The 89,385-nt window shown below is 34.8% G+C and carries 36 protein-coding genes and 4 pseudogenes; 36 read left to right on the top strand and 4 right to left on the bottom strand.

Translation table 11 applies throughout. The features are described from left to right. The 17 genes and pseudogenes from LY28_RS19375 to LY28_RS14585 form a co-directional block, all read left to right on the top strand. A pseudogene (locus LY28_RS19375) lies at window positions 1–206 on the top strand (group II intron reverse transcriptase/maturase); the annotation flags it as partial. Window positions 207–346: 140 nt separating this feature from the next. Beyond that, window positions 347–868 (top strand): annotated as a pseudogene (locus LY28_RS14655) (TraM recognition domain-containing protein); the annotation flags it as partial. A gap of 13 nt (window positions 869–881) precedes the next feature. Continuing rightward, window positions 882–1,139, top strand: a complete 258-nt coding sequence (locus tag LY28_RS14650; RefSeq protein ID WP_110462936.1) for a helix-turn-helix domain-containing protein — start codon at window positions 882–884, stop codon at window positions 1,137–1,139. Between the two features lie 386 nt (window positions 1,140–1,525). Then, a complete protein-coding gene (locus tag LY28_RS14645; protein ID WP_110462935.1) occupies window positions 1,526–1,771 on the top strand; it encodes a helix-turn-helix domain-containing protein in 246 nt (81 codons plus the stop codon). Next, window positions 1,758–2,642 carry a DUF4007 family protein gene (locus LY28_RS14640; protein WP_110462934.1) on the top strand — a complete coding sequence of 295 codons (885 nt, stop codon included), beginning with the start codon at window positions 1,758–1,760 and terminating at the stop codon, window positions 2,640–2,642. The genes LY28_RS14645 and LY28_RS14640 overlap by 14 nt, the downstream gene beginning before the upstream one ends. 3 nt (window positions 2,643–2,645) lie before the next feature. Then, window positions 2,646–6,170, top strand: a complete 3,525-nt coding sequence (locus LY28_RS14635; protein ID WP_110462933.1) for a hypothetical protein — start codon at window positions 2,646–2,648, stop codon at window positions 6,168–6,170. 17 nt (window positions 6,171–6,187) lie between these two features. Continuing rightward, window positions 6,188–7,786 carry a phosphoadenosine phosphosulfate reductase domain-containing protein gene (locus tag LY28_RS14630; RefSeq protein WP_110462932.1) on the top strand — a complete coding sequence of 533 codons (1,599 nt, stop codon included), beginning with the start codon at window positions 6,188–6,190 and terminating at the stop codon, window positions 7,784–7,786. Further along, the gene (locus LY28_RS14625; protein ID WP_110462931.1) at window positions 7,786–8,907 is read left to right on the top strand and encodes an aminotransferase class V-fold PLP-dependent enzyme; all 1,122 of its coding nucleotides are present in this window, start codon (window positions 7,786–7,788) and stop codon (window positions 8,905–8,907) included. Before LY28_RS14630 ends, LY28_RS14625 begins: the two co-directional genes overlap by 1 nt. A 5-nt stretch (window positions 8,908–8,912) precedes the next feature. Then, window positions 8,913–9,101 carry a putative Se/S carrier protein gene (locus LY28_RS19815; RefSeq protein WP_110462930.1) on the top strand — a complete coding sequence of 63 codons (189 nt, stop codon included), beginning with the start codon at window positions 8,913–8,915 and terminating at the stop codon, window positions 9,099–9,101. A 14-nt stretch (window positions 9,102–9,115) separates the two neighbouring features. Continuing rightward, on the top strand, window positions 9,116–11,284 hold the full coding sequence (locus LY28_RS14615) for a DEAD/DEAH box helicase family protein (protein WP_110462929.1): 2,169 nt from the start codon (window positions 9,116–9,118) through the stop codon (window positions 11,282–11,284). Further along, window positions 11,265–11,414: a hypothetical protein gene (locus LY28_RS19200; RefSeq protein WP_165835583.1), complete on the top strand. Its 150-nt coding sequence runs from the start codon at window positions 11,265–11,267 to the stop codon at window positions 11,412–11,414. Before LY28_RS14615 ends, LY28_RS19200 begins: the two co-directional genes overlap by 20 nt. Then, a complete protein-coding gene (locus LY28_RS14610) occupies window positions 11,411–13,408 on the top strand; it encodes an AAA family ATPase (protein WP_110462928.1) in 1,998 nt (665 codons plus the stop codon). The genes LY28_RS19200 and LY28_RS14610 overlap by 4 nt, the downstream gene beginning before the upstream one ends. An 11-nt stretch (window positions 13,409–13,419) precedes the next feature. Continuing rightward, window positions 13,420–13,974, top strand: coding sequence for a hypothetical protein (locus LY28_RS14605; protein ID WP_110462927.1), 555 nt, complete (start codon window positions 13,420–13,422; stop codon window positions 13,972–13,974). A gap of 15 nt (window positions 13,975–13,989) precedes the next feature. Then, on the top strand, window positions 13,990–14,976 hold the full coding sequence (locus tag LY28_RS14600; protein ID WP_133250198.1) for a hypothetical protein: 987 nt from the start codon (window positions 13,990–13,992) through the stop codon (window positions 14,974–14,976). 136 nt (window positions 14,977–15,112) lie between these two features. Further along, window positions 15,113–16,003 carry a hypothetical protein gene (locus LY28_RS14595; RefSeq protein WP_110462925.1) on the top strand — a complete coding sequence of 297 codons (891 nt, stop codon included), beginning with the start codon at window positions 15,113–15,115 and terminating at the stop codon, window positions 16,001–16,003. Between the two features lie 37 nt (window positions 16,004–16,040). After that, the gene (locus LY28_RS14590) at window positions 16,041–17,702 is read left to right on the top strand and encodes an ATP-binding protein (protein ID WP_110462924.1); all 1,662 of its coding nucleotides are present in this window, start codon (window positions 16,041–16,043) and stop codon (window positions 17,700–17,702) included. Continuing rightward, window positions 17,699–18,241, top strand: coding sequence for a hypothetical protein (locus tag LY28_RS14585; protein WP_110462923.1), 543 nt, complete (start codon window positions 17,699–17,701; stop codon window positions 18,239–18,241). The genes LY28_RS14590 and LY28_RS14585 overlap by 4 nt, the downstream gene beginning before the upstream one ends. A gap of 273 nt (window positions 18,242–18,514) precedes the next feature. Here LY28_RS14585 and LY28_RS14580 read toward each other — a convergent pair whose 3' ends face one another. Both LY28_RS14580 and LY28_RS14575 read right to left on the bottom strand, forming a co-directional pair. Continuing rightward, complete coding sequence (locus LY28_RS14580) at window positions 18,515–19,027, bottom strand: ImmA/IrrE family metallo-endopeptidase (RefSeq protein ID WP_207658119.1); 513 nt, start codon at window positions 19,025–19,027, stop codon at window positions 18,515–18,517. 80 nt (window positions 19,028–19,107) lie between these two features. Then, a complete protein-coding gene (locus tag LY28_RS14575; protein ID WP_110462922.1) occupies window positions 19,108–19,512 on the bottom strand; it encodes a helix-turn-helix transcriptional regulator in 405 nt (134 codons plus the stop codon). Window positions 19,513–19,693: 181 nt separating this feature from the next. On the opposite strand from LY28_RS14575, the gene LY28_RS14570 reads away from it, so the two are divergent. Both LY28_RS14570 and LY28_RS14565 read left to right on the top strand, forming a co-directional pair. Then, entirely contained in the window at window positions 19,694–20,266 is a 573-nt protein-coding gene (locus LY28_RS14570) for a hypothetical protein (protein WP_110462921.1), read from the top strand. Between the two features lie 344 nt (window positions 20,267–20,610). Beyond that, entirely contained in the window at window positions 20,611–21,054 is a 444-nt protein-coding gene (locus LY28_RS14565) for a sigma-70 family RNA polymerase sigma factor (protein WP_110462920.1), read from the top strand. Between the two features lie 581 nt (window positions 21,055–21,635). On the opposite strand, the pseudogene LY28_RS14560 reads toward LY28_RS14565, so the two are convergent. After that, window positions 21,636–22,211, bottom strand: a pseudogene (locus LY28_RS14560) (GyrI-like domain-containing protein); the annotation flags it as partial. Between LY28_RS14560 and LY28_RS14555 the strand changes: the two are divergent. From LY28_RS14555 to istA, 17 genes and pseudogenes are all read left to right on the top strand, one after another. Further along, window positions 22,211–22,687: pseudogene (locus LY28_RS14555) on the top strand (transposase); the annotation flags it as partial. The pseudogenes LY28_RS14560 and LY28_RS14555 overlap by 1 nt on opposite strands. Window positions 22,688–24,143: 1,456 nt before the next feature. Next, window positions 24,144–25,007, top strand: coding sequence for a 3-deoxy-7-phosphoheptulonate synthase (gene aroF, locus LY28_RS14550; RefSeq protein WP_278303718.1), 864 nt, complete (start codon window positions 24,144–24,146; stop codon window positions 25,005–25,007). A gap of 744 nt (window positions 25,008–25,751) precedes the next feature. Continuing rightward, the gene (locus tag LY28_RS19195) at window positions 25,752–25,922 is read left to right on the top strand and encodes a hypothetical protein (RefSeq protein WP_165835582.1); all 171 of its coding nucleotides are present in this window, start codon (window positions 25,752–25,754) and stop codon (window positions 25,920–25,922) included. Window positions 25,923–26,860: 938 nt separating this feature from the next. After that, window positions 26,861–28,156, top strand: coding sequence for a U32 family peptidase (locus LY28_RS14540; RefSeq protein ID WP_110462916.1), 1,296 nt, complete (start codon window positions 26,861–26,863; stop codon window positions 28,154–28,156). A 155-nt stretch (window positions 28,157–28,311) separates the two neighbouring features. Continuing rightward, on the top strand, window positions 28,312–28,977 hold the full coding sequence (locus LY28_RS14535) for a class I SAM-dependent methyltransferase (RefSeq protein WP_110462915.1): 666 nt from the start codon (window positions 28,312–28,314) through the stop codon (window positions 28,975–28,977). 62 nt (window positions 28,978–29,039) lie between these two features. Further along, window positions 29,040–29,438: a cupin domain-containing protein gene (locus LY28_RS14530; protein WP_110462914.1), complete on the top strand. Its 399-nt coding sequence runs from the start codon at window positions 29,040–29,042 to the stop codon at window positions 29,436–29,438. Window positions 29,439–29,610: 172 nt separating this feature from the next. Further along, on the top strand, window positions 29,611–31,047 hold the full coding sequence (locus LY28_RS14525) for an MATE family efflux transporter (RefSeq protein ID WP_110462913.1): 1,437 nt from the start codon (window positions 29,611–29,613) through the stop codon (window positions 31,045–31,047). Window positions 31,048–31,223: 176 nt separating this feature from the next. Further along, a complete protein-coding gene (gene uvrA / locus LY28_RS14520; RefSeq protein ID WP_207658114.1) occupies window positions 31,224–35,078 on the top strand; it encodes an excinuclease ABC subunit UvrA in 3,855 nt (1,284 codons plus the stop codon). Between the two features lie 547 nt (window positions 35,079–35,625). After that, window positions 35,626–37,953, top strand: coding sequence for an ACP S-malonyltransferase (gene fabD / locus LY28_RS14515; protein ID WP_110462912.1), 2,328 nt, complete (start codon window positions 35,626–35,628; stop codon window positions 37,951–37,953). Next, window positions 37,954–39,231, top strand: coding sequence for a diaminobutyrate--2-oxoglutarate transaminase (gene ectB / locus LY28_RS14510; protein WP_110462911.1), 1,278 nt, complete (start codon window positions 37,954–37,956; stop codon window positions 39,229–39,231). A 173-nt stretch (window positions 39,232–39,404) separates the two neighbouring features. Beyond that, a complete protein-coding gene (locus LY28_RS14505; protein WP_165835581.1) occupies window positions 39,405–54,395 on the top strand; it encodes an SDR family NAD(P)-dependent oxidoreductase in 14,991 nt (4,996 codons plus the stop codon). Then, window positions 54,385–73,986, top strand: a complete 19,602-nt coding sequence (locus LY28_RS14500; protein ID WP_110462909.1) for a non-ribosomal peptide synthetase — start codon at window positions 54,385–54,387, stop codon at window positions 73,984–73,986. Before LY28_RS14505 ends, LY28_RS14500 begins: the two co-directional genes overlap by 11 nt. Window positions 73,987–74,005: 19 nt before the next feature. Then, a complete protein-coding gene (locus tag LY28_RS14495) occupies window positions 74,006–85,318 on the top strand; it encodes a non-ribosomal peptide synthetase (RefSeq protein WP_165835580.1) in 11,313 nt (3,770 codons plus the stop codon). Between the two features lie 59 nt (window positions 85,319–85,377). After that, window positions 85,378–86,430: an adenine nucleotide alpha hydrolase family protein gene (locus tag LY28_RS14490; RefSeq protein WP_110462907.1), complete on the top strand. Its 1,053-nt coding sequence runs from the start codon at window positions 85,378–85,380 to the stop codon at window positions 86,428–86,430. A gap of 569 nt (window positions 86,431–86,999) precedes the next feature. After that, window positions 87,000–87,302, top strand: a complete 303-nt coding sequence (gene tnpB / locus LY28_RS14485; RefSeq protein WP_110462906.1) for an IS66 family insertion sequence element accessory protein TnpB — start codon at window positions 87,000–87,002, stop codon at window positions 87,300–87,302. A gap of 153 nt (window positions 87,303–87,455) precedes the next feature. Continuing rightward, entirely contained in the window at window positions 87,456–87,620 is a 165-nt protein-coding gene (locus LY28_RS14480; protein ID WP_110462905.1) for an IS66 family transposase, read from the top strand. A 184-nt stretch (window positions 87,621–87,804) separates the two neighbouring features. After that, a complete protein-coding gene (istA, locus tag LY28_RS14475; RefSeq protein WP_110462904.1) occupies window positions 87,805–89,118 on the top strand; it encodes an IS21 family transposase in 1,314 nt (437 codons plus the stop codon). 4 nt (window positions 89,119–89,122) lie between these two features. Here istA and LY28_RS14470 read toward each other — a convergent pair. Further along, window positions 89,123–89,385 (bottom strand): transposase domain-containing protein (locus LY28_RS14470; RefSeq protein WP_133250184.1); only part of this gene is annotated, 263 nt, incomplete at its 5' end.

Below are 89,385 nucleotides of genomic sequence, written 5' to 3'. Positions count from 1 at the left end.
TGCACTGCCATCACAAAACGCCGTACCATAAATGCAAAGATGATAGTTATAGCAATTTGGTGCTTGTAACAATGAATGTTCACCAGTTGCTTCATGCAAAAAAGCCGGAAACAATCCAGTTTTATCTGGATATCATTAAACCGGACAAAAAGCAGATGACTAAAATTAACCGCCTAAGAAAAATGCTTGAGTTGGCAAGTATTTAAAATAACGTGTTTAGTTTCAGATATAGTTTAAGTTGCAAAATTTAGTTTTGATAGAACGCCGTGTGCGGGGAAATTCGCACGCACGGTGTGGAGTGGGGGAAAAGTTAGAGATGATATCAAAGACTTACCTATCACTATGAAAAGAAGGCAGTGAAATAATAACCGACAACTGCCAGCTGACAATCTTCGGAGGTTTTGCGCCGAACTCAGAAACTGCACAGACTTTATCCAAAGCACTTGGCAGCAGAACTGTTTTGAGCGGTAGTATCAGCAGAGGGAAAAATGATCCGTCACAAAGCCTGCAGATGATAGAAAGACCGCTGCTTACAGCAGATGAACTCAAGTCACTTCCAAAGGGTAATTTTGTAGTAATGAAAACTGGTGTACATCCAATGAAAACAAAGCTGAGACTATTCCTTGATTGGGGCATTACTTTTGAAAAGGCATATGAAACAGAAGAAAAATCCCACCGCAAGGTTTACTATGCAGACAAGGAAGAGCTGGAAGAAAACATTATACGGCAGACGATGGCTTTAGATATGGAAGATGAAGAGACAGAGGACAATACAGAGCAAGGCAAACGAGGAGGTACAATTCATTATCCTGCAATTGAGCAGTCAGAAGAAACAGCCTCAAAGCGTAAAGCAATTATCAGAACGTAGGGGGTGCGTAATTTTGAGCTTTTTTGGCAATTTATATCGGGAGGAGATTCCCTCCCGTGCAAAAACCGTATATATGTATCTGAAAGACAGGAGCAATGTAGAAGGAGAATGTTGGCCGGCTATTAAAACTATTGCAAAAGATACCTCTATGTCAGTCAGCACTGTTAAAAGAGCCATTGCTGATTTAATACAAGGTGGCTTACTTTGTAAGGAATACCGCTATAGGGAGAATGGCGGTAACTCCTCAAACCGATATTTCTTGATAAAATGAATTGCGAATTTCGGCTTGTGAAAAAGGCATTACTGACCGCCAAGGGGGGACTTTGCCTTTTTCATTGACTGGGGTGGAGTTCATGGTGGACGGACAAGAAGGGAACACTTTAAGAAAATATATAAGGCAGAGAACAATAGAGTTCAAAGAAATACTGTTAAGTTAATTAATTTTCAATTAAGCTTTTCAATTAAGTTTTCAATTAAGTAAATTAGGCATATTAGACAAAATAACAATAAAAAAGTAGAAATAAACTTCAAAAACATGAAGAAATGTGCTAGAATTTAACTTATATGCATATGCATATGCAGTTTGACACAATGGTTTGACACAATATTATCACATGCGATATTCGTATTCTTATATTCGGATAAGGTAGGTAAATTATGGCGGTATCTTACAAAAAATTATGGAAGCTAATGATTGACAAAGAAATTAAAAAGGGAACTTTGTGTCAGGAGACTGGAATTAGTGCAGGGACAATGGCAAAAATGTCAAAAGATGAACCAGTTACACTTAAGGTTCTTGAAAAAATATGTGATGTTTTAGAATGTGACATAGGGGATATAGTTGAAAAAATCCCAGAACAAGATAAGCAACAGGAAGGAATAGTGAGCGATGGTCGTAAATAAGCATGGCAGTTTCTATATGAGAAGCGGATGGGGAACTAAAATTATTCAAGCAGTAAATGAGAATGACATGATATTTACTCCTAGTAATGAGCAAATGGCGATTGACAATATTGGTCTTGGAAGGATTATGATCAAGGCTTTGAGATATTGGTCAGTGGCAATGGGATTGACAATTGAGAACAAATTACCTGAAGGTATTCAACAAGAACCTACAGATTTGTTTCATATATTGAATGCAAATGATAAATATTTTCAAAAAAATGGCTCACTGCTGCTTTTACATCGTAACCTTGCTTTGAACAAAGATGAAGCAACAGCGTGGTACTGGCTTTTTAATGAGTGGAACAGTCCGGAGATTGATAAAGAAATATTTTCAGATGCGTTTCATTCTTATCTTGCTGTAAATGGTATGACAATTAAGAAAGATGCTGTAGATAAAGAATATAACTGTTTAAGAAATACATACATTAGCGAAAAAACGTTTGATTTAAAGAGTATTATGGATGAAGATACATATCCTTTTTTAGCACCATTAAGGATTTTGTTTGTAAATGAAAAAAAGAAGATTGAAAAGGCACAGTTAACTAAGAGTAATGTGCCAGTTGAATTGTTGATTTATTCTATTGCTATGGATAATGCTAATGTTGAGCATGCAGGTATGCAGATAAGTATTGACAAGCTGATGGAGGAAAAAGAGCAAATAGGAAGATATTATAATATGAGATATTCAAAACTAATTGAGGCCTTATTGGAGGCAGAAAATAAAAAATATATCAACTTAAATAATAATTTTGGCAATAGATTTATCGAGCTTGTTGACATGGATTATTCAAAACTTCTCGAAAAGTATTATTGGGATAAGGAACGATAGGATATGAATTATACAGAGTTAATCGTAAAAAAGAAGCAATATAAGTATTCAGCAAATGTTTTTTTCGATTTAAAAGACGAAGAGAAGTTGGCTGGATTTATTCCCAATGTCACAACAACAGAGATTATTGGTGAGTATTTATATAGCATAATAGAAAGGAATAATGATGTGCATTCTAGAATCCTGTACGGTTCATACGGTACTGGAAAATCACATTTACTTACGGTTCTTTGTGCGATTCTGGGACATATAAATGTTTCGGGAGAAGGGTTCAAGATCTTCTGTAAGTCTATTAGAAAATATGATGCAGCATTAGCCAGCTTTCTTGAAGGATATGTGAAAGAGGACAAGCCATATCTTGTAGTTCCAGTTTATTCGGATTTTCCAGAGTTTGATAAGTGTATTTCATATTCTTTGAAAAAGGAACTGGATAAAAACAATATTAAAATATGTTTTAAAAGTTACTTTTACGAGGCAAAAGCACTTCTTGATAAATGGAACTCAGGTGAAGAATCCTCAAAAAGGTTAGCTGAAGTATGTGAAAAAACAGGGATTGATTTAAAAGAATTATATATTGGGCTAGAGAACTTGGAAACAGTCAGTGAGAAGAATTTTAATGATGTTTTTAAAGGAATGACTTTTGGCGCAACTTTTGTAAGTGAAACAGGTAATCTCTTAGACAATATTGAACTTGCAAATCAGGTTATAAACGAAACACATAGAGGGATTGTATTTGTTTTTGATGAATTTGGAAGATATATTGAAGATTCCGGTGAAGATGTAAAAGTAAAAGTAATTCAGGATTTAGCAGAGTATTGTGATCATTCCGAATATGATGACTATTTAATCTTGGTTTCGCATAAACAGTTATCTCTATATACGGATAAAATGAAAAAAGAGTTAAGTGAAGAGTGGAAAAAGATTGAAGGACGTTTTAAATCTACGTCTATAAATATTAAATATGATCAATGTTTGTCACTAATTCCACATATTATTCCGAAAACAAGCAAATGGGAAAAATTCAAGAGCAAATATGAGACAGAGTTAAATGAACTATACAATCAGGCATGGGAGTTTAAGGGATTTCTTTTACCCCCAGAAGGTGGGAATCCATTTGAAGGAGGTTTTCCACTTCACCCTATAACTCTTTATGCGTTAGATAGATTATCTAAAAAGGTAGCTCAGAATGAAAGAACATTTTTTACTTATTTGGCAAGTGATGAGGAAAATTCTCTGTTTACACAGCTTAAAAATTTAAGAGGTGATAAATTTCATTTCATTGGGCTAGATAACATTTATGACTACTTTGAATCAAATATTCGTTCTTTTAGATCAACAGAGGTTTATTCAGTGTATAAGAAATTGCAATATGCATTAAATAAGCTTGGAAACATTGATGAGAACAGGATAGAGATTCGTGTACTTAAAGCAATGACGGTAATATATATTATTTCTGATTCCGCTATTTTGGCGGCTGATAGAGATACATTAACACATGTGATTGATTGTGATGATGACGAAGTTATTAATGCTATAAAAAATATTGAAAAACTTAAGATTGTTAAGTTTATGCGCCAATATGGATATTACGATTTTCTTGATAGCAGTATATACGATCTGGATTCAATGATAGATGAGAAAATAGAATCCATTAGTGATGATATGGCAATTGCGACCTTGAACGAAGAGTTTTCGGGATTTGTAATTTATCCTCATGCATATAATTTGGACTATCACATGAACAGAATTTTTGCACCAGTATTTGTTCAAAAGAATGAAATGAACAAAAAGAGTTTCTTTAGAACACTTCCGAAGTATTATGATGGCATAATAGCTTTTGTAATGGACAAAGATTTCGATGAAAAAGAATATGCAGCAATTGATGGACTACCTAAAAGAATGATTATGCTTATTAATCGTGATGCAGATATAGTACGTCATGAGGTAAAAAGATTTATTGCCATTAAGTATTTTTATTCAAAAAGAGAAGAATTAAAGAAGGATGATCCTACAGTCGAAAAGGAATTAGGACTATATCTTGATGAGCAAAGAGGAATAATAAATGATATTGTAAATCAATGGAGGTTTCTCGAAACAGAAAAAATTATTCCTTTCATGAATGGTAAGGTACTAAACATAAAATCTGATGTTGATTTGTCAGAAGTTGCATCGGAATTGATGAAAAATACCTTTTCAGACACTCTTATTGTCAACAATGATTTGATTAATAAAAATGTAATCTCAGGGGCAATTAAAGTGGCAAGAAATAAGGCACTTACTTATATCATAGAAGATGATGATATTATGAAAAATTGTGCGTTGTTATCGCCTGAGCATACAATAATTAGATCAGTTCTTTCAAAGAACGGTCTCTTTAATGGGGAAAAAATACATAGGCTCAATTCCTTTCCGAATGGAAAAGATGCTGGTACGCCTGTGAAAAAAACATTAGAAAAGTTCTTGAAAAAATGTCAGGAAGCTCAAACTGTTTTTGCTGAAATATATAACGAATTAAAAGAGCCTCCTCTTGGATTGCGAGATGGATATATTTCAATTTTGATTGCTAACGCATTAAGACCTTATGAAAATGTATCATTGTACTTTCATGGGTCAGAAAGGGATTATTCGATAGAGGAACTGTCAAAAGCTTTGGAGAACCCGGATGATTATTCCCTTTACATTTGTAATTGGCAAAACAAGCAAATTGAATACATCGAAGGATTAGAAAGAATTTTTGCAGATTATATGAACAAGCAGACAAAGAATAGGCTTAAAGAATTACATACTGCAATGAATAGACACTTTATTGCAATATCTAAGGCGGCAAGGAGTACTGATAGATTTGTTTCTGACAAAACTAAGCAATATAGAGATATTATGAGTGTTTCTTACAAAGATTATAATCGTTTCTTTTTTGAAATACTTAAGCAGATTTCTGATGATGAACAAGAACTTGTTATGCAGATTGAAACAATAAGACAAGAGTTGGAAAATGTTCCTGTTTTGCAGAATACAAGCGTTGAAAAGGTTCTTAGAAAAGTACTTAAAATTGAAGAGGGAACGGGTGTTGTTCATTGGCTACAGAAGAAGTATGAGGATGATTGGAGTTTTAAAAAACATAAAGCTTTTGATTATCATACTAATTCACTGCTTGAGTATTTTCAAAATATGAATGTAGATGAATCAGATAATCAGCTTGTTCAAGATGTTGCGAAGTTAGTAACAGGTTTTGAAATTGAATATTGGAATGACACTAAAATTGAGGATTTTGAAGAGGATTTTGAAAATGTTATTCGACAATTAGATGAGTATGAAGTACATGATGGAATAAATGATAATGAAATTAAAATTGTCATTCAGGCTGGTAATGTGGAAACAAAGACAACTCAATTTGACAAAAAAGAATTAAGTGGGAATAGCCAGATAATGTTTAATAAAATGAAATCTACGTTAGATATTTTCAGACATGCTATCAGCTACGAAGAAAAAATGCAAGTTATTGCAAAACTTTTAGATGAAATAATGTAACAGAATGGAGCAGAAAAATGATTTACTGGTGTCATAAATGTGGCGAACCAATATTTGATAAAGTGATGCACGAATGTAATTGTGATGGAGATATTGTTAAGATTTCAGAAGGAACGATATGCAATCCAGTTTTCATTCAGGAAAGAAAGCTACTGAGCAAAATAGTTGGTTTGGACTTAACAGAAAAGAAAATATGGTATTTTGGCGCCAGTAAGTATTATTACGATGGTGAGATGCACAGGGTACCATATAGAGAATGGTATAAAGCTAAGGAACATCTGAAATGTGCTGAAGAATTACGAAATGATATAAAAATCGAAAGAGATTACTCCTTATATATGGGAGTGGTTGAGGCAAATAAGGCATATATTCAAAATCTTGTGTTTGAGGCAGAAAACTACATTGTAGATATTTTTAATAAGTATAAAAACTATGACTATATTCCTACAGTTTCGTTTTCGGGAGGAAAAGATTCTACAGTAGTCAGCAGACTTGTTAGAGATGCGTTACAAGATAATACGGTGATTCATTTTTTTGGAGATACTACACTTGAATTTTCTGAAACTTATGAGTATGTAATGACAAAATTTAGGAAAGAAAATCCAATGTTGCCGATGTTGCCAAGTGAAACGGAAAATGACTTTTTTAAGCTTTGCAAGGTGTTTGGACCACCTAGTCAGTACGAACGTTGGTGTTGTACCATTTTTAAAACTAGCAATTTGAATAAAGAATTAGAGAACCTCCCGGGTAGAAGCTTGTCTTTTCTTGGTATCAGACATAGTGAATCATTAGCCAGAAAATTTTATGAAAGAACGCAAGAGCATTCAAAGATATCCTCACAAATCAATGCAATGCCGATTATAGAATGGACAGATTATGATGTTTGGCTTTATGTTCTTTTCAAAAATATTCTTATCAATGATTGTTATCGGTATGGATACAAGAGGGTTGGGTGTTGGTGTTGCCCTAATAATTCAGACTGGTCTATGATGCTGACTGAAATATATCATCCTGAGGATATGAAAAAATGGAAAGATATGATTTATGAGTTTGCAATGAAAACTGGAAAAACTGATCTAGATGATTATTATGAAGAGGGTAGATGGAGAACTCGTAGAGGAGCCAGTGGACTAGAAGTTAAGAATGTTACTATTACAGACACTGCTTGCAATTTGTCTGACAGGGCAAGAAATATAATTATTGAGAAGAAACTAAATAAGGATGCGATAGAGTTTTTCAAACCTTTGGGTGATTTGAAAATAGTAGAAAAAAAAGACGCTACTTATATCTCAGTTTGCGATAAAGATAAATCTGGAGAATATAGAAAATGTTTTGAGTTAATCATTACTTATGGAACCAATGTCATTAAGGTTTTACCAGAAGAAAGAATTGATAGTATAAATCTTGTTAATCGAATAAAATGTCAGATGAGAAAATATCAGTTTTGCATTCGGTGTTCAGCGTGTGATTCTGTGTGCCCATATGGTGCGATTGATACGATCCACGGAAAATACACAGTAGATGAATCAAAATGTCAACATTGCAAAAAATGCATAGCAAAGTTTTATAATGGATGTATAATCTGTGACAAGGTTGCAGGAAAAAAGGGGAGCTAATGATTTACTTTGATAATGCTTCAACAACTAAATATAAACCGGAAGAAGTATACAAAGCTTTTGAGTATTATGTACGAGAAATTGGGGTCAGTCCTGGAAGAGGAAGTTATCAGCTCGGTATTGAAGCTTCGCGGATGCTTTTCAAAACAAGAAAAAAAGTTGCTGAATATTTTGGATTAAGTTCTAATAACGTGATATTTACTAAGAATTCAACCGAGGCTATTAACTTGTTTTTCAATGGTTTTTTAAAACAAGGAGACCATGCTATAATATCTTGTTATGAACATAATGCAGTCTTAAGACCCTTACATCAGCTGAAATTGGCTAGAATTATTGATTACTCAGTAGTCAGTAGAGAAGATTTAGAGCTAAAACCAAAAGAAATCTATGAAAAATACGTAAAAGAAAATACTGTGCTTTTTGCAACAACACTTGCCAGTAATTTGACAGGTAGAATAGTTTTTTCTTCGGATATTATGGAATTTATGAAAAATAAAGGTTTGACTACATTTGTAGATGCATCTCAAGGAGCAGGGAAGATAAGACTTGCAATGACAGAACAGAACATAGATTATCTTACGTTTACGGGACATAAAGACTTGATGGCACTTCCGGGAGTGGGAGGATTGTGCTGTGTTAAGCAACCATCATGGAAACCTTTGATTCAAGGTGGTACTGGAGTGTTAGGGGATTCATATGTAAATCCAGATGTCTTTCCAGAAGAATATGAGGCAGGGACACTTAACATGCCTGCTATTTGGTCCTTAAAATCAGCTTTAGAGGTTTGTACAGAGAGATTTGAGGAAAATAAAAAGATAGAAAGCGAATTGATGAATTACCTTCTTGATAAACTTAATGGGTTAGAGCATGTAATAGTTTATGATCTAGATTATAAGAGAGTAAATACTGTTGGATTCAATTTAATGAATCGTAAATCCAATGAGGTTGTAGAATTTTTAGATAGATGTGGAATTTGTACGCGGGGAGGGATACACTGTGCGATACTTGCTCATGAAGCACTAGGAACTAAGGAATCTGGTGTTGTTAGAATTAGTATGAGTGCATTCAATAAAAAAGAAGAAATAGATACATTAATTAGGTACTTGGAGGATTGTAGGTGATATAGATGTATATTGTTTTTTTTAGCACTAGTGATGTGTTTGAAGCAGAGGAGAGACTAAATAATTCAAATGTTGGATGCAAAGTTGTTCCGACGCCAGTAACGGACAAGGCGTATTGTGGCGTCTGTATCAAGATAAATGATAACAAATATAAACCAATTCTAGAAGGGATGGAATATAGCATAGTACAATAGATAGGAGGACGAAAATGGCATTTACGGAACTTGGCTTGAAAAGGCATTATACTACATATAAAAATAATATTGTTAAGGAATTTTATACGCCTGTATTAAAAGAAACAATATTGTATCAGCGTTCTGTTGGCTTTTTTTCGTCCACTGCTTTAATTGGATTAACTAAGGGCTTACATGGACTTGTGAAGAATAATGGAAAAATTCAATTTATTGTTTCACCTTATCTTGATAAGGATGATGTTGAAGCAATAAATAAAGGATATGAAAAACGAGATGTCATTGAAAAAGCCTTATTGAGGGAATTGAAAGAGCCAGTTGACTATTTTGAAGAAGAAAGATTGAATCTATTGGCACATCTCATTGAAAACGGTACTTTGGAGATCAAGGTTGCATTTACACCGCCTGATAAGATTACCGGAATGTATCATGAAAAGGTAGGTATACTAACAGATGCCAATGGTAACAAAATAGTTTTTACTGGTTCTATGAATGAGACAATTAATGCTTTTTACAACAATTTTGAGTCTATTGTAGTATTTAAAACATGGGAAGAGTCAAAAAACTATGCAGAAGATATGCAAGAGGACTTTGAGTCATTGTGGAATAATAAAACAAAGGATATAGAAGTCATTGAATTTCCAAATGTTTTGAAAGAACAAATAAAAGTACACAAAAAGAAAGTGCTACATGAGGATATAGATATCGAAGAGTATGAAACTGAGCAAGAAGACAGTTTAGATATTGGAATACCATATATGCCAAAAGGGTTTGAACTTCGTAAATATCAGATAGATGCGATTGAACAGTGGAAAAACAATGGGTATCGCGGTATTTTCGACATGGCTACTGGAACTGGTAAAACATATACAGGTTTAGGTGCTATTGTTAAGTTATTTGAGGATAAAAAAAGATTAGCAATTATTATAGTCTGTCCATATCAACACTTGGTAGAGCAATGGGTTGAGGATATAGAACTATTTAATATGACACCGACCATTGGTTATTCATCATCAAGGCAGAAGAATTGGAAGAAACGCTTGGAAGATGATGTGCTTGATTTCAGTATCAGAGTTATTGATTCCTTTTGTTTTGTTACAACGAATGCCACATATTCCTCAAAATTTGTTTCGGATATTATGGCTAATTTAGGTCAGGATACACTTTTACTTGTGGACGAGGCACATAATTTTGGTTCTCCAAGGCTTCAAAAAAAACTATATCCGACAATACAATATAGACTTGCATTATCAGCTACGCTTGAAAGGCATGGAGACAAGGAAGGAACAAAGTGTTTAACTGATTATTTTGGAGAGAAGTGTATCGAGTATGATCTTCAGAGGGCAATAAAAGAAGGAAAGCTTACTCCTTACTATTACTATCCTATTTGCATTTATTTTGATGATGATGAACTGGCAGAATACAAAGATATTTCGTATAAAGCCTCGAAAGAGATATATCGAGATAAGCATGGAAAAATAACTATAACGGAAAAAGGCAAAACTTTGTTGATGCAACGAGCCAGAAAAGTTGCCGGGGCACGGGGAAAGCTAACAGAATTACGAAAGCTAATAAAAGACTACAAAACAGATTCTCACATGCTGATTTACTGCGGAGCGACAAAGGTTCAGAACTTTGACCAAGATTCATCTGAAAACGATGAGGAAGGAGAGCGTCAAATAGTTTTGGTATCGCAGATGCTTGGGCATGAATTTGGAATGAAGGTAACACATTTTACTTCAAATGAATCTGCGGAAGAGAGAGAAATTATTAAGAGACGTTTTTCCACAGTAGATCCATATCAAGCGATAGTAGCTATAAAGTGTTTGGATGAGGGTGTGAACATACCAAGTATTAAAACCGCTTTTATTCTTGCTAGTACCACAAATCCAAAAGAATATATTCAGAGGCGAGGTAGGGTGTTAAGACTAGCAAAGGACAAACCATATGCAGTTATTTATGATTTTGTTACGCTCTCACGTCCGCTTGATGAAGTTGATCCATATAGTCCAGACTATAACTGCGAAAGGGTATTAGCTAAAAGAGAACTTGTGAGAATAAAAGAGTTTGGAGAAATTGCACTGAATTCGAGGGATTCCGATGAACTTATTAATGACATAGAATGCACGTATAAGATAAGCAATCATGAATTGGAGGATGATGAAGATGGATCAGAACTTGGATGAAAAGAAACTCGACAAAATTAAACTGCGGATTCTTGAAATGGAGACAGACAATATTGTAAAAAAAGAATCTAATCCTGCAATGGAGGACAAGATTAGGAAGATGATAATTTCGGAGGTTGAGAAAAGATGATACTAAACAAATTAGAAATGTATAATTTCAGACAGTACATAGGTCATCAAAGTATAGAATTTTCTTCTGATTCCGAAAAGAATGTTACTGTTCTGATTGGTGTTAACACGTCAGGAAAAACCACAATTGTAAGAGCATTTGAATGGTGCTTTTATGGAAAAAATGCCTTTGATGATACTGTGCTTCTTAATAGTGAAGTCCGAAATAATATGAATAGAGGAGATGTTCAAGAAACATGGGTCTCTATAACATTTGTTCATGATGAAAAAGTATATACCATCAAGCGCTCATTTAAATATGTGTGTAGTGAAAGATATTCCGAAGGTGATAAATTAATCGTTAATTTGAATAAAAAACCAGAGGAGAATCTATCGCTGGAATACTTGCAGAGTGATGGACAAACTAAAACCCCAATTGACAGAGCTAATATCACGGAATCCATGGATAGAGTTTTACCTAAGGATTTATCTGATTATTTCTTCTTTGGAGGAGAGCGTATTTCTAGTATTGCTGACAGAACGGACTTATCTAAAGCAGTAAGAGGTTTGATGCGACTGGATGTTTTAGAAAATGCGAGCAATCACCTTAAAACAGTTGTAAAAGGATTTGAAGGTGATATTGATACCACTGGAGATTCAAATGCACAACGTGCAAAAGATGGATTGGAAACATATACAAAGCGGAAAGCTGAATATGAACAGGAATTGGCAAATTATGATAAACAGGTTCAGTATTGGTTAGGAAAAGAAAAAGAGTATGATGCTCAACTTGCTAAGAGCAATATAGAACAGGTGAAAAAAGCCAAACAGGACAGGGATAGGGCACAAAAGGCTCTAGAGGCAGAGGTACAAAGATTGTCTCAGGTGAAAGCTGAAATGGTAAGGGCCTTTAACACAAGACCTTATGCTTTCTTTGGATTGCCGGCAATTAAAGCGTCCTTAGAAATGTTGGAAGTTGCAAAGGAAAAGGCAGGTGAAGTAAAAGAAAGCGTACCAGCAATGGAGCAAGATGCGGTGGATTACTTAATAAATAGAGGTTATTGTATTTGCGGCACACGGCTAGATCCAGGGACTATTCCATATATGAAAGTTATGGAAGAACGTAGAGTTCTTCCACCGGAACATGTAGGAGATGCTGTTAGACAGTACAAGGATAAAGCAGAGGGTTATCTAGCAGGCACAGAAGACTTCAAGGATAAGATTGAGGACAAGTATAAAGAATACCGCGCTACCAAGAGGCGTATTGTTCAGATACAGAATGAAATTGAAGAACAATCAAAGTTCATTATAGATGACACTGACGCAAAAGAAATTGAAAATAAAAGAAGAGATGCCCATACAAAATATATTGAAGCAAAATCAGATTATGATGGATGCTCAAGAAAACTTGGTGAATGCGAATCTAATATCAAAAACTGTGAATCTGCTATTGCAAAATATGCAAAGAATAGTGCTAAAAATCAAAGGACAGCTCTGTTGATTACATATTCTCAAAAAGTATATGAATGGCTACTTGAAACGTACAGAGGGAAGGAAGAGATTGTCCGCGATGAGCTGCAAAGAAGAGTAAATGACAATTTCGCCAAGATGTATCACGGAGAGCGTTCCATCGTAATTGATGATAAGTATAGGGTGAGATACAGTGATATTATCACTGAGGAATCTGATGGTTTGAAAGCGGTAAAGAGTTTTGCTTTTATAGCAAGCTTGGTTTCGATGGCTAAAGATAAAATCCTAGATGAGGATGATATGAAGCTTGGTCAATTTTATCCTCTTGTTATGGATGCACCTTTCTCAAATGTAGACGAAATACATATTGATAATATTTGTAGAATTCTTCCTAATACTGCTAACCAAGTAGTAATGGCTGTAATGCAGAAGGACTGGGAGTACGCGTCAGTCAATTTAGATAAATATGTTGGAAAAAGCTATAGAATTGAAAAAGACCGAGATGCAAATGGTAAGGAAATTGAAACTGCAACACATATTATGTGAGGAGGTGCCGCATGTTTGATAAAGATTTCAGAATCACTGGAAAGCACGCAAACTACTGGAAGGACTTATGTGAATTAGCAGGTAATGTTCCTGATAGAGAACAGCATGCAAATTTTAAGATTTTCAGTGCTTACATAGATGCATATATTGTTTGTCCATTAATCGGTTATCAGTACGACCGGAAAGGTGTTATTGATAATTCTGAAGAAGGAAATGCAGGTATGCTTGCTGAGGTAATCAGTAAAAGAAGACAGGAATTGAAATATGTATATCAAATACTAATGCTTGTAGATGAGGAATCCGAACCAGACGAGGATAAACGATTATATCGTGCATTTACTTTTTCAGAGGAAAATACTGAAGATAAGCAATTGATTGAAGAGAATATTAAGGTATTTAACAGTTACTTCCTCGGTGGATTGGAAGTGTTACATGAACAATTTGTAGAACAATGTCATGATGACGATGACTATTTAAAAACGATGTTTGATTTTGTGAGGCGCTTCTACGAAGAACAGGATAGTGAAGCAATTAAGGATGGTATTGAGAAAATACTAAATCAATGATAAGTGATGGTACATATGTTGGACAATTTGGCGTGTGGACTAGACATAGATGATAGCTTAGAAGAGCTAGAGGATAGTTTTGAAGAACAGAATATTACATTAATTCTTAATAAGATTGGTCTGCTTGCTAATCGTACAAAGTGCATTGTGGAGAGATTCGAAAAGTTTATTTTTTTACGAAGCAATCAAGATGAAATATATGACAGGCAAGAACGAAAATTTATTGAGAATGTAGATAAAATATATGTCTATCCTGATTATTATAAGAGAACTAAAAAGGGAATTATGTCATGCCACATAATTGCAGCTGACCTATCTGATGCTAGTGAGCCTGTTTATAATGGTGTGGCTTTTATGAAGATAGTAAACAAATCTCTTCCGGGTTTTGTGATATTTCTACTCAAGCTGAACGATGGGCTGCATTTTGGGTGCCGTCTTTTTGAAAATGACGAGTGGAATGATTGTACTTTATCTGAAACAGGGTATTTCAGACAAATAGTGTCTGAAATATTTTGGTGTTATGATGGCAGTGATTTTATTTCTTATTATTCGTCTCTTGTTGAAATAATAAGCCAGAGATTTGGAACTGCTGATATACCTGACTATGATGAGGAGATTAGAAAGAGAAGGGGAATCAATGACAGCTACTTGGATCTCATGTATCTTATCCAATATGATTGCAAGATAGATACTTCTGAGGAAAGACAGAGATATATTAATTCTTTTGATAAGAAATTTGAATATAACTTTCAGCAGGAATTAAGCTGGTGTTTGGAGGAATTAAAGAATATTAAATCAACACAAGTTAATACATTGGAAATGCTTTTTGATGCAGAAGAACTTGAAAAATTAATAAGTGAAAAATATCAGAAAAATCAGGATATTATCGTCAAACTAGAACCCGAAGAACAAGATAGTTCTAGTGTGGATATTTATGAACAGTATCGTGATAACCCAGAAATGGTAATAAAGATGCTTAAGATTCAAAAGGGTATCAATTAGTTTAACTTTATTATTACTTGTGTCATTTTGACTTGTATTATTGAATATTGATATCGGGTATAGCGACAGTATATTGTAGTTTACAGATGAAAATAAATTTCTTATAGATCAATCTAAATAGAAAGTTGGTGATAGCTTGAAAGGATATAGCCTTTTAGAAGGGAAATATGTAAAGCACCTTATTTCAGAGGATGAATTGTGGAACACAATAAATTGGCTTTTTTCAACAAGGTCAAAAAGTGATTCGAGCTATAAATTTATCTTCTTTAAGGCGATACTTGATAATCTTGATGAACTTGGGGATACATATGTACTCAAATTTGACAGGCTATTTGAAAGATTTACTGAAATCGGATGGAATTTGGTTTTAAAATATGGAATTCGGCAGAAGGCCGAAGCAAAAGGAAAATCTGAAACATATTTGGAGCAGATATTGCATGCATCATGTGAACCTGATAGTTTTGCTGCCTTTAAAAATTTAGGGGAACATGAACGTAAGCGTATATGTAAAATGGTCAAATCAAAGTGCAAGACCTATGTAGTTGGTGCATTATATGGTGATACAAATCAGTTAATGTACTCTTTTTCTAAGAAGGAAGAGTGGATTGAATTAAATCCGCAGTTGGTTGATTTTTTCTGTAAGAACAAAGCGATTATTGAGAATCTCAATTATTATAAATGGGCGAGGTTTTATGAGAGTATTAACGATAAAGCACTTGCAACACAGCTGATAGATATTATAAATGATGATGTTATTAGAAAGAATGAGTCTGTATATAGGGGAGTCCTTGCATATGAGTTTGAACGGATTGAATCTAAGAATGAGCATAAACATCCAATAAATACCACCCAACTCTTATTTTTTGCAGAGGAACATGCATTATATAGTTCTGAGGATATAAATGCCAATATCTCAAATGTAGATGTGGAAACAGAATTGTATGAAGATTTCGATACAATGCGAGCTTACCTAGCAGAGCCTCTTCAATTAATTTCTAAATTGAAGAGGGAAAGAGGGATTGTGTGAGTAATGTTCTTAAAAACACATTTAAGGAGGAAAAGAAATGATTAATCCAAACAGAGATACTAAAATGCCAATGTCAAGAATTTTAAACGGAATAAGTAATTTTGGGTATACAACAAGTGATGCAATATTAGATATTGTGGATAATTGCATAGTTGCGAAGGCACAAAATATAAATATTATTATTGGTAATAGAGATAAAGATGTTGTTGATGATAAATCCGTACAGTATATAGCGATACAAGATGATGGAATAGGCATGGATATAGATCAAATATTCAATGCATTGATGTTAGGATCACCTAAGAGTGAAAAGCTATATGAAGAAAATTCATTATCTAAATTTGGATTCGGATTAAAAAGTGCAGGATTTTCACAGGCAAAAACAATTTCGGTTATTTCGAGAACTAACGAGAATGAAGAATGGGTAAAGTCATTTATAAATATTGATAGTATCGTTGATGAGAATCATTGGGTGGTTTTTGAAAATGAAGAACTTACTGATATAGAAAAGAAACTTGTTGAGAACTGTAAGACGTCAGGGACTTTGATTATGCTCATCGATATGTCCCCTGTAAATGAAATGAATAATTATATTTTTTTAACTAAGCAGATTAAGGAACAGGTTGCTATTACATACCATAGAATTATGGAGGAAGATAATGTGACATTTATGGTTGATAATGAAACAATTGAACCATATGATCCTTTGTTTTGTAAAGAGATTAAGAATATTGTTGATGAATATGATGGAAAGAATCCGTGTAATTTTTGGAGTAAAGAAAAAATTATAACTATTAATTCTAAAACAAAGAGTCGTGCGACACTAAAGGCAGTTCAGCTTCCATATCCACCAGGATTTAAAGAAGTGGGTAGACAAAGTGAAGTGCAAAAGGGATATAAGATGTATTTAAAAAACATAGGGTTTTATATATATCGCAACAAGCGACTTATATCACAAGCGGTTACTCTTAAAAACATTTGTCCCCGTGATCAAGATCACATGTCGCTAAGGATTAGAATAGATCTAGATTCAAAGTGTGATAACGATGTGAATCTTGATGTGAAGAAGACACGTTTAGAATTTTCAGATAAGTTTTTGACAGAAATTAAAAATCAAGTAGCATCGGTCATAAATCAAAGCAAAAATTTATGGGAGCTACAGAGCAAAAAAGGGAAAATTTTAGAAGTGGATACAACAGAAGCAGATAGAAGACATGAAAGAAGTAATAAAAAACTTGCTGAGACTTCGTTGGGAGTAAGTAATATTGATGATAATCAACGTAAACCAATACAAAATCCCCTTGATCCAGAAATTAAAGCAGAATATAGTTTGCAAAAGGATATTTTAGAAGAGATAAAAGAAAAAAGCAGTTATAGAGTCACGAATGTGCAAACGCTTGAAAGAGACTTGTTATGGGAGCCTTATGTGGGTAATAAAGAAAGTGATGATGTGTGTGTGGCATTATCTCGAGAACATAGTTTTTATGACAAAATATATAAAGAACTTACTCCGGGAAGCGATGAAGTGGTATTATTGGATGCCTTTTTTCTTTCATTAGCAATGGCTGAAATTGGAATTAGCGCAACAAATAGACAATTAAGCAAAGTCTTTAAACGATTGAGACTTACTGTATCTGGATATTTAAATGATTTTACAGAATTACAACTTGACGATGATGAAAGCGGTGATTTTGAGTGATTAAGGTTAGTTCTGCATATATTAGTGATACAAATATATCGCATATGGCACCATATTTATATTTTATATCATTTATCGATAGCCGGAATAATGGTTATTTGTATGTTGGTGAGACATGTGAAAGATTTGGTGCATTGGGCAGATTGGCAAGACACTTATCCTATGAAAATTCGCAGAATCGTAATGGTGCCACGTTCTTAAATAATATACAAAAATATGGATGTATTAGCTCGTTTTCGGTCGTTAAGGATTTGAGTATACTGGCAGTTGATTTAAGAGAATATGGCATGTTCGATGGAGATGCAAATAGGATAAAACGAATGGGGTTGGAATTTTTAGTTAGGTCGGAAATGCAAGCATTTAGTAGTGATGGGGCAGTGGTAATTCCATATGAGGTTATTTCTACAGCAAAAAAAAATAAGTATTCTAGCAAACTGGAGTTCGAAAAAATTGCAAAAGAAATTATTAAGGAAATAGCTGAAAAAATCGTGTTTATGACAGGAAATATAAAAACATCAAGTGAAGCAGCCATGCTATAAAAGAATAGTAGATGACGATCTTTTGATTGAGTATTCTGGCTTTGAGCCACTTGTCCTGACTGTAAGAGCCACCATTGCAGTGGTTCAGAGTCAAGCTTAAAATAAAATGATAGGGCAATAATCTAAAAGGGCAAAGGAAGTAACAGGGTAATCACTTAAGAACTTAGTAGGATGTTTATGCGACAATCCGGATAGGTTCATTATCTTTAAGGCTTTTTTGTCGGTGGGAAAAAGGATATTATGTTGTATAATGAGGAGGGAAAATCATAGAGTCTATACCCTCCTCAAAAAATCGCCTTCCGCCCTATACGGCACATTAAAATCAAACCCCATCTTATTCATCTCCTGCATTTTTATTAACAGCAGATTAATGTGAGTGTTAAGGTTGCTAGCAATCTGGGCAACGTCATAGCCAGCTCTTGCCAAAGAAAATACATCCTCGTTTTTTAGGAGGACATGCGCAGCAAAGGCGTTAGCCTCATACTCAGTGATACTCCTAATATCAAACAATGCAAATTCTTTCAAGCCGTTGCTTGCCAAATCTCGGTGAAAAATATCATGACCGATTTCATGTGCAAGAACCATCTGTAGCATACTGTCTTCCAAGCTATTATTCAGAAAAATAAAACGGTGTTTCCACCGGTAGGAATACATGCCAAGCATATTTTCAAAGTTTTCATAATAAAGCTTGATTCCAAGCGCATCTGCTATCTCAAGAGCATCATTTGTACCGAATTTTTGTACAAGCTTCGTTGCTTTTTTATATATTTTTAAAGAGTTAATCAAACCAACACCTCCCCACGGAGGGATAATAATCCCTATTACTAATAAAATATGTCAAATCAATAGACCCCAAAATATTACAGTCATTTTCTGTACTTCTTAGGCGTATATTTTACATTATCTTCTTTAGCATCCCAATAGGCCTGCTGAAGTGAGCGCATAACTGCATCTTTATCAGCTTCTGATAATTCGCCGCCGGCAAATAAACCACCGATTTCAGCGACCAATTCGGCTGCCTGCCTTGCACCACGGCTCCCATATTTTTCTTCTGCATTTGTAATGAATTCTTCGTCTTCTGTAAGGAGATAGTTAATATCTATATTAAAGTACTCTGCTATTTTAGAGTAAATTTCTCTTTTTTTGGGATAGCTTTTTCCGGTCTCATAGCTGATAACAGTGCGTAGTGATACTCCTATTTCTTTTGCAAGTGCTGTCTGATTTATTCCTTTTCCTTTTCTCAAGTCTTTGAGCTTTTCACCGAATTTCATAGTAGCCTCCTTATGAACTTAGCATTTTGAATGTTGTTGACAACCGTATGTTCTTCACATATAATTACAAATATGAAGAACACCTGCATATAAATTCTAAATCAATCTTCATGTTTTGTCAATATAAACTACGGTGTGTAAGCCTTAATATAACCCAAAATACAATAAATGGAGGAATAATATGAGAACAACAAAAACGATGAAAAGTATATCGCTTATGTATGATGGAATGCATCTTAATGAAGAAAAAGTTTACCACAAAGCAAAACTGTTACTTGATATTTATAGAGATGTGGTATGGAAAACAATACAGGAAGTTGATTTAGTTAGAGAGGTATGTGAATCTTACTGTAGCCAGAACTTAAATACGGCACTGACATATTTAAACGATTTTGCACCTACTGAACAAAGGGAAGAATTTAAAAACAAGATTTCCTGTATTTTTGAAACAGCATGGATTATAGAACTGATAGATACAGCTATGCTCAAGATTTACGAATATCATACCAATGGAAAACTCTATCATGAGATATTGTCCAAGTGCTATGTAAATGCAGTGGCAATGAACGAGCAGGAACTGCTGGAATGCCTTTCAATGGAGAGAACATGCTTTTATATGAGGAAAAAAGAAGCAATTAAATTATTTGGAATTGCATTGTGGGGATACGCACTACCAAAATACAAAACTGTCTTCATTGAAAGCAATGGAAGCGAAGCTGATTATACATACTTTCTTAAAGTAGCCTCGAACTAAGTGCGGACATTATGCGGACGGAATTTGAACCAAGTACGGAGGATGCGTGTACGGACTTTCAACTTTCAATACTTTATAATCTGTATCATGGGGTAACTGTAAAGTAAAATTTAATAAAAAATATCGCCTCGGCGTTTAATTGCTGGGGCTATTTTTATACCCTTTTTCAAATAAGGGCGGAAAAGCCAGAAGTAACAGAAATGTTATTTCTGGCTTTTTTTATGCCCGTTTTTTAGGAGGAAGTATGGAAAAGCCAACACACGCTTCACAAATCAAGTGCCGCTCTCCCCCATTTCTGATGTTGAACAAACCCATTCAAAAATCAGAGACGGAGGAAATGCCATATGGCAGGAGAAAGAAGAGTTCCAAATTACAGAAAGCTATATCCAGCGGCAAGCGAGGAAGTAATAGCAGTTTTAAGGCAGAGCGAACGAAAAATGCAGTATCAGGAATATGATCTCAAAACGGAGAAATTTGCGGTGAATAAAGATAAACAGAAAGCTTTTTTCATACCAAGCAGAGAAGACTCCCTGGAACGGCTGATAGAAGCAGAAGTTCAGTTCCGGGATGAAAATACCAATGTAGAAGAAGCAGCAATTAGGGCTGCTATGATTAAAAGGCTCAGAGAAAGTCTTAAACTATTGAATGCAGAGGAATATGAATTAATTACAGCTCTATTTTATAAAGGTAAAAGTGAAAGAGAATATGCAGAGCAATGTGGTATTTCAAGGACTACATTGCAATATAGAAAATATCGGATTTTAGAAAAACTTAAAAATAATTTATAAATTTTTCGTCCAACCCTCTCATTTAACGTGGAAGTAAGTGAGGGGGTATTTTTATCCTCTCAAAAGTACATTGATAATTTTATATCCGATTTCACAGATACATTAGCTGATGAGCCTGAGAAGGACAAGCGACAAAGGAAGATGCGCCAGGACCACCTGTAAAGTTAGAATACAATCCATGCAAATGGATTTTTCTCTTGGGAAGAATTTGTTTCTGATTTAATAAACAGATTTCTAAACTTAAGGTGTGAGCGAATCCATCTGGTCTGAAAGCAGTAGAGCGGAACTTGTGTTCCGTACAGTTTTGCTGTTTCGCAATGACCTCATCAGCCTACAATGAAACTTCTGCCCAGCCATAAATATTAAAATGGAGGCAGCCCGCGAAGATCTCGGAGGAGGTGAGAATCCTATGATGAAGTTAACTGACATCAGTTTGTGAAATCGCCCTAATGCCTTGAGAAAGACTAGCACTGGTATAAAGTTATAATTAATAATGTACAAATAATATTAATTATAACTTTGCTTGTATTCCTCAAACCTTTCTTTTCATATATGTTCTATACAAAAATTGGCTTAAAAAGTTATATTTTCTTAACGGGAATCCAAATTTCGCTGTAATAGTTGTTATCCTTGTTCCCATTAGGATAATCAGCCGGGTTGTTGTACATTTCAATATTATAATCAGCTGCAAATTCATAATCTTTACAGTTTGGTAGCCATTCTGTGAAGATTTTTTTGTATACAGCTTGTAGTGATTTTGGTATTGCACCCTTGCAAGCAAACACAGCCCAAGTACATTTGGGAAAAATCTTAGTAACTATACCATCGGGAGTTTCTGTGGAGAGAATATAATTATCAGCGATCAAAAATTCAAACTCATCTGCCCTCATGAGCTCACCAATGCTTATACCATACATTCCACGTATATATTCACCTTTTCCTGTTTGATAATGCTCTGTCCAGAACTTTGGAATTTCTGTAATTGCATCATCGTATTTGAACACCTTTGATACACCCATGACCGTAAACGAATCTTTTTCAACAATTTTATAATCCATAATATAACCGCCTTCCAATAATAATTTGTTTTCTAGCGAACCAAAAGATTTAATCATTGTTCCGTATTTTCCGATAGCAGTAGGTGTGATATCGTGGAAACTTAATTAAGGAAATTGACTCAGAAATTGAAGATATAGAGGCTTACATTAACACTATTATGGATGAAATCTCTTCTCCAATACTTACTATTCCCGAAATCAATTACTGCATGGGAGTTATGATTGTTGCCGAAATTGGTGATTTTAGCAGAATTGATTCACCCGACAAAATACTTGCATATGCTGGATTATCGCCATCAACCTACCGGTCAGGACAATTAGAATCTACATACTCTCACATGGAGAAACGTGGCTCAAGATATCTTCGTTATGCACTATTCAATGCAACCCAATACGGTTGCCGCTGGGATCCAACTTTTGCAGCATATCTCAAAAAGAAACGAAGTGAGGGCAAGCATTACAATGTTGCAATCTCACATGCGACAAAAAAGCTTATAAGGGCTTCTACCATCTTGAAAGAACGAAGCAGGATACATCAAGGCGGATTAAACTATTTCTTAATACTTCTTCTTTGAGTACCTTAACAGATGCTCTATTCGTCATGCAGTTTTCAAAGTTCAAATCTATCTAAAATGCATTTCTGCATTTTATTAATAAAATATCATTTTAACACTTGACTTTTAATAGTTAGTATTTTCTTATTGATGTTTATTATTTAATGTTCAACTTTTCATGTCTACTCTTATATACTAACACCGTATTATGTTTAGAACAACCGTATTTTTCCAAAATATTCGTTAAAATGAAATTTAAATAACTTGGAAAAGAGGCTGGAGTGGGAGCTTATTTACTTAAGTGCATAATAGACGGTCAAAAGGCTTTATTGGGAGTGTAGTTTGCTGTGAATGTAAGCTTATGTTTCTTTAGTAGCATTAGTTTACTATCGGTTAATTTTTGACAAATCCTCAGCTAGAATGCTCATGATGTATGAGTGGATTTTCTGATAAAGGTTATCCTCCGGATGTAGCCTTATATCTAAGCTCCGATGGATGACCATAATACTTAAAAGTGCAAGTTATTGATAACTTAAAAACATAGCTGAATTTGCACAAACTTCCATTAAAGGTGTTTCCACAATATCAAGTGTTGGCATACCGTTTCATATCACCAATTGAGTAAAGAAGGCTACAAGATTGAAGCCAAAGTATCTAACCCTAAACACCTTAAATGACTTCAAACTATGGTTGCTAACGCAAAGGCTTTTATAAATGGTACTTTTCATTGTCGACAACAAAATTACATCAGTATATCTTGACGAATTTTGTTTTAGGTTTAATTGCCGTAGGTTCAGTAGCGATTATTCAACTATATTGTTAATGCTTTCATCATATTCTCAAAAATTACTTAAATTAAGTTAACAACACAGTCACAATTTTTAATATTATTTCGACATTATAATCTACTAAAATTATAAATATAATCAAATAATGTATAAATATACAATAGAACTATTTAAAAACATATAAAGTATCAAAAATGAGAAAAGTATATAGTGAATAAAAAGAATTATTGATATTATGTAACATAAATGTTATATTTAAGTATATAAGGGGTTAAGAGGATTATAGTAAATAATTGTATTTAGACATTGTTTTAAAAATTCTATCAATTAGGCGAAGTATTGTAAGAAAATTTGCAAAACACTTTATTTTTCAAAACAGCTCAATTTGTAAAAAGAATGAAATTGGTTATCACTACTTTTCGACAGAATGCGAGGATAACTGGCAGTAAGGAAGTTTTACATGGTTTCTTCTTGAAAAATTGGCTAAAAGTTAGAAAGTTATGGTTGAAATTCAAGTGATAAAAGAAATAGGTTCCCTTATGATGTAGTAATTATGAATAGGAGCAATTGACGGTCAGATAGTATTTGTTTTTTACAAAAATTTAATGCTGTGGCTTATACTGAGATTAATTCCTAAAAAAGGATATGTCGTATAATTTAATTAGCAATAAAAATGTGTTGTCAAATAAATTGCAGAAAATAATTCAGGCGAAGGAGAAGCATTACACAGGTGCGAGAAAAATATAATGTTAGTTTGTAGAGAAAGTAAAAATGGTAGAACAATTATAAAGGTTGGTAATGTTGAATTTGGTGGTAGTACTCTTGTAGTAATAGCAGGTCCATGTGCGGTTGAAAGCGAAGAACAAATATTAACAGCAGCTCTTGCAGTAAGAGAAGCAGGCGGAAATGTTCTTAGAGGTGGTGCATATAAGCCTGGAACTTCTCCATATCCGTTTCAAGGATTGAAAGAAGAGGGATTAAAGTACTTGAATGAAGCTGGTAGAATAGTCGAATTACCTATTGTAACAGAGGTGATAAATGAAAAAACACTTGGATATGCATTGAAATATGTTGATATTGTTCAAATCGGTGCTAGAAATATGCAAAATTTTTCTTTGTTAAAAGCGGTTGGACAAGCAAACATACCGGTTATATTAAAACGTGGATACTCAGCAACAATTAACGAGTGGTTAAATGCTGCTGAGTATATTATGGCAGAAGGAAATGATAAGGTGATTTTCTGTGAGAGAGGGATTAGTTCTTTTGAAACTGCTACTAGATATACTCTTGATATTAGTGCAGTTCCAGTAATTAAAAGTAAAAGTCATCTTCCAATTATTGTGGATCCAAGTTGTTCGAGTTGTGTAAATAAATATATAATACCGTTAGCAAAGGCGGCAGTAGCAGCTGGTGCGGATGGGATAATGGTTGAAATGCACCCAAAACTACAAGATGCGCTTTCGGATGGAATGCAGTCATTAGATAGAAGTCAATTTCTTGAATTGTGTAATCAATTAATGGCTATTGAAAAAGTGACAAAAACATTTTGCTAGTTCGCCAATGTGTTATTGATGAAGAGGGCAAGCTTTATACTCAAAATATAAAGAATGTATTTTAGACGATTATGCTTTGTGTAGATTGCTAGCTTAGAATTTGATGAGTTTTTATAATCACAACATCAGACCCTTTTGAACTAAGAAGTAAGTCATTTATATAGCGATGAAGCCGACAGCACTTTACAAGAAAGTATTTTGGAGGAATAGCGTGAAAAATTCACTTGACTACTAGGTCAGTTCCGATGAGTAATAATTATAAACTTTTCTGGGGTTTCAGAGCTTGGCGGTCTGAGGATAAATATATTAATGAAACAGCTGAGGTTCTACAGGGTATGGGCAACCAGTATGCAAGTTAAGTAAGGTAACGAGCAAGATTGGCAAATGCCTTATAGGAAGCTCAACTAACCCATAGTACTGTAGAAACCTGTGAAAATATTTGGAGGGAAGGGGTTAGCACAACATAGTTTCATGTAACCAATTACAGACTGGAGATCTAAGAATTTTTATTTATGGATCGCATGAGATACAATTCAATTTAGAAAAGGCAAAATTTGATAGAAAGGTTCAAAAACTTGCTTCATATATCAATAAGAATACGCTGACAGCTAACCATAAAGAAATGAAAGAAAGCAAAAGGAATTGATGGAGTAGCAAAGGACGTTTATACAGTTTATTTGGAAGCAAACATTAGACTCGTAGTTGATATGTGTTAATCCTGTCCAGCAACATAATCGCTTAGAGATGGCAAATAGATACATATCTGTACCGTTTTCGGAGATGATGGCGATTGCAGAGGTTCTGTCTACTCTGAGAATGGTACAAAGAAGGGTAATGGCAGATTTAAAAGGAGAAGACATCTCATCGAGATTTTCATCCAGTTCTCCGATAGATTTCTGGACAAATTCAAGATGAGAGCGAACCAGTAACAACGATTCTTTTTTTCTGTAATCTTGTAACCCTCAATAGACTCAATCACAGTATCAACCTTTACCTTAATAATCCTTTAAGAAGTGATGAACAATACTCCATGACAAAGGGATCAGTTAAAAAAGGGCTGTATTGCAGCCTGTAAATGTATTTTGAAAACGATTTTTTCGCTATTCTTGCTGTGAACTGGTTTGTATCGGTAGCGAGTATATTCACCTAGAATACTGATTCGTTTTTCTGGAATATAACTTTCTGGGACTATCCCAAGGCGAAATAAATCGCACTATTCATTTGGAATCTTTAACATAATCATTGTTACCTTTCACTGCTTTTACTCATTTAAGGTAGAAACAGTACTTCAGATTTCAATCTCCAAAAAGTTGTAGATAGGAACCCAGTATCTTCCGGTTGATTCCATACAAATGTCAAAGCAGTTGTTTCCGATTAACCACTGTTTGAATTGTAAGATGGATTTGTTAACTGTAGAGAATCTATTTTTTGAATAATGTGGAGTGATTCCCTTGGCAGTAATTAGTGTGGCGACGATAAAATTCTGTGAAAATCAACACTACAGCAGGTTGAATAGGCAACTATCATGGCAAAGCCTCCTTTCAAATTAGAGATTAACTATTAAAGAAAGTCAAGTAAAATTAAAAAAACAGATATAAGTATTGACGTATGATTCTAAAATAGTTAATATAATATATATATGTAAAAAAAAGATAATAAATGACAAAGTATTAAGAATCTTAATAAGATTGAATTAATTAATAGAAGACTCTTGTTTAAATAGAACAAATATTGTAAAACATCTCATATTAATCTATAGATAAGTAGTATATATAGGAATTATTTGTTTGAATTTCAATCATTTGTTTAAATATTAATTAGGTTTTATAAAAAATATTTTGGGGGGACTCAGTATGTCAGAAAAACAAGAAAAATACAGAATGAAGTATTCGATAGGGAGCAACTTTGACCCCAATTTAATACATGAGATAGCGAGAATTGATGAACATAATGCCATAGCCACTGTTTTTGCTAAATTAAGAAGCGATATAGTTGGAGGGGGTAGGCAGTCTTCTATTTTACCGAATATTTCACTGAATCAAGTAAAGAAGTATGTTGAATTATGTCATGACAATAAAATACAGTTTAATTATCTATTGAATCCAATGTGTCTGGGGAATAAGGATCTTGAGGCAAGTGCACATAAAAAATTGCTAAGGTATATTGATCAATTGGCGAATATTGGAGTGGATTATGTCACAGTTAATTCGCCATACTTATGTGAATTAATCAAAAAACGTTTTCCTACATTAAAGATATCTATAGGTATTTATGCTGGAATTTTTAATATTCAACATATAAAGTATTGGGAGGAATTTGGAGCTGATGAGTTAACACTTCAACATAGTGTCAATAGAAATTTTAATCTTCTTGAAAAAATGCTTATGTATACAAAAAAATCAAATATTTCATTAAGATTGATAGCAAATAATATTTGTATTCATGAATGTCCTTATCAAACTTCCCATGGTACTGGAATAGCACATGCAAGTCAAAAGGGACAGTCTACTAAAAAGCTTTATTTGGATTATTATCTTGCAAAATGTACGTACTCAAAGGTCAGCAAGCTTGAGAATTTTATAGCTTCAGACTGGATTAGACCAGAAGATGTTAAGTATTATGAAGAACTGTGTGAAAAAACAGGAAACTATAACTTCTCAATAAAGTTAGTTGATAGAACAAGAACTACAGATTTTCTTACAAGAGTTGCCAAAGCTTATATAAACCAAGAATATAATGGAAACCTTCTTGATATCACAGCATGGCAAAACATTAAAGAAATTGCAAATGTACATATTTTTGAGTCTGTTTTAGAATCTTTTACTGGCCGCTATAATATGAAAGAAGTGGCAAAGTTCGATGAATTATTTAAAGTGCCTAGCATATATATAGATAATAAAAAATTAGATGGCTTTATTAATAAGTTCACTAATAATTATGAGTGTGACAGTACTGTATGTGGTGCTATAGGCTGTTCGAATTCAAAAGATAATGAATCAGTAGATGGAACTGTAGTATGCAATTACTGTAAGCAATGGGCTGATAAGGTAATAAATATTAATGAAGATGATAGCACTGTATGGAAGCAAAATACTGAAAAAATACTGGATAGCTTCAAAACAAGTAGCATATTTGGGGTGAAATTGTAGAATAAATTAAGTTGTCGTCCTATGGTAAGAAGTGGATAAAACTACTTCAGACGGCAGGCAAAGATCATCATTCAAGTTTAAAATCACGAAGTAGTTTTTTAAAGTCACTTCGTGATTTTTATGTGTACATACTATTTAGGGAAGAGGTAGGAGATATGGGTAAAAAGTCGCTGAATTTGACAGATGAATTGTATGATTATATGCTTGAAAAATCATTGCGGGAGCCTGATATTTTACGAAATCTTCGTGAAGAGACAGGAAGAATGCTTATGTCTGCAATGCAAAGTCCACCTGAAGAAAGCCAGTTTATTGCATTGCTACTTAAGTTGACAGGAGCGAAAAGAATACTAGAGCTTGGCACATTTACTGGCTACACAACACTTTGGATGGCAATGGTTATCCCAAGCGATGGTAAAATTATAACCTGTGATGTTGACAATAAATGGACAAGTATTGGGAGCCGTTATTGGGAAGAGGCGGGTGTATCACACAAAATTGATTTAAGAATTGCTCCTGCATTGAATACGATTGATAAATTATTGGAAAGTGGATATGAGAACATTTTTGACTTTATATTCATTGATGCAGACAAAGATAACTATGTCAATTACTATGAAAGGGCCTTGAAACTTGTTCGCCCAGGGGGAATTATTGGTGTTGATAATGTATTTTGGTCAGGAAGTGTAATTGATTCAAAAAATCAAGGGTCAGATGTAAGGAATATTCGACAGCTGAACAAATCAATTTATGAAGACCAAAGGGTTACAATAAGTATGGTTCCGATTGGAGATGGTTTAACACTTGCAATTCGAGACTTTTAGATATTAAATAAATGAATAAAGCAATGCATAGTTAAGTTCTATATATTGGAGGAATTGAATTTATGAAAGAAAAGAATAGTAATCTGATTTTTGATAATAGTGTAGTACCTTTGTCAACAATACCTTTTCATAAAGATGTAAGGTGTATTAAGCGGTATTTTCCAGAGAATTTCCCTGTACATCTTGCTATTCATAAAATTAGTGAAGCATGCAATGTTGAAGAATATACGTCTCTTCATTCTCATGATGTACATGAATTGAATATTTTCATCGCAGATGAAAGCGGATTGGAATATTTAGTACGATTAGGAGATGAAGAGTATATTGTGAAATCCAATAAAAGTATTTGGATACCTAGAGGACTGAAACATTCAACTAATGTAATTAGAGGTTCAGGCTATTATATAGCTATAAGGTTAAATGAAATACCAGAAGAATTTGATCAAATGCTGGGTTTATAGCATGCAATTATACATAAAACCCAAACTATAAAAATGATTGAATTTATACTAAAGTTACTGATTATAACAAGGTTTTAAATAAATACCCAATAATGTTGAAATTTTGAAAAATAACTGATAGAATCTTTATGCGTCATATTTATGTACTGTAATTATAAAAGGAGGATATAAAATGAAACAAAGCGAAACAAATTCTGAAAACGAAAGTATAAACTTAGGAAAGGAAATAATGAATGGCCCTATAGTTCCAATATCCATTAAATTGGCAATGCCCATAATAATAGGACAATTATTAGTTTTGTTATATGCAATGGTTGATTCTTTTTTTATTTCAATGATTAACCAGGAATCGACTGCTTATATAAGCGGAATAGGGCTAGTCTATCCCATGTATATGCTTTTTGTTGCTATTGGAACAGGATTATATATGGGAATCAGTTCTTTGGTTGCCAGAGGAATTGGTGAAAAAAATCAAGTTGTACTTAATAAAACAATAAGCTCTGGACTAGTATTGTCAGTTTCTATATCAATTCTGGGATTAATTCTATTATTAGTTTTTGGAAAACCGTTAATAAATTTAATGGCTGGAGATGGACTAAGTGAGGAAGCGATAAATTATGCAACACAATACTTTTATTGCTTTATTCCAGGGTTTTGTCTGATACCAATCTACTATTCATTATTGGGAGTTCTTCAGGGTGAAGGGTTATCAAAATATTATGCAATGTCTATGATTTTGTCTACAATTGTTAATGTTATATTAGATCCTCTTTTCATATTTGTATTTAAACTCGGTGTTCTGGGAGCATCTTTAGCGACAAGTATAGCTATACTCGTTTCATTAATTTTTGTTACAAGTATTTTCTTGAGGAAGAAATCACAAGTTAAGGCAAGTTGGAACATTTCTAATGCGGATAAGCGTTTAGTTCTTGAGATTGCGCATATAGGAACACCACAAATATTGAGCATGATAGCTTTAAGTGTATTTATGGTATTCATGAATAATTTGATAGGTACAATAAGTGAAACTGCCATGAATTCATGGACACTTGTAGGAAGACTTGATGAGTTCATTCTGCTGGCAGGATATGCTTTTGCAAATGCAACACTTACTATAATAGGACAAAATTATGGAGCAAAAAACAAGAAAAGAATTATAGAGACCTTCAAAACAAATATAATACTTGGATTGGTAGTAGGTGCTGTTTTTGCACTTATATATAATTTATTAGCTGGAAGTATATTTTCATTGTTTACGGATTTGCCAGAGGTTGCTCAAGGTTGTGTTACACAGGTTAGAATCACTTCCTTTGCGTATTTGGGAATTATAGTATCAATTATAGCTACCTCTGCTTTTCAGGCGACAGGAAGAGCTTTACCAGGGTTAATTATTGACTTATTTAGGATGGGGGTAGTTACCATACCAGCAGCATATATGCTTGTATATATGTATGGTGGCGGAACACGAGAAGTATTTTTGGTAATAGCTGGTTCTTTTGTGCTTGCAATGATAATTTCTCTTATATGGTGCTCTATCTACTTGAAAAAGGTTAAATTTAAGAATCTTGCAGGATATTCTAATAACAATGAAATAGCTGATACTCTATGATAAGCAAAGTCTGCTATATTGAACGTAACAACTTGTAGTGTATATAGAAATAATTATTAATAATAGTCAAGCATCTTTAATCTATGTTCTGAGATTAGAGATGCTTGACTATATATATGTAATAAATTATAAATTAGATGCTTTACAGTTATAAACTTAAGTCTAAGGAGGGCAATATGAATAACTATCAGATAAATATTAAAATGAAGAACTTTTATCAAAGCCATAGTATAATAACTGAACCCTTAAATCTAAGCTATCTATTTGATGATGTGCCAAAGGAACCAAGAATAATTTGTGAGACACTACATAGATTTATGATTAATTCTGAATATCCAGACCTATATGGTATAAAAATGCCTAATCAAAGAAAAGATGAAATTTATCTATTGTTTGTTTCAAAGATGTTGGAGCGAGTTCTTCAAATAAATGAATCAGATCTATTTACCGAAAGAAAACCTTTTGAACGATTATTTGCAAATTCACGTGATTTTGCTGTTGTTCTTTGCTCTATACTAAGAAGTAAAGGTGTTCCTTCAAGAGTTTTATGTGGATTTTCTTCATATACTAGTCAGGACAGCTTTTGTCCATCACATTGGATATGTGAGTATTGGCATGAGGAGGCTGGACGATGGGTGAAGGTGGATGCTTCAATTGATCATGTCTTACAGGATTATCTTCATATGGACTTTGATCCATGCGATATACCTGAAGATAAATATTATAAGTCTGAAGATGTATGGATTGGATGTGCTAACAAGCAGCTTGATGATAGCATGTTTGGCTATGACAATAATTCTGGTCTAGGATTTATTAGAAGTAACCTTATCCGAAATTTTGTTTCACTAAATAAATATGAGGTATTGCCATGGGACAACCTTTGGGGATTCCGTTCTAGAAAAGACATAACAAAGACTGAACACGACAAGTTAGATGATATTTCAAGAGTAACAGCTGGGAATAGTGATACTTTTAATGAATTGCGCACACTTTTTGAAACTGACAGTTCATTATATGCACCTGTGAGAACAAAATTAGACGTACGGGATAATAATTCTCTAGATGTAGAGTATACAGATGATAATAGCAGTTTAACTATTATGGAGTTGAATACTGTAAAGGCAAGGGATTTCAAACCAAAGCAAAGCGAAGAAATTAAACTGGATACTGATAAAATATTAATTGAAGGTGCAGCGCAACATAATTTAAAAAATATTAATATTTCTATTCCTAAAAATAAACTTGTAGTTTTTACTGGAGTAAGTGGCAGCGGAAAATCAACGCTGGTGTTTGATACGATTTTTGCAGAAGCTCAGAGGCGATTTGTTGTGGGACTATCTCCATATATTAGAAGATATATGGAAAAGACAGAAAAACCAAAAGTTGACTTTATTTATGGACTGAGCCCATCTATTGCCATAGAGCAAAAAACACTAGGAAATAATCCAAGATCTACTGTAGGAACTATAACGGAAATTTCAGATTATTTGCGATTGATGTATTCAAGGATTGGAACACCCAAATGTATGAAGTGTGGTACCAATATATGCCCACAGACACCAAGGGAAATAGCAAGTACACTTTATAACAACCTAGTATTAGGAGAAGAATTTTCATTGTTTGCACCACTAATTATAAATTACTCTGGGGATTGGAGCTACATTCTAGAAAAGATTCAGATAGAGAATATTTCTTATTTAAGAATAAACGGTAAAGTTGAGAAAATTGATCAGATAAGACCATCAGCAGGAAATGAGAAAGTTAGTGTAGACTTGGTAGGTGACACCTTTAAGATACCTGAAGATAAATCCAATGAAGTAGCATTTATAGAACAATTGACAGAGCACATTAGGACTCTTTTAAAGGATGGAAGGGGTACTCTGACAGTAGAAAGAAGTAATGGAGAGAGGTTGTTATTTGCCACAAATTTACTATGCCCTCGCTGTCATTCAAGCTTTCCTGAAATGAGTTCACAGCACTTTAGCTTCAATACTCCTTTAGGAATGTGCCCTGAATGCGGTGGTTTGGGTGTAAAACAATCGATGGAAGTTGAGCTTTTATTAGAAGATGAAAACTTGTCAATAATGGATGGTGCAATAAGATGGTTTGGAAATCTGCGAGATACTAATAAAACTACGTGGCCTACAGGACCTCTTGAGCCAATCTTCAATCATTATGATTTGGATATTGAGACACCTTGGAAAGACCTCCCTGAATGGTTCCATAAAATTATTTTTTACGGATCAGGTGAAGAAAAAATTAAATATCAGTCCACATTAGGTTTAAAAGAGACTTTAAAACCTGTAAAAGGACTCATTCCAGAACTAACAAGGCTTTATTATGAGTCTGAAACTGAGAATAGCATAAAAAAGTATAGACAATACATGAGGACTGTTCCCTGTCAAGCTTGTAATGGAACAAAACTATGTAAAGAAGCTCGCTCAGTAAAATTACGGGGGCGTACAATATCTGAAATTTATTCATTGTCTATAGATGAGGTGTTAAAGTGGGTAATAGAAGTATCTGAGTATATTGACGATAATTTACTAAAAATCGGTGAAGAACTTATCACTGAAGTATATAACAGACTTAAATTTTTGGTTGATGTAGGACTTCACTATTTGACCTTAAACAGAACTGCACCAACATTATCAGGAGGGGAAGGGCAAAGAGTTCGTCTTGCAAGTCAACTAAGTAGTGGGATGGTGGGAGTTATTTATGTACTAGATGAGCCATCTATAGGGCTTCACCCACATAATTTAATTAATCTTATAAAGACGTTAATGAAGTTGCGCAGTCAGGATAATACAGTCTTGGTTGTTGAACACGAAGATGAAATAATACGCAATGCAGACTGGATTGTAGATATAGGACCTAAAGCAGGAATATTAGGAGGAAAAGTAGTGGCTCAAGGAACTCCAGAGGAAGTTATGAATAATCCGGCTTCAATTACAGGAAAATATCTGAGCGGAGAATTAAAGTTAGCAGTACAGGAGAAATATTCTGAAAGAAAGCTGACGGATAAGTGGCTAGTACTTAAAGGTGCGAAACATAACAACTTGAAAAATGTAACAGCTAGAATTCCAGTTAGAGCTTTTACTTGTATTACAGGTGTAAGCGGGAGCGGAAAAAGTAGTCTAATAGGGAAAACACTAGAGCCATTACTGGAGAAGTTATTGAACAAGAGCGATGTAGAGATTGGAGAGTATGAAGAAATAACGGGTTATGACTATTTTGAAAATGTAATAAATGTCTCTCAGGCTCCTATAGGGCGTACTCCTCGATCTAATCCTGCTACATATACTGATTTGTTTAATAAAATAAGAAAAGTTTTTGCCAGCACAGATAGTGCAAAGAGTAAAGGGCTAACCCAAGAACATTTCAGCTTTAATTCTAACAAGGGAAGATGTGAAGTCTGTGAGGGTCAGGGGCAGATAAAAATAGAAATGCATTTCCTTGCAGATGTTTGGATACCTTGTACGGAATGTAATGGAAAGCGCTTTAAGTCAGATATTCTATCAGTTAAATATAAAGGTAAAAGCATTGCAGATGTCTTAGATATGGATGTAAATGAGGCATTGGAGTTATTTTCAAACAACAGAGACATAGTAAAAATTCTTCAGACATTTTGTGATGTCGGATTAGAATACATAAAGCTAGGTCAAAGTGCAACTACATTGAGCGGAGGAGAAGCACAGAGAGTAAAGCTTGCTAAAGAACTTAGTAGAAAAACAAACGGGAAAATGGTTTATATCCTTGACGAGCCAACTACAGGACTACATTTCGCTGATATTCAGTATCTACTGAATATACTCCATCGGCTTATTACGCAAGGGCATACTGTTATTGTTGTTGAACACAATTTGGATGTTATTAAAAGTGCTGACTGGGTAATTGATTTAGGGCCAGAGGGCGGTAAAGAAGGTGGTGAAATAATTGCTCAGTGTTCACCTGAGGAATTAGTAAATTACGAAAGAAGCTATACTGGACAAGCTTTAAAGAAGGCATTCCAGGCTGAAATAAATAATTGATAGGGTAATCAAAAAATGCTGCCTCGCAATTGAATATAACTATTTGATTGCGAGGCACATATTATTAAAGCCCAATCTAGAAACTTTCTTTTGCCAATTTGTTTTATTTTATAATGCATTCCACAAATAAATCTTTATAGATTAATTATTCTCAATTTAAGATGGACTTCCCCGAATTAAAGCTTCCAACAGTGCCTAAACAAGCTATATCTAAGGCTAGACAGGCTATCACATTTTTTTCTATTATCAAGATCCTTGCTAAATAGTTAAGAGCAATTGCTTTCAGCAACCTCATAAGTTTTGTAAAGTGACAAAAAACAACATACAAAAAAGTACAAATAAGCAAAGCGTTGACAACTGTAATATGCTGTAGTACACTGTTAAAAAAGGAATAAACATATAATGGATGCAATTATTGTAAATAAAATGAGATATTATTGTTTGATTTTGCGCTGATGGATTTTATTAGGCATAACAGATTAACTATGTCTTTTCTTGCATAAAATTTTCATGCAAGAATTCTAGATAAGAAAGATGTGATGGATAAATGTTGGCTTATGTTTTTCCAGGACAAGGTTCACAGCATAGAGGAATGGGAGAAGGATTATTTGATGCTTTTAAAGATTTAACTTTAAAAGCAGATAAGATTCTGGGCTACTCCATAAAGGAACTATGTCTTGAGGATAAGGAAAATAAACTCGGACAGACTCAATACACCCAACCTGCATTATATGTTGTAAATGCTCTGACTTATTTCAAATTAATCGAAGATACAGGGAAATATCCTGATTTTGTTGCAGGACACAGTCTCGGAGAATTTAACGCACTTCTAGCAGCGGGTATTTTTGATTTTGAAACTGGATTGGAAATTGTGAAATACAGAGCGGAATTGATGAGTACAGCCGTAGGTGGCGGGATGGCGGCAGTCATAGGTTTAAGTTTAGATAAGATAAAGGTAGTTCTTAAAGAAGGCGGATTTGAACGCATTGATATTGCAAATATCAATACACCTTCACAAATTGTAATATCAGGACTCAAAGAGGATATTGAACGAGCAAAATCGGTCTTTGAGGCTGCAGGAGCCAAAAATTATGTTATTCTAAAAGTTAGTGGTGCATTTCATTCCAGATATATGGAAGATTCTAAAATATTGTTTAGTGAATATATTAAACAGTTTCATTTTAATCCACCAAAAATCATCGTTATTTCCAATAAAACTTCAAGACCTTATAAAACAACAGAAATAAAAGAGAATATGTCAGATCAAATAACAAGCTCTGTAATGTGGAATGACAGCATTAGATACATAATGGGAAAGGGTGATGTTAAGATTACCCAAGTTGGTCCTGGAACTGTTGTTGCTGGTTTGGTACAAAGTATCAAAAGAGAAGCTGTTCCGCTTATTGTAGAAGATGAGGAATATATTGATAATAAGGCGAAGACTGATATATCAGGTGAGCAATGTGATCAAAATTATCCTGCAGAGGTTGAAAATACTTCATTGCTTGCTGCCCAATTTCTCGGATGTGATGAATTCAAGAAGGACTATAATTTAAAATATGCATATTTAGCTGGTGGAATGTATAGGGGTATATCTTCTAAAGAAATGATTATTAAACTAGCGAGAAATGGGACGATGGGGTTCTTGGGCACTGGAGAGCTTTCAATTGATAAGATAAGAGATGACATTGGTTATATTCAGAGGAATCTGGCAAGTTATGAGCCCTACGGCGTGAATTTGACTTACAATTATTCAAATCCTGATGTGGAGGATAAAATAGTAGGTGTGTTGCTAGAAACTGGAATTAAATGCATTGAAGTATCTGCATATATGAGTCTTACACCTGCTATTGTTAGATATAAGCTTGAAGGTTTGAAAAAAGATAATTCTGGTGAAATTATTTCAACAAATAGAATTATTGCCAAGGTATCAAGGCCTGAAATTGCTGAGATGTTCATGAGTCCTGTGAATGAATATATGATAAATAAATTGTTAGCAGAAGGAAAAATAACTGCTAAAGAAGCTGAGATGGCTAAAGAAGTACCAATGGCAGATGATATATGTGTTGAGGCTGGGGCAGGATGGTATATGGACTGTGGGGTATCATATTCTTTGATGCCTGTAATGTTAAAATTACGGGATGAAATAATGAAGAAATATAATTACCATAAAAAAATAAGAGTTGGAGCAGCGGGGGGAATAGGTACTCCTGAAGCGGTGGCAGCAGCGTTCGTCCTTGGAGCGGACTTCATACTAACGGGCTCAATCAACCAATGTACTGTTGAGGCGAAAATCAGCAGTCAGGTTAAAGACATGCTTCAAAAAATGAATGTTCAAGATACTGAGTATGTTCCATCAGGAGATACGTTTGAAATAGGCGGAAAGGTTCAGGTTCTTAAAAAAGGATTATTTTTTCCTGCACGAGCAACAAAACTTTATGAACTATACCGAATGTATAACTCCATAGAGGAGATAAATGAGACAACAAAAAGACAGATTCAGGACAAATATTTTAAAAGAAGTTTTAACGATGTGTATAGAGAATTAAAGGAACTTCTGCCTGAACAAGAGATTAAAAGATCAGAAAATGACCCTAAGTATAAAATGAAATTAATATTTAAGTGCTATTTTAAACATGCTGAAGATTTGGCAATTAGCGGTAGTGAAGAAAACAGGGTAGATTATCAGATTCTTTGTAGTTCAGCACTCGGAGCTTTTAACCAGTGGGTTAAAGGAACTGATCTTGAGGACTGGAAAAACAGGCATGTAGACGAAATTGGCATAATTCTGATGAAAGAAGCTGCAGAATCATTAAGAAAATGTTTTAGCAAAATGGTTAAGACAAATGAATGCATTTTGAGGAGGGATTATTGAATGACAACAGATATATTTGATTTGTACGAATCAAATGTTAGGTCGTATTGTAGAAGCTTTAATGCTGTTTTTAATAAAGCCAAAAATGCAGTAATATACTCAGAAGAGGGACGAGACTATATTGATTTCTTTGCAGGTGCTGGAGCACTTAACTATGGACATAATAACGATTTTATTAAAGAAAAAATATTGTCGTATTTCAATTCGGATGGCATTATGCATGGTTTGGACATGTATACAGTAGCTAAGAGGGATTTCATAAACAAATTTAATGAAAGTATATTGAAACCGAGGGGATTAGACTATAAAATTCAATTTTGCGGTGCTACTGGAACAAATGCAGTTGAAGCGGCACTAAAGCTCGCAAGAAAAATCAAGCGGAGAGCAGGAATATTCTCCTTTATGGGGGGATTTCATGGAATGACACTAGGAAGTCTTGCTGCAACTGGTAATATTCAGAATCGTTTGGGTGCTGGGGTTCAGCTTCCTAATGTTACATTTATGCCATATCCGTATAAATTTATGAAAAGTTTCGATACCATAGACTATATTGATAATGTATTAAATGATGCAAATAGTGGAATAGAAAAGCCAGCAGCAATAATTTTTGAAACCATACAGTGTGAAGGTGGAATAAATATTGCGAGTACCGATTGGATTCGGAGATTGAGCGATCTATGTAAGAGGAATGACATTTTACTTATCTGTGATGATATTCAAGCTGGGTGTGGGAGGACAGGAACATTCTTTTCATTTGATAGAGCTGAAATTGTTCCAGATATTGTTTTACTTTCTAAATCTATAAGCGGGTACGGATTTCCAATGTCACTTTTATTGATGAAGCGTGAACATGATATTTGGCAGCCAGGGGAGCACAACGGAACATTCAGAGGAAACCAGTTGGCTTTCATAGGTGCTCAGAGAGCTCTCGAGTATTGGGAAGAGTTCAATTTGCAAAAAGATGTTCAAGAAAAATCTGATTTCATTAAGAATTATTTGACAAATGAAATTTTAACTTTACATAATCTGCTGGATGTTCGAGGGATCGGTATGGTTTGGGGCATTGATTTTTCAGATGTTGGAGGAGCAGAAATTTCAAAACAGATAGCTAGACGTTGTTTTGAATTTGGATTGATTATTGAAAGAGTAGGACGCAATGACACAGTACTTAAAATAATGCCTCCTCTTACAATAGAAATGGAATTATTACAAACAGGCTGTAGAATTATAAAACAGGCTATTATAGATGTATTTAAGGAGAACGGGCTGAATGTTTAAAACAGTAATTTATAAATAGAAAAGGTTAACGGTTTTAGATTGTAAATTAGACCAAGACTAAAATAGATTTTGTCTCATATAAAAATTCTATTATATATTCAAACAATAATAAGCATGATTTTAAAGTAGGCAGACTAGTGTTAATGCTTTATATTTGTGTAAGGAGGAAGCTAATGATTCAATCCGAACTTGATTTTATGGATTCTCATGGCATTCATTTTGTAAAAAGTGAGTGTTCTTTTGTATATAGTACAGTATTAAATACTCCAAGTGCAGATTTGGATGATAGTTTTAATAGAAATACTGAGCAATTAAATAAAATCATTGATTTACTAAAGTTGTCATCAATTGAGACTTCTTATAAAAACATTATTCAAAATTTTTTTGAAAATAATTTTGAAAAAGATGAATACAGACAGTTACTATCTAATAATGTGCCGTTGATATTTAAACTACCATTTGATGAAGTGGATAATGAGTTCTTATTAGAAGAGTCTTTTCGCTTGTTTTTTCTTTTAGAAGAAAGCTGGCAAAATTTAAAGTCATTCTGTAAGACGAATGGCTATAGCTCACAGACCGTTCTTATTTCATCATTGATTGCTTTCTTTACGATTTACTGTGAAGATGATGATATTTCTATGGGTATACAGAGTAAGAATGATATTATTTGGCTTGAGGATTTCGACGCGAGCAAGAAATGTATTACCACCATTTTGGGATATATTGTAAAAAAAATAAGCCAACATAATGAAAGCGTTCAATTTTTAATTAGCTTCAAGAATACTAATGTAAAAGAACCCAAGAATGCGTTACCTGATGTAGTTTTCAGTGTTAAAGAAGAAGATAATGAACTGATTTGTGGTATAAAGTATTTACCGATACTCACTAGCCCTTGGGTTATAGAGCTAGTGTTAAGGCACTTTAAAAGCTTTTTAGAAAACTTGATAAAAAATTCTGAATTGAATATTGACAAGATTGGGATAATTGATAATGTGGAGGAAGAATTTTTAAGAAGAAGTAGTAGAGGATATCAGGGCGATTTCTCATTTAAGCATTCTCTTTATAATCTTTTTGAAAAAAAGGTAAAGGAGACTCCATTTTCTACTTCAATAGTACACGAAGATGATGATGGGAATGTCATAAAATTGTCATACATCCAATTATTCAATGCTGTTGATTTGGTGGCAAGCGAAATCGAGAAAACTAACATGAACCTTGGTGCAATTGGTGTGTATGGAAAAAGAACAGTTTACACTACAATATCTATTCTTGCTATATTTAAGTCGGGTAATATATACGTGCCTCTTGATACTACATACCCTGCAGAGCATATAAAATATATAATTGATGATGCAGGGATCTCTTTGATATTGAGCCTTGAAAAATATCTGCCTGATCTTCCTGACAAAAAAGTTAAGGTAAAGATTCTTGATTCAATTAAACTGGACGACACTACTAGCAACGACTTCAATAAACAGTTATCAGAAAATAGAAGCAATCTTGATAGCTCAGGGTTAATAATGTATACCTCTGGTTCAACTGGAAAACCAAAAGGAGTTAGGCACAGACAGCACCAGTTGATAAATTATTACAACCATATGTGGAAAATATATCCATTTAGAGACGATGACTGCGTTTGTCAGCGTACCAGTATGAATTATATGCCATCAATGTGGGAGTTTCTTGGAGGTGTATTGGGAGGGGTACCGACAGTAATACTTTCAGATTCAATTGTTAAAGATCCTGCGAAATTAATTAGAGCTATAGCTAGACACAATATCAGCTATTTAATTATGATTCCTTCTGTAATGAAAAGAATGTTTGATTCTACAGAAGACATAAATCTGCTTTCAAGCATCAGAGTGTTGATTATGGTTGGAGAACCTATAACGCCTGAGTTTTTTAAATTTTTTACTGAAAAGTTTCCGAACGCACTGTTAGTAGCAGATTATGGAGCAACAGAAGTTAATGGAATCCTGCAGTCTGATAATTCAAATTATACTAAAGCTTCAAAATCAATGCCGTTGTATAGTCCTATAGCAAATGTAAAGACTTATGTACTTGATAAAAATTTATGCCTATGCCCCATTGGAGTACCTGGTGATTTATATATAGGAGGGATATCTTTAGCAGTAGAATACATAAAACTTCCAGAAGAGAATAGAAATAAATTCATACCTGACCCTTTTGAACAAGGGGAGCGACTTTATAAAATTGGTGATATGGCTAGATATTTGTCTGATGGAACAATCCAACCACTAGGAAGAAGAGATAATCAAGTAAAAATTCGTGGTATACGAATTGAGTTGTCTGCTGTTGAAAAGGTGATTTCAGAAATTGATGGGGTAAGAGAAAATGCAGTTATTGCTAAAGAACTAAGCACAGGTTCGAAACGACTATTAGCGTTCGTTGTATTTTATAACAATATAGATATATCAGTAGAAAAAGTAGAGGATTTATTGAAAAAAAAATTGCCAGAGTACATGATACCGTCTTCTTTTATTGAACTAAGGGTTCTTCCACGTACCCCCAATGGTAAAGTAGACTGCCAGAGATTAGCAAAATCTGATATTAAAGACCTTATAAATGATATGGAACAAAGTAATTCTATGCTGTCCGATGAGAAAGACTCAAAAAGCATACTGACAAGTATTGAAGATATTATGGTGAGATTATGTGAGATTGCATCAGAGACTCTCGGAGTAAACAAGGGTGATATAGAAATACACAAAAGATTCTATGCTTTAGGATTTGACTCAATGACAATTGTAGATTTCCTAAACAAGATAAATAATTCATTAAACGCAAAGCTTGAAGTATCTGATTTATATGATAATTCAAGTATAGAAGACCTTGCAGCATTTTTGGTTCAGGGTATAAAAATTAAACCAGCTGTCAATATGCAAAAGCCAGAGAGCATTTCACTTCAGGCTGAAATAGAGAGACCGACTAGAATAACAGCAGGTGATACAGGAAGCATAAGAGAGCAATTAATTGAGATTGCATCAGAGACTCTCGGAGTAAATAAGAGTGATATAGAAATACACAAAAAATTCTATGCTTTAGGATTTGACTCAATGACAATTGTAGATTTCCTAAACAAGATTAATAATTCATTAAACGTAAAGCTTGAAGTATCTGATTTATATGATAATTCAAGTATAGAAGAACTTGCGGCATTTTTGGTTCAGGGTAAAAAAGTTAGACCAACTGTCAATATGCAAAAGCCAGAGAGCATTTCACTTCAGGCTGAAATAGAGAGACCGATCAGAATAACAGCAGGTAATACAGGAAGCATAAGAGAGCAATTAATTGAGATTGCATCAGAGACTCTCGGAGTAAATAAGAGTGATATAGAAATACACAAAAAATTCTATGCTTTAGGATTTGACTCAATGACAATTGTAGATTTCCTAAATAAGATTAATAATTCATTAAATATAAAGCTTGAAGTATCTGATTTATATGATAATTCAAGTATAGAAGAACTTGAGGTGTTTTTGGCAAAAGAAAATCTAATAAATGAGAATGTAGAGAACATCAAAAATAGTATATTTGTGGATAAAGACAGTCTTCCGTTGTTAAATTTCAAGCTTGAAACGTTAGCCAGTCAATGCGAGAATTTCAGTGATTCGTTAGATGAAAAGAACAGGAACATGGTTGCCATCATTGGTATTTCAGGGAGGTTCCCAGGAGCAAAAGATGCAAATGAATTTTGGAGCAATCTGGCTTCAGGGGTTGCATCTATTACTGAAATTCCATCGGATCGCTGGGATATTAATACATTTTATGATCCTGATAATAAAAAACCATTAAAATCAGTAAGTAAGTGGGGTGGATTCGTAGAAGGAATAGATTTATTTGATCCGGATTTTTTTAATATATCACCTCGTGAGAGTGAATTTATGGACCCTCAGCAACGCTTATGCATTGAAGAATGTTGGAAGTCTTTAGAAGATGCAGGGTATAGCAATACCGATTTGAACGGAAAATCAGTCGGAGTGTTTATTGGAGCGAAACAAGGGGACTATATTAACTTAATACGTGAAAGAAATAATACCTCAGACCCATTTGCTGTTATGGGATGTGACACTGCAATTCTTGCATCGCGTATATCATACTACCTTAATTTAAAAGGTCCTTGTATCTCAATTGATACTGCTTGTTCTTCATCTTTGGTAGCAATACATGTTGCTGCTAGGAGCATATTGGCTGGTGAATGTGACATGGCCATTACTGGTGGTGTTCATCTTATGTCTTCACCTGCACTGTATATAAATTCATCAAAAATGAATATGCTTTCGATTGATGGACGTTGTAAGACATTTGATAATAATGCAAATGGATTTGTACCAGGTGAGAGTGTTGGAATTATTATATTAAAAAGATTGGATAAAGCCATAGAGGATAGGGATAATATCCAAGGGGTTATAATAGGTTCTGGAATAAATCAAGATGGAAAAACCAATGGAATAACAGCCCCAAGTGCGGCTGCTCAGGTTAGCTTAATAAAATCCATATATGAAAAGAACAGAATAAATACTGAAGATATTTCCTATATAGAAACACATGGGACAGGTACAAAGCTTGGAGACCCTATTGAGTTTAACGCACTTACTGAAGCATTGAGCAGCAAAACCAATAAAAAGAAGTTTTGTGCTATCGGATCTGTAAAAACAAATATAGGTCATACTGTAGCAAGTGCTGGTGTGGTGGGATTGATTAAAGTTCTGTTGTCTATGAAAAACAGTATGCTACCCCCATCACTGAATTTTGATACTCCAAACCAACATATTAATTTCAATGATACACCGTTGTACGTAAATACTTCTTTGAAGGAATGGAATATATCTGATAAAAAAATAGGAGCCGTTAGCTCATTTGGATATAGCGGAACTAATTGCCATGTTGTACTAAAGGAATTTCCAAATGTAAATAGAATGAAAAGCAATTTGAGTCCATATCACTTGATACCTATATCTGCCAGGACGAGAAAGGCTTTAATAAGAAAAGTCAAAGACTTGGCAGAATGGTTAGCTGAAGAGGGAAAAAAATATGCACTTGAGGATATTGCGTACACTCTCCAGAAGGGGAGAAGTCATTTTGAATTTAGAATTGCTTATGTAGTAGAAAACAAGAGCCAGCTAATGGAAAAATTGAAATTATCGCTAACAGAAGATATTTCGATTAATAACGAGTTTAATGAAAATACACAAAAGATAGAAGACAATTTAGAAGTGGAACAACTAATGTCTAGATTAAGTATTAAGGACTCTGATAAGAACAAATATAAAGAGACTTTAATCAGAATTGCTAAGCTTTATACCCAGAATATTAATATAGATTGGGATGCCTTTAATAAAGATAATATTTGTAACCGTATTTCTATGCCAGTCTATCCATTTGAGAGGGAACATTACTGGATTTCAGAAGACGGAAGTAAAAATAACACAATAAAGAAACTTCACCCGTTTATAGATGAAAATGTATCTACAATACATGAACAGAAATTTTGCACTGTATTCAATAAGAATGATGCTTTTATAAAAGACCATGTAATAAATGATGTTCCAGTATTACCGGGTGTAGTTCTTTTAGAGATGGCGCTGACTGCAGGAAAAATATCCTGTGAGAGAGATATAAAAGTCATACGGTCCATTGTATGGAAAAAACCAGTTATATTTGACAAAGACACAAAAAAGGTTTATATAAAGCTTTTTCCTCAAAATGATGCTTTGGAATTTTTAATACATACGGATGATGAAGAAGAAACTTCGGTATGTGAAGGTATAATGGAGCTTGAAAGCAGTCCTGTAAGAGAAGTTTATGATATTGATAAGCTGAAAGAAATTTGTACAGGAATAAAAAAAGATACTGAGTTATATAGGTACTTTAATGAGAACGGAATAAAGTATGAGGAAACATACAGGGTTGTTAGAAAAATATTTTATAATGAGAATGAACTTTTAGCTTATATAGAAGCACCATTATCATTACAGGGGTTACAGTCTCAATGTACGCTTGTTCCACAGTTGCTGGATGGTGCACTACATACAGTAGCAGGGTTTGATTCTGTCTCCGCTTTAAATGAAACATATCTGCCATTTTTGATTGACCGCATAGAAATTCATAAACCTCTAAAAAGCTCCTGCTATTCACATATAAGAATACACGACAGAGAGAGTGCGGAGATTGTTAAGGCTGATATTAATATTTTAAATGAAGAGAACGAACTATTAATAACAATTAAAGACTTTACCGCAAAAGCAATCAGTAAGAAGCCAGTTTCTATGGAGGCTGAAGGTGAAGAAAAAAATAAAACCATGTTCTTTGCAAATGAGTGGAAGGAGCAGACAGCATCGAAGGATCATCTCACAAATACTGGAGATTTGTTAGTGTTTGGAGAAGATGAAAGCTTAGCTATGTATGATAAATATGCTAAATCGTTCGGATTTGGAAGGGTAGTTGTGGCTAAGAAGGGACAGAACTTCGAACGGGTTTCCGAAGGAATATTTGAAATTGGAAATACCCACGAAGACTATGCACATCTAGTAAATGCATTAGAAAATAGCAGGTACAATGTTACACATATACTCTACTTATGGTCATTACAGAAACAAAAAGAACATTTAGAGTATGGAATATATTCAATGTTCTACTTAATAAATGCGCTATTAAAGGTTCATAGTTTGAGTGATGGAATAAAACTTGTATATGCGTATTCAGGGGCTGTTAATGATATATATCCGTTCTACGCTGGGGTAAATGGATTTGCTAAAACAGCTGTTTTAGAAAATCCTAATTTCCACTTCAAAGGAGTAGAAATTTCTGATTATTCTAGAGAGTCTGTTGTTCCTATGCTAATTAACGAGCTGTGTAATACAGTAGAGAATCAGGAAATAAGGTATGAACAAGATATTAGAAAAGTAAAAGTTTTGAAGGAAATTATCCCACTTCAGGATAAACAGGTTATCTATAAAGGGCTCTATATTATTACAGGGGGCTTAGGTGGAATAGGTAGAGTATTTGCTAGATATATTCTTTCAAAGCAAGACTGTCAGGTAGTACTAATTGGTCGTTCAGAACTAGAGGGGAAAAGAAAAATACAATTTGAGAAACTCAAGATACTAAACGAGAATGTTGAATATATAAAATGTGATATATCAAATTATAATGATATACAAGCGGTATTGAGTAAAATCCGTAATCAATTTGGAGCTATAAAAGGTATTTTCCACTGCGCTGGGATTATAAAGGATACATTTTTGATAAAGAAGGAAAAAAGAGAATTTGATGAAGTCCTAGAACCCAAGGTTCAAGGAACACTAAATCTTGGTGAGCTCACAGCTTGTGATAATCTTGATTTTTTTGCTCTATTTTCATCTATCACTTCCACTTTTGGAAATATTGGTCAATGTGATTATGCCTATGCAAACAGGTTTATGGATGAGTATGCAAGTTTGCGCGAGAAAAAGAGAATGCAAGGTGAATGCTCAGGGAGAACTATATCGGTAAATTGGCCTTTATGGGAAGAAGGCGGAATGGTGCTTTCTGATAGCATGAGAGACAGGCTACTAAAGAATAAAGGAATAGTCGGGCTTGAAAGCAAGGAAGGAATTAGTGCCTTTGAAATGGCTTTAAGTTCTAAATATGCTTGTTTAACAGTACTTTCAGGTAATAAAGCGGTAATTACAGATATGGTAAACGCTGAGAACCAAACAGGATACATTGCAGATGTTGATGTTAATGTTAATGACTCCACCGATACAATTAATGAGGGAGAAATACAGAAAAAGGTAGAAAAATTCCTGACTCAGATTATATCACAAGAAACACAGCTTCCTGTTGAAAAAATTAGGAGAGATAAGCAGTTTGATGAATATGGTCTTAACTCAATAATGATGCTTAACCTTACAGATGAACTGGAGAAGAGCTTTGGAGGCCTATCAAAGACTCTGTTTTTTGAGTATAAAAATGTAGAGGAACTAGCAACTTACTTTGTGAAAAAGCATACTACGCATGTATATAAGCTTTTTGGTAAAGAACAAAGAACATTACCAAAATATATAGAAACAAAGAAGACACAGAAAGAAGATAGAGCAAGGTTCTTTAAACCAATTAAAAACGAGGATATTGGGACAGCATCTGATATAAGCAAGCAGATAGCTATAATAGGAGTTGCGGGAAGGTATCCAATGGCAGAATCCCTAGATGACTTCTGGTACAATCTGACACAAGGCAAAGACTGTATAACGGAAATTCCACAAGACAGGTGGGACTATAGGAAATATTTCGACCCTGACAAGAGTAAAAGCGGTAAGACTTATACCAAATGGGGAGGATTCATCAATGATATTGATAAATTTGACCCACTATTCTTTAATATTTCTCCGAAAGAAGCAGAATTAATGGACCCTCAGGAAAGATTATTTCTTGAAACAGCATGGGAGACGTTGGAGAATGGCGGATATACTAGGCACAAACTGGCTAACTTAAAGGTAGGTGTATTTGTAGGAGTAATGTGGGGACAGTATCAATTGTATGGTGCGCAAAATGAACTCATAAAAAAACCTAATTCGAGTTATGCTTCAGTTGCAAATAGAGTTTCATATGTATTTAATTTTAATGGCCCAAGTATGGCGGTAGATTCAATGTGTTCATCTTCACTCTCGGCCCTCAAGCTTGCAGCTGACAGTATAAATATGGGAGAGTGTGACTATGCTTTGGTTGGAGGGGTCAATATAGCTAGTCATCCAAATAAATATTTCTTGATTAGCCAGAGTAAGTTCGGATCAAGTGACGGAAGGTGTAGAAGCTTTGGAGAAGGCGGAGACGGATATGTACCAGGTGAAGGTGTTGGTGCTGTATTATTGAAACCTATGCAACAGGCAATTAAAGATGGTGACAATATTTATGGTGTAATTATAGGGTCTGCAATTAATCATGGCGGGAAAACAAATGGATATACTGTACCAAGCCCAGTAGCACAAAGCAGGCTTATTGTTGATTGCTTAAAAAATGCAAAAATAAGTGCACGTACAGTTAGTTATATTGAGGCACATGGAACTGGTACATCATTAGGAGACCCTATTGAAATTGACGGTATAACTAAGGCATTCGGCGAATTTACTGATGATAAGCAGTTCTGCTCCATTGGATCATTAAAGTCAAATATTGGTCACCTTGAATCTGTAGCTGGGATTGCATCTTTAACCAAGGTGCTACTACAGATGCGGTACAAGTTGCTTGTTCCTTCAATACACTCTGACAAATTAAACCCTCATATAGATTTTGGAAATTCACCAGTATACGTACAAAATAAGCTGGAAGAATGGAAGAAGCCTGTACTATTAGAGGATGGTGTTGAAAAAACTTACTTGAGACGTGCAGAAATTAGCTCTTTTGGAGCAGGAGGGTCAAATGCGTCTGTAATAATTGAGGAATACGATAAGCCTTTATCTTCTAATAAATCAATAGGAAATAATATAATCGTTTTATCAGCAAAAAGTGAAGATACCTTAAAGGCATATGCATATAAACTTAAAGAATTCTTGGAAAAAAGGAAGCTATTTACGTCTGCTTGTACAAATAATAATGAAGAAATAGATGAGCTGTCTGAAGAGGATTTCTTAAGTGCTTTTTCTTCATTTATACAAATAGAAAGAGAGAGTATAGAAAAGGATGATTCTATAAGTAGCTACCTTATTAATGCCAATGATTTTATGTGTTTTCTCTCTCATTTAAATGAAAAGTTCGGAACTATGGTGAGTATGCAACAGATTACCTATGATTTGACTATTAAAAATTTGTACCAAATAGTATTAAAAAATAAAGCAAACCAAATCAAATCAATAGGTGAAGTAAAATTAGTTCCTAGAATTGAAGCAGAAGATTTATCTCTCGCTGATATTGCTTACACGCTTCAGACTGGTCGTGAGCCAATGGAAGAAAGACTTGCAATTATTGCAGGAGATATTGAAGAGCTAATAAATAAACTAAATTGTTATATAAATAATATTGAATCTGAGGATACTTTTACTGGGAGCAATTATAATAGCCAGAACAATATATTTGAATACTTTGAAGAAAATGTGGAAACTGATAATCTTTTAAAGAATTGGTTTATGAGAGGTAAATTTAGAAATATAGCAAAGCTTTGGGTAACTGGTCTGGATATAGACTGGGAAATGCTTTATGACAGTAATGCATTTTCTATTGTTTCATTGCCAACGTACCCATTTAGTAAGGAAAGCTATTGGATAACCGAGGAATGCCTTAAAAAAGAAAAAACTCAGTCACTGCATCCTTTGTTGGATAGCAATACTTCCACTCTTTACGAGCAATGTTACCAGAAATTATTCAGTCAAGATGAATTTTGTATAAAAGATCATGTGATAGATAACAGGATCATAGTGCCAGGTGCATTAGTTATAGAGATGGCACGGGCAGCAGGAGTATTCTCAAATAGAGGTGAGAGAGTTCGTAAGATAAAGAATTTAATCTGGCTTAATCCAATTGAATTAATAGATGGAAGCAAGGAGGCAAAAATCAGCCTTTATCAGCAGGAAGCTGCTGTTGAGTTCGAAGTGGTTACTGAACAAAGTGGGGCGATAGTACATGCAAAGGGACTGTTGGAGTATGAAAACCAAGATACTATAGATGAATCGCTGAATATTGAAAAAATAAAAAGTCGTTGTACTGATTATATGGGTAAACAGAAATTCTATGAATGTTTTAGCAAAAAAGGTATATCCTATGGTGATGGGTATAAAACCGTTCAAGAACTTTGGTATAACCCAAATGAGTCGCTTTCTTATATAAGGCTTAATAATGATGATACAGTAGACCGTAAATTAGTACTTCATCCTATACTTTTAGATGGAGTGTTACAATCAGTTCTTGGTTTGCAACTTTCAAGCAATAAAACGAAGATCCCTTTTAGTATAGATGAAATACATATAAAGGATTTTCTACCGGAAAACTGTTTCGTACATTCAGTACTCAAAGATGGAAAATATAATCTCTCAGTAACTGATATGGCAGGAAAAGTAATTTTAACAATAAATGGATTTGCATTAAGAGAGTTCAATCAAAAAGAAATTCATTCAGGAAATGACATGCTATATTTCAATGATTACTTGAGTAATGAAGAACTGTCGGTCAAGGCTCAAAATATCAGTGGTTATATTCTTGCCTTTGATAATGATGAAGAAACCTTCTTAGGATTAAGTGAATATGTAAGCAAAAATCATAGGGATTGTTACATTATCAGAGTAAAATGTGATAAGAGTTTTAGCAAGACAGATACATATTATAAAATAAATCCTGATAATAAAGAAGATTATATTAGACTGTTGACTTCAATAGATCAAAATGGAATAAACTTGTCATATGTTGTATACTTCTGGAACAGCTTCGGACTTGACACCAACTTGCCAAGTACAAACCTTTATAAGGAAACATCACATAGATTATTGTACCTTGTACAGGCACTTCAGGCGAGAAAACTCAAGAATAGAGTAAAGGTACTTCTTTCATTTGCTGGTGTAGAGAGAGGTATTATAAGTGCGGCAGCTAATGCATTTTTAAAGAGTGCTTTCTTAGAAAGTCAGACATATGAATATAAAACTCTATTACTTGAAAACATGGACTATAGTGTTTTAATCAACGAACTATTTGCAATAGATGAAGCAGTTGAGGAAATTGCTTATATTTCAGGAAAGAGAATGAAAAGAAAATTTGAAGAGACAGTATTAGAGGTTGTTCAGCTAAAAGATGAAGAAATATCTGACGGTGTTTATATAATAACTGGCGGAGCAGGAGGATTGGGACTTATTTTTGCTAATTATCTTGCAGAAAAAGGTAAGTGTTCAATTATACTGGTCGGAAGGTCTGAGATTCAAAAGCAAGAGATTAAAGGATTGGTAAAACCTGAAAGCGTAGAGTATATAAAGACTGATATTACTAACCATGATGAAGTCGAGATGCTTTATAAAAGAGTGAAAGCAAAGTATGGAAAAATAGATGGCATTGTCCACAGTGCAGGGGTAATAAGGGATTCCTTAGTAGTAAACAAAAATGTCAGGGATATGGATCAAGTTCTGGCTCCTAAGCTGGATGGTCTTGTATACCTTGACGAGATAACCAAGGACGAGCACCTGAAGTTCTTTGTTGTATTCTCTTCCATTGCTGCAGTACTGGGCAGCAGAGGACAAGCCGATTATGCTTTTGCAAATAGGTTTATGGATATGTATGTGGACATGAGAAATGATATGGTGAAGGATGAAAGAAGATATGGACCAACATTTTCAATAAACTGGCCTCTTTGGGAAGAGGGCGGTATGGGAGTGATCGCAGAAATAAAGCAAATGATGGAGGAAAACACTGGCTTTAGCACACTCAGTACCAAACATGGGTTAATAACCTTTGACAATATATTAAAAAGTGGCTTGTCGAGGATTTCGGTTGCAGAAGGAAACATAGAAAAAATAAGACAGTTAGTCATGCCTTCAGAAGTTGATTCGGAAATTGTTGAAACTGAGATAGAGATAGACAGTGGCAATGGGCAGGATGCTTTAGCTCAAAAGATTATAGATTATTTAAAAGATATTGTATGTAAGATAACAAAGGTACCTGTCATAAGAATTAGAGAGAAAGATAGTTTTGAACATTACGGTGCCGATTCTGTAATGCTGATTGCAATGGGAAATGAGTTAGCAAAATTAGTAGGCATGAAGGCACAGTCTGCTTTTATTGAATACCAAAATATAAAAGATTTAAGCATGTATTTGATTACAAATTATAAACAGGAAATGATAAAAGCTCTTGGTGTAACAAAAGAGCCAGATACTCCACATTATAGCATGGCGTCAAAAGTGGTAAAAAGAACAATAAGCAGGGAAGTGAAAAATTTATCAAGCCAAGTACCTGCCAAGGTTTCTGCAAAAGATATTGCTGTAATAGGAATTAGCGGCAGGTATCCGATGGCGAAAGACTTAAATGAATTTTGGAATAACCTAGTTGAAGGTAGAAATTGTATAACTGAAATTCCGCCTGAGAGATGGGATTACTCTCTGTTCTATGACAGTGATAAGGAGAAAGAGGGAAAGATGTGCAGTAAGTGGGGAGGCTTTATTCAGGATGTAGATAAATTTGACCCACTATTCTTTAATATTTCTCCTAGTGAAGCAGAGAATATTGATCCGCAGGAGAGAATTATGCTGGAAACTACATGGCAAGCTTTGGAAGAGGCTGGCTATTCAACGAAAAGATTGCATGAGTTACAGCAAGAAGGACACAATATAGGTGTATTTATCGGTTCCATGTATCAGCAGTATCCTTGGGTTGCAGAGGACAGGGCACAAGGAGCTATATTATCTGGGAATTCCTACTGGTCAATCGCGAACAGGGTATCGTACTTCTTGGGAATACATGGTCCAAGTATAGCTGTTGATACAGCGTGCTCCTCGTCATTGAGTGCATTACATTTAGCAATGAATAGCTTAAAAAATGGAGAATGCTCAATAGCAATTGTGGGAGGCGTGAATTTGAGCTTACACCCATATAAGTACCTTGGTTTGTCTCGTGCAAAGCTTTTAGGAAGTAGTGCTAAAAGCCTTAGTTTAAGCAATAGCGATGGATATGTACCAGGTGAAGGTGTGGGAGTTGTTATACTTAAAGCTCTTGATGAGGCTGAAAAAGATAACGACAGAATAAACTGTGTGCTGAAGGCTAGTGTAATGAATCATAGCGGAAGAACTAATGCATTTAAGGTACCTTCTGTTGAAGCACAGAGAGATTTAGTTTTAGAGTTGATTAGTAGAGCAAACATTGATTGTGAAACAATCGGATATTATGAAACTGCTTCAAACGGTCTGGCACTTGGGGATGCAACAGAGATTGAGGCTTTAAAGCAAGCATACGCTAAGTTAACCAGTAAGAAACAAATATGTAAGATTGGTTCAGTAAAGTCTAATATCGGACACTTGGAAGCAGCTTCTGGAATGTCACAACTGGCCAAAGTCATATTACAGTTACAAAATAAAACTTTAGTTCCTTCTATTAACGCAGAAGTAATTAACACAAGGATAGATTTGGATCATAGTCCGTTCCAGATTCAAAGAAATGTATCCGAGTGGAAAAAACCAAATAATAAGGATGAAATACCACTAAGAGCAGCTATTAACTCTATAGGAGCTGGAGGAACTAACGTAGCCATTATCGTTGAAGAATACATAAAAAGCAATAAACCTAATGTGACTAACCCCGATGGCTGTGTGATACTAATGATGTCTGCACGCACCCAAGAGAGACTCCATGTGGTTGCACAAAATATAAAAGAATATCTTGAAAACATGAATGAAATTTCACTATATGATATTGCGTATACGTTGTCACGTCGTGAAGCTATGGAAGAGAGACTCGCTATTGTAAAAAACAGTAGACAGGAGTGTTTGGTAGCACTTGAAAACTATTTAATACGAAAAGATGAAGAATTGGGGGTATATTCAGGAAGTGTTGAAACAGAAGGCCTTTATGATCAGGTTATTGATAATACTCAGTTTGACTATATAGCTAGACTTTGGATAAAAGGCTATGATTTAAACTTGAGTGATTTATATAGAGGAAAAGACTGCAAACTTGTATCACTTCCGCTGTATCCATTTGAGAAGGAGAGTTACTGGTTAGATGATGGTAAAGATTATGAGGAAATACAAATAAAGAGTGGCAACGATAAAAATTCGGTTTTAAATGAACTGAGACATTTGGTATCGACGATTCTAAAGGTGCCAGATGATAGGATAAAATATGATGTGACATTTGACAAATATGGGATGGATTCCTTGACTGCATCGAATATGGTTAACAATTTAAGTGAAAAGTATGGAATACGCATTACACTACAAAACTTATTTGAACATTATTCGATTAATAAGCTCAATTCTTTTATTATGAAATTTGAGGGTAAAAAACAGAATGAGCCTTATGACAGAAGTGCCAATTATAGCACTGACATTAAAAACGGTACAGAGGACGCTAAATACTATCTGGAAAACTTTATTCTTTCGTGTCTTGAGGAAGGAAAACTTACTCCTGATGAGGCGGCAGACTTAAAGGAAATTAATTTGAATTTTGTTGAGAGAGGTGAAGGTAGTGTTAGATAGGGAAATATACCAAAGAATGTATAATGGTGAAATTACAAGAAGCGAGGCATTGAAGCTTGTTTTAATGGATTTAAATAAAAAATCAGAAAAAATAGAATTGTCAGAAAGCCAAAAAGGTATATGGGCTGTATGTAAGATGTTTCCTGATAGCTACGCATATAATACCCCTGGGGCTATTGAGGTTTCTTCTGATATTGATATTGAGATTTTGAAAAAAGCCCTAGAACAACTCATTGATTTCCACGCATCACTAAGGACAGTTATTCTGCATGATGGTAATGAACCGTATCAAGCTGTTAAGGAACAGGGAATGCTTGAGTTCAGCCAGATAAATGTATTGGGGTTGACTGAAGAGGATATAACAGAGAGTATTATGCATGAGTTAAAGCGACCCTTTAACCTAGAAGAGGGTCCACTAATGCGAGCGTGCATATTTGATGTTTCAAAAGAAAAGAAGATATTGTTGTTTAACTTCCATCATATTGTTTTTGATGGGATATCATCTCGAATATTTATGGAGGAATTAAAGGAATGCTATTACGCATTGAAAGAAGGGCATACTCATGAACTTCGAGTTCGACGCGCAAACTATGCAGGTTTTATTGAAGCTGAAAAAAGATATCTTCAAAGTGCACAAGCTGTGAAAGATCGTGAGTATTGGTTAAATCAGCTATTAGGAGAAATACCTGCTTTAGAGCTACCAGTAGACAAAAAGCACCCATTTGTGAACTTATACGAAGGAACTTCTTACACCATAAAACTTGATAAAGAACTTGTAAATGCACTAAAAGAGCTTAATACTTCAAACCATGCAACTTTGTTTTCTATTATGATTGCAGCTTTCAAGGTATTACTATTTCGCTACAGTGGACAAAACAATTTATTTATTGGGACTCCTGTTGCAGGTCGTTATGAGCAAAAATATGAAGATGTAATCGGTTGTTTTATAAATATGATGGTAGTAAAAAGCGTGATTGATTTTGAGGATTCCTTAATATCGTTTATTGAACGAGTGCAGCAAATAGTACTTGAAGGTCTTGAACACAGTCAGTACCCATATCACAAGCTTGTAAAGGAACTAAATCAAATTAATAATTTTGTTGATTCTGGACTTTTTCAGGTAGCATTTTACTTTCAAAACTGGATTAGAGAGACAAATGATAAAGTGTTTAGGGAACAACTCCATGACATTCACCAGCTGGGAGAGTTTGATTTAACGCTTGAGGTTATTGAAACAGAGGAAGAATGCATTCTTCATTTCAAATACAATCCAGATATGTTTAGCAAAGATATAATACAATATATGTCGTCCCATTATAAGCAGGTATTAGCGGCTATAGTTGAAAATCCAAAATCCAAAGTTTCCCAAATTGTACTTCTAAATAACAAAGAAAGGGAAATGCTAATAACTGAATGGAATAATACTTTTCAGGAATATGATCGGAATAAGACTTTTCCAGATTTGTTTGCACAGCAGGTACAATCAAATCCTTTTGCCACAGCGGTAATATTCAATGATCAAGTTCTTACATATATCGAATTATATAGGAGGGCAAGGAAGCTAGCTGGTTATATACAGCAAAAAGGAGTAAAGAAAGGTAGTCTTGTAGGTATCCTTCTTGAGCGCAGTATTGATTTGATGGTTGCACTGATAGCAACCCAAATGTCAGGAGGGATTTATGTTCCTTTAGATCCAATATATCCAGCAGATAGGTTGTCTCACATGTTTGAGGAAGGCCAAATGAAATTTGTTCTTTCTACTTCTTCATTGGAGGATCATTTGCCAGTTTTTGAGTTTACAACTATTAATCTGGATAAAGAAGCAGAACATATAGACAGATCTATGAGTGACGAAAAAGCGGAAAGTATGGAACCGCTTTGCCAATTAGGTCCGAAAGATTTGGTGTACACAATATTTACATCTGGATCAACGGGCAAGCCTAAAGGGATAATGGTATACCACGGTGGATTAGTAAATTTCCTGTGTTCTATGGCAAAGAAGCCAGGGTGCACTTCACAGGACTATATATTAGCATTAACAACCATTTGCTTTGATATCGCAGCTCTTGAATTGTATTTACCGCTTATTACTGGGGCTAAGGTAGAGATACTGCCGGACGAGATAGCGAAGGATGGAATAATGCTACTTGAGCATTTTGAGGCTTCCGAGGTAACCATTATGCAGGCTACACCTGCAACATGGCAGATGCTTATTGCTGCTGGATGGAAAAAGAAGAAAAACTTCAAAATATTGTGTGGAGGTGAAGCTCTGCCCAGTGAACTTGCAGAAAAATTAATTAGTTTGAGTGAAGAAGTATGGAACTTGTATGGTCCTACCGAGACTACCATTTGGTCTTCAACGGATAAGGTGGAAAAAGGAAAGAAAATATCACTTGGGCTACCTATTGCAAATACTCAGTTCTATATTTTGGACACCTACCTTAACCCTGTACCAATTGGTGTTGCCGGGGAGCTTTATATTGGTGGAGATGGGGTTGCAAAAGGATATATCAACAGAGAAGAAGAAACGGAAAGAAAATTTATAAAGAACCCCTTTATTGAAGATAACAACTCAAGAATTTTCAAAACAGGCGATTTGGCAAGATACCGTACAGATGGAACGGTAGAATATATGGGGCGTGCTGATTTTCAGGTGAAGATTCGTGGGTTCAGGGTGGAGTTAGGTGAAATTGAGACTGCATTAAATAGGGTAAATGGTATTAGCGAGGCTGTAGTTGTACTTAGACAAGATGGGGATAATAGCAAAAGCCTTGTGGCATTTGTTATCGCTGATGATATAAAAGCAATTCCTATAGTTGATAGCATAAATAAAGTAATGGAAAATGAGCTTCCTGATTATATGATACCCTCTAATTATTTCTTTTTAAAAGCATATCCTCTTACATTAAACAGTAAGATTAGCCGCAAGGAGCTTTCAGAGCAGGAGCTATCAATACTTTTAAATGAATATGGTGCTATAGAGGAGAAAGAGGAGAGCCAACAAAGACCAATAATCAGAAAAGAACCCCAAGCCACCCGTTCTACAAGTTTAATAAATAATTATGTTGAAAGATTTATCATAAATGAGATGGCTAATATTAAGAATATTTCCACAGAGACTATTAAAAGCTCTGTTAACATGGGCGAATATGGCTTTGATTCAATTAGCTTTACGAGCTTGAGCTTGAAAATAAACAAACATTATGGTGTAAAAACTAACCCAACGCTTTTTTATACATATCCTACGGTTGACAGATTTGCAGAATTTCTTACGGCTAACTATTTAAAGGAGATAAATAGTAAGGAGGCCGTTATGGAAGAAGTTGAGGTGAAGCATAGAATTGATGAAAATATAGCTTCCGAAACAACAAAAAAACCTGATGCACTGAATAACAAAAGCAATACTGGATTTAATGGTGATATTGCTATTGTTGGAATGAGCGGAATGTTGCCAAGTTCTGATGACTTGCAAAGCTTTTGGAATAATATTCTAGAAGAAAAAGACTTAGTTACCGTAATTCCTCCAGATAGGTGGGATTGGAAGGAATATTATGATGAGCTAAACGAGGGAGCAAATAAAAGTAACTCTAAATGGGGCGGGTTTATTAAGGATATTGACAAATTCGATGCAGCATTTTTTGGAATTTCTCCACGAGAAGCTGAATTAATGGACCCACAACAGAGGATTATGCTTCAAGTAGTATGGGCAGCAATAGAGGATGCAGGGTATAAACCATCTGATTTATCAGGAACTGATACAGGTGTATTTGTTGGTGCCACAGGCACAGACTATTCCGAATTCGTATTGAGAGAATCGGAGGTTGATGCTCATACTGTATCTGGCATAGTTAATGCAGTAATTCCTAACAGAGTTTCATACTTTTTCAATTTTAAAGGACCTAGCGAATTAATAGACACAGCATGCTCAAGTACTTTGGTTGGGGTAAGCAGAGCAGTGGCTTCAATTAGAAGCGGAGAATGTGGCTGTGCTATTGTGGGTGGAGTGAATTTAATCATTAGTCCTTTCGCTCATATTGCACTAAGCAAAATTAGTATGCTAAGCAAAGACGGTAAGTGTAAAGCCTTTGATAAGGATGGTAATGGATATGTTAGGGGAGAAGGCTGCGCTGCTATTATTCTGAAACCTTTGGATAAAGCTATAGAAGACAAAGACCATATATATGCTGTAATAAAAGGAGTAGCAGTAAATCATGGGGGTAGGACAAATTCCCTAACTGCCCCTAATCCTAATGCTCAAAAAGACCTAATTAAGAAAGCAATAATTGATTCAGGTATTGACCCATATACGATAGGTTACATTGAAGCTCATGGTACTGGTACCGCTTTAGGTGATCCTATTGAAATCAATGGGCTGAAATCTGCATTTAGTGAGATATATGAGGAATTGAATTGTGTGCCAAGAGAAGATGCATATTGTGGTATTGGTTCCGTAAAGACAAACATAGGACATCTTGAGGCAATGGCTGGGCTTGCTGGATTGCTAAAGGTTGCTTTGTCATTATATCACCATAAGATACTTGCATCTATTCATTGCCGTGAATTGAATCCATTTATTAATGTTGAAAATAGTCCGTTTTATATTGCACGAGAAACTCAGGAATGGAAACCTCTTAAAGATAAAACAGGAAAAGAAGCACCTTTGCACGGAGGAGTAAGTTCATTTGGTATGGGTGGTACGAATGCACATATAGTATTGGAAGAATATAAAGAGAGTGAAAAAAGACAGGGAAAAAATTCAAATCCAGTGGCTATTGTGTTTTCAGCAAGAGATATTAATTCGTTAAAAAATAATGTAGAAAAATTTGTAAAATATTTAAAAAAAGCTCAAACAGGCGATAATCCACTGAATCTCAATAAGATTGCTTTTACATTACAAATAGGAAGAGAAGCAATGAAAGAGCGTCTTGCTCTGGTAGTAAATACAGTGGATGAGTTGTTAGAACGGTTGGAGTTGTACTTGAATGGAACTGGACAAATTATAAATATGTTTACAAGCACAGGTAAAAATATCAAAGAGGCACTCGAACTAGTGCTTGATGGTGATGAACTTGAAGAATTTGTTGAGCGGAAAGTTGAGAAAGGGGATATTTTAAAAGTAGCAAGTCTTTGGACCAACGGGGCGGACATAAACTGGAATATTTTATATAAAGGCAATATTCCTGGAAGAATGTCGTTACCGGGTTACCAATTCAAGAAGGACAGACACTGGGTCCCTATGAGGCAAAAGTACCCTAAGTATGGAAAAAGTTCGGACTGGATGCCACTTATTGATAAGATTATTCCAGAAAAGAGTCTGGGACAAGGTTTGGTATTCCAGAAAACCTTGAGAAATTCTGAGCTTATTGTTAAAGATCATAAAGTCAACTCTCAATGTGTTTTCCCTGGTACTGGACATATTGAAACAGTAGTGGAAGCTATATCACTTTTGACAAAAGGGAACTCATACACGCTTAGAAATATTACATGGTTACAGCCGTTAGTAGTAGAAGATGGCGAGTGTATAGATATTAATCTTTCTCTAAAAGAAGAAGGTAAAGGTTTCAAATATGAAATTGAAAGCGTTCATCAAGATGGTAATATTCTTCATTCAAAGGGTGACGTATACTGTGATATGGATAAACAATGTAATGAAGAATATTTATACTTTGATGATATAAAGCTACGGTGCAGTGAAGAAATTAAAAAGGATACATTCTACAAGTCCCTTGCGGATAATGCGGGTATAGAGTATGGACTATATTTTCAAGGTGTGCAGGAACTTTGGAGTAATGAGAAAGAGGTTTTGGGACACTTTATACTTCCAGAAGGATTTGAAAGTGAACTTAATGATTACTGTGCACATCCAGTTATAATGGACTGTGCTTTGCAGCTTATGGGTTGTCTTTTAGGTAGAAATACAGACAAAGGAAAAGCTAAAATTCCATTCATGGTTGAAGAGGTAAATATACTCGAACCTTTACGGTCTCGTGAATATTATGCGTATGTAGTTAATGAAAGCAGCAATATTCATAATATTGCTATTGTAAGTAAGGACGGCAAGGTGTGTGTGAAATTTTACCATGTTACTTCGAGAGAATTAAAGACCCAGTTTGATAGACATATATATTGCCAACAGTGGGTTGAATATACTGCAGAGAGCACCACAAAAGAACCCCATATAAAAACAGAAAACGCACTAGTTTTATACAATGACGAGGCTGAATATCTAAAGGAAAAAATTATTAATACAATGGATAAAAGCAATGTCACTCAGGCACAATTATATTTCGAAACAAGTAGAACAGATGGTGAATGGAAAATAGGCTTTAATGACATACAAGGATATATAAATTTCATTCTGGAGAATAACATTAAACGTATCTACTTCCTTGGTGCTATTTCAAGAAAACAGGCTGATGGAATTTTGGAGTTGGAGAGAAAACAGAAATATGGTGTCTATGCATTATTTTACTTGGTAAAAGCGTTGTCGCAAATAGGCAGTAATGTTCAGCTAGTCGTTGTAACTAATAATATATTTGAAGTGCTCCCAAGTGACAGTATAATATCTGCTAATTCAGGCGTGAGTGGATTTGTTAAAGCAGCAGCCCTTGAATTTCAGAATATTGAATTTTCTCTTGTGGATATTGAGTATAATGAGTCTATTTCATCGAACAAAGTGGAACGGCAGGCACACTTACTTACAAAAATGGTAAAAGGAACACCTGAAGTAGCTCTAAGAAATGAGACTTTTTATACTAGAAAAATTAGAGGTCTTTATTTGCCTTACAATACAAAAAAGAGTTTCAGAACCAATGGAGTATATGTCATTGTAGGAGCAGGAGGAATTGGACTTGAACTTGGATTATACCTTGCGAAAAAATATAAAGCTAGAATAGCCTTAATTGGAAGAAGCAATTTAAACGAAATAAAGAAATCAAAAATAGATAGTATTAAAGAGTACGGTGGAGAAGCAATTTATATTCAGGCAGATGTAACTGATTTTGACAGTATGAAAAAAGCGGTTACAGAAATAGAAGATACATATGGAGTAATACATGGAATATTCAATTGCGTCATGGTACTAAATGATAAGAGAATAGAAAATATGACCGAAGATGTGATGAGGGAGGTTTGTGCTCCGAAAGTAAAGGGAAGTGTCATTTTATATGATGTAGTAAAAGACAAAAAACTTGACTTTCTTGTGAATTTCTCTTCCACAAATGCATTTATAGGTAATGTAGGTCAGAGCAATTATAATTGTGCATGTTCATTCCAAGATGCATTTGCTCTGTCTTTGAAGGAACGAGCAGGTTTTCCTATTAAGATTATTAATTGGAGCTTCTGGGGAAATGTTGGAGTGGTTGCATCCAAAGAATATAGAAGTCTGTTGAACCAAAAAGGTTTATTATCAATAGAACCGTTTGAAGGCATGGCTGTACTTGAAGCGGCATTGAGCAGTCCCATATCACAAGTAGTAATGTTTAAAGCTACAGATAAGTTATTGAGTGAATTGGGTTTTGATTTTCATAATAAAATTGAAATTTATTCACAGACTGTTCCTTCTGTTATAGAGAATATTGAGCTTAAGGATGAACCTGCTGAGGAGAAAAAATATTCAATAAAATATATGCTTGAAGGTTTTAGTGCTCTTGAAGAGTTTGCAGTATGCTTACTGCTTAAATATTTCCAACTTAACATATATTTTACAAAAAAATGCGAGAAATACAGTAAAAGAGAGCTAATAACCACTCTTGGTATTATACCATCATATGAAAGGTTGTTTGATGCACTGATATATATATTAGAAAAGAGTGGCTTGTTGCTTATAAATGAAGATAAGATTGAAAGTACTGAACTTGTTGAAGACTATAGAATACTGGACAATATTGAGAAAATCGAAGAAAAAAAGAGATTGTTAGATGAGAAATTTTCAACTCTTTCTTCTTACACTAGACTTCTTTGGACTTGTGTTAGCCGTTTCGCAGATGTACTTACGGGAAGGATAGAGTATACGGAAGTAATGTTCCCAGAAGGATCAAAAGATTTGGTTCAGAGTATATACAAAGGAAACTTGATAATTGACTACTATAATGAATTAGTAGCTGAGTTTGTTAGAAATTATATAGAAGAACGTTTAGACAAATGTAAGACAGATCATATTAACATTTTGGAAATTGGCTCTGGTACTGGTGGTACAAGTGAATTTGTTCTTGAAAAGGTTAAGTGTTTCGGAAAGAACATAACTTACTACTACACAGATATTTCTGCAAGTTTTACCAGCTATGGAAAAGCGAAATATGGGTCTTTGGAATTTGTTGATTTTAAAGTGCTTGATATTGAGAAACTACCAGAAATGCAGGATTTCCAATCAAATAGTATTGATATTGTTTTTGCAACAAATGTCCTGCATGCAACAAGTTTAATACAAAATACACTCGGAAATATTAAGAGGCTTCTTAAAGCAAACGGAGTAATTGTTATTAATGAAATTGTTAGATTCCAGAATTTCTCTACGCTAACATTTGGATTGACAGGAGGCTGGTGGAATTCTAAAGATACATATAGGATAACTGGATCACCGCTTTTGAATGTTGCTTCATGGAAAAATGTATTAGGAATATGCGGTTACTATAATATAGCTGTAGCAGGGTTAAAAAATGAGAATAAAGAGTATGACCAGTGTATAATAACGGCAGTCAGCAATGGTATAACCGTTAAAAAAGCTGATAAAGGTAGTGTGGTTGCAGCACCTCATACAGATAAACCTGTTATGGTAGCAAAAGAAGAGATCAAACATCAAAAAATAGAAAGGAGAGTTGTAGAAGATAATATGATTATGAAAAGACATGAATTGAACCATACGGAGTTAATAGAAGAAACTATAAAATATTTAAAAGACAAGTTGGCAAAGGTTTTAAAGATTGAATCAAACAACATAGGTAATGATGTAGTGTTCCAAGAAATTGGTGTAGATTCTCTAATTACCGTAGAATTTAATAAGGAGCTTGTAAAAGATTTTGGAAAAGTACCTGCAACTCTACTTTTTGAGTATACAACATTAGCTGCTTTAGCAGGGTATTTTTGCACGGAGCAGGAGGAAAAGCTAAAAGAATTATTTAGAATTAATGCTAAGCCTGTGGATAAGCCTGTGGAGGCAAAAAAAGACCTGAACTGGCTATTTAAGACTACAACTTCAGAATTAAGAAATGATATACACCAAGAGAATAGAGATAATCAAGATAATCAAGATAATCAAGAGAATCATGAGAATCATGAGAATCTGAGAGGGGAAAAGGCACATACAACTACTGCATCGAAGGACATTGCTATTATTGGGCTTTCAGGCAAATATCCTCTTGCAGAAACACTTGAAGAATATTGGGAAAACCTGAAACAAGGTAGAAACTGTATAACAGAAATACCAAGGGATAGATGGGACTGGGAAAAATACTATGATCCATCAAACAGCGAGCAAGGAAAAGGGTATAGTAAATGGGGCGGATTTATAAGTGATATTGATAAATTCGATGCAGAGTTTTTTGATATATCAGATGAACATGCAGTAGAAATGGATCCACAGGAACGTATTTTTTTAGAAAATACGTGGACTTTGTTAGAGGATGCAGGATATCCTGGGAAGACTCTGGCAAACAAGGGAGAAAAAGTAGGTCTATTTGTAGGAATAATGTACGGTGGGTACGGACAAATTGCTACTAAAGCATGGGAAAATGGTATTAGAACTAATGCTCAATCTGCTTACTGGATTATCCCTAACAGGGTATCATATTACTTTAATTTTACAGGTCCGAGTATTGCAATCGATACAGCCTGTTCGTCTTCGCTTACTGCCATACACTATGCATGCAAAAGCATAGAAAGAGGAGAATGTAGTGTAGCTGTGGCAGGTGGAATAAATCTTATTTTGAATCCGAGACAGCATGTAAGATTGTCTAATTTAAACAGCCTTACGAGGGATGGCAGAAACAAATGCTTTAGTGAGAATGCTGATGGTTTTGCAGAAGGAGAAGGCGTTGGAGCTATCCTGCTCAAACCGTTGGAAGATGCTATAAGGGATAATGATTATATATATGGTGTTATAAAAGGGTCAGCTATTAACAGCGGAGGCGAATCAAACGGTTTTACCGCTCCTAGTCTTACAGCACAGATGAATGTAAGTGAGGATGCGTTAAAGGATGCAGGTATCAACCCTGAAACAGTAAGCTATATTGAGGCACATGCAACAGGCACAGTATTAGGTGATCCTGTAGAGATAAATGCATTGAGCAAGGTGTTTTCAAAATATACTGCGAAAAAACAGTTCTGCACTGTGGGAACAGTAAAAGCTAATATTGGTCACCTTGAAGCTGCTTCTGGAATGTCTGCGATAACCAAGGTTTTACTTCAAATGAAATATGGTAAAATAGTGCCTTCTATTAATATAGATAAATTAAATCCGTATATTGAACTTGAGAATACACCTTTCTATATTCAAGAAGAGTTAGGTGATTGGAAACAGAATACATATTTTGAGAGCGGACAGGAAAAAACATTACCAAGACGTGCTGGAATCAGTTCATTTGGTGCGGGAGGTTCTAATGCACATATTATAGTAGAGGAATACAAAAGAAATTTGGTGACATCCTACTTAGAAAAAACAAAGTATCTTATAATACTTTCAGCTAAAAAACAGGAGAGCTTGTATGCAAATGCTAAAGCATTGTTACTGTATATTCAAAACAACATGAAGACAGGTCAGGAAAAGCTGTTATTAAGTCAGATTGAATATACTTTACAAATTGGCAGAATGGAAATGAAGGAAAGGCTTGCACTTGTTGTAACAAGTCTGGATGATTTAAAAGATAAGCTCAAGGCAGTTTGTAATGGTGAAGTGAATATAGCCAATGTCTATAAGGGAAGTGCATTAAAGTGTGAAAAGAGTGGTCTTTCTTCTTACGAGAATAGTATAAATGATATAGCAATGCACTGGGTTAGCGGTACTTCATTCAATTGGGAGCTATTTTATCAGAATGAGGTAGAACCGTGTCGCATACCTTTACCTACATATTGTTTTAATAGACAGCGCTATTGGCTTGATGATGAAGAATCATTAATAAAAGAAAATCTATACTCTGCTTCATTCCAATATGATGAGCCTTATTTAAGAGACCATGTATCTTTTGGAAAAAGAGTGCTACTGGGCGTTACATATTGTAGCATTGCTTATGAAGCACTTAAATGTGTGGGTGATTTAGCTCCGGTAGTTCATTTTCACAACTTCCAGTTTGTAGAAGCGGTTGAACTTAATGTTGGGGAAAATGTTGAGGTTACAGCTGAACTGGTAAGCGAGGATGAAAGGCTATTTATCAATACAAGAATTAAAAAGAGTTTCAGCAAAAATTTTGAGACTGCAGCACGTAGTGAGGTTATTAGAAACACAGGTATTGCTCCTTATATGGTTACGATTCCTTCGTTTAAAGATATGAATGTTATTAAGACAGAAGAACTGTATAACAAAAAGTCTGGAGTTTACGGTGAATCTCTATTCACCATAAAAGAGGCATTTGCGTTAGGAAATGAAGCGTGGGGAGAACTTGCTTTAACACGAGAAATGATAAATAGCAGTCATTCGTATTCTGTTCACCCTGCTTTACTGGATGGAGCAGTACTTTGCAGACTTGCTTTATCAAAGAGTACTGAACCGGACTTGTTGATACCTTTAATGGTTAAGGAAATGTATATCTATAGTGAGTTGCCTGTGCAGTGCTATTGTCATTTGACAGAGGTAAAGGTGAATTCCGAGATATGGGAAGGCGATATTGAAATAATCGATAAGCTGGGAAAGGTGTTGATAGTAATGAAAGGATTTGTATGCAAAAAAGTGTGGATAGATGAGGAACATCAACCTTTGAAGACAGAGAATGCACACTTATCTCAGTATTCGGAAAGCAATAATAAAATAGTTCATGTAGTTGAACAGTATTTGATAAGCAAAATTGCTTCTATGCTTAAAACTGATTCTTACGCAATTGACAAAGGCAGTAACTTCATGTCTATGGGCGTAGATTCTGTAAGACTTATCAACCTTACGAAAGAGCTTCAAAAAGATTTAGGTGTTGAACTGTACCCAACTCTATTTTTTGAATACCAGAATATTAGGGACTTAGCAGAATATCTTGCTGAAGAGTATCCGAATAAATTTTCAAAAACAGATGAGGGAAGTGTTAATCATAATATTGCTGCTGAGGTAAGTGTTAATTATAATATTGCTGCACAAAGAAATTTCAGCAGTCCTGTTAAAGAACCTAAAGATAGCAGTAAAGAGGATTCAGACTTAAGGCAACCACAAGGTAAAGACTACAAAGATGATTCCATAGCTATTATAGGTTTTAGCGGCATTATGCCACAAGCAGATGATTTGGACGACTTTTGGAAGAAGATTATTGGAGAGGAATGTCTTATAACCACTATACCTGAAGATAGATGGGATTGGAGAAAATACTATAAAGAGTCCCCAGATGATACATCAAAAACGAATGTTATATGGGGTGGGTTCATGAAGGAAGTTGATAAATTCGATGCAACATTCTTTGGAATTTCACCACGCGAAGCAAACCTAATGGATCCTCAACAGAGACTTGTTCTAGAGCTTGCATGGAAGGCTATAGAAGATGCAGGCTACAATCCAAAAGAGCTTTCAGGCAGTAAGACAGGAGTTTTTATAGGGGTGGCAGGACATGACTACCATGATATAGTTTCTGATGGAGCAGTAGATAGTAAGGCACAGTCATTGACTGGTAATGCTCATAATATAATTACAGGAAGAATATCGTACATTCTTAATCTACACGGTCCAAGTGAACCATTAGATAATGCATGTGCAAGTTCACTTGTTTCTATAAACCGAGCAGTTCAATGCTTAAGAAACGGTGATTGCGACATGGCCCTTGCAGGAGGGGTAAATGTTATTGCCAGTCCTTCTTTATATATTTCATTTGATAATGTAGGAATATTAAGTCAGGACGGAAAGTGCAAGGTGTTTGACAAAGATGCAAACGGAACTGTAAGAGGAGAAGGTGCAGGTTTGCTGTTGTTAAAGCCTTTAAACAGAGCTATTGAGGATAATGATCATATATATGCAGTAATTAAAGCAAGTGCTGTAAATCATGGGGGACATGGCAACTCATTAACTGCTCCAAACCCCAAACAGCAGGCAGAAGTAATATTCAACGCATATGAAAAATCTGAAATTGATCCATCAACAATAACATATATTGAATCTCATGGTACAGGTACAACACTTGGAGATCCTGTTGAAATCAATGGACTAAAAAGTGCGTTCAAAAAGTTGTACTCTAAGCGGGGAAAATCTGGATTTACTACAAAAGGCTGTGGAATAGGTGCTTTAAAATCAAACATAGGACATCTGGAAACTGCTGCAGGAATTGCGGGAGTTATAAAAGTGTTACTGTGCATGAAGCATGGTGTGTTGCCAGGAATAGTAAACCTCAAAGAACTAAATCCGTATATACAACTGGAGGACAGCCCGTTTTACATAGTTGAAAAGACACAGCTATGGCAAAGGCTTAAGGACGCTAATGGTGATGAGATACCATATAGAGCAGGAATAAGTGCCTTTGGCTTCAGCGGTGTAAATGCACATGTGGTACTTGAGGAATATCGTCCTCCAGCTAAAGCTCAAGAAAATAAAGAGAATTTAATTATACTGTCTGCACAAAATGAAGATCGCCTAGTGGCATATGCAGAATCATTGAGTGCTTTTCTTAAAAGGACAAGGACTTTAGAAAAGAACTGCGGAACTATGGAACCAAAAATTATAAGGGATGTTATTGCTGTTATAGCCCAAATCAGTGATATTGATGAAAAAGACATTGATGATGAAACAAGCTTACTGGAATGTGGATTCGATGTGGCTAAATTAAGTATGTTGGTTAATGAACTTAACAAGTGCTACAACCTTGAACTGAGTCTTCCAAGCATCTCGATTGAGAATTGTCCAAAAGACATAACACAGATATTAGGGAGTAGTAATAGCATTACTAATTATTACTCTTACAGTCTGGACAATAGTTCTGGTTCAGAAGTAGAAAAACAGGATATTTCTCTTTCGCAGGTAGCATACACACTGCAAAAGGGAAGAGAGGTAATGGACGAGAGAATTGCATTTGTTGTATCAAACATTGAGGAACTAATAGAAAAATTGGATAAGTTTATTTCAGGTGAACGGAACATAGATAAAGTATTTACAGGAAGAAATCAGGAGGAAAGAGGAAAACTTGACCTTATACTGGAGGGAGACCTTGGTAAAGAAATAATTTCAAAGATTGTTGCACGGCATGAACTGGAAAAGCTTGCCCAGTTGTGGGTTGCAGGAGTAAAAATAAGTAACTGGGATGTACTTTACCAAGAGAAGCAGTATAAGATACCACTTCCTACATACCCATTTGCTCGTCAGCATTATTGGGTAGAAAGAGTTGAATCAACTAATAGTGTAGCTTTAGGTAAAGGTGTAAGTCAGTTGACGCCTTTGCTAGATAGCAATGAATCAACACTGGAAAAGCAAAGTTATAAAAAGACGCTAACACAAGAAGAATTTTATCTAAAAGATCATATGGTAAATGGTTCGATAATTTTACCAGGAGTAATATATCTTGAAATGGCACGCATGGCAGGTGAACTTGCTTTCCCTAAAAAAGAGGTTATAGGGCTAAACAATATAGTATGGGCAAAGCCTCTTCAGCTACATGGAAATAAACAGGATGCTTTTATTGACATTTATTCTAAAGAGGATGAAATAGCATATGAAATAAATTCAGGAGACGAAACAGTATATTCGCAAGGTGCGCTTGTATATGGTAGCTTTGGAGAAATAACAGGAGAAAAAATTGATATTGAAGCAGTTAAACAAAGGTGTAGAAATCATATGCAACATAAGGAGTTTTACGAATTATTTAGGCAATCAGGATTTAATTATGGTTCGAGTTTCATGCCTATTGAAGAAATATACCACAATGAACATGAGGCACTATCCAGAATAAAATTACCATATAGTGTACTACCTACAGCTGACTCGTTTATGTTGCACCCATCATTACTTGAAGGGGGGCTACAGACAGCTGGCTATATTATTAATAGAGATGCAGGAGCAACTAGCCCATATATACCATTTGCTATTGAAAAGATAGATCTATATGAAAAACTTCCCGAATGTTGCTATGGATATGCAGTACAATCACAAGAATTTTCAGACAATGAAACCATGAAGATTATGGATGTATTTCTTGTGGATGACCAAGGCAGAGTACTCGTGAAGATAAAAAAATATATAGCACGTCCGGTTGAAAAGAAGGATAAGGAAGAAACAGTGTACTTTGGCAAGGTATGGAAGCAGATAAAAGAAAAATCAAATAGAGTAAAGGGTTCCGTTGTATTATTTGACAAAGATAAAAGAGTATTCAATTATTTGATTGAAAAGGGTATGGATAAAGTTTATTTAGTAAAATCAGGAACTGGTTTTAAAAATATTCAAGATAACATATTCGAGATGGATCCGACAAACGAAAACAACTATATTGAGCTGTTCCGATTCTTGAAGGATAAGGGAATAGAATATGAAAATATCGTTAATCTATGGTCGCAGGAAGACTTTACCTATGATGAGGTAAGTTTAAAAGTGCAGATGGAACACTGCCTGTACCCGCTATTCTATATAAGTAGGGCATTATTGAAAGAAAAGCAAAAAAACACAATACGTTTATTATATATTCATGAAATAAATAAACCTTTATGTGAAGGAATCAGTGGATTTAATAAAAGTATAAATCTTGAAAACAATAAGTTGATTTTTAGAAGCATAGGAATAGAGGGCAAGGAAGAGGATATAGCGTCAATCATATTAAGCGAACTGTTTGAGGAAAACATTGAACCTGAGGTTAGGTATAGAGGAGCTATAAGAGAGGTTAAAGCCTTGGAAGTGCTTAAACCAGAAGTAAACGGTGAGGTTTTGTTCAAAGTAAATGGAGTTTATATTATAACAGGTGGGTTAGGTGGAGTAGGTTTTACTATTGCACAAAATCTTGCCTCAAAATATAGAGCTAAGCTCGTTCTTGTTGGTCGATCTGAAATTACTGAAGACTCAAGACTAAAGGAGCTGGAAGCAACAAATACTGATTTCATCTATTTAAGGGGTGATGTCTCGAACAGAACCGATGTAGAAAAAATAGTAGATGGAGCAAAAGCTCGTTTCGGATGCGTTAACGGCATTATCCATTGTGCAGGTTTAATAAAGGATTCTCTTGTAATAAATAAATCAATTAATGATTTAAATGAAGTAATAGCACCTAAAGTATATGGAACAATCAATCTTGATTGGTTAACACGGGATGAAAAGCTAGACTTTATAGCATTATTCTCATCTATATCTGGAGAAATTGGTAATTTGGGACAGAGTGACTATGCTTATGCAAACTCATTTATGGATAATTTCGCAAGTTATAGGGAGAATCTAAGAAAGCAGGGAGAAAGGCATGGAAAAACAGTTTCAATAAATTGGTCGTTATGGCAGGATGGCGGAATAGCAGTTGATGACTTAACTAAAAAACTTATGGAAAGTACCTTATATATTAAGCCACTTGAAAATTCTAGAGGGTTTAACATATTAGAAAAATGTTTGTCTCGCAATATGGAGCAGATAATGGTACTGCATGGGAACAGAAGAAAAATAAATACTTTATTCGCCAAAAATATACAAGAAGATAGTGTCATTTTAAATATAGATGAGAACGATCTTTTAAAGAAACTAATAGATGATTTGAGTAAGTCAGTATCAAAAATCTCTAGGATAAAAGAAAGAGAAATATCATTTACTGAGGAACTTGATAAGTACGGATTTGACTCCATAACTCTGACAGAGTTTACAAATGAATTAAATTTTAAATTTAGTTTGAATATTACCCCAGCAGTATTCTATGAGATTTCAGAGCTAACAATAAACAATCTTGGGAAACATCTGCTTAAGAGGAATAAAAATGATATAGCAGAGCACTATAACTCAAGCACCAATAATAATGAAACAATTGTAGATGAAGAAGATGAGGAAACAGAAGTAGCATTTTCAGGTATGAATATAAAAAATCGTTTTAAATCTTTAAGCTGTTCAGATAAGGAGATTACTGATATAAGGCACACTGTAGATGATGACAACTATGAACCTATAGCGATAATTGGAATTGGTGGAGTAATGCCTCAGTCTGAGAACCTTGATGAATTTTGGAAACATATAGTCGGTGGTGATGATTTAATTACTGAAGTACCGCCTGAGAGATGGGACTGGCGTGACTTTTACGGAGACCCAAATAAGGAAGACGGAAAGTCAACTTGCAAATGTGGCGGGTTTATGAAAGAGGTAGATAAATTTGATGCACTATTTTTCAATTTATCTCCTCAAGAGGCTAAAATATTAGATCCACAACAAAGGATGTTTCTTGAGACCACTTGGAAGACTATTGAAGATTCAGGTTACAAGCCTTCTGAGATTTCGGGCACAAATACTGGGGTGTTTATAGGGGTAACAAATAATGAGTATGCTGAAATTTTAAGGAATGAAAATGTAAAAATAGATGGACATTCAATTACATCAAATGCACATTTCCTTATTGCAAACAGAATATCTTATTTCTATAACCTTCATGGACCTAGTGAGACAATAGATACTGCTTGTTCAAGTGCTGCAGTGGCTATTCACAGGGCAGTGACCTCACTACATACAGGTGAGTGTGAACTTGCTATTGCAGGGGGAGTAAATATGTTATTATCGCCTCGTTCAAATATATCATTTGACAAAGCAGGCATGCTTAGCAAAGATGGACGTTGTAAGACATTTGATAAGAGTGCAGATGGATTTGTGAGAGGGGAAGGCATCGGAGCTTTGCTACTTAAACCCCTAAAGAAGGCCGAAGAAGATAATGATCCTATATATGCTGTAATACGTGGAAGTGCTGTTAAGCATGGTGGTAGGTCTAAATCGTTTGTATCTCCAAATCCAAATGGGCAGATAGAGGTAGTAAAGGCCGCTATTAATAAAAGTGGTATTAATCCTCTTGATATTAGCTATATTGAGACTCATGGGACTGGCTCAGCTATTGGAGATAATGTTGAAGTCGAAGGACTAAAAGGTGCGTTCAGGGAATTACTAAAAAGTGACGGAGAAGAATATGCGAAATCACATAGCTGTGGACTTGGTTCAGTAAAGACAAATATAGGAAATTTGGAAGCCGCATCAGGTATTGCGAGTATATTAAAAGTTGTACTGGCAATGAAATATAAGACATTGCCACCTAGTATTCATTGTAAAGAGGTTAATCCTTTCCTTAAATTGGAGGACTCACCATTTTATATTACAAGAGAAAAGAAACATTGGGATAGGATAACTGATAAAGACGGTAAAATACTTCCAAGGTATGCAGGTGTTAATGTTTTTGGTGCAGGTGGGGTAAATGTACACATTATTCTGGAGGAATATGAAAGAACAATGGTAGCTGACAACAACAAAGAGCCTGTTGTCGTAGTATTCTCTGCAAAAAACAAGACAAGCCTATTTGAGATAGTAGAACAGACTGCAGAATATATAAAATTAAATACTGATATCAATCTGAGGGATATAGCCTATACTCTCCAGCTTACAAGGGAAGAAATGGATGAAAGAGTTGCAATGGTTGTATATGATGTTCAGGACTTGATCAATAAGTGTGTAGGATTTGTTACGGATAATATCAGTAGTTATTCGGATATATATATTGGAAAAATAAAAAATAAAAATAGGGATTTGATTGAAGATGATAACGAAGATAGCAAGTTGATAGATACAGCTCTCGAAAACAAAAAGTATAACGATCTTGCTAGCTTATGGGTTTCAGGGGCGAAAATCAATTGGAAGAAGTTATATATGTCGGAAAAGAGATTTAGGATTTCATTGCCTACATATTGTTTTAACAAGCAGATTCACTGGGCGGCAAATCAAAAAACAGATATAAAGCCTGTTGTTGAGGAAGACAAAGACACTATTTCAAAAGTATCTATAGCTGAAGCAAGTGGTGAAGATACTATAAAGAGGTATTTGCTTCAAAAGATAAGTTTACTGCTTGGGATAGAGCCTGAGAGTATACAGTTAGATGGGGAACTTGCAGAAATGGGTTTTGACTCTATCAATACTATAAAACTAAAAAGTGACTTGGAAAATGAATTTGATGCTGAAGTTCCTATGGCTTTGCTAGCACAGAGCAAAAGCATTGATTCACTAGCAGAGAATATATTTATCAAGCCAGAACTTTTGAATATAAAGAATGCAATTATTTCAAAAATGCAGGAGAGCAATCTTGAAAGTTCTATTGGTTATGAAACGGATACATCTTGTGTGGAAGTAAAAGACAGCGAAGATTTTTGCAGATTTAAAGAAGATATCAATTGGACTAGGAGATACAGGAGTACTAATGATTTTATAAACTCGGAGCATGATCTCAGCAATATATCTGGAAGCGAATTAGACAATATCTTTAGGATGTTGCAAAAAGAATAGGGCTATGGGAGGGTCAAAAATGAGTAGCATAAACTTCTATGATTTGTCAAATCAGGAAAAGAGAAAATACCTGCAAAAGGTACGAACTCTAATAAAAGAAAATAAGTCAGAGGATGCAAAGAAAATTCTTGATAATCTAAATGTAGCGGATTTAGAAACTGTGGAAAAATATAACCCGTTTCCTTTAACAGATATACAGGAATCATTTTCAGTAGGAAAATACTTTGGCAAAAGCTTTGATAATGTTGGGTGTCATGTTTATTTTGAGTTTGAAGAAGAAAATCTTGATATACAGCGATTAAATGAAACGTGGAACAGACTTGTGGATTACCATGAAATGCTTCAGGTAGTAATACTTCCTGACAGAAAACAAAGAATTAAAAAGAGTATCCCTAATTATGATTTTGTTGTATACGATATGAGGGAGAAAAGTCCAGAGGATATTGAACTGCATTTTAACAGTATAAGAAATAAACTGTCTCATAAGCTATATGAGGTCAATCAATGGCCTCTCTTTGAGATTTGTATTACAGTATTGGATAATGACAGGAATATTATTCATTTTAGTATGGATGAATGGATAGTAGACGGCTCCAGCCTCTCTTTGATATTTAATCAGTGGTATAACCTGTACAAGAACCCAGAGTTTAAACTTCCGATGCTGGACTTTAACTTTAGGGATTATGTAAAAATTCAGAAAGAAAGAGAGGTTTCTTCAAAATATAAAAAAGACCTTGAATTCTGGATGAATAAATATGCAAAATTGCCTGGGGGGCCATCTCTTCCATACAAGAGCAATCCAACCAAAGAACAGGGGAAAAGCTATTTTACCAGAAAAAGATATTCAGAAGTAATTGATAAGAAGTACTGGGATGGTTTAAAGGCTATAGCACAAAAGCTTGAAGTATCTAATACTTCGATGTTATTAATGTGCTTTAGTGAGCTTCTTTATTATTGGAGTAGCGAATCAAGCTTTTCAATAATTGTTACGTTCTTCAACCGTCCACCTGTTAATAGAAATATCGATAAAGTTGTGGGACCTTTTGTATCAACTAATATTTTTGCTATAGAGGATATTGACAAGTATACTATTAAAGAAAAGGTAAAATGCTATCAGCAAAAGTTATGGGAGGATCTAGACCATAGCAGTGTAAGCGGAATAAGGGCTTTGCGTGAACTAAGGGTAAGGGATAAAAAAGTTCCTAACCTTTCTGTCCCTGTTGTTTTTACAAGTATGCTTAACAATGCAGGAAAGAATGCACAAGATAGCTGGCTTGAAAAAGCAACTTATTCTATTTCTCAAACACCGCAGGTATGCCTTGACCATCAAGTACACGAGAAGTTTGGAAGCCTTTATATAATGTGGGATATAGTAGAGGAGTATTTTGAGGATGGCGTAGCCCAAAAAATGTTTAAAGAGTACATAAGACTTATTTGTACACTTGCAACAAGTGGTGATATGTGGGAGAAGGCATCGTTAATTGATTACATTCGGATGGATAATAAGCTTCTCCACAAATATGTCAATGAAATACCTTTCAAAAAAGAACAGGTAAGTAAAAATGATAGCTTCCAGCTATCGGATATGCAACAGGCAAATGCTTTTGGACATATTCAAAACAAAGAGAGTTGTATGGCATATCAGGAGTTTGATATTGAAAAATTAGACGTTCAAAAATTACAGCAAGCATTTAACCGTCTAATAAAAATTCACGATATGCTAAGAACAGTTATTAACGGTAAAGGCTCTCAGCAAATACTTGATGAAGTTCCTGAATGCATAATTGAAGTAAAAGATTTAAGACAAAATTCAGATATTGATGTTCAATTGGAGGAAATCAGGAAGGATAAGCTAGAAAAGAGGTTTGATTTAAACAAATGGCCTCTTTATGATTTAACAGTTTCAACCTTGAAAAACAATAGGTCAAGAGTACATTTTACAATTGATGCACTTATTGCTGACGGACGGAGTATTTTACTTCTATATAAACAGCTATTTATGATGTATAAAAATCCTTGCTATGAGATACAAAAACCAGAGATATCATTTTGTGACTACATTCAATATATGAATCGTTTAAAAAATGCACCAGAATGTAAGTCTATAGCTGATTATTGGAAGGAAAAGTTTGATACAATGCCATCGGGACCTATGCTTCCTTATAAAGATGAAAAAGTCGGACAGGCAGTACATCGTAGAATAGAAGGGAAAATAAATAATTGGGAGAAGCTTGAAAGAAAGGCTCAGGAGTTAGCTATTGATCCTGGATTATTATTATTTACTGCGTATACGGAAGTTTTAGCAATGTGGAGTAAAACCTTGCCGTTTACAACCGTATTTGTTGACTGGAACCGTATTCCAATGCATCCTGACATTGATAAGCTTATTGGTGAATTTACCTCTTTAAGCTGGGTAGTAACAAGTGATTCCAGCCTTTCATTTGTTGAGAAGGCAAGATGTTATCAGGAAATAGTACATAATGATCTTGGACATGGGATTATAAGCGGATTAAACCAGTTACGGAAAAAAATGCTTCAAAACGTAAACCATGAAAGTTTAAAGCTACCTGTTGTTTTTACAAATAGTATTGGAGATGACGGTATAGAACTAGGCTCTGATATTTCGTTAGGTTACGGGATATCATTAACACCGGGAGTATACCTAGATAACATGAGCTATAAACAGGGTGATTCACTATTGATATATTGGGATTTCGATGCTTCCGTATTTCAGGACGGTATAGTTGAAGAAATGTTTAATAAATATGAAGAAGTTTTAAAATCACTAGCAGACGATACATCTTCATGGGATGACTTGAAAACAAAAATGACTTATACTTCCGTTATAGATGATAATACGGCTTTAATGAAAAAAGATCTGGACTATTCTAAGTTTAAATGCATACACACTATATTTGAGGAACAGGCGCAGAAGAATCCTTATGCAGTTGCACTAACCTTTAATGGGCAAAACATGATGTATGGAGAACTTAATAATAGGGCAAATCAGCTTGCACATTACTTAAGACGGTTTAATGTTGCAAATCAGAAACTTATTGGTATTTGTATGGAGAGATCCCTAGAAATGATTGTTGCTATACTTGGTGTATTAAAGAGTGGCTGCGCGTACATTCCACTTGATCCGAATTATCCAAAGGAACGCCTTGAATTAATAATAGACGATTCTCAAATACCTGTGTTAATAACCCAAGAGAAATGTTTATGCAAGATTTCCACAAGTAACAAAATGGAAATTATTTGTATGGATAGAGACAAGTTAAAAGTAGATATGGAAAGCAATCAAAACCTTCAGATTAATGTAAAATTAAGCGATATCGCATATGTTATTTATACATCAGGTTCAACAGGAAAGCCAAAAGGAGCTTTGATTTCTCATTATAATGTTGTGCGTTTATTTGAGTCTACATATCAATGGTTTAAGTTCAACGATAAGGATGTTTGGACGTTGTTTCATTCATATGCCTTTGATTTTTCTGTTTGGGAAATATGGGGTGCTTTGTTATACGGAGGACGCCTTGTTATAGTTCCATATAATATAAGCAGAATGTTTGATGAGTTTTATAAGTTAGTTGTAGAGGAAAAGGTAACAGTCCTTAATCAGACGCCTACAGCATTCAGACAGTTCATGCTTGCTGAGAATAAGCTTGGAAAGAGTTCAAATTTTGCTCTGAGATACATAATTTTTGGGGGTGAGGCACTAAATTTACAGTGTCTTCGCCCATGGTTTAGCAGCCATGGTGATAAGGTACCTCAGCTTGTGAACATGTATGGAATAACTGAAACTACCGTTCATGTCACATATCGCCCTATTACTATGAGTGATAAGGATTGTAAGGCTAGTGTTATCGGAGAACCAATACCTGATTTACAGTTATATATACTTGATGAAAATCTGAATAAAGTGCCAACAGGAACACCAGGAGAAATATTTGTGGGAGGAGCGGGGCTTGCATCAGGATATCTAAATCGTCCAGTGCTGACAAGCGAAAAGTTTATTTCTAACCCCTTCTCAAATAATAAATCTGACAGACTATATAAAACTGGAGATGCGGGTATGTTTCTGCCTAATGGTGACATTGAGTATTTGGGCAGGATTGATCTTCAGGTTAAGATACGAGGTTTCAGAATAGAACTAGGTGACATAGAAAATGCACTGCTGGGACATGAATTAATTAAGGAAGCTGTTGTTGAAGTACAGGATAAAGATACTGATGTTCCTAAGATAGTTGCATATATTATACCTTCAAGTAGTGAAGAGCCACTATTAAAAGATATAAGACATTATATGAGAAACAAATTGCCAGATTATATGGTTCCTAATATAATCGTTACTGTTAAAGAGTTTCCGTTAACGGAGAATGGAAAGCTAAACAGGAAAGCTTTGCCTTGGCCTGTAGATATGGAGTTAAAAAAAGAAGATAACAAGCAAGAAAAAGAGTTTAGAGACATAACTCCCGAAATAATAGTTATTTTTAAGGAAGCACTGGAGAGTAACGAGGAGATAAGTGAGAATGATGATATATTTGACTTGGGAGCTACGTCGCTAACGCTAATGACTATTACACAAATAATAAGCGAGAAATATGGGATGGCAATTCCTGTAGAGGTATTTTTGTCAACTCCGACTATCAAGGATGTTGTGAAGTACATAAAGGATATGCAAATGGGTGGAGAAGTTTGTACTACTCCTGAGTCAAATTCATCTATAGGAAGTGGCGTTGAAAAAGAGGTACTCAACAATATTGAAGCTACTATGGTTGTAGATGATAATGTAAAATTGCTAGGTGAAGTGATAGCAATCTTTAAAGAGGCACTGGAGAGCACTGAAGAAATTAGTGAGAATGATGACATATTTGACTTGGGAGCCACATCGCTAACGCTAATGACTATTACACAAATAGTAAGCGAGAGATATGGGATGGCAATTCCAGTAGAGGTATTTTTGTCTACTCCGACTATCAAGGATGTTGTGAAGTACTTAAAGGATATGCAAATGAGTGGAGAAGTTTGTGCTACTCTTGAGTCAAATTCATCTATAGAAAGTGGCGTTGAAAAAGAGGAACTCAACAATATTGAAGCTACTATGGATGTAGATGATAATGTAAAATTGCTAGGTGAAGTGATAGCAATCTTTAAAGAGGCACTGGAGAGCACTGAAGAAATAAGTGAGAATGATGATATATTTGACTTGGGAGCTACATCTCTTACGTTAATGACTATTACACAAATAATGAGCGATAGATATGGAGTATCAATTCCTGTAGAGGTATTTTTGTCAACTCCGACTATCAAGGATGTGGTTAAATACTTAAAGGATACGCAAATGAGTGAAGTTGTTTGTTCAACTTCTGAGTCGAATTCATCTATAGGAAGTGATGTTGAAAAAGAGAGCCTCAATAATCTTGAAGTTGCTATCTCTCTTGGACAGCCAAACTTTAGGAAGGACGTATTTATTAAGTCCTCAAGCACAATTGATTTTGAAAATAAGCAGATTTCCTTTGAAAACTTTTCAAACTTCCTCGGACTATTGAAGATGGAGAAGGTTAAGGGTGAATCAAAGTATTTATATCCTTCAGCGGGAGGAAGAAACTGTGTACAAACCTATGTCTACATTAAAAAAGATGCTGTAGAAGGACTTGTTGAAGGAACATATTATTACAATACATTGCTTCATAGATTATTCCCTATCTCGCAAAATATTGAGATTGGTAATTCTGCAAACCATGTATTTAACCAGCCAATCTTTGAACACTGTAGCTTCATGGTTTTCTTTATTGCACAGTTAAATGCAGTAAAGCCTGTTTATGTTGATTATAGTGCATGTTTGTCAAGAATTGATACAGGTTACATGTCTCAGCTTTTATTAAGCAGGCAGTCGCAGTTCAATATAGGTCTATATCCTACAATAGGTCTTGATTTTAAGCAGATTGAGCAATATTTTAAATTAGACTCTGGACATATGTTTGTTTTCTCTCTAATGGGAGGGTATGTTGATTATCACAATGATCAAACCTGTTTTGATGGATCAGAATTAATAGACAATGTTTACAAAAATAGTCTACACAAGCATTACACAGGAAAGACAGAATTTGATACTATAGATAGTTTGTTAAAAATTCAAAGAGAGAGAAAGTTTAATATTCTAAGCCGTAAGGAACTTGTTTTGTTGACAAAGCAACAGATGCACATCAGAAAATTTCAGGAAACTGATGAAAGCATTGAATTGGCATTATGTAATGTAGAACACAGCAATTATATATTACGTTCTAGTCAGAGACACTATATAGATAAAACAGTTCCTTTTGAAGACTTCTCAAAGTTGTTATCTTTATTAAGGAAAGAACAAGTAAATAGTGGGTACAAAGGGCTATATACATCCCCTGCAATTGTACCTGGATTGGATATATTTCTTTATATAAAGGAATGTGGTGTAGAGTCCATTGAAGAAGGAATATATAAGTATGATGCTCAGCAAAATCAATTAATAAAGATAAATGATACACTTTCTCAGCCAATAAGCAAATGTCATACTCCGTTTAACATAGCTATAAGCAAGGAAGCGAAATTTTTCATCTTCCTTGTATTAAATAATGGGGAAAACAAGAACCTTCTTGGTGACGAATATGTAAACTATGCAGAAATTGAAGCAGGCACCATTGGACAGGTCTTACTAGATAGGCAGTCGGAGTTCAATATGGGTTTGGTACCAATTGGTGGAATGAATTTTGAAAGCATTTATAAGGACTTCAATATTGAATTAGAGAATGTATACATTCATAGCTTTATGTGCGGAGCCGTAGAATATGAACAAAAAAGAGATCCGTCATTTGCTATAGAGCAAAATGAAAATACCGAGATAAACAACGAAATAAAAGAAGTGGAAAAAAATGCTGAAGAACAATATGTGGAAAAAGAAAAGATGTATTACCCGTTATCCTACGGTCAAAAATCAATTTACTTCGAGTACAAGACCGACCCAATGAGTAGTGCGTATAATACTGCTTACCACGTAAGAATTAAATTTAATTTGAACATTGAGGTATTCAGTCGTGCCATTGATTTAATAATAATCAAACACCCGTTAATGCGAGCTACCTTTACAATAGAAGACGGGAATCCATATCAGATTATACATGAAATATATAAACCAACAATAAAGATTGTGGATGCCTCAAACTGGAGCGAGGACAAGCTCATTGAAGAGAATAAAAAAGAGTACAATATTGCATTTGATTTAGAGAATATGCCAGCGTTTAGAATTACTTTATTTAAAATAAAACAAGATGATATTGTGATAATGTTTAATATTCATCATATTATTACAGATTTTATGTCTACAGGAATAATTGTAAAGGATCTATGGGACTTTTACGAAATGCTTTTGAAAAATCCACAAAATATTCCAGAGGTAACACCTAACTTTAAATATTTTGACTATGTTTCATGGCAGGATGAGATGCTTAACAACGAAGATATGTGGAACTACTGGAAAAAGAATCTTGGCGGAGAACTGCCTGTATTGAATTTGACCAAGGATAGACCACACTTGCCCATGCAGACAAAAATAGGTGCAACAAAAAAATTTATTGTGGATAGAGAACTTACAAGTGAATTCAGAGAGTTTGCAAAAAAAGAAAGAAAGTCATTATATACAATAATGCTTACTGCATTTATGGTATTATTGTACAGGTATTCAAGGCAGGAAGATATACTGGTGGGAACTACTGCAAATGCTAGGGTGGGAAATAAGTATAATGATACATTCGGATATTTTATAAATCTAATTGTAATAAGAGGAGATTTATCAGGATATCCAACGTTTAGAGACTTGCTAAATAAGATAAATACAACTGTATACTCAGCATTAGAGCACCAAAATTACCCATTTATGGCGATTTGTGAAAAATTACATCCAGTAAGGGATGCAGGAATATCTCCTATATTCCAAGTGACTTTTCAGTTTATAAGTAAACTTATGACGTCCAAGCAAAATAGCATAAACTCTGGCATAGAGTTTTTTGAAATACCTCAGCAGGAAGGGCAATTTGATATAGATTTTGAGATGATGGAGGAAGAAGATTATATTGATACCCATATAATGTATAATAAAGAGTTATTCAATGACAGCACAATTGAAAGGTTTAAAACCCACTTTGTAATGCTGTTAAGACATATAATCTCCGATCCAGATAAGAAAATAATATCATATGACTTTATTGACTCTGAGGAAAGAGAACTTGTTATTAAAAAATGGAATAATACAGAAGTATCATTTGATGAGGATAAGCATATTCATAATCTGTTTGAAGAACATGCACTAAGGAAACCTGATGAAATTGCTGTTGTGGGCAGAGATGAGCATGGTACAAGGAGAACAATTACTTATAATGAACTGAATACTAAAGCAAACCAGTTGGCAAACCATCTGCGTGAGGTGGTGGGAGAAAATCACTGTATTATTGGCATTTGTCTTACAAAGTCAATTGAACTTGTTATCTCAGTTATGGCAGTATTCAAAGCCGGATTTGCATATGTACCTATAGACCCAGAGTATCCAATTAACAGAAAGGAATTTATTTTATCAGATTCAAATGCAGGAGCAGTTTTAACTGAAACGAGGTTTGCGTCAGACTTTAAAGGAAATAATATAAGTATAGTAGAGATTGACAAAATATTTCCTATACTAAATAAATATGACAATAAAAACCTTAATGTTCAAATACCTAAGTACAGCCTTGCATATGTTATTTATACTTCAGGTTCTACAGGAACCCCAAAAGGAGTAAAAATCATACATGAAGGTGTTACAAATATATTCTATGGATATCAAGAAGGTTATTTGCTTGAGAATATATGTAAAACTCATTTACAGATGGCAAACTTCACTTTTGATGTTTTTGTAGGTGACTTTATAAGATCACTTTGCTCAGGTGGCAAACTGGTTCTTTGCCCTCGTGAATATTTATTGAATCCAGAGCAGCTTTACAATATAATTCAAACAGAGAAGGTTGAATTTGCGGAGTTCGTTCCTGCTGTTATAAGACATCTAGTTCAGTATATGAAAAGAGCAAACAAAATAATTGATAGCATGAAAGCACTTGTAATAAGTTCTGATAGCTGGAATATGAAAGAATACTTTGAGTTTAAAGAATACTTTATTGAAGGTACAAGATTTATTAATGCCTATGGTGTTACAGAGGTGACAATTGATAGTACATTTATTGATTGTGATAAAATTCAGGATGATAGTCAAGGGTTTGTACCTATTGGGAGACCATTTCCAAATACAGAGCTTTATATACTTGACAAGGAACTTAATCCAACTCCTATTGGTATAGCAGGTGAACTTTGTATAGGTGGCAAGGGGGTTGCAGCAGGATATCTGAACAGATCTGAATTAACAGCAGAGAAATTTGTAAGGAATCCGTTTAAGAAAGACCTTGATCCTTCGAAGCCGGAAGCATTTATGTATAGAACCGGAGATTTAGCATATTACCTTCCGAATGGAGTCGTTGGATTCTTGGGACGTATAGACAATCAGGTTAAAATCAGGGGATTAAGAATAGAAGTCGGAGAAATAGAGTCTGTTTTATCACAACATCCTATGGTTAAAGAAGCCGTTGTTCTAGCAAAAAAGGATCAATCAGGAGAAAACATACTTATAGGATATTATACGGAAAATATTAATAACACCATAGGACTTGAGGAACTACACGCTTTTATGAGAAATAAACTTCCTGAATATATGGTTCCGTCTGTATTTATAAAAGTTGATGAATTTCTTCTCAATTCAAATGGTAAGGTAGACAGGAATGCACTTCCAGGACTTGATGCATCAATAAAGGAAAGCGTAAGAGATTATACTGAAGCACGTAATTATACAGAAAGAAAGCTTGTAGAAATATGGAAGGATATTCTACAGATTGAAAAGGTCGGTATTAACAATGATTTCTTCAGTGTAGGAGGGCATTCCTTTATCGCAATTAAATTAATAGATAAAATAGAGAAAGAACTTAATTTTAGGATACCACTTACAGAGTTACTGGTTAATCCAACTATTCAACATCTGGCTAAAATAATTGATGGAAAGAGTGCTGTAGCTGATGAAAGTCAGAGTCAGGATGCCATGAATATTGACTTTGAAGAAGAGGCAAGAATAGAGGGGAAACTTGGTTCAGATTGGTTTAATCCAAAAAGAATTCTCTTAACAGGGGCAACAGGAAGTATTGGAACAAATCTCCTTATTGATATTTTAAAAACATATAAATCAGCTGATGTCTATTGTCTCGTAAGGGCAGAAGACGATGCTGCTGCACTGAGAAAGATTGAAAATTCAATAAAGAGACAACTGCTCTGTGAGAATTACATAATGACAAGGATTGTACCTGTAATCGGGGATTTAGAGAAGCCGTTACTGGGTCTTACAGAACAGAAATTTGAAGAGCTATCAACTAGTATTGACATAATATTTCACAATGGGGCATTTGTTAATTTTGTATATCCATATTCAGTATTAAAGAAGGCAAATGTTTTGGGAACCATTGAAATCTTAAAATTGGCTGCAAGATCAAAAATCAAACCAATACATTATGTATCTACGATTTCTGTATATGATAATATTTATCTGCCGGAAGATAAATCAGGTCAAGTCATAGCAATTAATGACGATACAGAGCTTATTCAAAACGAAGGCCTAAAAAATAATATTGGGTATACTCAGAGTAAATGGGTTGCAGAAAAAATTGTTCAGAATGCTAGAGAACAGGGGCTTCCTATTACTATTTACCGCCCTGATACGGTGTCTGGTAACAGTGTAACTGGTGTATGGAATACAGGTGATTTTGCATGTAAAACAATAAGAAGTATGGCGTTATCAGGGATAATTCCAAATAAAGATGTTTTTTATAATTGGATGCCAGTAGATTATGTAAGCAGTACAATTGTTTATCTATCTACTAAAGCCAACTCTATGAATAATAATTTCAATATGGTATCCCCGTATACTTTTTCTATAAGTGAATTGGCAAGCTGGATAACATCACTTGGTTATCCAATAAAAATAGTACCAATTAATAAGTGGAAAGAGCAACTAAAAGAGAAGATGAAATCTAAAAGTGAGCTTTCTGAAATACCTGCAGAAGTATTTGAAGCAGCTGAGAAATATGATCCTCATAAAGTGTTAAAATACATGTCGGACAATGTTAGACAAGGCTTGCAGGGCTCAGGAATAGAATGCCCTAAAATTAATAAAGAAATTATCAAAAAATACTTTGACTATTTTAATGAATGTGGTTTTATTGAAAAGCCTTAAAATAGGCTGTTGAGTATGTATATATTTAATTTTTATATTATTGAAAGGATTGATTTTTTATGTTAAAAACATGTTCACATTGCTTAATTCAGGAAGACAGAACTAATTTCATTATTGTTGGTTCAGATGGAATCTGTAACTTATGTAAAAGTAAGGAAAAAACTAAGGCTATGTCGTTTGAAGAAAGAAAAAAAATATTTGAGGAGATGATATATAAAGTAAAAGGGAAATATAACTATGATGGGCTGATTATGCTTAGTGGAGGCAAAGATAGTACTTATCTTGCTTTGCGATTAAAACGCGATTATAATCTAAACCTACTTGCTCTTACTATAGACAACGGTTTTGAGTACGAAGATACATTTATCACTTCAAAAAGTGTATCAACTCAGTTAGGTATCCAATTGGTTACATTTAAACCGAGTTTTAAAGATGTAATCTCATATTATAAATTTCTTTTTACTGATAAAAGGTTACATCAGGATGATTGTAGCCAGATATGTTATTTATGTGGAGTTTATTTGAAAAAAGTGGCTTCGGACTTTGCAAAAGCTTTTAATATTCCTTTTGTTTTTACTGGATATGACCCAGAGCAAATTAATGTATATGGGGAAGCAGAGTCAATAGAAACTGATCCCAAAAGGATTATGTATCAAAGAAACCTGAGTAACAAATTGACAATAATGATGGAAGATACTCAGCAATATGTAAAAAGTATAGGCAGAGAGGATTTATTACCATTCTTCCAGATGCCAGATGCAAGTTTTATAAATTACTATCAATATTTTGAGTATAAACCAGTGGAATTTATGGAAGTTGTAAAAAAAGAACTGGGTTGGAAACCATGTAAGAAGTTTGAACATAATTATATTACTTCGGGGTGTAAATTAGGAATAGTGTTATTATATTTGGCCAAATTAAATGGTAAGCAGACCTATATTGAAAAGGGCTACTCATCTTTAATTAGAGATGGATTAATAGATAGATCATTTATTGAAGAGAAATATGCTGATTCTGATAATCTTGAAGATATAGAGACTATACTGAATAATTTGGAATTTGAACCTGAGGTAAGAGAGAATCTGTTGCAAACATTGATTGAGAAGAAGTAAAATAAGGGCGGAAAAGCCGGGAGTAACAGAAGTGTTATTTCTGGCTTTTTATGCCCTTTTTCAGGAGGAAGTATGAAAAAGCCAGCAAGCACTTCGCAAATCAAGTGCCGTTCTTCTCCATTTCTGAGTAAGCGTCAAAAATTTCGACACCTACACATGATGTTTCGAAGCATTTTAAACTGATACCAAGGAGACGGAAATATATGGGCTCAGCAAAACAGACGGACAAGGAATGGGTTGAACAGCAACGAATGTGTGGTAAGACACTGAAAGCGTGGTGTGAAGAGAATGATATTAACCTCTCTACTATGTCGGATAGGATTAGCAAGTTAAAAAATAGGACTTATTCCAAAGAAAAACTCATTTCTGCATAGAGAACCAATGGCAGAAAGCAAAAGGGCAAAAGTGACATCCTTAGCAGTGGTACCTGAAATACAAGTAAAAATTAAAGGTTTTACAGTTATTGTACCTGTAGCTTTAATGAAACAGCATTTATACGTCTATGCAAGGCATTGAAACTATGTTGAACATAAGAGACAGACGAATATACCTTGCTGTGATATACAGACATGCGTAAGTCAATAAACGGGCTGGCTGCAATAGTTGAAGGTATTTTTAGGCTTGATCTGTTCGGTATGACGTTATTTGTATTCTGTAATAGGAATCGCGATCGGTTAAAAATTCTAGAATGCGATGGAGATGGCTTTTTGCTGCACTTTAAGCAACTGGAGAAGGGACATTTCAAATGGTCTTTAGCTGGAGATGAGCAAACCATGATGCTTACATCCGAAGAAATGGAATACTTATTAGGCAGTCCCCGTCTTACACAAAAAATAAAACAGCAGGAAGTAAAAGCAAATGCCATTGTATAAAATAGAACTAAAATAGTAGAAACTATGGATTTAACTGGGCTTTCATGATGTAATATGAATATGAAAAACGAAGAAAAAGTTACAATTACCAAATCTGAATACATATCAATGAAAGAACAAATTGTGCAACTTTCTCAGAAAGTATAATGGTTTATGGAGCGGGTAAAACTTGCGAAGCATCATCAATTTGGTGCATCCAGTGAGAAAAGCCAATACGATCAGTTCAATCTGTTTAATGAAGCTGAGGTAACTGCCGAAGTAAAGGCTGAGCCAGAGCTTGTAGAAATAGAACGCCATTACTGTAAAAAGGCACAATAAAATGCTAATCGGTTTCCACCAGCTGAGTATTCCGGAGTAAAATCCATCACCTGTCCGGTGTATGGAAATCAACATTCCAATTACTAAGAAATCATGATTCCGATAGTCGGAAATCAGTTTATATAAAACTTATAATGGAATAATGCATCGCAAGATGTAAAACCATTATAAGGAGGTCACTATTATGACCAATTACCGAGAAATCATAAGGCTTACCAGCCTTGGATTTACTCAACGCAACATCATGCAAAGCTGTGGTGTTGCACAGAAAACTGTCGTCAAAGTTCAACATCGTGCGAAAGAATTAAATCTTGCATGGCCGCTGAATGAAAGTATGACAGACAAGGCTTTGGATAACCTTTTGTTTCCTAAAGAAGGCAAAGATGCCGGCACCAAAAGGCTTCCGGATTTTGCCTACATCCGCAAAGAACTACTCCGTAATGGAGTCAGTAAAAAGCTCCTGTGGGCAGAATACATGGAGGAATGCCGTTTAAATGGCGAGGAGCCGCTCATGTATTCACAATTCTGCTATTACATTCAACAGGATGAGCAGAAACGCCGTGCCACCATGCACATCAGCCGTAAACCTGGTGAACAAGTAGAAGTTGATTGGGCTGGAGATCCTGCACGGATAATTGATCCGGATACTGGCGAAGTCATCAATGCCTACATTTTTGTTGGTGTCATGACCTATAGTCAGTATGCCTATGTGGAAGCTTTCATCAATGAGAGACAGCAGGCATGGATTACTGCTCATGTCCATATGTACCAGTACTTTGGTGGTGTAGCCAAAATCCTTGTACCTGATAACTGCAAGACAGCCGTGATACATAACGGTGGATGGTACAACCAGCAGGTAAACACTGTCTACCACGAGATGGCGGAGCATTATGGAACAGCCATCATCCCTGCCCGTGTTAGGGCACCCAAAGATAAGCCGAATGCAGAAGGAACTGTTGGAAATATCTCCACCTGGATTACAGCTGCATTACGCAATGAACAGTTTTTCACCCTGGCTGAATTAAACAGAGCCATCTGGGGAAAACTGGAAGATTTCAACTCAAAGCCTTTTCAAAAGAAAGAGGGCAGCCGGTTGGAACTCTTCCGCGACGAAGAACTGCCATTGCTGGCATTATTACCTGCTACCCCTTACGAACTGGCGGAATGGAAACAAGCCACCGTTCAGTTCAATTATCACATATCGTATGACGGAATGCTATACTCGGTTCCATTTGAATATATCAAACGGAAGGTTGATGTAAGGGTAACAGACAAAACAATTGAAATTTTCTACAATCATAACCGTATTGCTTCCCACAGACGTCTTTATGGACGCAAGGGACAGTATGACACCATTGTGGAGCATATGCCGCAAGATCACCAGAAGTATCTAGAATGGAACGGTGATCGCTTTCTTAAATGGGCAGAGCGAATTGGCAGTAATACATATCAGGTAGTGAATGCAATCCTTACCTCCAAACGTGTGGAACAACAGTAAGCGCTTAATCTTGGGGTGTCTTGCTTGAGTCTTTATGACACCATGATGGCAATTCGGGTGACCATGGCAGATAGGGTGTCAGAGATTCTTGCGTTAATTCTTTCAAGCCCGGCAATTTTGACAGTAGATATACCAAATACATATATGGGTTGAGTTGATTCGCTTTCGCAGACTCAATCATGCTGTATACAAGGGCACTGGCTTTAGCTCCACGGGTCGTATCGGCAAAGAGCCAGTTTTTCCTGCCTGTGACATAAGGTCTAATAG

Source organism: Ruminiclostridium sufflavum DSM 19573 (assembly GCF_003208175.1).
GTDB lineage: Bacteria > Bacillota > Clostridia > Acetivibrionales > DSM-1351 > Ruminiclostridium > Ruminiclostridium sufflavum.
Note: the sequence above shows the minus strand (reverse complement) of the source record. Positions and strands in the feature narration are given on the sequence as shown.

Coding starts and splice junctions, on each gene's coding strand:
- LY28_RS14590 (WP_110462924.1), top strand. CDS start 16,041: ATGATTAATCCAAACAGAGATACTAAAATGCCAATGTCAAGAATTTTA.
- LY28_RS14480 (WP_110462905.1), top strand. CDS start 87,456: ATGGAGCGGGTAAAACTTGCGAAGCATCATCAATTTGGTGCATCCAGT.
- LY28_RS14625 (WP_110462931.1), top strand. CDS start 7,786: ATGATTTACTTTGATAATGCTTCAACAACTAAATATAAACCGGAAGAA.
- LY28_RS14565 (WP_110462920.1), top strand. CDS start 20,611: ATGGCAGGAGAAAGAAGAGTTCCAAATTACAGAAAGCTATATCCAGCG.
- LY28_RS14530 (WP_110462914.1), top strand. CDS start 29,040: ATGAAAGAAAAGAATAGTAATCTGATTTTTGATAATAGTGTAGTACCT.
- LY28_RS14615 (WP_110462929.1), top strand. CDS start 9,116: ATGGCATTTACGGAACTTGGCTTGAAAAGGCATTATACTACATATAAA.
- LY28_RS14605 (WP_110462927.1), top strand. CDS start 13,420: ATGTTTGATAAAGATTTCAGAATCACTGGAAAGCACGCAAACTACTGG.
- uvrA (WP_207658114.1), top strand. CDS start 31,224: ATGAATAACTATCAGATAAATATTAAAATGAAGAACTTTTATCAAAGC.
- LY28_RS19195 (WP_165835582.1), top strand. CDS start 25,752: ATGGCAAATAGATACATATCTGTACCGTTTTCGGAGATGATGGCGATT.
- LY28_RS14525 (WP_110462913.1), top strand. CDS start 29,611: ATGAAACAAAGCGAAACAAATTCTGAAAACGAAAGTATAAACTTAGGA.
- LY28_RS14635 (WP_110462933.1), top strand. CDS start 2,646: ATGAATTATACAGAGTTAATCGTAAAAAAGAAGCAATATAAGTATTCA.
- LY28_RS14630 (WP_110462932.1), top strand. CDS start 6,188: ATGATTTACTGGTGTCATAAATGTGGCGAACCAATATTTGATAAAGTG.
- LY28_RS14610 (WP_110462928.1), top strand. CDS start 11,411: ATGATACTAAACAAATTAGAAATGTATAATTTCAGACAGTACATAGGT.
- fabD (WP_110462912.1), top strand. CDS start 35,626: ATGTTGGCTTATGTTTTTCCAGGACAAGGTTCACAGCATAGAGGAATG.
- LY28_RS14490 (WP_110462907.1), top strand. CDS start 85,378: ATGTTAAAAACATGTTCACATTGCTTAATTCAGGAAGACAGAACTAAT.
- LY28_RS14570 (WP_110462921.1), top strand. CDS start 19,694: ATGAGAACAACAAAAACGATGAAAAGTATATCGCTTATGTATGATGGA.
- LY28_RS14575 (WP_110462922.1), bottom strand. CDS start 19,512: ATGAAATTCGGTGAAAAGCTCAAAGACTTGAGAAAAGGAAAAGGAATA.
- LY28_RS14640 (WP_110462934.1), top strand. CDS start 1,758: ATGGTCGTAAATAAGCATGGCAGTTTCTATATGAGAAGCGGATGGGGA.
- LY28_RS14540 (WP_110462916.1), top strand. CDS start 26,861: ATGTCAGAAAAACAAGAAAAATACAGAATGAAGTATTCGATAGGGAGC.
- LY28_RS14495 (WP_165835580.1), top strand. CDS start 74,006: ATGAGTAGCATAAACTTCTATGATTTGTCAAATCAGGAAAAGAGAAAA.
- ectB (WP_110462911.1), top strand. CDS start 37,954: ATGACAACAGATATATTTGATTTGTACGAATCAAATGTTAGGTCGTAT.
- LY28_RS19200 (WP_165835583.1), top strand. CDS start 11,265: ATGGATCAGAACTTGGATGAAAAGAAACTCGACAAAATTAAACTGCGG.
- LY28_RS14535 (WP_110462915.1), top strand. CDS start 28,312: ATGGGTAAAAAGTCGCTGAATTTGACAGATGAATTGTATGATTATATG.
- istA (WP_110462904.1), top strand. CDS start 87,805: ATGACCAATTACCGAGAAATCATAAGGCTTACCAGCCTTGGATTTACT.
- LY28_RS14505 (WP_165835581.1), top strand. CDS start 39,405: ATGATTCAATCCGAACTTGATTTTATGGATTCTCATGGCATTCATTTT.
- tnpB (WP_110462906.1), top strand. CDS start 87,000: ATGCGTAAGTCAATAAACGGGCTGGCTGCAATAGTTGAAGGTATTTTT.
- LY28_RS14645 (WP_110462935.1), top strand. CDS start 1,526: ATGGCGGTATCTTACAAAAAATTATGGAAGCTAATGATTGACAAAGAA.
- LY28_RS19815 (WP_110462930.1), top strand. CDS start 8,913: ATGTATATTGTTTTTTTTAGCACTAGTGATGTGTTTGAAGCAGAGGAG.
- LY28_RS14600 (WP_133250198.1), top strand. CDS start 13,990: ATGTTGGACAATTTGGCGTGTGGACTAGACATAGATGATAGCTTAGAA.